This window comes from Paraburkholderia steynii, assembly GCF_900100565.1.
GTDB lineage: Bacteria > Pseudomonadota > Gammaproteobacteria > Burkholderiales > Burkholderiaceae > Paraburkholderia > Paraburkholderia terrae.
Genome location: NZ_FNDI01000023.1, coordinates 1 through 87,988, shown reverse-complemented (window position 1 = coordinate 87,988; position 87,988 = coordinate 1). Strand labels below are relative to the sequence as shown.

Sequence of the window (87,988 nt, the reverse complement as noted above, 5' to 3'; positions counted from 1 at the left end):
GCGGGAATCCATTCGAGCGCGGCCTTCACGTTCGCGGGCAGGCCGCGCAGCGCCTTGAGCTTTGTCTTGTAAGCGGCGAGTTCGGCGACGTTGGGCAGCTTGCCATGCACGAGCAGATGCGCGATCTCCTCGAATTCACAGGCGCCCGCGAGATCGAGAATGTCGTAGCCGCGGTAGTGCAGGTCGTTACCCGTCTTGCCGACCGTACACAGCGCGGTGTTGCCCGCCGTCACGCCCGACAGGGCCACGGATTTCTTCGGCTTGAATGCGCCCGCGCTCGTTGCGCCGTTGTCTGCTTCGCTCATGTGTCTTCCTCCAGGTGCCATTACTTGTGTGCGGCGAACAGCGCGTCGAGCTTGTCCTCGTACGCGTGATAGCCAAGGTATTTGTACAGATCGTCGCGCGTTTGCATTGTCGGGACGGCGGCCTTTTGCGTGCCGTCGCGCAGCACGGTCTCGTAGAAGTTGAGCGCCGCCGCGTTCATCGCGCGATACGCGCCGCAGCAGTACAGCGCAATGTCGACATTCGCTTCGCGAAGTTCCGTCGTGGTGAAGAACGGCGTTGCGCCAAACTCGGTCAGGTTCGCGAGAATCGGCACCTTCACGGCGGCCTTGAAGCGGCGATAGTCGTCGAGCGTTTTCATCGCTTCGGGGAAGATCATGTCCGCGCCTGCTTCGACATACGCGACGGCGCGCTCGATCGCGGCGTCGATGCCTTCGGCGGCGGCTGCATCGGTGCGGGCCATGATGACGAACTGGTCGTCGGTGCGCGCATCGACAGCGGCTTTCACGCGATCCACCATCTCTTGCGTCGCGACGACTTCCTTGTTCGGGCGATGCCCGCAGCGCTTCTGGCCGACCTGGTCTTCGAGGTGAACGGCCGCGACGCCCGCCTTGATGAACGAGCGCACCGTGCGCCCGATGTTGAAGGCGCCGCCCCAGCCCGTGTCGATATCGACGAGCAGCGGCAGGTTGGTGGCGTCGGTGATGCGGCGGGCGTCGGTCAGTACGTCGTCCATCGTGCTGATGCCGAGGTCGGGTACGCCAAGCGAGTTCGCGGCGACGCCGCCGCCCGACAGATACAGCGCCTTGAAGCCGACGGCTTCGGCCATCTTTGCGACGTACGCGTTGATCGCGCCGACAACCTGCAGCGGTTGTCCTTCTGCGACGGCCTGGCGGAATGCCGCGCCGGCGCTGGTGGGTTGTTTGGCTGAGTTCACAGTGAGGCTCCGTTGTTTGCGCGGCTATATTTGCAAGTGGCGTGCCATGCAGCGTTATGTCGCTAAGTCTCTGATTTTGCGGGGCACACAACCGCACGAGCGTTCGTGGAAATTTCAAAAGTGAAACCCGCAGTTTCTGTTGTGAAATTTGACGCGCATAATGGAAGGCCCCGCCGTTTTTTGAACCGGATCGCTTCGATGAGCACGCCGTCCACCGCTTCGAACCCACGCCCGCGCATCTGGGCGATGGGTATCAGCCGCTTGCGCGACCTGTTCGTCGATATCGCCAGCGAGTACGCGGGCCGCGCGGACCTGCGCGTGGTCGCGCGCGGCTTCGACGACGCCATGCAGGAAATCGACGCCGCGGGCGCCGAGCGTCCCGACGTGATCGTCGCCGGCGGCTCGAATGCTGCGTATCTGAAAGGGCGCGTCAACGTGCCCGTCGTCGCGATCACGCCGACGGGCTTCGACGTGATGCAGGCGCTCGCCCGCGCGCGGCGCGACGGCGATTCGGTGGCGCTCGTCACACACGGCGAAACGCCCGACGAGGTGAAGCGCTTCACGGCCGCTTACGGCATCGACGTGATCTTCGCGTCGTACCGCTCGACGGAAGACGCGGAGAACTGCGTGCGCGAGCTGCACGAACGCGGCGTCGATGCCGTGGTCGGGCCCGGGCATGTGACCGATCTCGCGGAGCGCGCGGGCATGGGCGCTGTGTTTCTGTACTCGCGCACGTCGGTGCGCAGCGCATTCGATACCGCCCTCGACGTCGCGCAGGCTACGCGCGCCGAAGGCGTGCGGCGTCAGCGCCTCGATAACCTGTTGCAGCACCTGCGCGATGGCGTCGTCGCGCTCGATGCGCAGGGACGTGTCGAAGCGATCAATCAGCGGCTTGCGGACGTGCTCGGCATCGACGCCGCGAGCGCCGCGGGCGTGCCCTTGCAGAAGCTCGCGCCGGATCTCGCCAGCGCGCTGCCCGATGCCGACGGCGATACGCTGGTGTCGGTGCGCGGCGCGAGCTATCTCGTGCATCGCGGGCCGCTGGCGGGCGCGGGTCACGCGGCGGGCACGGTGCTGACGTTCCAGGAATCGCGTGCCGTCGAACGGCTCGATCGCACGCTGCGTTCGCGGCAGCGCGGGCAGCAGTTCACCGCGCGCTACCGGCTCGACGACCTAGTCGGCGAATGTCCGTCGATCGAACGTGTGCGGACGCTGGTGCGGCGCTACGCGAAGTCCGATGCGACCGTGCTGATACTCGGCGAAAGCGGCACCGGCAAGGAAATGGTCGCGCAGAGCATGCATCGGCTGAGCGCGCGGCGCGACTTCGCGTTCGTCGCGATTAACTGCGGCGCGTTTCCGGAGGCCTTGCTGGAGAGCGAGCTGTTCGGCTATGAGGAAGGCGCGTTCACGGGCGCGCGCAAGGGCGGCAAGGCGGGTTTGATCGAAGCCGCGCATCGCGGCACGCTGTTTCTCGATGAAATCGCCGAGATGCCGTTGCCGCTGCAAAGCAGGCTGCTGCGCGTGTTGCAGGAACGCGAAGTGGTGCGGCTCGGTTCGACGGAACCGACGCGTGTCGACATACGCGTCGTCGCCGCGACGCACCGCGCGCTGACGGAGGGTATCGAGGCAGGGACGTTTCGCGCCGATCTCTACTACCGCTTGAACATTCTGAGCATTGCGCTGCCGCCGTTGCGCGAGCGCACGACGGACGTATTGCCGCTCGCCGCCGAACTGCTGTTGCAGGCGGCCGCGCGCGAGCCGAGGCTGGTGGCGCGCGTCCCTGATTTGCAGGCCGCGACGCGCGTGCTCGGGCAGATCGGCGAGCCGTTGCGCCTTTATGCGTGGCCCGGCAATGTGCGCGAGTTGCAGAACGTGATCGAGCGGATCGCCGTCGAACTCGCCGACGCGGAAGGCGACACCGCCGACGTGTTCACGCGCGAGATGCTCGATGTCGTCGCGCCCGAACTGGTCGCGTCATCGGTGTCGCAAAAGAAGAATGCGTTGACGTTGCGCGAGCGCAGCCGTCATGTCCAGGCGGACGAAATACGCGCGATGCTGGCTGCGTGCGGCGGCGATCGCGACGCAGCGTGCAAGGCACTCGGTATCAGCAAGACCACGCTGTGGCGCAAGCTGAACGCGATTCAATGAGCAGCGTGCTTACCAGCCCATCAACGCGGTGCCAAAAAGACCGACTGCCACGACGGCCATACCGATCGTGAGCTTTTGCAACCAGCGCTTTCTCGTGAGCAGCGTGATCGCGGCGAGCGCGATCGAGATCTGAATCAGCGTCGTCGCCTGCGCCCAGCGGTGATGCTGATGCTGCAACGCCTCGCTCACTTCATTGTCCTGCTTCACCTGCTTTTCGAGCGTCTCCGCCTGCTGTCGAATCGGCTCTTTCTCGGTCTTGTAGCGCTGCGTGTCGGTGATGAACTTCGCGTGCGCGGATGACGCCGGATCGGTCAGCGCCGCACCCAGTTCGGCGAGATTCTGCTTTTCGCCCTTCGCCTGATAGTAGGCCCACTGGTTTGCGGCTTCCGTCTTGAGGATCGCCGCCTCGTTCTTGAAGAAGAGCGCCTGGTTTTCGTTGGCGCCGCTCTGATACGCGGCAATCGCGCCGACGCTCGCCAGGATGGCCGTCATGACAGCGAGGCGCGAAGCGTTGCTGTCGTTGCCGTGGCCGCCTGCATGCTCGATCGCATGATCGTGCGGGCCATGCACTTCGTATTCGTCTGACATCGTGGTTGGAGAAGTCGAAAAGCCGCCAGCATACCGCAGCGTGGGCCGGGTAAAAAAGCGGCAAAAAGCAGGTGTTGTATCCTGGCGAATTCGCTACGAGGCAGGGGAGAACGTGCGATTCAACATTGCAGCCTGCGCTGCGCGCGATACTCGGTTGGCGAAGTTTTCATATGCCGCCGGAAGCTGCGCGCGAGATGGTCGCCGCTGGTCAGGCCGGCGCGCTTCGCCACCTTGTCGACGGGCAGGTCGGTTTCGATCAGCAGATTGCAGACGACCTGTAGCCGCGCATGCATCAGATAGTCGGAAGGCGTCATGCCGAGTTCGCTTCTGAAGTGACGCAGGAGGCTGCGTTCGCTCATCGCGGCGACCTGTGCCGCGTCTTCTATCGTGACCTGACGGCGGCAATTGTCCTGCAGCCAGTGCGCGGCCGCGCGCACTTTCTCCGCCGGTGTGCTGCCGACCACGTCCTCGAAGATCGCGTTGAGCACGTCGTGCGAGCAGATCGACAGGCGCTCGGCCACGCGGCGCGCCATGCTGTCGCCCATGTCGCGGCGAATCAGTTTCAGCGCGCCCGTGAGCGCGTCGTGGAGACTTTGCGATCTCGTCTTGCATTCGCCGGAAAGGCGCGCCGCGCTCGCTTGCGAATCGCGCTCCCATCCATTCGGTTCGCTGCACGCGTGACCATCGAGACCGGGCAGCGGCGCGCCGACGAGCCGCACGTCGGCCGCCTTCGAGCGCGCGCGGTTGATCCACGCAATCAGCGGCGCGGAGCGTGCGTCGATGCACGCGTCGGCGCCGACAATCGCAAAGATCGCATCGAATTCGTGGCCGGCGTGCGTATCGAATGTTTCGGCGCTGACGAGCAACGCGGCGGAACTGGCGATATACCCGTCGTGGTCGGAAAGCGTGGTGATCTGATAGAACCACTGGATGGGGCCGCGCGCCGACAGCTCACTCGCGGCTTCGAATGCATTGGCAATGACGCTGGCGCTCAGCAGGTCGAAGCCGTCGAACAGCACGACAGCGACGCGCCGCAGTCGCCGGGGAATGACGTCCGTGCCATCGGAAGCTTGCGTTTCGGGTCTTGGAGCCGGACGTGTCGACATCATTTCTTCCCCAACCTGAATGAACAGGACCTGAACCTCGAGGACCGACTCCGATACGGAAGCATTCCGCGCGATGCCTATGCGAGGAAGGCTCCAGTTCGCTCGCTAAAAAGCCATGCTGCCTCGATAAATCGATCAGCGAATGTGGGCGAGCGCACGCAACGCGATGTATGTTCGAATAACAGCAGTGCTACCCCATGACAGTCAATCGCGCATTCACATGCATGCGCGCAATCTGCAGATCACTCGCTGACGGTTGGCTAACGTCTTTTCAGTTTTCGCGCGAAACGCAGCCTTCCTTCTGCGTCCCCATGATCTCGACGAGCATTGCCTGATAGGTCGAATGGCATTGCGCGGCGGCGTGAAAGATCTCGGCCAGTGCCGCGCGGGCGGACGCGGTGTCGTGGTGGCGCGTTGAGTCCGAGAGTGCGAGTAGGGTCCGTAGCGTGTTGCGTTGCTGGCTCACCAGCATATGGAGCGCGCTGCCGAAGCTGTCCTGGTGGTTGGATGTGAGGCTCATGTCGGTTCCGTGGGGCGTGTATGTAATAGCAAAACGTTTGAAGGACAGATCTTGTTCCCACGCTCACATCGATGATTCGTTGCTCTCCAGCGCTGATATCGACGATTCCGCGGCAATGCCTCGCGCTTTGTCTTTGTAAATGGCTTGCGCGATCTTCAGGTAGTTCTCTGCCGTGTCGTGCAACGTATAGCCGTCCAGCGCGCGATACGCACGGGGCACACGCAGCGCGTGCAGCAATGCGCGCGCATAGGTAGATGGATCTTTCGTGTCGACGAGCGATACGCCCGGAAAATCGCGGGCAAATTCGAATGCTGCAATGCGGCTCGCGACAACGGGAATACCTGACGCCAGTGCTTCGAGAAAGCCGATGCTGTGTGCCTCTCTGAGCGACGGCATCGCAAAGACTTGCGAGGCCTGCAGAATCGCCGCGACATTCGATGCTGGACCGCACAGCGTCACCCGTTCGTCCAGGTTCAAACGTTGCACGAGTTTCATGGCCATATCGTGATAAACGGGATCTTCGACGACGCCATACAACACCAGTCGCGCGTCAGGCTCCTGTTGCAGCACGATTTCAAACGCGTGAATGGTTTCCAGTTGCCCTTTGTCGACGACGTAGCGGCCCAGTTGGACGATCTGCTGTGAAGTGCTGCGATCGGCAATGACCGATGCTGAAGGTGCAGCTTGAAAGCGCGGCAGATCCACACCGTTGGGAATCACCGTTACGAGCGGATGCGGCCCGACTTCACGCAGATAGTCGAGCGTATTCTGCGACGAGACACCGACCACGGCCTTCGCGCGACGGGAAAGCACGCGCTCCGCCCATCTTAGTTTCGGGTTCGCGAAGTCATTGGAGCCGGAGTGCATCACATAGATGACGGGCGCGGCAACGGGAAGAAGACGCACATAGAGCGCGGCTAGCGTCGCGTGCGCAATGATCACGTCCGGTCGAAATTGCCGTATGCAGCGCCATAGGTGCATGAGACGCCCGATACGTCCTTGCGGCGATTCGGGAAAGTCGCACAGTACATCGGCTGCCGCTAGTTCGCTGCGGCTATGATCGAAGTCCGCCATTTGCGGCTGCATCGACGCGATGCAGACTGCGTGGCCACCCTCCCTGTGCTGGATTGCAAGACCCTTTGCCAGAATCTCCGCACCAGACAAACGTGGCGCATAGACGACCTGTAGTATCCGCACTTTTCACCGTCTCGAATGGGGCGTGATCTTGGAGAGCCGTGTCTCTCGTCTTTTCTGCAGCGTACGGTTGCCTGTGTCAATCGTCAATGTCGCAATCGACATATGTGCATATACCATAGCCAATCCACACATTGCGATTCGGTCAAGCACCAGGTGTTGCTGGACACGGGTACTCATTCAGAGAACTTTTCCATTTTCGCCTGGCAAATGATAGTGAGAGCAGTCCTCATTCGAGAGCGACTGCAATGTCTCTATTGAACCAGGCGATCGAGCCAGAGCGTTTCCGAGTAAACGGCTGGCAACGGAAAACCTTCCATCGGAATACTTTGCAAATTGTTTCCGTCGAACGCGTATCGCGCCAGAGCGGCAGTGCCCGCCGAGAAGAGCGTGTTGGCGAGTACGGCGTCTGTGCGTTCGTAGAAGACGAGTGCTGTGCGGTTGCTATCGCGGAGCAGGGCAGGCGCGGCGTCCTGCCACCGGAGATCGCGCAGATAGGCGAGTAAAACGGGCGCAGTCTCGCGATGCTGTACGTTCCACTTCCATACATCCACGCCGCCGGGCTCCTGGAAATGCGGCACGGTCATCACAATCGTTGCGTCGGCGCTGGCGTCGCGCGTAAAGCGTGTGGTGTCGCGCTGGAATTGAGCAGGCAGAAGAGATGTTGCGCCAAAGCTCCAGTGTTCTTTGTCGACGCTGAGTGTCGTGACGGCCAGGTGACGGTTATCGTCAGTAGATTGCACGGCAATGAACGTTGCTGTGTCTTTGCGAGTGCTGCTCACGGTGAGCAGTTGCACATTGGATTTCAAATAGTTCGTACCTTTGACTTTTGTCTGCTGGATCTGCCCGGCTTGATCGGCGCTGATCGTCCATAGATCGACAGCCTTGTCTGATCTTTGCACTGCAGCGAGGATCTTTTCGCGCGATGTTTCTTTGGTCGAAAAGACAAGGTACTGCTGCGTGTGTTCTGCAGGTATTCGGCCGTCGCTCTGAAACCAGAGAACTGGTGCGGCGAAGTGATTGCCATTGCTGCGCAACAACCAGAAGGCAGATCCGCCGTGTCTCGGCGTGACGACCATGAGATCCGCCCGGCCGTCGCCATCGAAGTCGCCAGTCAGAAAGCGCGCGCTGTCGAAACACAACGTGTCGGCGCCGCACGTCGGCATCGTCGCTCGGCTATCGAAGCGCACGGCATTCGCGTACCAGTTTTCGGGCTCTTCAGGTTTGCCTAAGATTGAAGTCTGAACATAGACGTCGAAGCCAGGGCCGTCGGAGCGTCTTTGCACGTAGACGGCCGAGAGCGTACCGTCGCCCGTCACGTCGCCGTACATTGCGCCCGTGAGACGCAAGTCAGTCGACCATGACGGACGCATTGTGGACCAGCGGTAACGCGTCGTCACGGACGCGCATCCTCTGATATGAAGGTGGTTGTTCTCCGCGCCAAGGCAACGACGCGAGGGCGTGAATATCAGACCAAAGTCCCAAGGTGTCCAGCGTTGCGACACATTCCATTCTTCACATGGTTCTTCCGCGAGTCTGCCGTCATGTTCGGCGACGCATTGCCCCGTCGCGACGGAGACGAGTGCCGCATTGTGCTGGTTGCCCGCATACGCAGCGCGTGGCTCCCATTTCCATTGCTGGCTGGCCGACTCATCGCAAGGCGCGAGTTCGGGGCCGCGCGCATTGCCTCGCGAAGTCAGGCATTGACTGGAACCGGTATTGAAGAGCACAGAGGGAATGGCGACGAAATCCGGCTTTGTATGAAGTGTGGTGTCGTCGCGCAAATAGTTGCGCAAAACCCAGTTGCCGTCCCATTGATACTCGCCGAACACATGCGCGATATCGCCACCGTCGATTGAGAAGTAGCTGGCCGCTATGTCGCGCTTGCGTTGCGCTTCTTCGCCGAACAGCGTCGCGGGCCAGGTTCCTGTCGGATACGTTGTGTAGAAGGCAATGGGAATAGAGCGCCCCAACGTTTGCGCGACGTGGCGTGTCATGCGGGCGGTGTAGATATGGTCAGGGTGCTCGATGAACGGCACTGTGTCTGGGTTCAGCGTGGCGATACGCGTTGCGTCCTGCAGTATCGTTTTGAGGACGACGGAAAGCGAATCGCGTGTGTAACGCGTTGCCGGCAGTTCTCCATGTCCCATCGGAAAGGTTGTGAGCGTTGCGCCCTGATCCCACAGCAGCGCGAGCGGCACGTGGCCGCCGCGGACTGCGCCGCCAGGAAGTCTGAGTTCGAGAAGCCGTACGCGTGGTTGCGCTTTCAATGTGAGCTGGAATACAGGCTTTCCGGCAATCTGTACCGTCGATTCATCCCACGCATTCCCGACTCCTGCAAGACGCGCATAAGCCAGTCGCGAAGCTTCCTCACGCTTTTGCACGTAGGCGAAATTCGCTCCGTTGGCGCCGCCAATCAGATGAACGGTGGTGACGCACCATCCCGCACGCAACCGCTCGCTGATTGCGGGCTCAACGAACAGCAGATCGTCATCGAGGTGTGCGACAACTGTCACGAGCGTGCCCGCACTGCAATCGGTGGATGACGCGCGTGCCGTCCCGATCAGAATGAAGCACATGCAAAGAAGAAACAGGACACAGCGGGACAATCGAAAATGCCCGAATGGCGACGTATTCATATGATTGCGATCGTCCCTTTTTTTCTTGGTGTTGTCCCCGAGAGCCGTAGTCGAACGGATGAAGTAGCCTCGGCTTGTTCACGCTTGCTATTACACCAGTCTTTTTCTTACTGTTTGAAAGACAAATCATCCGTTTTCGCGAAAAAGATGTTGAAGCGACCGCTTCCAGATAAGCACAAAAACCAGTCTATATTTGTGAGCCGTCCTTTAACAGAGCGTAGTTCTCCCGGTTCGAACGCGGGTTTTAGTGCGGCAAACAGCCTTTAATAGACAGAGTGCAGTTGTCAGTGGCAATCCATACAAACGTAAGCCTGCACCCGTAATAAAGTAAGTGGCCTCTGACGCAGCGTTCGTCAGTAGCCTGAGCAATGAAGACAATCCAATAACGGCATCCCGACGGGTTCGCGCGTCGTGCGTTTCTGCCAATAGCGGTGTTTTGAGGACGTCATGCGGATGCTGTTCGTTATCGGTCACCTCGGTGACTACCACGTGCCGCGCTATGAAGCGCTGATGCGGCTTGCAAGGAGGCGTGGCGACGAAGTCTCTCTGGTCGAGGTATTCGGGCGGTCGGGCTTCTATTCGTTTCCGCAAACCCGGCGCGCGTCGTTTTTCGAGCAACGTCACGAGTGCGTCACCACCCTGGAGAATGATGTCAGCGACGCTGGTGGACGCTGGCTGAATGTCTTCGCGCGTCTCACTGCGATCATCCGGCGAATGGAGCCGGATGTCGTCGTGACGTTGGGCTATGACACACCGTACTCATTGTGGCTCTGTTTCGTCAGAAGGTTCACGAGACCGTTTGGCCTGATCTACATGTCGGACTCGAAGGCCGACGACGGCCCGCGCAGCAGCATTAAGGAATGGCTGAAGCGCCGGCTGGTGCGGCGGTTCGACGCCGCGCTGGTCGCGGGAGAAAGGCATCGCGACTACGCGGAGTCTCTCGGCATTCCGCGCTGGCGCTCGCGAGTCGGTTTCGATGTGATCGACGTCGACCAGTTTTCGCGCCGCGCTGCCGCTGCGCTTGCCACTGTCGACGACGTTCGCCGTATGCGTGGCTTGCCGCAGCGCTATGTGCTCTGCGTCAGCCGCTTCGTGGCGCGCAAGAACGTGGATGTCGTGATCAATGCGTTTGCGCGTTCCCGTCTCGCGGACCATGCGATCGAACTGGTTCTGATCGGGCAGGGACAAGACGAGCCCATGTTGAGAACACTCGTATCGCAACTCGAACTCGAAAGGAGCGTGCGCTTTCTCGATGCACTGCCCAACGGCGAAATGCCCGCGATTTACGGCCTTGCCGATTTCGTGGTGCTCGCCAGCGAGTTCGATCAATGGGGACTGTGCATCAACGAAGCATTCGCGGCGTCGCGTACGGCGATAGTCACGCATACATGCGGCGTGGCGCGTGAGCTTGTCGTGAACGACACGAACGGCTATGTCGTCGAGCCAGGCAACGCGGAAATGCTCGCGGCGCGCATGCGAACACTGGCATTGGACGATGTGCTGCGCGAGCGCTTATCTGCTCGCGCACGGCTGAGCGTCGAGCAATGGAAACCGTCCACATTCGCGAGCAATCTGATGGAACTTGCCGATTGCGTGCTCGATTCCGATCAGGTCGTCTCGCGAGCTGAGCATGAGTAAAGCGCATCGTCGCACTATCGCGCGGGGAGAGAATCATGAATGAGCCGGAGAGCCTCGGGGCATGCACGCCGTTTCAGTTATGCATGATGGCGGAGGAACAGGACGAAGCGTTCGTGGATGTCATGGCGTTGGCAAAAGCGAACAGCGAACTCGATCTGAATGCGGCCGTCGCCACGCTCGCTGAGATCCACGAACTCGTGAAGGGCTATCTCGAACCTTGAGTCGAGAACATGCTGCAGATCGCATCGCGCAACCATGCAATGCCGGGGTCGGCGGAAAACTGCATGTGCGTGTGTACCTGAATTTCGATCGGTGGCAATGAAAAAGGCAACGGCAGGATTCGGAATGCCTTGTTTCGATTGAACCGCTGCGCAATGCTTTTCGGAAAGATGACAGCGAGGTCGGTGTTCTGGACGATCTCCGGCGCAACCACGAAATGCGGCAGCCGCAGCACGATATCGCGGCGCAGATTCAATTCCTCCAGCCATTGCTCGACCATCCGGTGACCGGTTGCATTTGTGCTCGCGTATACGTAACGCAGGGCGGCAAGGTGGTCCTTGGTCGGGTTGCGCTTGCGTAGCGGATGTCCCGCGCGCACCACGCACACGTGCTCGTCGACGAACAGTGTCGTGCTGATGCAGGCGGCGTCCAGTCCCGGCACATAACCGAGCGCGAGATCGATCTCGCCGCTTCGCATCGCGGTGCTCACGGCATCCACGGAGAAGTTGGCGACCTCTACACGTATGCCGGGCGCGGTGCTGTCGATCATCGCGAGCAGCGGCGGCAGAAAATAGAACTCTGACATGTCCGACATCGACACGCGAAACACGCGATGTGCCGTCGCGGGATCGAACTTCGCCAGTTGCTGAACCGCGACGTTGATGATGCCGAACGCCTGCGCGAGCGGCGCATGCAGGCGGACAGCGGCGTCGGTGGGCACCATGCCCGTCGGCGTGCGAACGAACAGGGGATCGTCGAACAGCGTGCGCAAGCGGCGCAACGCGTGACTCACGGCGGGTTGTGTGAGCCCGAGACGCGCGCCCGCTGCAGTGAGGCTGCGCAGATCGGCAATGGCCAGAAACACGCGCAGAAGATTCAAGTCCGTGATGCCTGGGGGCGTATTTGTCATGTCGTTCGAAACCCGGCCGTGGCGGCGCGCGACCCGCTTGCGGTCGGACGCGCCTCGCTGTTGGACCGAACCCGCATGCCCGCGTTCGGCGCTTTCACTCGCGCGTCAGATTACCGTAAATGCTGTGCATCGGGTAATGCGGCGTGGCTCCGCTATACGGTGGAAACGAATCGAAGTCCGCTTTCATTCGCGCACGCACGGGCGACGCGAGCGCAGCGTCGAGTGAAGCGACGTCATCGAATACGACCTTGTTGCGTTGCATGGCCGTCGCACGCGCGTGCTTCAACGCCGAGCGATAGTCGATGCGCGTATAGATCTCCAGTTCGCGAATGCCGGGCAACTGCGTCATCAACGGAGGATGATGAGTCAGATAGTGCGTGAGCCATGCATTGAAGTCGTCCGCTTCACCTTCGTAACTGACGAGGTAGGTGCAACGTTCTTCTCGCGTATCGATTGGATGCGGCGTCGAGAACTTGCGCACGGCCATTGCCTGCTGGAACAGCGTGCAATTGTCCATGCTTGCGGCGATGCCGTCAGCGGCGGCCTGTAGTACACCGCCCGGTTGCAGCGCGGCTTCGAGCCGTTCGAGATCGTCGAAATACCATTGCGTGACGCAGAACGGTCCCGACGCTGTGCGCTCGTCGCGCACGGCAGGAAGATGCAACACGAAGCGCCGCAAACCCTCCACGTCGTGCGCGGCCGACCGCAAGAGCGAGATAGTCGATCGATCGAATACGCCGTGCGCGTGACTGCTTTCGCCAATCAGAAAGAGGCAAACTTCCACGCTTACCTCGCGCATTGAGTGGAAGCGGATGCTGCCGCCGCAACCGGTCGCACGAGACGATGAAACTGCCGCGCGAAATAGATCAGTCCATCGCCATCGGAGCTGACCGAGATATCGTCGATACGTACGAACATCACCGAGTGAGACCCGACGCTCTTGATCTCGACGATCGTGCCTTCGAGATTCGCAATCGCGTGCGAAAGCACGGGCACGGCCGAGCGTCCCGGCTTCCATGCGTGGCGTGCGAAGCGCTCGTCCATCGGGCACGATGTCATGCCCGCGAAGTCGCGCGCGAGGTCCTGATACTCGCCGGCAAGCACGTTGATGCAGACGCTGCGGTTCTCTCGCAGCACGTCGTGCATATAGCTGGCCTGGTTGATACAGACGAGCATCGTCGGCGGCTCGTCGGTCACCGAGCAGACGGCACTGGCTGTGAGGCCGCAGCGTCCGCTCGGGCCGTCGGTCGTAATGACGTTGACGGCGGCGGGCAGGCACGCCATCGCATCGCGAAAGCGCCGCTTCATCTCTTCATTCGTCATTGCTTGCTCCATGTGTTCGTTCACGCGCTGCATCACGGATACGGCGTGACGGGCGGAATGCCGACGAACAGCGCACCCGACGCGTCATACGAGCCCTCGCCGAGAAACGCATGCTGCGTCACGACGATCGAGTCGCGCACCAGACGCTGCAATCGGCTCTCGCGATAAATCGCGGCGATGCCCGCCATCTGATACGCCTGCATCACCACTTCGGCGCATACGTGGGCCGCATGTGTCGCGCTCAGGCGCATCAGATTCGCCTGGTCTGGCGTGACGGGATCGCCGGCAAGAATCGTGTCCCACGCGGCTTGCGAGGATTCGTAGAAGAACGCGCGCGCGCTGCGCCACTGCGCTTCCGCTTTCGCGAGACCCGAGCGGTAGTAGCCCCGGTCCGCGAGACGCGGGGCGCCCGTCGTCGTTTTTGTCGCGCCGGACATATCGGTCAGGAGATCGAGCGCGGCGCGCGCCAGGCCGACGTTCACGGCCGCATGCACCTGCGCCTGGTACGCGACGGCGGGGTAGCGATACAGCGGCTCGTCGATCAGCGCGTGACCGCCGCGCACGAAGGTCCATTGCGCATCGACGAACTTGTCGCGCAAGCGCAGATCGTGACTGCCTGTGCCCTGCATGCCGACGACGTTCCAGTTGTCGACGATCTCCACTTCGCTAGCGGGAAACACGGCGGTGAACGGTTTGCCCGCGCCCGCATCGCCCGAACTCGCGGGCGTGCCGCCAATACCGACGCCAATCCAGTCCGCGCCTTTGCAGCCGCTCGCAAACCGCCACTGGCCGCTGACCTTGAAGCCGTTCGGCACCTTGGTCGCAGGTTGCAGCGGATAGAGACCGCCCGCAAAAACCTGGTCCGGTCCTTTCGCGTAGATCTGCTGTTGCGTTTCGACGGGCAGCGACGCGAGGTACGTATTCGCCGATCCGAACGCAGCGACCCACGCTGTCGATCCATCGGCGATCGCAATGCGTTCGAGAATCGCGAGAAACTGCGGCGGCGGCAGTGCGTCACCGCCGAAACGGCGCGGCGTGCTGGCGCGGTAGATGCCCGCGCGTTTCATCTTCGCGATCATGTCGCGCGGCACATGCGAGAGCTGATCGAACTCGTCGCGCCGGCGTTCGATTTCTTCGATCAGAACCTCGAGCGAAATGGGCCCGGCGTACTCGGGATACGGCTCGCCCTGGTCGATGAAGCGCGGCTCGTGGGCGTACGTCGAAATGCTATGAAGGCTTTGCATGATGAATACGTGTTGAGTTGAATGGATCAGTCGATCAGGCGGTGACGGCTTCGGCGCTCTGCCTTGCCTGCAGCCGTGCCGAGCGTGGGAAAGTTTCTGGCGCGATCAAGGTCGCGATCACCGTGACCAGCGCAAGTGCGACGAGATAGATCGCGACGGGCGTGGCGCTGCGATAGTGAGCGAGCAACGCGGTCGCGATCATCGGCGAAAGGCCGCCGCCGAGTACCGATGAAATCTCGCGCCCAATGCCGAGTCCCGAGAAGCGCAGATGAACGGGCAGCAGTTCGCTGATGAACGCGGGCTGCGCGCCTTCGAGAATGCCGAGCGTGATGCTGTTGGCGAGAATCAGCGCGGCAATCACTTTCCACAGCACGCCCGAGGCGAGCAGCGTGAAATACGGATACGCGACCAGCACCATCGCAATGGCACCGACGAGATAGACCGGCTTGCGGCCGATCTTGTCGGTGAGATGTCCCATCAGAAGCGACACGGGAATCATCAGCAGCATCGACAGCGTGAGCCCGCCGAGTATCCATGTCGACTTCAGGCCGAGAAACTGACCGTACGCAATCGAGAACGCGAAGAAGATGTACGACGCGCCGCCTTCGCCGAAGCGGAGGCCGAACACGGTGAGCACTTGACGCGGGCAACGACGCAGCACTTCGATGATCGGCATGCGGCTTTCGCGGTGTGTCGCCTTTACTGCGACGAAGTCGGCGCTTTCTTCTACCGAGCGGCGCATCCAGAGGCCGAGCACGACGAGCACCACGCTGCACAGGAACGGCACGCGCCAACCCCAGCTGAGGAAGTCATCGGGCGACAGCGTTTGCGCGAGCAGGAACGCAGCCGTCGACAGCACGAAGCCGAATGCCGCGCCGCTCGGGCTCCAGGCAGAAAGTGCCCCGCGCCTCGATGCGGGCGCGCTTTCGTGAATCAGCAGAATGCTGCCGCTCCATTCGCCGCCCGCTGCGAGCCCTTGAAGAATGCGCAGTAGCACGAGACCGATGGGCGCCGCGATACCGATCTGTTGATACGTCGGCAGCAGTCCCATGCACATGGTTGCGACGCCCATCGTCAGGAGCGTGAGCATCATCACCGTCTTGCGTCCGTAGCGGTCGCCGATATGGCCGCACAGCACGCCGCCAACCGGCCGCGCGATGAAGCCGACCGTGAATCCGCCGAATGCCGCGATCGTGCCCGTCAACGGATCGCTGCCGACGGGAAAGAACAGCTTGCCGAATACCAGCGCGGCCGCCGTTCCATAGAGAAAGAAGTCGTACCACTCCAGTATCTGGCCGAGCACGGCCGTCGTCACCGCGCGGCGGACCGTGCTTGTCTTGCGCACGGGTGAGGAAGAGGAAAGCGTGGCTGTCGCGTGAGGATTCATGGCGTTGGGCTGAGCAAGACGTTGAAGTTTCCGCTTCCCGATCATGGGGACGGGCAGGGCGACCTGGCGAATCAGACAGACATGGGCGAACGATAGGAGCGCGCGAAAAGACCGTCAAATTCAGGCCAAAAATGCGCGACATAAATGGCATTCATGTCGCTCGTACCTTTGTCGGCGTGCATGCAGCCGCAAATAAAGCACGCTTATCGCACCTGTTCTATTTGACTGATTTGACCGCGCATAAAGGCGAACTTAGATTGCGGTCCTCGTAACAGCCGCGGCGCAGTCATCATTCACTGCGTTATTCAATCGAAGCAGTCGGGATGAACGGGATGACGAATCTATGAGAATCAAATTGGCAGCCGCATTGGCCGCATTGACGTTGGTCGAGTGTGCATTCGCTGGCGCGGCGCACGCGCAGAGTTCGGTGACGATGTATGGCATCGTCGACGATGGTTTCAACTGGACCTCGAATTCGGGAGGCCACAATCTGTACAACGTGTCGAGCGGTGTCATGCAGGCGAGCCGCTGGGGTCTGCGCGGCAAGGAAGATCTCGGCGGTGGGCTCGCCGCGCTTTTCGTGCTCGAAAACGGCTTCGATCTGAACAGCGGATCGCTGGGCCAGAAGAATCGCGGCAGCACGCAAGGGCTGATGTTCGGACGCCAGGCGTATGTGGGACTGTCGAACGCGTACGGCTCAGTGTTGGTTGGACGCCAATACGATTCTGTGGTCGATTATGTCGGCCCCTTTGAAGCAGGCGATCAATGGGGCGGCTATATCGCCGCGCATCCGGGCGATCTCGACAATATCAACAACGCGTATCGCGTGAACAATGCGATCAAGTACACCAGCGCCAATTACGCCGGCCTCACGTTCGGCGGCGTGTATAGCCTGGGCGGCGTGGCAGGCGAGGCGTCGCGCAATCAGGTGTGGTCGCTGGGCGCCGGTTATGCGAACGGTCCGCTTTCTGTCGGGGTCGGCTATCTGAATGCGCGCAATCCGAATGTCGGATTCTTCGGTGACAACGGCGCGAGCACGGCAGCGACGGCCAGCACGAACTTCATATCCTCTCCTGTGTATAGCGGCTATGCTTCGGCGCGAACGTATCAGGTGATTGCAGCGGGCGCCGCCTATACGTTCGGCGCGGCGACGTTCGGCGCAACGTATTCGAACACGCAGTTCAGGAATCTCGGCGATACAGTCGAGTCCGGTCCGAATCCGCGCGGCTATCGCGGCAACGCGACGTTCAATAACGCCGAAGTGAACTTCAAGTACCAGTTAACGCCTGCATTCCTGCTCGGCGCGGCATTCGACTATACGCACGGCGGCAGCGTCGATTCGACGGCGGGAACGAATCCTGGCGCACGCTACTACCAAGGCGCGATTGGCGCGGACTACTTTTTGTCGAAGCGTACCGATGTGTACCTGATCGGCGTTTATCAGAAAGCATCGGGCACGGACTCGACGGGCACGGCGGCCGTTGCGGCCATCAACAATCTCACGCCTTCTACGAGCGACCGGCAAAGCACCGTGCGCGTCGGCATCCGGCACAAGTTCTGATTGCTGCGTTAAAGCCGCCGGTTCATGCTAACGCGGCGGCTTTAACCGTTTTAGAACCGATGCCGCATCCCGACAGCAACGACAACCTGCTGATCGTTCGATGAAGGACTTTGCCCGCTGATATCCGCAGTCAGACCGGAGCCGTCGCTGGAGATATGCTGATAACTCGCCTGCACGTAAAGATCGGTTCGCTTCGACAGGAAGTAGTCGGTTTGCACCGAGACTTCATGCCACTTCGGATGATGCTGGCCTGTCGCGTTCGACATCGAACCCGACGTGTACGTGTATTCGCCGTTTAGCGCGATGGTCGGCGTGAGCGAGTAACTTGCATTGAGTTCGTAATTGCTGAAGCTCATACCCTCGCCATTCGCAACGAGGCCGAGGCTGTTCGCGCCGTTGATCGTCGCGAGCCCGCCGAGTTGCGTGCGCGTCCAGACCGCGCCAAACGTCGCCGCGCCGATCGAGTAGTTTCCGCCCGCGCCATACGTGCGCTGTCGCGCTGCGATAAACGTGCGATCGGTCAGCGTCAATGCGCCGTTCGTGTTGCTGCTGCCGCCGTTGTTCGCCTGGAAGTAGCCTGCGCCGAGACGCAGCGGGCCTGCTTCGTACGATGTGCCGAAGCTGTATAGCCGGTTGTCGTCGAAACCGCCCGCTTCGTTCGAGAAGCCGTACAACGCGCCGAACTTCACGCCCGCATAGCTGTTGCTGGCGAACTTCACCGAATTGTTCACGCGGAACGAGTTGTTCAGATTGTCGTTGTCATACGGGTGCGCGGAAAGATTGTTGCCGCCCGGATGATGACCCGTAAAGCTGAGCGGCGCGAGGTAGTCGACGACGGAATCGTACTGACGTCCCAGCGTCAACGTGCCGAACCGGTCATTCGAAAGCCCCGTATAAGCCTGATAACCGAACAGACGGCCGCCCTGACGCGAGGTGCCGTTCATCACGCTGAAGCCGCTTTCGAGTTGGAAGATCGCTTTCGTGCCGCCGCCCAGGTCTTCGCGCCCGAGCATGCCCCAGTGGCTGCCCGTCACGTCGCCGCTGCCCGCTTGCCACGCGCTGTTGCCTTTCTGGTTGTTCGTGTACGACAGGCCCGCGTCGATCACGCCATACAGCGTGACCGTGTTTTGCGCCTGCGCATGGCACGCGTAGCTCGCCGCGATGGCAGCCATGACGAGTGTCTTTTTCATTTTTTTCCCTGTTGTTGATTTGAACGATGTGACGATCCACGCAGCAGCGCGGCGCCCACCGGATGGCGGGCGTCGTGCGTTGAAACGAATGCGGCGTGGCGAGGTGGCTGGCTGGGACGCTCGACGAATGTCTAGCGGCTGGCGATGCCGTCCTGAACCGACAGACCGTCGATCAGGACTTGATGCTGGCCGCGCGAACAAGGCTCGATTCGCGCGGTGACTCCGAATACTTCTGCAAGGCTCGCCTGCGTGACGACATCGGCACTGGGTCCGAAGCCCGCGATGCGGCCTGCGTGAAGCAGCATCGCCTGATGGCAGGCGCGCATGGCGGTGTTGATGTCGTGCAGAACGACGACAGTGACGATGCCGCGTTCCCGCGTGATGTCGCGCAGCACGCGCATCACGTGGAACTGGTAGTTAAGGTCGAGTGCGGACAACGGCTCGTCGAGCAGCAGCACTTGCGGCTCGCGTACCAGCGCCTGGGCAATGCCGACGAGTTGTCGTTGTCCGCCCGACAACTCGTCGAGCGAGCGCGATGCGAGCGCATCGATGCCAAGGCGTTCAAGCACGGCCCGCGCATTCGTGAGGTCGTCGGTGCGGGCGCCGTGGGCGCGAAATGCGCCGCGCGTCGCGCAACACGCGACCAGCACGGACTCGAGCACTTGCAGCTTCACGCCTGCAGGCAACGATTGCGGCAGATAGACGACGCTATGCGAGCGCGCACTCGCTGCGGATAATTCGAGCGGCGCGCCGTCGAGCGTCAGTTGACCGGCATGCGCGCGCGTGAGGCCCGCCAGCGCGCGCAGCAACGTCGACTTGCCGCTGCCGTTCGGACCGAGCAACGCGGTGATCTGGCCACGCGGCAGCGGGCCCGCATCGAGCGATTTAAGCACCGCGCGCTTGCCGTATTGCACGCTGAGGCCGTGAATCGACAGGCCGTTCATTGCGTGGCTCCCTGCGAGCGCACGACGATCCCGAGAAAGAGGGGAATGCCGACCAGCGCCGTCACGATGCCGACGGGAATCAGCACGCCCGGCACGATGAGCTTCGATGCAATCGACGCGAGCGACAGCATCAACGCGCCGATCAGCATGCTGCCGGGCAGATAGAAACGGTGGTCCTCGCCGAACAGCGTGCGCGCGATATGCGGCGCGATCAGTCCGACGAAGCCGATCGTGCCGACGAACGACACCGCGAGCGCCGACAACACCGACACGCGCAGCAGCGTGCCGAGCCGCAGACGGCGCACGTCGATGCCGAAACTGGCGGCGCGATCTTCGCCGAGGCGCAGCGCGGTGAGCGTCCACGCGTTGCGCATCGAAAGCGGCAAAGCGACTGCGAGCGCGACGGCGAGTACCGCGATCTTCGGCCAGTCGGCACGCGCAAGTGAGCCTAGCGTCCAGAACACGAGGCCTTGCAGCGCGTCGGCGGAAGCGATGAACTGCATCAGCGAGACGAGCGCATGGAACGCGAACACGAGCGCGATGCCGAGCAGCACGACGCCGGACGTCGACATGCCTCGCCAGCGCGCGACGCCGTCGAGCATCATCGCCGACATGAATGCGAAGAGGAATGCGTTGGCCGACACGAGCCAGCTTTGCGCGATACCGGGCAGCGTGATGTCGAGCACGATTGCGAGCGACGCGCCGAACGCCGCCGCCGCCGACACGCCGAGCGTGTAAGGGCTCGCGAGCGGATTGTTGAGGATGGTCTGCATTTCCGCGCCCGATAGTCCGAGCGACGCGCCCACCAGCAGCGCCATCACCGCATACGGCATGCGGATCTGCCAGACGATCACATTCGTCGCGGCATCCGCCGATGCATGATGAAACACCGCACGCAGCAGCGTCGAAACGGGCAGACCGGACGGGCCCGACCGCAGATCGAGCAGTAACGAGCCGACGATCAGCAACGCAACCGCGCACAGCCACAGCACGCGCAGACGCGTGATGCGCAGATACGGCTGCAGGCTGGCGTCCGCGGCGCTTTGCCGGGCGCGCGCGGAGCGAATCAGGGAGACGGAATCGGACATCGCTGCGCCCGTTAATGCGAGGCGTCAGCCGTGGACTGCGCGAGCGGCGCGTCGACCCACTCGGCGCCTTGCGGCGGCACCGCGAGGAAGCGCTTGTACAGTTCGGCTTGCGTCGCATGCACGTCGAGATCTTTGAACTGCGCCGGATAGAACCACTTCGCAAACGCTTCGATCGCGAGAATGTTGTACGGCGAGTCGTAGTAGTTGTGCGAGATGCCGTGCGCGTTGCCGTCGTGGATCGCCTTGATCGTGTCGAAGCCGGGGCGCGCGATCAGTTGCGCGAGGCTCGCGCGCGCATCGTGCTCGCTCGTCAACGCGCCGACGCGCAGCGATGCGAGGCCCGGTTTCGTGCGGCTGCCCGTCGCGATGTAGACGTCGGGCTGCGCGGCGATCACCTGTTCCATGCTGATGTCGCCGAGCACGCCCGGCACGAGACCTTGCGCGATATTGCGTCCGCCCGCGGCCTGCACGAATTCGCCGAAGTTGCCGTTGCCCGCCGTGTGGCAGCAGCCCGCATCCCAGACGCCCGCGAGCAGATCGACGAATACCTTCGGACGCTGCGCTTCGGGCACACGGTGTACGACGCTCTGCACGCGCGCCAGATGCTGCTGATAGAACTGGATATACGCATTCGCCTGCTGATCGCGATGCAACACCGCGCCGAGCAGCTTGATGCTCGGCAGCGTGTTTTGCATCGGATGCAGGCGGAAGTCGACGAATACGACCGTCGTGCCCGTCGCTTCCAGTTGCTTGACGAGCGCGTTGTAGCGGCTCGGGCCGTGGCCGCCGATGCTGAAGATCGCCAGATCGGGCTTGAGGCTCAGCGCTTTTTCATCGCTGATGCTGTCTTCCGTCGCTTTGCCGATCAGCGGAATCGTTTTGATGTCGGGGAATTTCTGCGCGTACGCGTTGAAGGTCTGCGGGTCCATCAGCGGCAGATCGCCTTGCCAGCCGACGATGCGCGCGAGCGGCTTCTGGCCTTCGAGCAACGCGACGGCCGACAGCAGGCGGCTTTCACCGAGCAGGATGCGCTGCGGTTCGGCGACGGGTACGCGGATCGTGCGGCCGGCGAGATCTGTGAGGGTGGCGGGTGCAGCCGCGTTCACAGGCGCTGCGGCGCTCGCCGGTTGCGCCGCGAGCGCGGGTGCGCTGACCGTCAGCGTAAAGCCAGCCGCAACAACGAAAGCGGCGGAGGCGGCCACTGAGGAGGTGGCACGCGCCGCCGTCGAAACGGCCCGCCCGCAGGCCGATGAAAGCACGGAAATCGACATGATATAGTTGCTGGATGAGAATTATTTGCATTTACCGGCGCAACTTTAGCCACGAGATGTAATGGCGATGTGTTGAAACGGCGCACTTTTGTAATGGAATGTGTTGAGCCGCCTTTTTCCCGTTGCAATCCGGACAATGCGGGCTGAGTGGAAGAGAAGAAGAGCTTTTGATGGACCACATACTTGTCGTCGATGACGACCCGAACATTCGCCAACTGCTCGGCGACTATCTGCGCAGCATGGGCTATCAGGCGACGACGGCCACCAACGGCGCGCAGATGAAGCAGATCATCAAGGCGTCGCAGATCGATCTGGTCGTACTCGACCTGATGCTCGACGGCGAGGACGGACTCGAACTCACACGCGAGCTGCGCCGCGAGCGCGGCATGCCGATCGTGATACTGAGCGCGCGCGGCGGATTGCTCGACCGTATACTCGGCCTCGAAATGGGCGCCGACGATTACCTGCCCAAGCCATTCGATCCGCGCGAGCTGGTCGCGAAGATCAAGTCGGTGTTGCGCCGCGCGCGCAGCACGCCCGGCGCGCTTCCCGCCGATGCCGCCGCGTTCGTCAGCTTCGCGGGCTGGAAGCTCGATACGCGGATGAAGCAGATGCTGTCGCCCGAAGGCCTGGTCGTGTCGCTCGGCGGCTCCGATTACCGGACGCTGCGCACGCTGCTCGATCATCCGAACCGGCCGCTGTCGCGCGATTTCCTGCTCGACCATGTGTTCGGCAAGGAGCACACGCCGCTCGACCGTTCGATCGACGTGTGCATCAGCCGCCTGCGGCATCATCTGAAAGACGCTGCGCGGAGCGCCGCGCTCATCCGCACGGTGCGCAATGAGGGCTACATGCTGGTCGCCGACGTCGCGTTCGAAGCATGAGCGGCCGCGCGATGAAACTGCGTGCGTGGCCCGACTCGCTATTCGGGCGGTTGGTGATGATTCTCGCCGTCGGCATGTTCGCCGGCCAATTGCTCACCAGCACGATCTGGTTCGAAACGCACGACAACCGCACGCTCGAAATTCCCGCGCGCCTGTTCGCGAGCCGTCTCGCCGACACCGTCCGGCTGCTGCAGCACGCGCCCGATGCAACCGCGCGCGATGCGATCGTGACGCAACTGTCGGATGCACGATACCGTCTGCAATGGACCGACGCGCCGCAGCCCGTGCAGCAAACCTCGCTTGCGAAGCGCACGGTCAGCGACCTGATTACGGGCGTGATTCGCAGACGTCTTGGCGAGCCGATCGACGTGCGTCTCATCGATGCTGAACTGCGCGACGAAGAGCACAAGCACAAGGGCATCCTGAGTCTCTTCGATTCGCGCATGCCCACAGGCGATTTTCACGTGCAGATGAAGCTGCCCGATGGCAGGTGGCTCGACGCGCAGGCCAATGAAGGGCAGGCGGGCATGCTGAGCGAGCCGGGGTCGCTCGTGTTCGATTATCTCGTCAGGATCTATCTGCTGCGCTTCGTGGCGATCTGCGTGCTGGCGTTCGTCGCCGTGCGCTTTGCGGTTCAGCCGCTACGCGATCTCGCTCGAGCCGCCGATGCGCTCGGCCGCAATATCTATCGGCCGCCGTTGCCCGTCAGTGGTCCGCTCGAAGTGCGCAGCGCGGCGATGTCGTTCAATTCGATGCAGCGTCAACTGACGGAGAGCTTTGCAGGGCGCGCGCGGTTTTTGACTGCCGTGTCGCACGATCTGCGCTCGCCGCTGACGAGGCTGCGTCTGCGTGTGGAAATGCTGCCCGACCCGCAGTGGCGCGATCGACTGCGCGGCGATCTCGACGACATGGAGGCGATGGTGCGCGCAACGCTCGATGCCGTGCAAGGCATCGAAGTGACGGAAGCGCGGCACGAGATCGATCTCGATTCGATGCTCGAAGGGCTGGCTGAAGATGCGCGTGAGGCTGGGCACGCGGTCACGGTGGAAGGGCGGGCGGCGCGGCCTGTCGCGGGTTATCCGCGCAATCTGAAGCGCTGTTTGCAGAATCTGCTCGATAACGCGATTCGCTATGGCGGCGAGGCTTCTATTCATGTTGTCGATGATGGACGCGCGGTGCGTGTCGCGATTCGTGACAACGGCCCCGGTATTCCCGACGAAACGATGCTCGCGCGCGCGTTCGAGCCGTATTTTCGCGGGAATGCGGGGCGCGCGGATGGAACGGGTGCGAGCGGTGGCACCGGGCTAGGGTTGACGATTGCGCAGAGCATCGCGGCGACGCATGGCGGAACGCTGACGTTGCGCAATCGCACGGCGGGTGGGCTTGAAGCGGAGCTTGTGTTGCCGCGTGATGTATGAAGCCGATTGCGCCGGTGTACCGACGCGCGATTTCGATGGAATAAGCTTCTACGCCCAGCTGTTCTGGTAAGGAAAATCACAAAAACGTCCCCGATATTCCTCCAACCGGATCGCAATCATGTTTCCTTTCCGCTCGTACTCCAGCAACGTCATTCGCGCAATGTGCATTGACGCGCGGCAGATCGTGTACCGGGCCGCGCTAGGTTGCGTCGTTCTGATGTCACCCTTAGCGGCGAATGCCGCCGATGCAACGCCACCTTCGTTGGTGCCTTCCGGCGCCCAGCCGTTCGCCGTCACGACGGCAACAGGCGTGCAGATGTATTCCTGCGAGTTCGACAGTTCGCATCATCTGGGCTGGGTGTTCCAGCATCCGGAAGCCACGCTTTATGACGGCGCAGGTCAAGCGTCGATCCAGCATGGTGCGGGCCCGTCCTGGCAGGCGGGCGATGGCAGCAGGATCGTTGGTCGCATGGTGGCTCAGGCACCGAGTGCGAATCCGAACAGCATTCCACAACTGCTGCTCGAAACTCACAGCACCGCCAAAGGCAGTTTGTCTGGCGTGCGGTTTGTGCAGCGGCTCGACACAGCAGGCGGCGTGTCACCTTCTGAGCCTTGTGTGCGTGAGCATCAGGCGGGCAGTTCGCCGTATTTCGCGCGCTACATATTCCTGAAGTAGCGTTCTGCTTGTGTCGCGCGCACCTGCAAACTTCATCGCTCGGATGAAGCATGCAGATGCGCGCGACGTCGCCCTCGCGAGCGATGCGGGTACTAGGGCTTGTAACCGTCAGTCAGCGTGTTCATGAACGCAATGATGTCCTGGATGTCATCGTCGGTCATGGCAGGCTTTTCGCCCAGTTTGCGGTCAAACGGCGCGTCGGCGACGTCGATATTCGCCTGGTACTTCGCGGGAAGATCATCGTACTTTTCCGGCTTGCCTGCTGCATCGAGCGGATAGATCTTTTCGGGACTCGTATTGCGCAGGTTATAGAAGTCCATCACGTGCTTCAGGTCGTGGTAGACGCCATTGTGGAAAAAGGCGTGTCGCGTGGCGACGTTGCGCAAGGTCGGCGTCAAGAACATTCCACAGTATTGCGTTAGCGTAGCCGCGTCGTCACGGAAGGGACCGCATACGCCCATGTCGTAGAAATTCCGGTCCTTGTTGATGGCCAGATCATGGTTGCGCGGCACGCCCAGTGCCTCGTATTGCGTGTCGGTGAAGAGCGGCGGCAAATGGTCGGCCGTCGGCTTGCTCAGATGGCATCCCGCGCAGTTTGCCTTGTCAGGATCGTTGAACAGGCGCAAGCCGCGCATCTCCGCTTGCGTCAGACGTGCCTTGCCCTGGAGCCAGTAGTCGTACTTGCTCGTGAAGCGGTGGAAGGATGGGTCTTCGAACTGGTAGCGTCCCACTGCGAACATCGCCTCGTCGACGAGCAGATCGGGCTGGCTCACGATCCGGTCGCCAAACAGCTGCTTGAACTGGTCGAGATACTTCGCATTCAGCAGCTTGTGGAAGACCTCGCCGGTGCTCTTGTTGGCCATCTCAACGGGATTCAGCATCGGGCCGATCGCCTGATCCTGCAGCGTGCTCGCGCGGCCGTCCCAGAACAGGCCGCCCTGCGGGACGAGTGCGGGTGCCGCAGGCGCAACGCCTGCCGTTTTCACCGCGCGCTGCGTGCCGCTTGCTGCCGTGGCCAGTTGATCGAGCGTGACGGGCGCGGCGTCCATGTCGTTTTGATCGGGGCCGATCGAGAACGGCGCCTGGCGGTACAAGTATGCAAGCGACGGCGGCGGCCGGTAGCCGGCGTCTGTCATATGCGGACCGCCGAGCTGTACGGACAGGTCATTCGGTGGCCCGTAGGCATGCTCAGGGCTGTGGCACGACGCGCACGATTGCTTGCCCGACGCCGAGAGCGACGGGTCATTGAAAATCTGCTTGCCGAGCAGGGCTACCGCGCTCAACGGCTGGCTCGGTGGCACGTGTAACGCGACCGGCTGCGGATTCGCGCCGGTGATGTCTTCGACGATGGTGCCGATCGCAAGAGGCATCCGCTCCGGATAGATTGCCGCATAGGCGATAAAGGCGGCGCAGCCGGCCGCAACGGCGGCAACGGCCCAGCCGAGTACTCGCAGAAGCTGTCGTCTGGCGTTCGCTGGGTGCGAGGGATCGCCGGCAGGCAGTGAGGGCGGCAATGCAGGGTTTGGAGAGCTCATGGCGATGATGGCAAAAATAATCCGGAAAAGACGTCGAGCCAGCACGTTGCCGCGCTGGCTCGACCCACTTCGAGTTATCTGGCGTCCCGCTGTCAATTGCGCCGGCCTAAGCTGGCGATGAGTGAAAACAAACGGGGCGGGACGCGCGTCGGGTTAGTTGGTTGCCGGCGCAGCTGCGAGCTTCGTACCAACGGTCGGGTCGAGGAAGACGGTCGGGCTGTTGCCCGCGCCAGTCAGGTTCAACATGCTGCGGATATCGCCGGCCGTTGCGTCGAACGAACCCGCGCCGAGCCGCTTGCCGCTGAGCCAGTTGTCCTCGATGAACTTGACGACCGACGCCTGCGTGATTTGCGTGTGGTCAACGTAGTTCTGTTTTGCCCACGGCGAAACCACAAGGAACGGCGTCCGTGTACCCGGACCACAACGGCCGTTTACCGCACCGCCGTTGATGCCAAGCGGCTGCGTTGCGCTCGCCGACGTACATTGGCCCTGGCCCGACAACTGGTCGGCGCCCGTGAAGGTTGCCGTGCCGACGTGGGTGACGAGCGTCGTATCGAACGACGAGCTCGTGATTGCCGGCGTAACGTGGTCGTACCAGCCGTCGGAGTCGTCGTAGGCGATCACGACGAGCGTGTTCTTCCAGTCAGGTTGCTGCTGCAGGAAGTTCGTGACCTTCACGACGAATGCCTGCTCGTCGAGCGGGTCCGAATTGCCCGGATGGCCGTCGCCGATTGCCGGCGCCTTCAGGAAGCTGACCGACGGGAAGTTACCCGCCTGCACAGCCGCGAAGAAGTCGTCGGTGTCGTACTGGTGGTGAACCGGCGTGGCCGTATTGTCGAGCGTCGGTTCGGTGGAGCCGATCATCGCCGTCGAGGTCGGGCGCTGGTGCGTCGGATTGGCCGTCGAAGCGTAGTACTGGAACCAGGCGTGGTGCTGGACATAGTCAGCCGGCGCGCTGCCAAGCACGTCCGACCACGTCGAGCGCAGGCAGCCCGTCGTACCGTTCGCGTTGACGGTCTGCAGGTTGAAGCCGCCCATGAAGCCGCCCCACGTGATGTTCGAAGCGTTGAGCAGATCGCCGATGTTCTTGCCGTTCATCATGCCCGTCGGGCCGGACGTGGCGGTTTGCGCGGCGGCCGTGCAGGTGTCGGTGGTCGGATCCAGGTCGCCGATCATCGTGAAGCTTCCCTGGCCGTCAGGAATCGCATTGCTGCTCGTCGTGACGGTCGGGTTCTTCGGATTAGGCGTGACCGTCACGCCCTGATTCTGGCCCGAGATCACTTCGATGGCACCCGGCGTCGACGGACCAAACGTATCGGTCCACGCGTTGTCGTTCATCGCGAAGTTCTGCGCGAGGTTCCAGTACGCGGTGACCGTGTTGCCGTCGAAGTAGCCGAGCACCTGCGCCGACGAACCAAACTGGCCTGTGCTGCCTGCAATGATCGAGCTGGCCGAGGTGAAGAGCGGGAACGCGTCCATCTTCAGGTTGTCATCGGCGAGCTGTTCAGGCCCATAGCTGTGGTTCTGGCTCTTCGTGTTCGCCTGGGAACGGTCGAGGCGAAACGGTTGCGCAGTGGTCGTGGTCAGCGCGGCGCCCAGCGTCGGCGGCGCAGTCGTCTGGCCGTTGACCGTGGCGGCGACGATGTTCGGCGAAGTCGCCTGCGCGTTCGGGTTAGCCGCGCCCGTCAGCCCTGCGGCGGCGAGCGTGGCGATATCCGTTTGCGTGCCGGTCGCTGCGGTGAATGCCGGCTCGCCCGCCACGTTCTTTGCGCTCGGATACGTTGCGAAGTAGTGGTCGAAGGAGACGTTCTCGCCGAAGATCACAACGAGGTGCTTGATGGGCGTCGCGGTCGCGAGGGCATCTTGCGCGGAAACAACCGGCGGGGTCGACGTCGTCGTGTTGTTATGCGAACTGCCGCACGCGGCGATGGTCAACAGCGCCGCTACAGCTATCGCGCTGGGTAGTATTGTCCTGTAAAACATTTCTCGGGGGCTCCAGATTGCCGTTCAGCGCTCCGTTATGCGTGGAGTTGCTGGGTTTTTTTAGGTGGAATTGCAAGCTCACTTCAAGATGGAGGTGAAGCAACGGGATTGAATCATTCCCATATTGCGTAATCGAGAAACATTCCTTACCGACCTATTACATACATTTGCATTGCCATTGCTTTCGTTTTTATTCGATGTGAGATGGAGCGCGTCGTCGGAAGCCGCTACGGAGTTGGATGATCCCGAGGTTCGGTGATTTATTTGCAGTTCATTTTTAAGCGTGATGATCGGGATTTCCCAATTCAATGCTTAGTGATGCAAACATTTTGAAAATGGCTGAAAGGCGGCATGACGCCGAGTGCATTCTTTGCGCCGGCTACTTCAAGACCTTCTGACAAACCAGTTAACTCAATTCCGTCGGCAGGTGTGGTGCGCGAGGTTTGGTACGTCATCGAGAGTGACTTGCCGCGCGCCTACAGCAGTGACCACCGTTTGCCCCAGTGCTTTTCACAAAGTCGTGCGAATCATCAATTAAGTAGATAAAGTCGTTGGATGAATTTACGGGAAAACCCTAAAGTAGGGGCTTCCCCGTCCCATCGCACAACGCCGTCATGCCGTCTCCCATCACCCTCGACCGCAAATCACTGGTCCGCCTCGCCGTCGTCACCGTGTTGACGGGCGTCGGCGCGGGCCTCGGCGGCATGCTGCTCGCGCTGCTGCTGCACGCCGTCCAGCACATCGCGTATGGCTACAGCCTGAATGCGATCGTCGGTGGCGAAAGCTTTCTGCAAGGCGTCGATGGCGCGTCGGCCGAACGGCGCGTGATCGTCATGGCGATCTGCGGTCTGATCGCGGGATTCGGCTGGTGGGCCGTGCGCCGTTTCGGCAGTCCGCTCGTCAGCATCAAGCAGGCGGTGAAATCGCCCGACACGCGCATGCCGATGCTCAGCACGCTCGCGCATGCGCTACTGCAGATCGTCACCGTCGCGCTCGGTTCGCCGTTGGGCCGCGAGGTCGCGCCGCGCGAAGTGGGCTCGCTGGTGGCAGGTTGGCTCGCGCGCGTCGCGGGCCTGTCAGCGAACGAAACGCGCGTGATGATCGCCTGCGGCGCGGGCGCCGGCCTCGCCGCCGTGTACAACGTGCCGCTCGGCGGCGCGGTGTTCGTGCTCGAAGTGCTGCTCGTCACGTTCGATGCGACCACGGTCGCGATTGCGCTCGTGACGTCGGTGATCGCCGCCGTGGTCGCGTGGATGGGACTTGGCGACGAGTCGCAATACGCGATTCCGTCGTTCGCGCTGAGCGGCAGTCTGGTTGCGTGGTCGGTGGCGGCAGGGCCCCTGTTCGGCATCGCCGCCTATGCGTTCTCGCGTTTCATGGATCGCGCGCGCAATGCCGCGCCGGGCGCTGGCTGGCTGATGATTCCGCTCAACGTGCTGAACTTCGCCGTGATCGGTTTGCTCGCCATGCACTTCCCGCAGTTGCTCGGCAACGGCAAGGGCACCGCGCAGCTTGGCTTCGACGGTCAGTTGAGCATTGGGCTCGCGGCGGCGTTGCTCGCGTTGAAGGTTGCCGTGAGCGCGAGCAGCCTGCGCGTCGGCGCGCATGGCGGTCTGCTGACGCCGGGGCTGACGGTGGGCGCATTGCTTGCCGTCGTGCTCGGCGGCGCGTGGAATCTGATCGGCGCGAGCGTGCCGACCGGCGCGTTTGCGCTGGTCGGCGCAGCGGCGTTTCTCGCTTCGTCGATGAACATGCCGATTACGGCGATCGTGCTCGTCGCCGAGTTCACGCACCTTGGGCACGACATGCTGTTCCCGGTGGTGTTCGCGGTCGCGGGCTCAATCGGCGCGAGCCGCGTGTGCGCGATGCTGGCGAGCCGCGCGAGCGCCGGGGCGAAGAATATGCCGACCCATGTGGCGGCAAGCGTGACGGCGAATGCGGCGCAAGAGCGGGCCGCGGGGATGAAGCTGTTGCCCGTCACGCACAAGTGAAGACCGAACGGCGCATCACGCAAAGCAACGGGATGCGCGGCGATTCAGAACGTCTCCCAATCGGCTTCGGCGCGGCTCGCGGCCGTTTTTTCGGCAGTCGGTGATGGAGCGACGAGCGGTTTTGCAGAAGCCGGGTTCACCGCTTTCCTGGGCGCAGCCACGGCGGCGCGCGCGACAGTCTTCGGAGGCGTAGACGCAGCGCTCATCGCGTTTGCCTGCTGCCCGCCTGGCAGCCTGAACACCGACACAAGTTCACGCAGCGTCGCGGCCTGAGACGCCATCGACTGCGTCGCCGCCGAAGCCTGCTCGACGAGTGCCGCATTCTGCTGCGTCACCTCGTCCATCTGCGAGATCGCGACATTGACCTGCTCGATGCCGCGATGCTGCTCGCCCGACGCCGCGCTGATCTCGCCCATCAGATCAGACACCTGGCGCACCGACTGCACGATTTCGCCCATCGTGCGACCCGCCTCGTCGACGAGCGCGGTGCCGCTGTTCACGCGGCTCACCGATTCGCCGATCAGGTCCTTGATCTCCTTCGCCGCCGCAGCGCTGCGCTGCGCGAGCGTGCGGACCTCGCCCGCAACGACTGCGAAGCCGCGTCCCTGTTCGCCCGCGCGCGCCGCTTCGACGGCCGCGTTCAGCGCGAGGATATTGGTCTGGAACGCGATCCCTTCGATCACGGAGATGATCTGCGCCACCTGCTGCGAACTGGTCGAGATGCCGTGCATCGTATCGACCACGCGGCTCACGACCTCGCCGCCGCGCGCCGCAGTTTCCGACGCGCGCGCCGCCAGCGCGTTGCCCTGGGTCGCGTTCTCTGCGTTCTGCTTGACGGTCGCCGTCAGCTCTTCCATGCTCGCAGCCGTTTCTTCGAGCGATGCGGCCTGTTCTTCTGTGCGCTGGCTCAGATCGGTGTTGCCCGCGGCGATTTGCGACGAGCCCGTTGCGATGCTTTCGCTGCTCGAACGCACGCGGCTCACCGTATCCTGCAGACGTTCGTTCATGTGACGCAGCGCGCCGAGCAACTGGCTCAGTTCGTCCGCGCCCTCGACGTGAATCGCCGCGGTCAGATCGCCGCGCGCGACGGTCTCGGCCACGTCGACGGAGCGGCGCAGCGGCCCGACGATCGAGCGCGTGATGACGACGGCGATGAATGCGCCCGCAAGCAGCGCGAGCGCCGACAGCACGACGGTCCAGATGCGCGCACTGTGGAACGCGTCTTCCGCTTTCGCGACTTCTTCGACCGAGCCCTGGTGATTCAGCTTGATGTCGCTGTCGATCTGATCGAGCGTCGCCGTGAAGCGCGTCGACCCGTCGCCCGCCGCGACTTGCCGCGCTTCGGCTGCGCTCGCTTCGCCGGCGTCGATCAGCTTTTCAATTTTCGCGTCGACTTCGAGATAGCTGGCCCACGACGATTTGATGTTGTCGCAAAGCTGCTGCTCTTCAGGCGACGAGATCAGCTTCGAATAGGCGTTCAGCGACGACGCGAAAGCATTCACGGCATCCGCGTGCTGAGCGCGCGTGGCGCGCACCTGGTTTGCGTCGGTGCTCAGCAATTCACGCAGCGACAGGCGGCGCACGTCGTCGGCATGGCTGCGCATCGTGCCGAGCGTTTCGACGCTCGGAAGCCAGTCAGTGCCAATCCGACGGGTGCCGTCATAGATACGCGACGATTGAAGCAAGCCAACGCCGCCGATCGCGCACAGCAGAAGCAGCACAATTCCAAAGCCCGCGCCGAGACGCGGACCAATCTTGAGAGTGTTGAGAAACGTCATTGACCGTTGTGGTGGGAGAGTTATGCGAGAGGACGAATAAGTTCTCTTATCGACAACGCGGTCAGCGTTCTGTAACTAAGTTTCAAATATGACGAATGGCCGACGAAGGTGCTACTGCGGCATTACGGCGGCTCAGTGCGTGAAAGGTCGCGCAGACACGTTCAGGCCGCGTGTCGTCAACCGTCAACCATCCGTCAATGCATTGCCGCGCGCGAACATCGACATCCTGCGCAAGATCCATTCGAGCAGTTCATTCGCCGCAGCCGCGAGAGGCCGCCCCGACTTCACGAGCAAGCGCGCCTTCGCGCCCTGAAACAACGGATGATCGATCGGCACGATGGCGAGTTCTTCCGACACCAACTCGCGATACGCAGCGAACTCGCCGATCAGCGTCACGCCGTCGCCATGCGCGACGAAGCGCTTAAGCGCGGTCAGCGAATTGCTGGTGAGCGTCGCGCGGATTTTGATGTTCTCCGCGAACTCCAGCATTTTCGCGGCGTGGCCGATGCCGAAGGTGGCCGGCATCAGCGCGAGCGGCCATTCGAGCAGATCTTTCACGCTGGCGGGCGTGCCCCGCAACGCGAGCGGATGGTCGCGCCTCACCAGCAGCACGACGGGCTGCGCCGAACTCGCGCGGTATTCGATACGCGGATGCGGCGGCGGATTGTACGCAAGCCCGATATGCGCGCGACTCTCGGCGACCTGGTTGAGCAGATCGTCGACGGCGAGACTTTCGATGTTGATGTCCAGCTTCGGATACTTCGCGCAGAACGGCGCGATCACTTCCTCGATCAGCGGCTCGACATAGCCTTCGCTGACGGCCAGTTGCACCTGGCCTTGCTGAAGCCCTTTCAGCAAATGCAGCTGGTCTTCGAGCTTTTCCTGCTGCGAACGGTAGCCGCGCCAGAATTCGAGCAGATGCGTGGCTGCCTCGGTCGGCTTGACGCCGCGCGCCTCGCGCTCGAACAGCGTCGTATCGAGTTCCTCTTCGAGCAGCCTGATCTGGCGCGTAATCACGGAAGGCGACGTGTTCAGGCTGTCCGCCGCGCCACGGATGGTGCCGTGCGACAGCACTTCGTGAAAGTAGCGCAGCCGTTGCTGGTTGATTTCGCGCATGTCGGAGGTCTCCAGAGCGTTGTGTGGGCTGCCGTTGCCTTGCAAGCAACGAAGTGTGAACTTAGTTGCTCTTGCTCGCGCATTTTTACCCCGACACCATGCTGGAACGCAAGCACGGGATTCAAACCCGACACACCGGAGACGAACATGACAGCACTACAGACCCTACGGGAGAGCGACGCGGTTCGCGCCCTCTACAACCGGCTCAACTGGCGGTTGCTGCCGTTTCTTCTTGCCTGCTACATGTTTGCGTATCTGGACCGCGTGAACGTCGGTTTCGCCAAGTTCCAGATGCAGAGTGACCTCGGTTTCTCCGATGCAGCGTACGGCGTCGGCGCGGGCATCTTCTTTCTTGGTTATGTGCTGTTCGAATTGCCGAGCAATCTGCTGCTGCCGAAAATCGGCGCGCGCAAGACGTTCAGCCGCATTCTCGTGCTATGGGGCATCACGTCGGCGTGCATGCTGTTCGTGCGCAACGTGCCGATGTTCTACGGCATGCGCTTTCTGCTCGGCATTTTCGAAGCGGGCTTCGCGCCGGGCATGATCTATTACCTGTCGTGCTGGTATGGGCCGACGCGCATGGCGCGCGCCATCGCGATCGTGTTTCTGGCCGGGCCGCTGGGCGGGATCGTCGGCGGGCCGTTGTCGGCGTGGCTGATTTCGGCGCTCTCGGGTGTTCACGGGCTGGCAGGCTGGCAATGGATGTTTCTCGTCGAAGGCTTGCCGTGCATCGTGCTTGGCGTGGTCACGCTGTTCGTGCTGTCGAACCGTCCCGCCGACGCGCGCTGGCTGAACGCCGATGAAAAGCAGCTGCTCGAAAGCGAAACGGGCGTGGCGCACGCGCACAACCATTCGTTCAAGGCCGTGGCACGCGATCCGCGCGTCTATCTGCTGGCGTTTGCGTACTTCTCGATCATCTTCCCGATCTACGCAATCAGTTTCTGGCTGCCGACGCTGATCAAGGAGCAGGGCGTGACCGACACGTTGCGTCTTGGCTGGTATGTCGCGATTCCGTATGTCGCGGCGGGCATCGGCATGTACGTTGCGGGACGCAGTTCGGACCGCACGGGTGAACGGCGTTATCACTGCGCGTTGCCGGCGCTGACGGGCGCGTTGTTGCTGATCGCTTCGATTTTCACGCAAGGGCATCTGTTCGCGACACTCGCGCTGCTGACGGCTGCGACGGCGATGATGTGGATGGCCTATACGGTGTTCTGGGCGATGCCTGCTGAGTACATCAAGGGCCCGGCGGCTGCGGGCGGCATCGCGCTGATCAATACGATCGGGTTGTCGGGCGGCTTCTGGGGGCCGGCGGCGATCGGCTGGGCGCGCACGGCGACGGGCAATTCGCAACTCGCGCTGATCTTCATGGCGTGCATGCCGGTGATTGCAGGCTTGCTGATTCTCGCCAACCGGTCGACGCGCAAGTCGGTTCATGAAGCGCCGGAGTTGACGCTTAGCCCTGAATCGAACTGAGTTCGCTGAACAATAGGACGAACGAATCATGAAGATCCTGATCGCCGGTTTTCAACACGAGACCAACACCTTTGCGCCGACCAAGGCGTCGTACCAGAGCTTCGTTCAGGGTGAAGGCTTTCCGCCTTTGACGCGCGGCGCCGACGTGCTGACGCTGCGCGACGTGAACGTGCCGATTGGCGGCTTCATCAAGGCTGTGGAGGCGGCGGGCCACGAACTGATCCCCGTCATCTGGGCGGGCGCGAGCGCGTCGGCGCATGTGACGGAAGACGCATACGAGCGCATTGCCGGCGAGATCGTCGATGCCGTGCGCGCGGGCGGCTTCGATGCGATCTATCTCGATCTGCATGGCGCGATGGTCGCCGAGCATATCGACGATGGCGAAGGCGAACTGCTCGCGCGCGTTCGGGGCATCGTTGGCGATGACATGCCGCTCGTTGTGTCGCTCGATCTTCACGCGAACGTGACGGACAGGATGCTGCAACTCGCGGATGCGATCGTCGCGTATAGAACCTACCCGCATGTCGATATGGCCGAAACGGGCGAGCGTGCCGCTGCGTTGCTCGAAAGGCTGACGCAAGATCGACGCCCTTTGAAACGCGTGTCGCGGCGCATTCCGTTTCTGATTCCGGTGAATGCGATGTGTACGCTCGTCGAGCCCGCGCTCGGCGTGTACGAAATGCTGGCTTCGCTCGAAGACGGACCTGTTGCTTCGCTATCGTTTGCGCCGGGGTTTCCCGCTGCGGATTTTCCTGAATGCGGGCCTGTGATCTGGGGCTATGGCTATGACGAAGACGCGCTCGCGAAGGCTGTCGATGCGCTTCACGCGCGCATGCTCGCCGATGAAGCGCAATGGGAAGTGCGCTTCCTGTCACCCGATGAAGCGGTGAATGAAGCGTCACGTCTCGCGCAACATGCCGACAAGCCCGTGATCATCGCCGATACGCAGGACAACCCGGGCGTCGGCGGCGATTCGAATACGATGGGGATGGTGCGCGCGTTGTTGCGGCATCGCGTGCAGGGCGCGGCCGTTGGTGTGATATGGGACGCTGAGGCGGCGGCAGCGGCGCATCGCGCGGGCGTCGGCGCGCGCATCGAACTCGCGCTGGCGGGGCGTTCGGGTGTGCCGGGCGACGCGCCGCTACAAGGTGTTTTCGAAGTCGAGCATCTGTCGAATGGGCGTTTTCGTTTTGACGGTCCGATGATGAACGGCATGCAGGGCGATCTCGGGCCGGTTGCGTGTTTGCGTATCGACGGTGTGCGGATCGTGGTCAGCACGATCAAGATGCAGATTTTCGAGCGCAATTTTTTTCGCGTTGGAGGCGTTGAGCCTGAGCGGATGAAGGTGCTTGTGGTGAAGAGTTCGGTGCATTTTCGCGCGGATTTTCAGGCGGGCGCGCATGCGGTTCTGGTAGCGAAAGCGCCCGGGCCGATGGCCGCTGATCCGGGGGATTTGCCGTGGCGGAGGCTGGATGAGGATATGCGGGTGCGGCCGATGGGGGTGACGTTTGGGGAATGGTGTGGGTGCGACATCAATCGTACAGCGGATGAGGCAGCGCGTCTTACTGATGCGTTAAACGGCCTTGAATGAACCGCAGACGTTCGGCTGAATTCGTGACTCCCGATACACTCAAACGCAGTTGAACGCATTCTGATCATTGGAATGCGTCAACGTTGACCTAGCGGCACTTAGAAGCCATCCGGGCGCGCCCGTACCGATCGCGAAATTGCGTCCCAGAGTGTGATGGCGTCGGTTTCACTTAAGGAGGGAGACTTAAGTGGACCATTGAAGAAAGCATTCGTCGTCCCTGTTTCCATATCTAGTGTAAGAAGCGGGGATAACGCGCTGCTTGTAGTGGAATTCGCCTCCAAAGTGAATGTATTGCCAATCACGTTGAGCGGTGTCTTCCCGGAAATGAGCCATTCTTCCGCCCTCCCATTGACTAGATCCACCCCTCCTTTTCGGATCGTCCTCGCCCCCGAAATTTGCTGCAATCCTTGATGTATCACTGAACTTCTCTGAAGAAGAGTCTCGGCTTCACGAATACCCGCGTTGGTGTCAAAACCAACGCTAACATCGCGATTATTTGACAGGACAAACTGTACAGAGGGATTCTCGCCGACGTCCCCTGCATTTCCGGGAAGGAATCCACCTACGAAGCACATGCCGGGCTCAGTTGGAATAACGTCGTCCGGACGGCCACGCATCTTTTCGATGAGATCAAAGACGGTTCTTAGTTTGGGTGCAACGTCTGCCTTGATCGACATAACCTGCAGGATCTCGGGTGTCGCATATTTTGATTTTGTGAAGTCACTTGCATTAATACGTGCCTTGATGAGGTAACCCCGATCCCATTTGAATGCTTCGATGACCCGTGTGGCGTCGCTCGGCGCGTCTGCATCGCCCAACGAGACGAAATACTTCGAGTTCTTTATTCCGGGGACTTCACCGATCTCGTAGAGAAATTTGTAGCCGAACCGGCTTTTCGTGGTTGTCATCGTTGCTTGCCGGGAAGTCATTTCCTGACGGAACGATTCGTAAGACATCGCGACTGAGTCGATCGATACGCCTGTTACCTTTGCTGAGCCGAATACGACGCTACTATGCGGAATATCAATCAGGTAACGGCCCACACACTGCGTACGAAGTTCGTTAGGTTCATTCATTGTCGCGTTTTCCTGGTTATTTCTGGCGTGTGAGACTTGTCCGAATAATGTTAGCCAAAGGATGGCGAGCGCCAATGTATGACCGATCGGGTGTTTCATTTCGTGTACTCGAGCGTCGTTCCCTTTACGTTAGAAACGATCTTTGTCACGGCCCAAAGCGCAAATTTCTGCTGCGGCTCTTTTTTGTATGCCCCTTCGTGGTCAATGTCTGGATAGGGTATGCAAGCCTTCACTCCATCGAACCCTGAAGGAGCGGCGCCGGACCGGACCGGCACGGTGCCGTCGCCGCTGTCTGCGGCTGGCTGAAGGTCATATGTGCTTTCCGCCGGTGTCGCACTCGACTTCAAAACTACGCGCCCTCTCCCACTGTCGGAGGACATTTCGTCGTCAAGCGGATAGGTTGTGTTCCCAGCGGACTTTCTCTTCCAGATAATCTTTCCCCAAGTTGCATGCGCGATATCGTCCCCGTAGAACGCGTAAGTCGTTGAGTGGAACTTTGCTTGCAGCTGCTGGTGGAAGGTCAAAACATGGTTAAAGATCAATTTCTGATAGTTGCCCCAATCGTCATCGATGTTTGATGATTTTTCGTCAAAAGGATTGATAAGACGATCTACAACCAATCCCCACCACTTCCCACGTTGAAGGTATATCTCTGTATATGGGTTCGCTTTGGGGAGCGAAATAGACGAACCCGAACCATCGATGAACTGCAACCAGTTCATTCCATAGTCCGTGCCGGGCAAAAGCTGCAGGGGGCCGGGCGATTGTGCGAAAACGGGAGTCATTGTTCCCGCGGTCGGTCCAAGTACTAATCCGGCGATGCCTTCGGACCCCGAGCGGACGCGCTTATATGCGGTAGCTGACCCCGTTGTTGGCATCACGCCGTGCGCGATGCCCAATACACTCTCACGATTACCCATCACCTCGGAGAAATAGCGTGATACAAGACCCCCCATCGAATGGGTCACAATGATGACTTTTTCGCAGCGAAGTCCTTGATCGCGGTAATACTGTGCGAATTCGCGAGCGCGGGCCTCGAGGGTCTTGGCGGAACGGGCGTTTGATTGCAGCCAGTTGTAGCCGACCGCATGCACCGGCATCCTGTAGCGGTATGAAAGAGCGACCTCTTCTGACGTCAATGTACTAACGCCAGAAGCGTCAGCGACGAGATCGTGCATTAATTGTGACCGGAGACCGGTCTTTGCAATATGAGCGTCATTGAGTGCGTTTTCCAACCAGGGGAGGAATGTTCCGTAGCTCATTTTTCCTACAGTTCCCCAGCCGCGTCGTCGCAATTCTTCTTCGCTCTCTACAGTCCCTTTCGGAATGTCTCCACCCCCATACACGGCAGTGGTATCAGGATCGAGCTTCTGCTTTCTTGTTCTGGCGCCACGGAACAGCCAGGAGGCGGCCACACCAGCGGGGCCATTTACGAGCCATATTACTTTTCCGGCGTACGAACCTGACACAGCTTTGAGATTGCTTCCCATAACACCCGGTACAAAGATAACTGGGATCACGCGATCCGGCACCATGGGGCAAACGGCAATGCTTTCGTCAGGTGGTGACATCACCGATGAGTAGTGGACAGACCCATCGTCTGCGACTGCGGGCTGGATGATGCGTTCGATGATCGCCATGCCGCCTTGCTCCAATTGAAATTAAACTTTTGACAGACACGACGCGCGCACGTGAGGCGAATGCCGCACATGACCACCATGCCGGATTGACGTGCAAGCGCAGGCCGTCAACGAACAGGGTTTCTTGCAGATCGAATTTTTATTTCATAAGCAATGCTATTTAAATATGTCAGTCGAAGACGACAACACCTCTGGGTCGTGCATACGATTCGGACATTTTCAAGAATATAGATTAAAGGACGCCAGATGACTTGGAAAGCGTAGTTGTCCTGCAATTTGATGAACGTTGCTTTTCGTCATATTTTACAAATCTTGACGTTATCGAGTTGCGTGCCGTGATAATGGACAAGACCGATCGTGGACGAGTCGGCGATAAAAAGCTTGCGACACGATCGCGTCATTCGCAAAAGTCTTTAACACTTCTTGCGGGACGACGGTTGGCGTCGCGAGCCAACCGACCTTGCGCGACGCCGCCATTTCGTGCGAGATATCGCATCCCCATCACCTGATTTCGCATCTATGATCTCCTTCGACACCGACGGCCACCGCTTCAACTTCCGCGCCGTTGCCGTCATCACGACACGCGACCACGTCCTCCTGCACATGCTGGAAGGAGACGAATACTGGTCGTTGCCAGGCGGCCGCGTCGAGGCGGGCGAGGACGCGGCCACGGCCGTCGCGCGCGAGATGCGCGAGGAATTGGATATTCAGGTGAAAGTGGGGCGCTTGCTCTGGATCGTCGAAAACTTCTTCACGAGTGGTGGTCGCCCACATCACGAAGTCGGCGTGTACTTCGCCACCGAAGTACCGCCCGACGCCCGCATCCTCGATTTCTCCATGCGCCACGCAGGCAACGAACAGGGCCGCAAGCTCGAATTCGCGTGGTTCAACCGGCAGGAACTGGCAAGCATCGACGTGCGCCCCGCATTCCCGCGTAACGCGCTCGCGCAGAACCCGCTTCAATTCGCGCACGTCGTCAACCGCGAAAACGGAAGCGTTGCGTGAGCGTTTGTCACAACCTTGCTTAACCCTTTCTCCCACTGCCATGACACATACGATCGCTAAGGCTTGACGAACTTGAGCGTCATGCGATCCGATTCCCCGATTGCAGCAAAGCGTGACCTGTCGACGTCACCGCCTTGATAAGTAGGCGGCAGCGACCACACGCCGTGCGGATAGTCCTTTGTATCTTTCGGATTCGCGTTGATCTCGCTGCGCGCAACCAGAACGAAGCCGGCTGCCTGTGCGTGCTCGATGACGAACGCTTCAGTCACATAACCGGAATCGATCATTTGTTGCACAGTCGTTCCTGGCCGTGCGCGGTGCTCCTCAACGCCAAGTTCGCCGCCATGCTTCAACGCGCCGTTGAACGCGCGCAGATTCGCATCGAATTGCCCGTCCTTGATCCAGTTATGGATGTTTCGAAAGGTAAGGACACGGTCGAATCTCTCATTCGCATCGAAGCCGTTGAACTGGCCTGCGTGCAATGTGCCGACGACGACGTTCCCATAAACCGATGGAGCGTTGGCGAGCTTGCGCCGATAAGCCGCATCGGTCGCGCTGTCTTCAGCGGCGAGATCGGCGGACGTGCTGCGATATTGCGCCTCGTAAAGTTGGCCCGCGTTGCGCAAGTAGGGCGCAAGTATGTCCGAATACCATCCCCCTCCCGGGGCGATCTCCAATACCGTCTGCGTTGGACCGAGGTCAAAGAACTGCAGCGTTTCTTCCGGATGACGGTAGACGTCGCGCGCACGCGCCTGACTGCTACGCTGCGATCCACTGATGGCGGCATCGAGCGACATCGCGTTGGCACCTTGCGATTGCGAATCACGCGATGAGTTTTGCGAATCCAGCGACGAGGACGCGCAGCCTGTCAGTGTGAGCATAAAAAAGGCGGCGGCAATCGTGACCGCGCGCGCACGGTCATGGCGAGTAGCGTACATGGAACCGATTCAGGTTTGAGATGCGGGATACGATACGCGGTTCTTGAGCTATCTGCTTCCCGATCATTTCCGTCGCTCGCGCGGCGGTGTGCGCCCGCCAGCTTGATCACAAGCAAGCCACCTCGCGCAACCGATGCGAACGCACAACACTTCATAGTGGTCGGCAGGCTTACAGTCGCTTACTATCCCGTCTCCACAATAAGACGCTAACCCGGCGCGAATCGTTGAGACCACTCATGAACCCTGCACGGCAATTCGTAGTTCCGTTGATCGCATCATTGTTCGCTATCGGCATCGCCGCGAATACCGCCCATTCAGCGGAACCGGCATCGGATGCCACGCCCGATGCCGAAGTAGACATCTCCAAAAGCCACGAAGCCCCGACGAGCGATCTTCACAGCGACCTCGGTGAATTCTGTTTCTTCGCACACCTCCCGCCTGCGAGTCAGAAATACAAGGTCATCAAGAACATCAAGATCGGCAAGGGTTCGTACGGCAGTGTTCAGGACATTCTCCCGAAGATGGCGGAGTACGCCCAAGTACGAGGAGCAGACGCAATTGTCGAGTACAACGGATCACAGCGCTTCGGCTTCTGGCCTTGGCGTATGGTCCGGCCCGTCGTCCGTGGCGTCGCGGTGCAATGGACTGATCCGAAGCCTTCCAATTGCGAATCCATTGGCGGCACAAAGCTGAAGACGATACTTTCCTCGGGTCAGCCGCCCACACAGTAACAAAGGCAGCCTGCCGCTCGTGTGGCCATACTGCCGCCGCCGAATAGCGGCGGCAGTGACCGCTTATACCTGATGTCTGCCAACTTTCGCCGCACTTGTAGATTCAGGCCGCGCGCAATCTCCACAGTGCTCCCGCCCCACGAGTCATCGAATAAATAACGCTGGCTTGACCATATAAAAATTAAATTACACGCAAACCTTTGCGTCGCCTGCCGCAGGGTTTCTCAGCCTACAGTAACGCCCAACCGCGCCGTAATGCGAGATGCATAGGCGCGAAGTTTGTGTCCTGCGCTATCCGGGGTGCGTCTTCCAGGACACCCAACGGCTCGAATCTCCTGCTTGCGTACAACAGGCAACAACCAAAGTCGATATATGAATCTCAACACTCTGTCGGTAAAGGCAAAGCTCACGGGGGCTTTCGGCGTTCTTGCCGCCGTCGTTTTGATCGTGTCGGGCATATCGCTGAAATCGCTGAACGACTCCAACGACCGGTTCGCAGGTTTTTTGTCGGGCGTCTACGCCCGCGCCAATATGGCTACGCAGGTTCGAACTGCGGTTGACCGGCGCGCGATCGCAGCGCGCAACATGGCGCTGGTCACCACGCCGGGCGATTTCGAGGTGGAAAAGGCCGCCGAAGCGCAGGCCCAGATGGATGTGCAATCGAACCTCGCGAAGCTCAACGAGATGGTTTCGTCCGCATCCGATGCGACTGAAAAAGCCCGCAGCCTCGTGGGCGAAATCAACCGGATCGAGGCCGCGTATACACCCGTTGCCAACGCGATCGTTGGCCTCGCCGTTGCGAACAGGCGCGACGAAGCGGTCAAGAAAATCAACGACGACTGCCGGCCTCTGCTTGCCGCGCTGGTCAAGGCATCGAACGACTACGCGGAGTACACGCGCAGTCGTGCCGATGATCTGGTTCGCGAGTCGGAGGATCGTTATGCGACGCAGCGGAACCTGCTGATGGTGATTTGCCTCGCCGCCGTCGCGATGGCGATCGTGGCGGGCCTGGTCATCACGCGGGGCTTGCTGCGCGCCCTGGGTGCCGAGCCAGCCGAACTGGGTGCGGTCACGCAACGCGTCGCGGCAGGCGATCTGAGCCCGGTCGCGGGGGCGAAGAACGCGCATTCCGGGAGCGTGCTCGCCTCGATGGGGGAAATGCAGGCAAGTCTCGTCAGTTTGATCGCTCAGGTCCGCACCGCGGCAGACAGTATCGCGACTGGTTCCAGCCAGATCGCTTCGGGCAACGTCGATCTTTCGTCCCGGACCGAACAGCAGGCTGCGTCACTGCAGGAAACCGCCTCGAGCATGGAAGAGCTGACGTCGACGGTGAGGCAGAACGCCGAGAACGCGCAGCAGGCCAGCTCGCTCTCCGCCAATGCATCCGAAGTGGCGCTCAAGGGCAATGAGGTGGTCGGACGGGTCGCCGGCACGATGGGTGAGATCAGCGCGAGTTCCACCAAGATCGCGGATATCACCGGGATCATCGAAGGGATTGCGTTTCAGACCAATATCCTGGCGCTGAATGCGGCCGTGGAAGCGGCGCGCGCGGGTGAACAGGGCCGTGGGTTCGCGGTGGTCGCAAGCGAAGTGCGCAGCCTCGCGCAGCGTTCGTCCAGCGCGGCGAAGGAAATCAAGGATCTGATCAACGCTTCCGTGCAGAAAATCCAGGACGGTTCGGTGCTCGCGAATGAAGCGGGAAAGACGATGTCGCAGGTCACGCAAGCCGTCGCCCGGGTGACCGACATCATGGGGGAAATCGCCGCTGCATCGACCGAACAAAGCCGGGGTATCGAACAGGTCAATCAGGCCATCACGCAGATGGACGAAGTCACGCAGCAGAATGCCGCACTGGTAGAGGAAGCGGCGGCGGCCTCCAGGTCGCTCGAAGACCAGGGGCGGCAGCTTAATCAGGCGATTGCGTTCTTTCGTCTGGATGCCGGTGCCGATTCGCCTGTAACGCGTGCAAGCGCCCCGGCAGTCAGTCGCCCGGCATCCGCACGACCGACGGCGCGCAAAGCTACCGCGCCCGACAGGTAGGCTCCGCTTGCGGCGACACGGTGACGTACTACGGTGTTGCCCTGGTTTTGAACCGCCTGCCCGATGGCGCGACAATCCAACAAAGACAAAGCACGTCAGAGCACTGTACGCCGATGGTCCTCCCTTAATCGAAAAGGACGAGAACATGCGTCAATACCTCTATCTTGCGGCGTTACCCGCCGCCTTTGTTGCTGGCATGTTTGCATCCCATCTTGGCACCCCGGCGCAAGCCCAGCCGTCAAACGCGCCGCTAACGGCGCAGATCGTCGACCTGGCGGCCATGACGGATGCCGATCTCGGCGCACAGATCCCGAACATGGGTACCTTGCGTTCGAAGGGACTGGTAGTCACGCCGAGCGGGACCATCGCAGTGCAGAGCGGTAACGTACCCAAGCATACGCATCGAGGTTCCGACGAAATCCAGTACGTGATTTCGGGAAGCGGCACTTTCTGGCTGGGTAACGAACAGCGTCAGATTCACCCTGGCGACCTGATCATTATCCCGAAGGGGACGGTACATGCGGGGGCCGAGCCGACCAGCGGCGAATTCAAGGTCCTTTCTATCAAGCTGCCGCCGCAAGCTCCGGGCGATATGCAGATGGTTCCCTGACGTGTCGTCGATATCCGCGCTACCTGGTGGTTATGGCTGTGCGAGCGGATGCTGGACCTTGAAGGGCAAATGATCGGCCATCGCCGTCATTCGAGAACGGGCGCATATATGGCGGCTACGTGGCGCCGGGGGAACCCGCGTCTTCGTTAATTGACCTGCGCGGCCGAAGGAGCGATGGAAGGGGGACATGGCCTCCGACGTTAAAGTGTGCGGGTAACGCCAACGGATATCGCGTGCCTGTTGGGCGGCGGGCGTCATGAGGCATTTGCAGCACCCAGCCTCGCAAAGACAATTCCTTGTTTAATCAACGGCGTAGAGCGATACGACGAATTGGCACGTCGCATGCAATGTTGGTTTCAAGCCAGCGTTGCCTTGCGTCCAACGGCGTAAAACGGCATCGGGAGGCTTCGAAACACCGGGCGCATCGGCGCCCGGTGTGGCTTCCGGGAGTTTCATATGCCGCTCGCTCGACTGCTCCTCTGCTTTATCCAGTGCTCGTTAGCGGCCGCGGTGCTGTTGCCCGCCGTCGCGGGCGCTACGAACCTGCCGCCCGCAACGCAACGCTTTGCATCCGGCACGCGCGACGCGGGTCCTGGCGATTCGGCCACGCCTCACGCACTGAAAGCGGGTATTGAGCGCCTGCGCACCGGGACGTGGTGGGAAGCCAACCGTAAGATCCGCCCGGAACTCGCGCAAGTCGGCGACCTGATGTTCCTCCTGCCGCTTGCCGACAAGCAGCTCGAACCATCGTCGGATGCGATCGGCCGCGTGCAGCGCCTGCGTGAAGCGCTGCGCAGCCACCTGACGCGTGCCCCCGCCGGCTGGGCCCGCCTCGTTGCGCAGGTGCAGGCAGAGCGCGCAAAGGCGGGCGAGGCGTCAGCCGTGCTGCTCGCCGACGCGCTCGTCAACGAGGTCCGCTACCGCGACGGAACCGACGGCAGCTACTACGCGCCGTCACGGTTCTTTGCCGAAAGCGGCGTGTGCAAGGATTTCGCCGTCGCCAAATACCTGCTGCTGCGCGACGCGGGTTTCGACATCGCGCGGCTGCGTCTCGTGTCGCTCGCGCCGCGCTACAACAACACGCCGGACGACTGGCACGTCATCCTCGTCGTGCAGATCGACGGCGCGAGCGAACCGCTCGCACTCGATTCCCCGAGCGCGCCGACCGCGAAGCGCGCCAGCGATACGGCCAGCGAAACATCGCCTACGAGCGGTCCGTCCGCGCTGCTCGGCGCGATCCTCGCGGGCCGCGAGCCCGCCAGCGCTGTGCTGCGCGCGCCCGCAGGACCGCTTACCGCGCCGCTCAGCCGATCGGGCCAGGCGCGGCGGCCGCTTGCGACAGTGTTCAACGAACAGGGCAGCCGGTCGTTCGAACGTGCCGCGCCGGGCGCAGTGCGGCGCGCGTCGGCGGCCGGGCGAGGCGCGAACGCGATGTATGTCGACGAGATGGGCGAGTCGTGGAAAGTCGACGGCTCCGCAACGTTTCCGAAGTGGCGCGTCGTCGTTGAGCAGGCAGATGCGCTGGCGAAGCCGGGTCCGGCGCCAGGGCTGATACGCGTCGTGGCGGCACGCTGAACGAGGCGTGCATGGCGCGCCGCGCCCGACGCCGTCGCGACCAGAAAAGCACCGCCACGCGATCGACCCGCAGAACACGCCGAGGTGCTCTAAATCGCCGTGTGCGCTGACTCTCTTCTGCTGTCGCTGGCGCTGAGCAGTGTCATGTCCTCAGTGGGGAACACACTGGGACTTGCCTCGTCGAGCCTTCGCCGCAAGGCCGTGATCAGACACAAACCGACAACAATGAATTGCCCTGATCGTGCTCACATCTAAGCAGTTGCCGATTTACACTGCATTCGCTGAGGCAGCAAAAGGCTGCGCGCGAAACACTCCCTGGAGAAAACACATGAAACTCGTTCAGTTCATCGTCGCTGCATCTATGTTGGTCCCGGCTGTATCTTCGTTCGCTCAGTCGACGCCGCTGACGCTGAATGACGACGTTAGAACACAACTAGCCCACGACAAGATGACATACCGATTTTCGGATTCCAGCGATCGGGAGCAGGCTTCAATCAGTGATGCCAAACGTAGTGCGACGCTACCGCACCAGATAACCGGAATGGACATGGGTCGCTACTCGCTATCAGTAGTGCGCCCTTCGTTTTAACATCGTCGATGATTACCGTCACGTCGCTATCCCAGTCAGAGTCGAGGATAGCGGCGACGAGGTTGTCGACCTTCACGTGTGGTGGACGGCGCTTGGCCAAATGAGCGCTGTCAGCGGCAACAGGCCCAAAACGATCTATCCGACGCATCGAAGCGGCCGTTCAAAATCAATTGAAACCCATTGCGCCAGGCACACATACGCCTGACTGCCGCACCCGATGCTAACTGGCGTCGTACTGCAGGTATTTGTGGGCGAATGCGATTGCCATGCTGCCCTCGCCGACGGCTGAAGCGACACGTTTGACAGGGCTCAACCTCACATCCCCACAGGCAAACACGCCAGGAACACTCGATTCGAGCAGATAGGGATCCCGGCTATGAGACCAGTGTCCCGCCTTGACGACGTCGTCCCCGGTGAGAACGTATCCACGCGCATCGCGAGCGATTTCCGTTGGCAACCACCCGGTTTCTGCATCGGCGCCAATGAACACGAACAATCCACCACAGTCGTGCCGGCTCACCTCCGCGCTCAGCCCATCGCGTATGTCGATCGCCGTCAGATGGGTATCGCCGTATGCGCCGACAACTTCCGAACGCAGTTGCACCGCCACGTTTGACTTGCTGCGAAGCTGCTCGATCAGATAGCGAGACATGCTCTTCTCAATTGAATCGCCTCGCAAGATGAGCGTCACCATGCGTGCATGATTGGCAAAGTACAAAGCGGCCTGGCCGGCCGAGTTTCCACCGCCGATCAGATAGACGTCGAGTCCATGCGTTGCGCTAGCTTCGCTGCGTGACGCACCGTAGTAAATTCCTTTACCGATAAACCGGTCGAAGCCATCGATCGCGAGGCGGCGCCACGCGACGCCCGTCGCGAGAATGATTGTTCGCGCATGGATAACGTCGCCTCCGTCGAGGTACACGTTACGCCCGTCGACATCGATTCGAGCGATTGATCGTGTCACCAGAATCTCGGCACCCAGCCGCCTTGCTTGCTGCAAGGCACGGCTCGCGAGTTCGTCGCCTGACACACCGTTTGGAAAGCCGAGGTAATTCTCGATGCGCGAGGAAGTCCCGGCTTGTCCGCCAGGCGCTTCGCGCTCAACCACCACCGTGCGTAAGCCTTCCGACGCACCATACACCGCCGCAGCAAGACCTGCCGGGCCACCACCGATGATCAACGTGTCGTATCCGGCAAGGCGGGGCTGCGTCTGCAGACCCAGCAATCCGGCGAGTTGGCGTGTCTCCGGCCGGCAAAGCACCGTCCCGTCGACCAGCCGCAAGGCCGGGCAATCCTCCTCTGGCGGGCGAGTACCCGGCCAGCGCGCTGGCAGTTCAGGCGCATCGGGCGTCATCCAGTCGCAGCTGATCTGGTTGCGGGCCAGGAACTGGCGCAACGCGGTACAAGCCGTGTCCCAGCGATTGCCGACAAGGGTCACGCGGGGCTTGGGCGGCTCGGCGGAAAGGCCCTGCAGTCCGCCGATGCGCTCGCGGGCGAGGGCGCCCATCTTCAACGCAACTTCCGGTGACGCAGCAGCGAGTGTGTAGTAACGCTGAGCGTCCACACGCATGACACGCGATGGCTCCGCAGCCCGATAGGCGCCTGGGAACGGGGAACTCAGCGCGAGCGGCACTTCGCCAAAGATGGTTCCGGGCAGTCGCCAGCCCAAGGTGCGCTCGATGCCGTCGAACGTCTTGATGACTTCCATCTTGCCGGCCAGAACGGCATACAGCGCTCGCTCTCCACCTTCATGGACCGCGAATTCACCCGCGCACAGATGCAGGTCTGCGGACGTGTGCGCGAGATGCTCCAGCTCGTTGTCGGAGAGTGTCGAGAAGAGTGGTATCGCCCGGATGTCATCGATGGTGAGCATGGCTTCGTCCAAACAGGGCAGATGAGGTGAAGCTCGGTCCACGGACAGCAGGCAGACTCAGCCAGTATATGACCTCGCGTGACAGACGCAAGGCGCCAGGCTAACTGCTCGCCGATGACAACTCGAAACGCTTGCGCTGCAGGAACCGGCGCACGGCGGGATCGCGCACGAGGCCGATCGCAAGATCGTACGCGCAGAGCGCTTCGGCCGTCGCGCCGGCACGCGCGAGCAGATCGGCGCGCGCGGCCCAGTACGGCTGGTAGTCGGCCAGTCGCGGATCGTCGGCATACGGCTCGAGCGCGTCGAGCGCCGCCCGTGGACCGTCCCGTTCCGCCAGCGCGAGCGCGCGGTTCACGGCGACCACCGGCGACGCTGCAATCGTGAGCAGGGCATCATAAAGTTGTACGATCTCGTCCCAGTTCGGACGATGGGTGCGGCAACGGTATATGTGTGCCGACTGCAGCGCGGCCTCTAGCTGAAAGCGTCCGATTGCGTTGAACGCGTTCGCGCGATGCAGCATAGCGTCGGCTGCGTCGATCATCGGCGTGTTCCATGTCGCCGGATCCTGAGCCGACAGCGGAACGTAATCGCCGGCCGCATCGCGTCGCGCGTCGCAACGTGCTTGCGCATACAGCATCAGCGCGAGCAGCCCCAGCGTCTCCGGCTCCTCGGGCAGCAGTTCGACGAGCAGTTGCGCAAGAAACAGCGCCTCGCCCGTGAGATCGCGCCTCTCGGTATCGCCGCCAACCGGGTCGGCCCATCCTTCCGCGTAGACCGCATAAACCGCTTCCAGCACCGCATCGAGCCGACCGGGCAACTCCTCGCGCTCGGGCACGCTGAACGGAATGCCTGCTTCACGGATCTTGTTCTTTGCTCGCACGAGGCGCTTGCTCATCGCCGCGGGTGACATCAGGAACGCGGACGCAATCGTCTTCGCTTCGAGCCCCAGCACCACCTGCAGCATCAGCGGCGTGCGAATCGCAGCCTCGAGGGCAGGGTGCGTGCAGGCGAACAGCAGCGCAAGCCGCCGGTCGGGCAACGCGCCTGCTTCACGCTCGTCGATCTCGTCGGCGAGGATCGCGAGCTGGTTCACGACTTCGTCGCCGACGCGGCGATGGCGCGCGCCGTCGATCGCACGGCGGCGCGCGACCGTCATCAGCCACGCTTCGGGATTCGCGGGGCAGCCGCGCTCCGGCCAATCGGCGAGCGCGGCCGCGAACGCGTCGGCGAGCGCGTCCTCGGCTGCGGCGACGTCGCGCGTGCGCATCGCCAGCAGCGCGACGAGCTTGCCGTAACAGCGGCGGGCGACCGCCTCGGCAATCGAACGTGCCTCGCCGTCGGCGTCACGGTCGCCGCCGGACGGACTCATGCAGCGGATGGCGCGTCGTAGGGAGCCGTCCAGATGGGGCGAACTTCCATGGTGCCGTACCCCGCGCCGGGACAACGTGACGCCCACGCGATCGCCGCGTCCAGGTTAGGCACGTCGATCAGGTAGTAGCCGCCGAGCTGCTCTTTCGAATCGGAAAAGGGTCCGTCAAGCACCTGCGGCTTGCCGTCGACGAGCCGCACCGTGGTGGCCGCGTTCGTGTGCTGTAGCCGGTTTGCGCCCGCCAGCACCTCCGCTTTCTTCAACGATTCCGTGTACGCCTGATACGCGGCGACGCCTTGCTGACGCTCGCTGTCCGTCATCTGGTTCCAGCGGCCTTCTTCCGAATAGATCATCAACAGGTATTGCATATGAGTCTCCGTCATGAGGTTGAGGCGGGTGAATTCATCAGGTCGCCATCACAATGACGCTCGGACCGCATGCTGACGGACATATTGCGTCGAAAAGTTGCGGACGGCACAGCCGCTTTACTCGAACCGACTAAAGTGTTCCATGCCTCACTGCATTGTTCGGTCTTCATGGCACACTCCTACAAGCAAGAGGAGAGTTTCATCTTGAAGCCACGCTCGGGCGAAGCTAAACAATCGTGCCGGTTGTTGCCGCGCAGCATTTTCAACCGGCGTGACTCGGCGGCTGGTCCCTGCCAACACTTGCTGGATGGGTAACGGGGGCGTCTCGGCCGATGGCGTTGCAGGTGGCTTTCGTTAGAATCTGTTTTCGATTCGTTTATTCGATTATTACCGGAGGCGAATGTGCCAGGTCTACTTCCCGATGTCGACCGCGAGGGGCTCCTCGAATATTCGGTCGTTTACACCGACCGATCAATCAATCATATGTCGCAGCTCTTTCAAGGAGTCATGCGCGATATCTCCGCCTCACTGAAAAAAGTCTACAACGCAAAGTCGGCTGTTGTCGTCCCGGGCAGCGGGACGTTCGGCATGGAAGCCGTTGCCCGGCAGTTCGCGACAAACAAGAAGTGTCTGGTCATCCGCAATGGCTGGTTCAGTTTCCGCTGGTCGCAGATTTTCGACATGGGCGGCATTCCGTCTGAATCGACGGTGTTGAAGGCGCGTCCCGTCGAACAAGGAAGGCAGGCCGCATATGCACCGGCTCCGATCGAAGAGGTGGTCGCTGCGATCAAGGAAAACAAGCCGGATCTGGTCTTTGCGCCGCATGTCGAAACCGCATCGGGGATGATGCTGCCGGATGACTATTTGCGCGAGGTGTCTGATGCCGTTCATGGCGTCGGCGGCACGTTTGTGCTGGATTGCATCGCCTCCGGTACGGTCTGGGTGGATATGCAGGCCAGTGGCGTCGATGTGCTCATCAGCGCACCGCAAAAGGGATGGAGCGCGTCACCGTGCTGCGGATTGGTCATGCTCAGTCCACTTGCTCGCGAAAGAATCGACTCAACGACTAGCACCAGTTTCGCTTGCGATCTTCGCAAATGGCTGCAGATTATGGAGGCCTACGAGAACGGTGGGTTCGCGTACCACGCCACGATGCCCACGGACAGTCTCGCGATACTGCGTGATGTCATGAAGGAGACTGAGGCATACGGCTTTGACAAAGTTAGAGCGGAGCAGATTGAACTCGGTAAGCGCGTTCGCTCACTCTTGACGGGTGCAGGTTTTAAAAGCGTGGCGGCGGAAGGTTTCCAGGCTCCGGGTGTTGTGGTCAGCTATACGGATGATGACGGTATGCGGTCCGGGAAGAAATTCGCCGATGCTGGCTTGCAGATCGCGCCTGGCGTTCCTCTTCAATGTGATGAGGGGGAAGACTTTAAGACGTTCCGGGTGGGGTTGTTTGGCCTGGATAAACTGCATGACGTCGAAGGCGCGGTCGCCAGGCTCGCTAAGGCGTTGGATAGAATTCTTTAGGGCGCTTTTGCGGAGTGTGTGCGCATGGCGGGAAGACTCCGGAACCTGCCGGATTAGCTATGCGCACGTTTCGGCCATTGCCGACTTTCGCCTATCGGCACGGCGAAGGCCGCTCAACGACTCAGACCGGCGATTCGTCGCGTGTCGACTTCGAATGGCAGCTTCATGCATCGATCAGTGGGTGAATTCGACCCGGAGCGGCCCTTCAGGCAGCTCAAAAGCAGTCGTTCTTGCCGCATCCGACGCCCGCGCTCATGCCCCTTGGAGTCTGAAAAAGAATGTCTCGGATTGACGATCCGTTTCCCATGGACAAACGCCGAAATTAGTGAGCAACGCCTCATATAGTAAGCGCTTCGTCAAGTCGTATTCTGCGATGCGTATTGCACCATTGTCCCGGGTAAATATCTTCTGCCATTCCTCCCGTGGACAATCGTCTTCCTCAAAATATGTTGACGCTGAAAACCAGTGAACCTCGAAGTCCTTCGGCGTGCCGCATTCGAGTATCGGAGGCAATCCTCGGACCCCGGTCGTCTGAAGTCTTGACCGAGTTCGTGCGCCACGCTCGAAGAAGGTATAGCCATAGCTCCCGCCTGAGTCGTACTGACAAAAAGCAAGCAGAAGGTCTGGTGATCCGGTCACTGGGATAAGTGGCTGACCATCGATCGTTGGATCTGACAGTATGTGCCAAACAAGATCGTGACTATAAACAAAGCAGACGTTGTCGAAGAATTGCACCATGACATCGCCTCGAGACCTAATGTCAAATTCACCACGGTCCGGCGCTTCTATTTGCGCGACGTTCTTATTGAACAGCTTGGAAACGAGTTCTGCTGTCGATTCAGTTTGGATTTCCGTACGAAATCCAATGCCTGCGAGTGCAATTCCCATTGTGTCGTCACTTCTTATTGTGAAAACCGGTAAGTCACATAGTCAATCTCGACGCCGATCGTTGCCTGACAAACCCGAGTGCCCACGGTTCGCTCACAACGAAAGACTGCGGCATTGTCGACGATTTGTGGAGCCATGTCGAATGTCCCAAACTGGCCGAACCCGGAACTACCGGTTCGGCGCAGTTGCGAGAGAGTTGCACGACCGCCGACCTTCCGGAGTCGACCCATTGCTGCCTTTCGCAATAAAACCTCGGCAAAAGCGGCTCTTGGTTCAGTAGCGGCCATTCGTCCGCGAGTTGGCAGATAGCGAGCGATCGTAGAAGCCATGCCGGAGGATGCTGCCCAAGGAGTTTCATACGTCGCGAGAAAAGGATGACTGAGATACCTTGGACTTGGGAATCTCAATCGACCGTTTTGCGCCTGCGAGAGAAGCACAACCAGGATGATGAAGCCGGCCATTGTTCAAGAATTCCCCCGACTTGCCGATATCTCATCCTGCCGCATCCTCGTCATGTATGCCGCTTGAATGAATCGGTGAGCCTGGGCGTCGGGTCGCCGGTTCAATGGCCATTTGAACATTCGAACAAGATGAAGCTAAAGACCAGTTTCTACGGGGTAGTGCTGTTTTTCACGGTAGCAAGCGCATATGCACTCGATATGCGAAGCACGCAGCCTGTTGCGCCCGAATCAGAAGCGCCGACAACCGCGCCGGTCAATCCCGCGGCTGTGACCAATGAGCGTATCCGCCAATTCTTAAGCCAGTCGGGACTCGATCCTGCTTCGGACAACGGCCGTTTGCTGGTGGAGGTGTTCACGCGGATCGCGGCCGACGCAGAATACCGCGAGAAGTTCAGCAAGTTTTCGCAATCGCGGGGGATGTTCGGCGGCCAGCTATCCCCCGACGATCGCTTGCGAGTGCTGCACTTGATGAAAGATCTGGCACAAGGCAAGAAAGGCGATTGCGACGCCCTCACCGCCAATGGGCGCGACTTCGTTCTGCTGGCAAAAACGCTTTCGCCACATGGCTTCAAGGATTTGTTGGATATCGTGGAGATTTCGATCGGTCGCAGCATGCCCGACTCGTACGACGAGCGATACACCACTGCGGAACTGCTAGCCGCTGAATCGGACCTCGAATCGGGACTCGTAGCAAAACTGACGCCTCAATTAAGCGCGAAGGTTAAGCCAAACTTCTGTGAATTGGTGAGCGCAGGTGTGGACGCGATCGATGCAATGCCACCGGCATCGCGCCAACGCGCAACCTACGAGTTTTTTCAGACTCTCGACCAGAAACCATCGGCGCGCGCGAAGGTGCTGGCCGACCCATCCGCGTATCTCGACGACATGTTCGACGAACGGCGCTTGCCCGATCCGATCCGCCGGAAGTTGCCGGCGAACGGCAGTCGCCCTTTGCCGTATGCGCGTCTCGTGATTGACGCCGAATGGCGTGATCAGTCGAACCCGAACAAACCTTCGCCGTTCAAGGACACGTTCGTGAACCGTCGTAATAATGGCGTGATCGCCGAACTCGTCACGCCAAGCGTGGACTCCCCCAGGAAGGACTGGTCCGACTTCTATCTGAGCTACGGTGTCGCAGACCTGCTGCGGCAAAACGTCGGGTCCGAACTGACGCCGCTCGGCACGTTGAAGGACGACACGGCCGTCGAGGTCGCGAGTCTGCAGCTTTTTGAAGGGCACAGCATCGCGTTCCCCGTTCCCCTGCCTTCGGAGTACGGCGAGACGGCCAGAACGTGCGAGGTCGGCAAGACGGTTCCCGCGTCGACGGTCTTCAGGTCGCTCGATGGAGACGCGGTCGAACTGCATTGCAAATTCGTGAAGAAGAGCGGCAGCACGGAGCTCATCAACGTCGCGTTGCTCGTGAACTATGGCATCCCATGGTGGACCTCGTATGACGACGAGGACGGCCACACCGACATCGTCATCAAAAACGTGACCGTGCAGTAGCCATGAAGGTGCGACACATGAAACGCGAAGGCGCGCGTCGCAATGTCGGCACGTTGCTGCGCGCTGCGTTCGCGGGGCTGCCCGTCGCGGCCATGGCGTTACCCGCGCCGCCGCACGCTGCTCCCGTCGCGCTGCTTTCCGGCACTCAGCTTCCTGCCGTGGCGCCATTAATGACGATCGAAGACAGAACGACGCCCTGCGCCCTGGCGTTCGACTATCGCTTCTGGAGCGCGTCGCCGCTCGACAAACCGAAAGACGAACGCACGCGTTGCAGGGACGAAGCCACGCGCGGCAACTTGACCGCGCGAGCGCTGTACGGCCAGATGATGACGTACGGCTACGGCGGGGAGCGCGACACCCAGCGCGGTGTCGCAATCCTCGAGTCAGCGGCGCTCGAAGGATCGCTGCTCGCGCACCGCATACTCGGGAACGTCTATCGCGATGGCACGGCGGTTCCTCAGGACTACGCGGCGGCGCGCAAGTGGTTCGAATCGGCTGCTGCGCAAGGCGATGCAGTCTCGGCCGATGTGCTCGGCGCGATGAGCGCGAACGGCGAGGGACAACCGGTCGATAACACGGCCGCGTACCGGTACTTCATCCAGGCCGCCGACGCAGGCTCCGCGAACGGCGCGGCTAACGCGGCGCAATTTGCTGCGTTCGGGCGCGGCGTGCCGCGCGACCCCGCCGTCGCCGCTTCGTGGATGATCCGAGGTGCGACCGGTGGCGATGCGGGCGCCCAGTTCCTGCTCGGCTTCGCGTTATTGCGCGGCGAAGGCGTGCCGCGCGATCCCGCAAACGGCATTGGGTGGTTGCGCGCGGCGATGCGCCAGGGCAACCTCGCTGCCGAGGCAGTGCTGGGCGATGCATATCTGGAGGGCGTAGGTGCGCCGCGTGACGGCCGCCGTGGATTCGCTCTGATGTTGCGCGCAGCAACGCGAGGTTCGGTCTACGCGCAGCGCAGGGTTGGCGATCTCTATGCAACCGGCACCGGCGTCGCAAAGAACGATGTCGAGGCGCGCGACTGGTACCGAAAGGCATCGCTCGAAGGCGATGCCGCCGCTTGTGCCGCGCTCTCCGGACTCTATCGCACCGGCCGTGGCGGTCCCGTAGACCTGGAAGCCGCGCTGGGCTGGATGCGTGGCGCAGCGGACGCCGGTTCGGCATCGGCACAAAATGATCTTGGCGTGATGTACCGCGAAGGCTGGGGCACGCACAAGGACCCAGCCGAAGCGCACAAGTGGTTTGCAAAAGCGCAGGCGCAGGGGCTTGCCGTCGCCTCGCTCAATCTCGCGGTGTATGCACTGCGCGGAGAAGGCGAGCCGGTCGATCCCGTCAAGGCATTCAGGCTGGCCAGACAGGGCGCCGAGCGCGGCAGCACCGCCGCGGCGGTCACTGCGGCCGCCTGGGCGTGGCAGGGGCAAGGCACGCCCGTCGATAAGAACCAGGCGATGCGCTGGTATCGCTTCGCTGCGGACCGTGGCAACGTAGAGGCGGCGCGCTGGATCGGCAACCAATATCTCGCGGGTACCGATGTGCCGCGCGACGAGTCTCTCGGGCTGCATTACCTGACGCTCGCGACGGACGCGGGCGATTCCGCGAGCAGCGTGTCGCTCGGCGTGTATCTGACGGAACATCATCAGTCTCTGGCGGGAAAGACGGGCGTCGAGTGGCTCGAAGCGGCTGCGACACGCCGTGTCCCCGCGGCTTACGGCGTACTCGGCTATACGTACGCGCGCGGCATCGCGGGCAAGCACGACGCTGGCGCAGCGCTGAACTGGTTCTCCCAAGGCGCGCAACTCGGTGATCCGGCGTCGCAAGCATGGCTTTGCAGCGCGTACGCGTTCGGGAGTCCGAGCGTGCAACGTCGTCCCGACTATGCGGCGCGCTGGTGTCCGGCCGCCGCACGCAGCGGCAACACGATGGCGATGAAAGCTCTTGCCGACAAGGGTAACGGCATCGCCAACGACACTGATCGTGTGTACTGGCAATGGACGGTCGCGAATCAAGGCGACGCGAAATACCAGTCGATGCTCGGCGACAGCTACGATCTCGGCGAAGGCGTCACGCCCGATCTGTCGGCGGCGACGTACTGGTTCCGGCGTGCTGCGGAACAGGGCAACACATCGGCTCAAACGTCGCTCGCATGGCATCTCTTCACGGGCCTGGGCGGCCGAGTCGACGAGTATGAGGCGCTCACGTGGGCATCGAAGGCGGCGCCCGCCGACGCAGAGGCCAAACGGATGGTGGGTGTTGCGTACGCCTATGGACGCGGCGTCGAGCGCAATCCCGACGCGGGCCGCGTCTGGTTAGGAAAAGCGATGGCGGCCGGCGACGACGGGGCAGCCAGCGATCTCGCGACCCTGTACGAAATCGGGCCGCGCGCGATGCGCAACCCCGCGCAGGCGATGCAACTGCATCAGCAAGGCGCGCGAGGCGGCGCGGAGCAATCGCAGATTGCGCTCGCTTTGCATGCGTTGGCGACGGGCGCGGAATCGGAGCTCGCCAGCAATCAGCGGCGTTGGCTGGTTCCCGCCGACGCGGCGTCGAATCTGTGGCGCAACGATTCACTCACGCCCGAGGGCGAACTGCGCCAGCGCTGGGACGGTCTGTCATGCCTGAACGAGGCATTGCTGGGCAATCCCTTGATGCAATATGACATCGGCATGCGTTTTCTGGCCGGCAACGGCGTGCCGCGCGACCGTTCGATCGGGGCAGCATGGATAACCCGCGCGCGCGCCGGTTTCGAAGCGAATGGTGGGATACCGGCGTATGCCGCTGCGATCAGGATCGTCGAGTCGAGACTGGCCGAGCGCCTGAGCGACGACGAGAAACAGCGCGCTCGCGAGATCGCTGCGAATCTGAGCGCGACGGTGACCGAATTGCACTGAAGCCACGGCACTGTCGTTTTGCTGAATTCCGATGGCGCAAGCAAGGGCCGTACGCCACTGCCCTCGTTACTTGCGGCCGCTTTCACATGTGGAACCGCCGCCGAGACGTCAATGTGCAGCGGGATCGACTGACCGTTCATGGCCGATTGCTGTCCGACGCGGTCGGCAGAAACTGTTAAACGTTGTTCGATGCCTGCCCTTGTCCGCTGCCCTGTGAGTGCATGATGACGCGTGCGGGCAGGCGTTGGACAACGCTTAACACAAAGGGACCTTCGATGTTCAGTCGTGAGCGTCCGGATCGGGGCGAATTACCGACTTCCCGATGATATGCAAAAGCATAACGAGCAACATGTTGCGATAGAGTCGGTGCCAACACGCCGCGAGATGTGCTCAAAATAATGCCGATCTCATCAGCAAGCTGCGTCGTGTGTATTGGCGCGACCAATTCGATGCGCTCGCTCTCGCGCCTATCGAACGCACGGGGAACACTAGGGCTTGCAGGAGCTCGTTGACTTGAGCGGATGCGGTACGGTGGAGGTGCCATTTCCACTTGAGACAAGTTCGCGCGCAAAGATCTCGTCAGGGCCATCATTGTCTTGCACCAGGATCTCATAGTCGTGCCCATGCTCGGGCACGAAGGTGCTAGCTGTCGCCGGATCGGTCACCCTGTACTGCTTTCCGTTGATCAACTGTTGGCTCGAAATCTGCGCACGAACGGTTATCGGCTGGCCGGCCGGGACAATGTACTCGTGAAAATAACGGGCGGCGTCGGGTGGCACGGGCATGCCCACGGTCTTGTTGGACAGGCTCGACAAGCCGGGTTTGGACGCGACGAAGTGCTTAGCCTCACCTGTAACGCACGCAGTGTTCAAGTAGAAAGTCACATTTGCTCCCCAATACACACGCACGCGAGCCTCCGTTTCCGGGCGATAGTCCTTCGCAGTCTGAGACGGCGTTCCCGCGCAGGCGCTCAGTAGCACAGAGCTCAAAATTGAAACGAACAGGATGGAAGTATGATGCGTCATTGGGTATGTGAGCGGACAATGAAGGCGAGCGCATGAAGCGATAAAACTGGCGTGACTGAGTATCTAAAGTTCGCATTATCTATATCGGCTTCAAGTCAAAAACCTTAAATTCGAAGGCGGACTCGCCATAGTTCGTACGCTGCCGTTCGCCGGACTGTTGAAACATCGGGTTTGTTTTAATACTGACAGTGCCTTGGGGGGGCTTTCGAGTACGCATTCATTCTCGCTCGTCACCGATCAACCTTTCCCGAGGTCCGGACGGTCGCCAGCGCCGCATCCACCGCACGCCGCGCCCCATCAAACCCCGCCACCACCAGTGCCGCGCGCACAGCCTGAAGTTCTGGCAACAAGGCATCACCGACGGAATCATCAAGCGCAGCAGCGAGCACTCGCCCGCGGGCCGCGAACAGTTGCGCCCATGGCAACGGTTCCGCACGCGTGTACTGCTCCAATGCCTCGACATACCGCAGCGCACCCACTGAATCGCGCACCGACAGCATCGCTTCGATCGCATCGCGGTAGAACCACAAATGATTGTGACCAACCGCACCGCGCCGCAGCAGATCGGCCCCCTCGGCAAGCAAGCGCACCCGCTCGGCATCATCATCGACAGCACAACTCAGCGCACTGAATGCCTTCGGCGCGCTGAACTGCATGCCAACTTCACGGCACAGCGCCAACGACTCCCACAAAACACGCGCCGCCTCCTCGCGCTGCCCGCTTTCGAGCAACACACGCGCCTGCATCTCGAGGTTCTGCGCCTCGAAGCGGCGCGCGCCGAGTTGCCGGATCAACCGCATTTCCTGTTCGAGATGAACCCGCGCCGCGCGCATGTCGCCCGTTTCGTAGCACGCGAACACGCCCAGCGTTTCGCATAGCAACTGCGCGCGCGGCTGCCCAACAAGCGCCGCCTCGCGCGACGCAGCGACGGCATCGACACAGGCCTCGCGCGCCTCGTTCAGATAGATACGGCTAAAGCCTTGCATCGACCGGTTGGCCACTTCGATGCGACCGAAACCATGTTCGCGGCTCAACGCGACGCAACGGCTGAAGTGCTCGAATGCCGTGCGCATCCGCCCTTGCGCATAGGCGGCATCGGCGAGACCGCCCAGCGCGCGTGCCTCCGCTTCGGGCAAGCCGAGCCGCTGCGCGTAAGCGAGCCCGCGTTCGTGTTCGATCCGGCAGTCGTCAATGCGTCCAAGCGGGAACAGGATATTGCCGCGTAGATGGTGCAGGCGCGCAAGTTCGCTCACGCTGTCTTCGCGTTCCGCTATCTGCTGCGCAGCGTCGAGCAACGCGAGCGCTTCGCTCAAGCCCTCGCTGACCCGCAAGCCTTCCGCGAGTCCAAGTTGCGCGACACAACGGCTAGCATCATCGGGCGCTGCATTGACGGCCGAGCGATACGTGGCCATCGACGCAGGAATGTCGCCCAGATCGCACTGCAACTCGCCCTTGAAGCACGTCAGCGCATGCTTGTCGTGCGGCGACTGCGCGATCCGAAGCCCTCGCTCGATCAGAAGCAGCGCGGATTCCGTGAAATGCGCGGCCCGCTGCGCGTGCGCCGCATCGAGGCAAGCCTGCGGCGCGCGCTCGTCTTCGGCGCGATCCAGGTGCTGTGCGCGCAGCACGGCGTCGCTATCGGCGAACCAGTCGGCGGCGCGACGATGCAACTCGCGCCGCCGCGCCCGCAGCAGCGTCGAGTACGCGCTCTCCTGAATCAGCGCGTGCGCAAACAGAAAGTCATCGCCTTCGGGCAGCACGAGTGCATTGGCGACCAGCGTGCCGCAGTCGTAGTCCGGCTCGTCGATCAGCCGTCTGAGCAGCGCGAGCCCGAAGCGCTGCCCGATCACCGATGCCGCCTGGAACGCAACGCGGTCGCGCGCTTCGAGCCGGTCCATGCGCGCGAGCACGAGACTCTGGATCGACGCCGGCACGGCATCGCCGCTGCCTTCTTCGGCGTTGTGCAGAAGCTGTTCGAGGAACAGCGGATTGCCGTCCGCGCGCTCGATGCAGGCAAGCGCCACGCGCTGCGTCGCGTCGATGAAATTGCCTGCGAGCGTCAGTGCTTCGTCGCGGCGCAACGGACCGAGATCGATCGTCGCGAGCGGCGTGTCGCGCATCCGGGCGCGCCACGAGGCATCGAGCGGATCACCATCGATGCGCGAGGTCATCACCAGCAGTCCCGTGCCGCCTCCAATACCAGACGCGAACGCAGACAGATAGCCCAACACTTCGGCGTCCGCCCAATGCAGGTCTTCGACGACAATCATGCTCGCGCCGCGCCGGCATGCGTCAGCCGTCAACGCCGCGACGACGGCCTGCTTGCCGCGCTTGCGCGCGCCGTGATCCATCGCGTCGTAGAGCGTGCGCCATTCGCCCGATTGCGGCAGATCGAGCAGATCGTCGAGAAAGACGCACTGCTCGGGCTGGATGACGCCATCGCCGACAAGGCGCGCGGCCACGGCCTTACGCTCTTCGATATCCGCCGCGGGTGACAGGCCTAGCAGGCTGTCGATGATCGCGCGCACCGGGTCCTGCCTCTTGCCGACGCCGAAGTCGAGCACGAGGCCCCGATGCACCGCGAAGCGATGCGTGTGAGCAAACACGCGCATCTCATCGACGAGCCGCGTCTTGCCGATGCCCGCATCGCCGCGCACATAGACGACGTGTCCGGCTCGCTGTTCGACGCACGCGCGCACGATGCCACGAAACTGTTCCAGTTCCGCTCTGCGCCCGACGAACCGGCTGCGGCTCGCCCGCGCGGGTTCGCGCACCACGCAGGAGAGGCGCCACGCGCGCGCGGGCACGTCGATGCCCTTGAAGTGCATCTCGCCGATCGGCTCGCAGACCGCGCTGTCGCCGAGCGCGCGCCGCACACCGTCGGACAACAACGTCTGTCGCGCGCCCGCCGCCGAGACGAGCCGCGCGGCAAGATTCACCGCGTCGCCATGCACCGTGTAGTCCTGCGCATCGGCACGGCTGACTGCGCCCGCAACCACCTCGCCGCTGGCGATGCCGATATGCGCCTGCAAGCTCCGCGCGCTTTTCGCGCTCAACTGGTCGAGCGCGTCGTGAATATCGAGCGCGGCGCGGGCCGCGCGCAGCGGATCGGTTTCGTGTGCCCGCGGCGCGCCGAAGAGCGCCATCACGGCATCGCCGATGTGCTTGTCGATGGTGCCGCCGTACGCGAGCACGATGCCGTCGACCAGCCCGGTGAAGCGGCCGATCAGTTCACGCAGTTCTTCGGGATCGAGTGTTTGCGAGAGGGCAGTGAAGCCGCACAGGTCGGCGAAGAGCACGGTGACCTGCCTGCGCTCTTCCACTGGCGCGCTGACAGCGGGCGCGACAGGTCTATCGGGGGCGGGCGGGGCCGCAGGCGGCGCGTCGGCTCCCGAAGCCGACATCTGGGCAATTGCCGCCAGCAGCCGCTTGCGATGCCCGAGCGAGCGAACGCCGAGTTCCTTTAGATCCGCGTCAGTGAGCCCGGGCAGCATCGCCGCGTCGATGTCGTTGTCGGCGAAGGCCTGTGTGTATTGCTCGAGCCCAAGTCCGCCCAGCCACAGTTCGATATCCATCGTCATCGCCGGAATCTGTTTCCCGTTGCGGGCTTAAAAAATAGAACGGCACTTGCCTTGTCTAGTGTAGGTGTTGCGTACGGTAGGGCGCTAATTGCGCGTTTCACCTTACGATTGCCTGAAGCCGAAGTGGACCGGACCGGTCGGCACGATCGCACGGGCGGGTCGCGCATCGCTCGCCCAGCCCTCGTGGATCGGCTTGAATCTCCGCTCGTTATCGGCGAGCTATCCCCGAAACTGCCCGCACCGCCCGGCGCCAACACGAGATTCGCCGACACCTGCCCGGCTTGGGCGTTGTACACATCCATTTGCAACTGGCGCGACACGACCACCAGTCCGTTTGCGATCACCCTCACGTCATGAGAATTGAATCACTACTGATGCGAGTATCATGCGATCCCGATTCCCGGGTACATACGTTTCGCTGGTACGCGGCCTGAACACGGAATCTCCCGGATCGATGCGCATGCCCGTCAACACGCAGAAGGACGGTCTGCGTGCGACACCTTTGCGCCACACCTGGTCAGCGTAGTATCCAGATTGCGGATCGCTCCAGCAGACACTGAGCGTTTGCGAGGTAGGCTGCTCGATAATGGAAATGCGAGCGGGGACCGGTTCGGCAACGACCGGCTCAAATGTCCTGGTTGCAGCGCGTCCGCTTCGGCGATACTTCTTTTTGCGGCTGTACGTGTTCGCAGTGACCTCCGACGCAAACGGCTTCGGTGCCAAAAGAGCAATCAGTGCGCGTCGAACGATATTGTCCTCATTTCGACAGGTCATAGATTCACCTTTTTCGGAAGTGTTCTGCCCATCGGGGGCAGTCGCCATGGTGTCGGCTGGCGGCATCTCTTTTAAGCCGCGGTCACTTCCAGACCGCGCTGCACCGCTGGCCGCGCGAGACCACGGTCGAGCCAGCGCCGCACATGCGTGAAGCGGTCGAAACCGACCAGTTCGCGCGCCTCATAGAAGCCGATCAGATTGCGCACCCAGCCGAGCAGCGAGATGTCGGCGATGCTGTAGCCGTCGCCCATTACCCAGTCGCGGATAGCCAGCCGCGAGTCGAGCACACCGAGCAGCCGCGCCGACTCACTCACATATCGGTCACGCGGCCGCTTGTCCTCATAATCCCTGCCGGCGAATTTGTTGAAGAAGCCGACCTGACCGAACATCGGCCCGACACCGCCCATCTGCCACATCAGCCACTGGATCGTTTCGTAGCGCGTGTTGGGATCGGTCGAGAGGAACTGGCCTGTCTTGTCGGCGAGATAGATCAGGATCGCTCCCGATTCAAACAACGCCAGCGGCCGGCCGCCCGGCCCGTCGGGATCGTAGATCGCCGGAATCTTGCCATTGGGGTTGAGCGCGAGGAAGGCCGGATCGTGGTTCTCGTTCGCCGTGATGTCGATGCGGCGCGGCTCGTAGGCGAGGCCTGTCTCCTCCAGCATGATGCCGACCTTCACTCCGTTGGGTGTCGGCAGGGAAAAGAGCTGGAGCCGCTCGGGGTACTGCGCTGGCCAGCGCGTGAAAATTGGATGATCGAGTGTCACTTTCTCCCTCCTCGGTGATTCCATCCGTGGTTTTAAATTCAACTCTGCGTCGGCCCTCGGACGATAAGCCTCCGTTCGACTGGGGACCTCCAGGGTTTAGCTTCGTGTGGCTGCCCGTGTGCTCGTGAACAATCGCAATGACAGCGACCTACGCCCGGACACGTTCCCGAAAATCGTTCCTGGGTGCATCCGGGCTTTGGCGTAGGCCTGCATCACATCAAACCTCCTGGGACTCTCGGAGAGGGTCGATTCGACGGTATCGAGTTCAGATCGAGCCAGCCGGCGTGACGGCGGGAAAATCCTTCTCCGGATCGAACACGTTGTTGATAAAGTTCGTCAAGGAGTACATGGCCGCCAGCGCGACGATCTCCATGACGTTCGCATCCGTATAGCCAGCTTCGCGGACCGCTTTCAGATCGGTGTCACTGACCTTTCCACGGGTCTCGATGACTTTGCGCGCAAACTGGAGGGCGGCGTCCCGCTTCGGGTCGCTTGCATGGCCCTTCCGGGCGAGAATGATTTCATCGGCCGGCAGCTTGGCCATATGCTCCGCCGTAAAGCTGTGAACCGTCAGGCAGTAGTTGCAGCCATTCAGTTCGGAGACAGCGAGCCCGATGCCGTCACGCGTCTTCACATCGAGTGCCTTGCTCAAGGAGCCGAGCAGGGCGGCCCATGCGTTGAACGCGATCGGGCTCTGCGCGAAGGTCGCCATCATGTTTGGGGTGAACCCAATGTTTTTGGTGAACGTATCGAGAGTCGGTTTCGAATCGGCCGGTACCTGGTCCGGCTTTAGAGCTGCAGTTCGTGGCATCGTAGTTTCCGTAAATTACTGGTTTCGCTAATTGGGGAAAGTCCGTGTGGGAACCGTCCCTCGGCTTACTTCGTGCCCAGTTCCTGGGTCGAAGCTGGTCGGGCCTTCACGTGGGAGGTACCTTTGCGGTTGCCTCCCGCCTGGCAGCCGCTTGGTCGTTCAACTCGGCCGCTATCGCGGCGACGCGCCTATACCAGATCCAGCACATCAGCCACCGGACGGCGCGGCTTCTGCGACCAGTTTCCTGGACGCTCCGAACCTACGGACAACAGCATGACGGGTACTTCGTCCTTAGCCAGTCCGAACTCGCGATGCACCGCTTCGGCATCGAAACCGATCATCGGCGTCGAACCCAGGCCCAGCGAGCGGGCCGCATAGATCATCGCCGCCGCGCCGAAGGTGCCGGTGCGTACTGCCTCGTCGCGTTGGCGCTGCGGGTATTCCATATATAGATCGCGAGCGGGGATTTCCCATTCCGGCACCATCGCTGCCGGCATGACGCCTGCTTCAACCAGCGGAGCCAGGCGTTCCGGTATCACGCTGGAATCGGCCAACTGGCCGCAGACGATGAAGGTAACGGCTGCTTCGGTGATCGCGGGCTGGTTCCAGGCGATCGGGCTCAGCCGAGCCTTGGCTTCAGGCGTGCGCACGGCGATGAAACGCCAGTTCTGCAAGTGGAAGGAAGTGGGCGCGGAGGTGCCGATGTGTACCAGCTCGCGAATCTGGTCGTCGCTCAAGGAGGCGGCGGGGTCGTAATACTTGGCGGCGCTGCGGCTCAGGATACATTCGATGACGGCATTGGTCCTGGTGATTCCGTTGGTCATGCTTACTCCTATGGATGAAGGGAAGGGTTGAGGCACAAGCGTGATTTCGTTCCAGGCGGACTGGCTTTCGTTAAAGTTGATGGGTGACGTTTTCTCCTCTGCTTCCGGTGGTTGCTAAACGGACGAGTCGCTTGCCGTTGGCCCGTGGTACTTCGGCAAGCGCGGATCGGCACGTACACGGAGAACGCTGTCACATTTGTTTCGTATTCCTAATACGACACGCCTCAACTTCGTCGAATCCTTCCACGCCTGTACCAGCGCGAGCTTTTCGACCCTTACACCTTTCTTCAGCGGGGCGCGATCGTGTTGAAGTCGAGACGCTTACGCATGTGTTCGCTTAACCGCGGAACAGATGTGAAGCGTGCGTGATGGCGCCGCCTGCACGAATGGCCGCCGCCACGAGCGCGGCTTCCGACAGTTGCGCTTCGCTCGCGCCTGCGTCGCGCGCAGCCTTTGTGTGCAGTTCAATGCAGTAGGGACACTGCGTCGTCAATGCGACGGCGATGGCAATAAGCTGCTTCTGTTGCACGCTCAACGCGCCTTCTTCAAAGACCGCCTTGTCAAATGCCCAGAAGCTTTTCATCGCTTCCGATGCGTTTTCGTCCAGCTTCTTGAGTCGGCTAAGATGCTTCATATCGAACATGGGTTTCTCCTGTAATCAATGGTCTGCATGCTTATAGTAGAGAGGTGCCCGTTCCATTTGGTCTCGATTTGGTTCGAATTCGTCCATGACTAATCGCCCTATCTTTGAGCTTCCCGTCCTCGAACGCTTCCTTGCCGCACTGGACATCGGTGTGGCGAATTTCACCCTGTGCGACATTCGCGACGGCTGGAGCGCCCGCTTCGACGCCAGCGCAACGGCAAGCCTTCACTACTGCATGGAAGGCAGAGGCGCACTCGTGACGCAAACGGGCGAGCGCGTCGCGCTGAGTTCGCACAGTTTTGTGCTATTGCCGCCCGGCATCGCTTACGCGATTGAAAGCGACCATCCGTCGCCCAGCAACGAAACGAACCTCAGACGTCTCACGGACTGGCCTTCGCGAGAAACCGTGCCGACAATCCAGGCGGGTGAAGGCTCGGCCGGCATCGCTACCGCATGCGGTGAATTGAAGTTCGACACGCATCACGGCACGGATCCATTTAGCGCGCTGCGTCGGCCGCTGATCGCGCAGTTCGACGGGCAGTCGGGTTTGAAGAACCAGTTCATCATACTGCTGGCAGAATGCGCGCAGCCGGGGCTCGGCTCGCGTGCATTGGTGGAAGCACTGCTCAAGCAGTGCTTGATCATGGTGATGCGGCGGCAGATAGACGCTGGGGGAATCGAGCTGCCGTGGGCGACAGGCTTTGCTGACAAACGGCTCGCAGGGGTGCTCGAAGCAATCTTTGAGCGCCCGTCATCGCCGTGGACCGTAGAGCGGTTAGCCGATATCGCCGGCATGAGCCGTTCCGCGTTTGCCGCCCAGTTCATGAAGGCATTCGGACAGCCGCCGATGAGCATGTTGAAGCTCGTGCGGCTACGAAAAGCGGCCGAATTGCTGGCGACGACCACGCGCCCCGTCGCTGAGGTCGCGAGGATGGTTGGATTCACGAGTCGAAGCAACTTCTCGCAGGCGTTCCACGCAATGCACGGCATGGATCCGACCGCTTTCAGGCGTCGTCCGGGCCTCGGCATGACGTCGCCGTAGACACGTCGAAACGCCTTGATGCCTGTGGGCGCGATCGGGTTGTAGTCGAGACGCTTGCGCATGTGTTCACATCCTTGATGTGCCTGATTTACTTGACCGGTGTGGTCAGGGGCTTGTCGTCGGAATCCGCCACGAACACCGCCAGCAGTTTCGCGGGCCTGGTCTTGCTGGCATTACGGCTCACACGATGAAGAGAGCCCGGCTCCTCAAAGAAGCTTTCACCTGCGTGATAGGTTCGCTTCGGGCCGTCGTTCACTTGTGACTCGATGGCGCCCGAGACGACATAGGCATAGATAAAGGCCGACTTCGCATGCTCGTGTGACGGTGACGCTCCGCCAGGGGCATAGTCGACGACGACGGCGGTCAACGACTTGCCCGGCATGTTGGGGATGGCATGCTCGAAGCTGGGTGTAACGGCTTCACCCGTCCCATGCGCAGTAGCAGACATTGCGACGGTGAAGGCAACGGTTACGCAGGCAGGAGCGAGGACAGATCGAATGTTCATGAGGATGCGCCTCCTTATGGCCCTTGTATTGTGGATGCACGCTGGGCCACAGGTAAGCACCAGGAATGAACATTTTTTATGTACCATGAACGCATGACCAAGCCGCTGCAAATACAGCTCGATCGGTCCGCGAAGGCTTCATTGGCCGAGCAGATCCGTAACGCAATCAGCACTGCAATAGAGAGCGGCGTGCTTGCGCCGGGAGCGCGTCTGCCATCGTGGCTGGACCTCGCTGCCCAACTAGGCGTTGCCCGGGGCACGGTGCGCGAGGCATATGACCGACTTGCCGACGCTCAACTCACCATTGCTTCCCGCGCGACGGGAACACGGGTGGCGGATCGGCCACCCGCTTCCGTTCAGGTGGAAGAACGGCCTGATCCGGGTTCGTTCATGGAGATGTACGGGGAACTCACGGCCGGGCCGGCGTTTTTCCAGATGGGCGTGCCCGCACAGGAAACGCTACCCGCCAGACTTTTCACAAAAGTTCGGTCATTCGCTTTACGCGCGGAATCCAGCGCATCAGTCGTTTATCCCGATCCTCGGGGCGAACTGGAACTGCGGCGCGAGATAGCTGCCTACCTCGCCATTTCGCGCGGCGTCACGTGCTCACCCGCACAGATCATCATCACGAGCGGGTTTAGCGGCGGGCTCGGACTGACACTCCGCGTATTGGGTCTGGAGGGCAAAAGGGCGTGGGTGGAGAACCCAAGCTTTCCGTTCACCCGACACGGGTTGGAACTCGCGAATATGTCCCTCTCGCCGATACCGGTAGATGCGGAAGGGCTCAATATCGAGTACGGCCTCCAGCATGAGCCCAATACCGATCTGGTTGTCGTAACCCCCGGGCAGCAGGCACCGCTCGGTCCCACGCTATCGCTCGCGAGGCGTCTGCGCCTTCTCGACTGGGCTGCGAAAGAAAAAGTCTGGATCATCGAAGACGACTATCTGAGCGAACTGCAACTGACGGCACGCGCCGCGCCGGCGCTCGCGTCGCTTGATCGTGGGCAGCGCGTCATACATATTGGCTCCTTTAGCAAAACGATCAGTCCAGCACTGCGATTGGGATTCGTGGTCGCCCCCTTGCCGCTTGTATCCCGGTTCGCTGAAGTGGCAGCATGCCTCGCTCCCGCGCCTTGGCTGTCTGTGCAACTCGCGACGGCGCAGTTCATGCGCGACGGACACTACATGCGCCATCTGAGACGGATGAAGCGCCTTTATGCCGCTCAACGCGACGCATTGCTCAAATGCCTCGAGGAGCGCGCTTTCGAGACCACGACTGCCGGTTTGGCCGTACTCGTGCGGTTGCCCGACGGCGTCTCGGACATCTCCATTGCGAGAGCATTGTTGGAGTTCGGATTGGGTCCGCCACCGCTGTCACCCTGGTATGCGTCGCCGGCCTCAGCGAGGTCAGGACTATTGTTGGGTGTCGCGACCTCACCAGAGAGAAACCTCGCCAGAGCCTGCGACCGGCTGCATGAGGTGATAAGACGCTGTACGTGAGGCTGCAATGCCATGTCAGAGCATAATCCGGCAGTGGTCGCTGTTCGATCTCTTTCAGGCGTCTGAGATATGCACACTACTGACTGCAACTGGTCGGTTTCACCCGCTCGACAATGACATCACAAAGCTGACGCTGGCGTGGACCAACGTTTTTGTACGACGGGTTACGGCGACGTCGGCGAGTCCGTACATTCGGCCAACAAGGGACGTTCGCGTCAATGCAACGAAACGTCCGCTTAGGGGCGATGGTCCGCCAAGGCGGGGTTTTCGGCGACGATTTTCACCAGGAAGTCCATGACGGCCCGTATTTGCGGCGAACGGCGCAGGTCTCGATGAACGGCCATCCAGATATCTCGCGAAAACGCTTCGCCACCGTACGTGAGGCGCTGCAGCTTCGCATCGGTATCTGCCAGGAAATCAGGGAGACCCGCCACGCCCGCGCCTGCCCGCGCCGCTACCAGATGGCCATTGATATCGCTGATTTCGCAGGCAATAGGCCTTTTCCCTGCAACGCTCGTCAACCACTTCTGCTGTGGCACGCCCACGAAGCCAGCGTCATAGGCGATGAACTCCCAGGCGGACGGATCGTGCAGATGAGGATAGTCCTTGCTCGCGTACAGACCAAACGACACGCGCCCCAGCTTCCGCGCGACGCTCGTGAGTTCCTCAGGCCGAGTCAGTCTCAGGACAACATCTGCCTCCCTTCGGCTTAGGGAGACCTGCCGTGCTTCGCACGAGACGGACAGTTGTACGCCTGGATTTGCACGACGAAAGTCTGCTAGATGCTTAACCAGAAAATTCGCCACGAGGACGGGCGGTGCGCTGAGCGTGACCTTGCCGCTCAGCGGCGAACGGCTGGCGTCCAGGAGTCGTTCGACAGCGTACGCGCCTTCTTCCATTTCCTGCGCCAATTCGAACACGCGCTGGCCGATCGGCGTGAGCCTGCAAGTCCTGGGCTGGCGCTCGATCAAGCGGGTCTTGATTTCGCTCTCCAGTGCGCTCAAACGCCGACTCACCGTCGCGTGATCAACCTTGAGACTTCGGGCGGCGCCCGACAGCGTCCCGATGCGAGCGATAGCCAAGAAATATCGAATGTTTTCCCAATCGAACATCGGTGCATTAACGCAAGGTAGGGTTGCAGATACGCGAATATTCGCACAAATCCGAAATCCCTATCATCGGACTATGCCAGCCGATAGGGTTTTTTCTGATGAGCATTTCCATGCGCCGCGACCGACGTCGCACGTTCACCGACGCATTGATCCTTGGGCCAGTGCTTTCGGTTGTTCTTCTCGCTGTTGTCGCGAAGGCGGCGCTCTTGACTGGCGTGTTCTACGTTCTTTTTCCCGAACTGGCCGCGTTGAGCTATGACGTGTTCACGCGCCCCGCGGGAGAGTGGGCACGCTCGCCGGTCATGCTGGCGATCACGCCCTCTGTGACCGCGGCACTGGGCACCGCGCTCACGCAAGCGATGGTGTACAGCCTATGGTCGGTGGCGCTGACCATTGCCGGCGCGATACTGATCATCGGTTTGATGCGTTCGCCGATCATGCCAGCCATTTCCGCAGCCTTTCTGCCTCTCGTGTTCGGTATCACGAGCTGGTGGTATCCAATCTCCATCGCGGCCGTGATGGCGATTCTGGCCCTCGTCTCCACGATCTATGGCCGTATATTGGCTTCGGGCGATGTTGGTCAGGCGCCCGCGCTCGATACCGTGGCCCAAACCGATGAAATTGAGCGTGCGCCCCGGCTCAGGACGTGGCTACCCATTTTCATTTTCTTCGGGTTTGTTCTCGTGGCGTACGGATTAGCCCGCGTCACCGGTCTACGGCTGATCCTGTTTCCCCCACTTGTTATGACCGCATTCGAGATCTTCACCAACGCCAACATCCGTCCATGGACGAAGCGGCCCCTCACTTTGCCCCTTGTCTGCACGTTCACCGCCGCTGTGGGGCTCGCCGCGCTTTTGTGGTTCGGCGCCGGCCCGTTGTCCGTCGTCGTTTCGTTGCTGGTCGGAATCGTGACATTGCGTGTACTGCGACTCCACTTTCCACCCGCGCTGACGGTAGGTCTTTTGCCACAGATCATGCTGCACCCTGATTGGCGTTTCGTGCTCGCGGTCACACTGGGTAGCTCGGCGCTTGTCGGCGCATTTCTGCTCGCTCGTCCGCTATTGCTCAATCAAAGCGCACCGCTCACAGCGGGTGACCGATCAGGTTAACCAGGCTTCACTCGCCATGCCGCCCGCTGTTCGCCTATTTTTTCCCACCTCAAAGGAATATGTCATGCCTCGTCTCCATACTATCGCAGTGTCTGAAGCCACCGGCCACACAGCCGAATTGTTTAAAGGTGTCAAAGCGACTGTCGGCAAGGTCCCAAATTCATATATTGGAATCGGCGGGAATAGCCCGGTCGCGCTGGAGGCGGTACTGAGTCTCGAGGCATCGCTCAAAAAGAGTAGCTTGAGCGCGCGGGATATCGAAGTCGTTAAACTGGTCGTTAGCCAGACAACCGGCTGCGACTATTGCCTCGCCGCACACACGCTGTTGAGCAAAAAGATGGGTCTTGACCGTGAAGCCATTCTGGCGTTGCGTCAGGGCCGGCCGTCGGGCGACGCGCACGATGATGCGTTGGCCAGGTTTGTGCTGCATCTAATCACAACGAGCGGCACGGTTCAAACCGATGTGATAACGGAGGTCAAACAGGCCGGCGTCACTGATGCACAAATCGTCGATGTCGCGATGGCCATAGCCAGCATTGCATTCACCAATCTGTTTAACCGTATCAACGACACTACGCTGGACTTCCCTGCTGCGGACTAGTGCGAAAGCATCGGCTCCTTCTATCTGATAGCACTTGCGTGACCCCATGCGAGCGCAAGCGCTGCTAAAAATTGCTCGATGTTCGCGCTGACGGCGATCAACGGGTAGCAACAACTGAGGACGCAACGTCTGTGGCGATAAAGCTTTCGTTTGAAGTTCTTGCGGTCCTGGACGCGATTGACCGCACTGGCACATTCGCTGAAGCAGCAACGTCGTTGCATCGAGTTCCTTCATCACTCACGTACCTCGTGCAGAAGCTGGAAGGCGATATGAACGTCGAGCTTTTCGATCGCAGCGGCAGACGAGCAAAACTCACGCAAGCCGGTCGCTTCCTTGTCGATGAAGGGCGGCACCTTTTACACGCTGCTCGACATCTGGAAATCAGAACAAAGAGAATACAAGACGGCTGGGAATCGGAGCTGCGGATATGCCTCGACGCAATCTTGCCTTCCGCATCTTTGTGGCCGTATGTACGCGCCTTCTACGATCTCGAGATGGTTACCCAACTACGCCTTTCCACCGAGGTGCTTGGGGGAGTCTGGGATGCGCTGATTACCCGACGGGCCGATCTGGCCGTGGGTGCATTTGGTGAGCCGCCGCATGCCGCCAACATCGTAGCTCGACCAATCGGCACGCTCCGACACGTGTTCGTCGTTGCACCGGACCATCCACTCGCAGGCATCCTCGAGCCGTTGCGAAGCGAGACGATCGCAAGATACCGAGGTGTTGTCATAAGCGACACTTCGCGCAAACTGCAACCTCAATCGGTGGCCAAACCCGATGGACAGATGATGATTGTCGTGTCGACACTTGGCGCGAAGGTTGAAGCGTTGTGCGAAGGTATCGCTGTCGGAATGCTGCCCGAGCGTGTAGCGGAAGGGCCGATCCATGAGGGGAGACTCGTCGCCCGACGCATTGTCGGCGTGCGTGAACTGACAAATTGCTACCTGGCCTGGCGCGAAGACAAGGTGGGGCGAGCATTGGAGTGGTGGATCGAGCAACTTGACGCATCCGATTTGGCTGAGCGGTTCCTGGCGGGACTTGGTGACACGAAAGAACAGCAATCGTCCGGTCAATAGGCACGACCCGGCCACGAGGAGACAGTCGTCCGGCGCTACCGAATGGCCGGTCATGGCGTGAGCGGACGTTCCTGTTTGAGGACGCAATGGCTCCTCAGGGTCGTTCACGGAATTTCGACACGGCAAGAGGGAGAGCGAGTCGAGGATAGGCGATGATCTTCCGCGACCGGCCAAAAGGTACCGCTAAACACTCGCCCGCGAACGACGGCTTCGTCGCGATCAGCAAACCTCAGCGCGATGCAGCAGTCGCTACAACGCGGAGCTTTCGCCGTGTAGCCAAAGACGGCATGCGACCGCCATGCCGGGCCTCGTGCGCCCGCGCGGCATGCGCTTTCGAGTACGAAGCGCTACTCGCGCGCATGCTGGCCACACCGACGCCTGTGTCGACCCTTAAGCGTTGGCACCACCGTCGACGGTGAGCGTGGCGCCGGTGACGTAACTGGCGTTGGCGCTTGCAAGGAAGACCACCGCCTGCGCAATGTCTTCGCCTTTGCCGTAGTCGCCTGTGGCCGTCAGTGATTTCAGCGTCGACGCGAACGGACCTTCGACCGGGTTCATATCTGTATTGATGGAGCCAGGCTGGACGAGATTTGCCGTAATTCCTTGTGGGCCGAGTTCTCTCGCCAGTCCTTGGGTGAACGCAACGAGAGCGGACTTCGAGCCAGCATAGATGCCGAGCATCGAGGCCGGTACGCGGTCGGCAAAGTAACTCCCGATCGAAATAATTCGCCCTCCCGTCCTCAGGTGGGGGATTGCGGCTTTTGCGGCCAGGATCGGAGCACGCACATTGACGTTAAGCGTCGCGTCGATGTCTTCGATGGAAATATCCTTTACATCGCCCATCCGAAGAATGCCGGCGTTGTTCACCAGGATATCGAGCCCACCCAATGCTTCGACGGTCTTCTGTACGGACGCCTGAACGGCCGTTGCATTTGCGCTATCCGCCTGGATTGCGATACTGCGGCGGCCTTCCGCTTCGATCGCCTTCACAACACTGGCGGCCTGCTCTGCCGAATTTTCATATGTGATCGCCACGTCTGCGCCGGCGGCGGCTAAAGCCTTCGCAATTGCAGCCCCGATACCCCGACTCGCCCCTGTGACCAGAGCGCGTTTGCCTTTAAGCATCATCAAAAACTCCATTGTGTGTTGAGTAATGAAAAGTGGTATGGGCGGACATCAGCACGTACCCGTGAATGCATGTATCGACCAGCACATAGTCGGATAGACAGAAGCGGTCGAAGTCTCGGGACACATCTGCTGCTCATGGATTCGTCACTCTGGCGAAGAGGTTCTGAATCTCGGAATACGGCAGGGGATTGTTATCGAGCGCTTCAGAACGACCATTGTCGAGAAAGTCTTGCGCGAGCGTCTTCGCTTTGCCGAGCACGACTTGCGAGATACCGCTACCTGCACTTAACCGCCGCACGCCCAGCTTTCCGAGGGTCGCTGCGTCGGCGAGCCTTGGCACGGCCATGACGTTAAGAGGCAGTCGGGTTGCGCCGACGATCGTCTCGATATCGGATGACTGCACGAGGGCCGGAAGAAAAAGACCGTCCGCACCGGCTGATGCATACAGATTGCCGCGACTAATCGACTCTTCCGGCTGCTTCGATTTTTCAGCGAGGCCTGCAAGAAAGACGTCGGAGCGTGCGTTGACGAAGAGATCCGAACCCGACTTCACAAGGGCGTCCTTGATCGCCTCGATCTTCAAGGCGAGAAGTGATGCCGGGTCTGAGCCGTCTTCGATATTGATGCCGGCGATGCCGAGCTCCACCAGTTGCATGACATGGTCCGCAACGGTCTTCGGATTGTCGGAGTAGCCATTCTCGATATCGACCGACAAGGGCACGTTCAACACGCGGACGATACGCCGAACCGAAGCGATAACCTCATCGAAAGGCAGTATGCGGCCGTCTGGATATCCCAATGCCCACGCAAATCCGGCGCTTGTCGTGGCAATTGCAGATGCACCCAACGCCTCAACGAGACGTGCGCTACCGGCATCCCAGACATTCGGCAAGCGGAGCGGGATCGAATTGTCGTGCAACTGACGTAATGTGCTTGCATTAGACATTGCTTTTTTCCTCGTAAAGGGATTGAAACTCAAGCCGCTACGGCGCCTTTTGCTGTTTTTGCAAACGATGCGATACGGCGCGTCGCGAGCCCAGAGACAAGGATCGCGATGACGACGGGAATGCTGGAGAGATACCCCAGGTTATGGCTGCCGATGACCGGGATCACAGCAGCACCGAGAGCCCCGGCAATGGACACACCTACATAAGTCGCTGAAGTGTTGAGACCGACCAACACGGCCGTCATCGGCGGATTCAGGCTCGCGAGACGGAACTGTTGCGGCACCAGCACACCCCATGCACAGGCGCCCCAGATCGTCACGGCGATCGCTGCACTCCAGAGATGTGCGCCGGTGATCGGCATCGTGAGGATGACGATTGCAACGATAGAGAGTTTGATCAGAACGACCTTGTGCGAACCGATTTTGTCGAGGATCCGTCCCGTCAGCAGATTCGAGAAGGTTCCTGCCAGTCCCCATAGCACAAGCAATCCACCCAGCACAGGGGCGCTGTGGCCGATCGCGCGATCGAACACGACGGAGAAGTAGCTGAAGATGATGAAGGTGCCGATCTGGGCTAGCACCGTCGTCGTGAGCGTGAGTCCTACGCGGGAATCGGTGAGGGGCGACAGGCGTTCGCGCAACGAGATGGCGGGCGGCAGCGGCACTTCAGGCAGGAACGCGAGAATACCGGCGAACGCGGCTGCACCGAGTGCGGCAACGAGAACCAGCGTCCAATGCCAGCTTGCGAGCCCGCCAATCACGGCACCGATGGGCGAGCCCAGCGCGGTAGCCGTCGTCAGTCCCGCCACGATGATGGACAACGCGTACCCGCGACGCTCTGGCGGCACCAGTGACGCACCCGTTCCGCTGGCAGTCGGCGAGAACATTGCTGCACCAAGACCTGCGAAAGCTCGTGTGGCTAAGGCGATGCCGAGATTCGGCGCCACGATGGTGCCGAGATTGGCGATGACGAACAATCCGATGCCGCTGAGCAGAAGACGCTTTCGTGGAACGTTCGCAGCAAGCGCTGCGATGGTCGGACCGAGCAGCGCGTAGCTCAGCGCATACACGCTGATCAACTGGCCAGCGGCGCCGATGCTGACACCAAACGAGTGGGCGATTTCAGGGAGGATGCCCGCGAAGACAAAGCTGTCAGTGCCGAGCGCGAACATACCAAGTGAGAGTGTTAGAAGGCGGCGATCCATGTCGGCTTCTCCAGAAAGTTTGCGAATTAAGTCTCGTGACGAAACTATAGGGAAGCCCACTGCATCGCACTACGGGCCGAATGCAGGAAGCTGTTCCCCAAAAACCGGTTAAGTCGTGAGTCGGAGTCAGTCCGTCTTGGCGACCTGCTGATGCGGAGCGTCCCATCCTCCGCCCAGCGAACGGAACGTTCTCACTGCAGCGCGGGCAGCGTCTGCCTTCGTTGCATCGAGATCGTCACGCGCATCGAGAAGTTGCCGGTCGGCGTCGAGCACATCGGTGAGCGTGATCGAGCCCGCGCGATACGCTTTCTCTGAAAGGTCGCGCGCCTTCGTCAATGCGTTCACTTCCTGCTGAATTTCCTGCGCACGAATCTCCGTTTGCGACAGCGTCATCAAGGCGTCTTCGACATCTTCGGTCGCCTTGAGAGCAGCCTCCCGATACTGTGCCAATGCCTCGGCGTACGATCCGCGCGCACTCTTGACCTCGGCGTCTACCTTGCCGAAATCGAACAGACGCCACTGCAGCGCACCTGTCCCGACTGGCTGGAACGACTTCGCGCTCAGGAAGTGACTGGCCGAGATGCTGTCGAATCCCAATGCGCCAGCGAGCGAAATCTTCGGGTAGTAATCGGCAAGTGCCACGCCGATCGCTTCGTTGGAAGCTGCCAGGTGGCGTTCGGCAGCAATGATGTCAGGGCGGCGCCGCAGCACGTCGACGGGCTGGTCCGTGCTGCCGATGGCAGGCACGTCCGGAATGAGACCCGCGTTCGTGCCGAGTTCTGCCGCATAGGTCCCCGGCTGTGTACCCATCAGCACATCGAGCCGGTTTAACTGCGCTTCGAGCGACACGCGCAAGCTCGGAAGGGTGGCACGTGCCTGACGCAACAAGGCTTCAGCCTGAGCCACCTCGCGTTCATCGGATGCACCGGCCTGTTTGCGCGCTTTCACGAGCTCCAGCAGACGCGCATCGGTATCCACCTGATCTTGGGTGACGGCGAGCCGCGCCTGCAGCCCCCTGATTTGCAGATATGCGTCGGCAGCGTCGGCAGCAACCGTCACGCGCGTGCCAAGTTGTGAGGCCTCGGCGGCCTGTTCTTCATCGGTGGCTGCCGCGTGTGCGCGCCGCAGACCGCCCGCCAGATCGATTTCCCAGCTTGCCGTCGCACCGGCGACATACTCCTTCTGGTCGCGGCTGTAATTGGGAAACGCGCTCGCAATCGTGCCAAGCGGGCTCTGCACGCTCTGGTGTGCTGCCGTGTACGACGCATTGGCATCGATGGTGGGAAGCAGGCGGGCGCCAGCCGCCTGGGCCGCCGCACGCGACTGGGCGACGCGTGCAATCGCAGCCTGGAGACTCAGGTTCTGATCGAGCGCCCGTTGCACCACCTTGACCAGTTCGGGGTCGTTGAATCCTGTCCACCAGCTATCGAGGTTCGGGGCCGGCAACGTGGTTTGCCGGTCAGCGACGACCTTCGCGTTGTGAAACGGCGCCATCTCTGTGTGGGGTGCAACATAGTCCGGCCCGACGGCGCAGGCCGCAAGCAAGGCGCTGACGATCAGACCACCGACGATCGCTTTCGAAGTTCTGGATACGAAGCCGTTCATTTCACTTCTCCACTACCGAGTTGCCGCATGGCAAGCGCGCCCTTGACGCCGAGCTTGCGAACGAAGGCGTAAAACGCCGGGGTGAATGCGAGCCCGAAGAGCGTCACGCCGAGCATGCCGAAGAACACCGTCGTGCCGAGTGATTGCCGCATTTCCGAGCCGGCGCCGCTGGCAATGGCGAGGGGTGCCACACCCGCGATAAAGGCGAATGACGTCATCAGGATGGGCCGCAACCGCACGTGTGCCGCATGGGTGGCGGCGTCCTCCGCATCGACGCCGTCTTCCTCCTGACGCTGTCTGGCGAACTCGACGATGAGAATCGCGTTCTTGGCGGCCAGTCCAACGAGCACCACAAAGCCAATCTGCGCAAGAATGTCGATCGGCATGCCTCGCATGTTCAGACCGATCGCCGCTGCGAGCAGACACATCGGCACGATCAGCACGATCGCGAGAGGCGTCTTCCAGCTTTCATACTGCGCAGCGAGCACGAGGAACACGAACAGTGCCGAAGCGGCGAAGATCACGAGTGGAGACATGGTCTGCTCCTTTTGCTGGTGAGCAAGGTCAGTCCATTCGTACGTGATGCCGTTTGGAAGAACCTGCGCTGCGAGCTGTTCCATGTGTTGAATGGCATCGCCGGACGAGTATCCAGGGCCCGCTGCACCCATGATTTCCGCTGCGGGATACATGTTGTAGCGCGGCACGCGGTACGGCTGCGTCGTGTTCCTGAAGGTCGCCACACTGCTGATCGGCACCATGTCACCCGTCGAGTTGCGCACCTTGAGCCGGCCGATGTCTTCCGGCGTCCGCCGGAATGCTTCATCGCCCTGAACACGTACCTGATATGTACGTCCCATGAAATTGAAGTCATTCACGTGCTGCGAGCCAAGGTAGAGATCCATCGTGGAAAACACATCCGCTGGCGTGAGACCGATCTTTTCTGCCTTGAGGCGGTCGATGTCCGCATAGACAGATGGCGCGCCCGCGTTGTAAAGCGTGAATACGCCGCCGAACACTTTGTCCTTGTTCGCTGCAGCCACGAGTACACGCGATGCGTCGGCGAGTGCCTGCGGGCCGAGTCCGCCGCGGTCCTCCAGCATCAGCTTGAAGCCACCCGCCGCGCCCAGTCCCTGCACGGGCGGCGGATTGATCACGACGACCACCGCGTCCTTGACACCCGCGACCCGCTTACGCAGTTCGACCAGCATCGACGCCGCGTTGACGCCAGGGACATGCTTGCCATACAGCGAAGGCAGCCCGTAGAACAGGGTTCCCACGTTCGGCGCAATCGTGCCCGTCGTGACGTCGAGACCCGACACAGGCGACGTATGAGTCACGCCTTTGAGTCCGGGCGTCTCGAGCACGATGTCGTTGATCTCGCGAATCACCTTGTCAGTGCGTTCGAGACTGGAACCCGGAGGAAGAAACGCGATCACAGCCTGATAGCCGATGTCCTGATCCGGAATAAAGCCGGTGGGCATTTTCGACATCTGCAAGGCTGTCGCGCCAATCAGACCGGCGTACACGATCAGCATGACGGTCGTCGCGCGAACGGCGCGGCCCGTCATCTTTCCGTAGCGCGACGACAGCCATTCGAACGACGAGTTGAACCGGCCGAAAATCGCATGATGGACGCGGCCCAGCGCGGTCGTTCCGCCGTGAGACTTCTCCATCTCGTGCGGCTTGAGAAGCACCGCGCACAGAGCCGGGCTCAGTGTCAGCGAGACGAAGCATGAGATGACGGTGGACGCGGCGATCGTAATTGCGAACTGCTTGAAGAACAGCCCCGAGATGCCGGACATCAACGCAGTGGGCCCGAACACCGCACACAACGTGAGCGCGATGGCAATAATGGCCGTCGAGACCTCGTTCATCGTTCGATGAGCGGCTTCTTTCGGCGACATGCCGAGCGCCATGTTCCGTTCGACGTTCTCGACAACCACGATTGCATCGTCCACGACAATCCCGACCGCGAGAACCAGTCCGAACAACGACAGGTTATTGATCGACGCGCCGAACAGCGAAAGGACCGTGAAGGTTCCGACCAGCGACACGGGAATCGCAACTACCGGGATAATCGTGGCACGCCAGTTCTGCAGGAACAGATACACCACGCCGACCACCAGCAGAATGGCGATGCCGATGGTTACGGCTACCTCATGGATTGACTGGGAAACAAACGTAGTCGGGTCGTAGATCTTGATGTAGTCGACGCCGGGCGGGAAGCTCTTCTTCAGTTCGGCCATTTTGGCCCATACGTCATGCTCGACCTGTACCACGTTCGCATCGGGCGTGGCAATCACGAACCACGGCGTTGCTGCATACCGGTCCGCGTAAGCCTTCGAGCCGTAGTCCACCGAACCAAGCTCGACACGACCGATATCGCGAATGCGTGTCACGCGTCCCTGCGTATCGGACTTGACCACGACGTCGCCAAACTGTTCGGGCGTGGTTAGACGGCCAAGCGCATCGATGTTGATCTGATACGCACCCGTACCATTGTTCGACACAGGCGGCTGATTGAGCACACCGGCCGACACGGCGGCGTTCTGCGCACGAAGTGCGGCCAGTATTTCGCTGGCGCTGATGTTGTACGAAGCAGCCTTGTCCGGATCGACCCAGATTCGCATCGCGTACTGCCGCTCGCCGAACAACTGAAAGTCCGACACGCCAGGCAAACGCGCGATCTGATCGCGAACCTTGAGCATGTAGTTCGACAGATATTCGGGACTACGGGAACCATCGGGCGAATAGACATGAACGCCAAGCAGCAGCGCCTGGATGGTCTTCTTGACCTGCACGCCCTGCAATTGCACTTCGGCGGGCAGGCGCGACAGCGTGTCTTCCACACGGCTGCGTGTCAGCAGAAGCGCAGTGTTCGGGTCCGTGCCGACCTTGAAGATCACGGTGATCGTCAACTGACCATTGCTGGTCGATTGGCTCGAAATGTAATCCATGTTCTCGACGCCATTGACGGACTGCTCAAGCGGCGTTGCGACCGTGCGGGCAATCGTATCGGCCGATGCACCCGGATACGAGGTCGTGATCTGAATGGTCGTGGGAACGATGTTCGGATACTGGGCCACCGGCAGCTTCATCATGGTTGCCAGGCCGATGAGCACAGCAAATATGTTGAGCACCGCTGCAAAGCGCGGGTGCTCGATAAAGAAGTGAGTCAGTTTCATGATTTGGCTCCTTCGTCGCCGTGCTCTGCCGAGAACTGGATCGTTCCTGCGTGCGGAGAAATCTTCGAGCCGGGACGCACAGCGGGGATACCGTCGATAACGATGCGGTCGGTCAGGGCGAGTCCAGATCGAATGACGCGCAGGCCGCCACGAAGGTCGCCAACCTCGACCTTTCTGGGAGTGGCCACGTTGTCTTCTCCCACGACGTACACCATGTGGTCGGTTTGATCCTGGAGTACGGCGGCATCGGGGACGAGCAAGGCCGGTTGCGGTGCGGTCGTTGCCAGGCGCAGGCGTGCGAAACCGCCGGGCGTCAACGACAGGTCACTATTAGGAATGGTTGCGCGTGCGTGGATGGTTCCACTCGAACGGTCCAGTGTGTTGTCGATAAAGTTGAGCGTGCCTGTGCGCGCATATCCACTGTCGCCTGTCGGCGAAATAGTCACTGCGTCTGCCAACGGTCCTTTCCGGTTTTCACGAGAGTGCTGGAATGCGGCGTAGTCGTTTTCGCTGATGTCGAAATCCAGGTAGATCGGGTCCAGCGAAACGATGGTCGCGAGTAGCGTGGTCGGGCCGCTGCCGGCGCGGCTGCCGGATATCAGATTGCCCGTCGAGACGAGGTGTGTGCCGATGCGTCCGGTGAACGGTGCCGTGATCTTGCAGCGATCGAGGTCGAACCGGGCATCGCGGACCAAAGCATTGGCGTTGTCGACAGCCGCTTGAGCCGCGCGTTGTTCAGCAACCTTCTGGTCGACGTTCTCGACCGTTCCCGCCTCCGAACGCTGCAGTTCCTGCGCGCGGGCAAGCTCCCGCGTGGCAAGAGCCAGCCGGGCATTCGCGGATTCGAGTCCAGCCGTCGCCTGGCTCAACTTGATCTGATAGGGTTCAGGATCGATCTCGAAGAGCACGTCGCCTCTATGTACGACGTCGCCGTCCTTGAAGTTGATCTGCGTGAGCGTGCCCCCGACCTGAGCACGCAATTCGACACGATTCACGGCCGAGAACTGGCCGAGGAACCCGAGCCTGCCCTCGATATCGCGTTGCAATGGCGCGCTGATGGCAACCGACGGAGGCGGCGGCGCGGCAACAGGCGCTGCACTCGACCAGTGCATGTGAGCCGCCGTCGCCGCTACGGCGACGATCACAGCGGCTGCCACACCTTTACCGACCCATCGAACGGAGCCGGACGTCGCCGGGTTGGCTGGAGTCGCGACTCCCACCTCGGCCTGATCAATACGGTTATTCATGGCATTCCTAAGTATGTTGACAGGCTGTACGACAGAGAGTCATGTCCAGCTCGCCCGTTAGATGATCAATCTTTGCCTTCTTGTATGAAGAAAGCGGGTTGGTTCAGAACCAGGCCGCGATTCCGGGAGACTTCCCCGTGAACGACTGCCGGCTAAGTTTCGTGACGCAACTATAGGCAACACCGTTGCGTCACACTACTGGCCGAAACAGGGAAGCTGTTCCCCGCAATCTGGTTAAGTTGCGTGACGAAACCTGGGCTACGATACGGTCCATCATGTATAGAAAACGCTTCGATGGAATGGACTGCTCGATCGCTCGCGCCCTCGATGAGGTGGGCGAGTGGTGGACGCTACTGATCGTTCGCGAATGCACGCAGGGCAGCAGGCGCTTCGACGAATTTCAGAGCGGGCTTGGTATCGCCCGGAATGTCCTCACGGCACGGCTCGAACGATTGATCGAACTGGAAATTCTCGAACGCTTCCCGATCGCGGAACGTGCAAACACCTTTGGTTACCGGTTGACCTCGAAGGGGGCGGACTTATACCCGGTGCTGGTCGCGCTGATGCAATGGGGCGACAAGTGGCTAAGGCCCAATGGCAAGCCGCCGATCGCATTGGTGGAGCATGCGAGTGGGAATCCCGTAGAAGTCGTAGAGGTACGCGCAACGAACGGGCAAGCGCTGACGTATCGGGACGTTCGCTTTGCTGCCGGTCCGGGTGCGACGAAGGCGACGCGGGACGTCATCGAGAACCGGAATGACCGGGTACTTGGTGACCAGAGCGAGGAGTCGTGAGCTTTGACGGCTGCCGGCCTTATCCGGGAAGCCTCGGGCACGCGGTCAGGCCGTGACGGCGTGCGGAGGGCGGCGAAACAGCGCTAGTGCCGCTTCTGCTTGCCGAATCTGGACAGCGATTGCCTGAGTTTGGGCGCCGCAAAGTCGATGAAATGACGCAGTTTGATGGCCATGAGATTTCTGGACACATGCACCAGATGGACGGGCACTGGCTCGATTTCAAACTGCGGCAGGAGGATCTCGAGTTGCCCGCTCCGGATCGCTTCATCGGCATCGTGCTCGAATACGTAGGTGATGCCTGCGTTGTCCACGGCGGCGCTGACTGCGGCGTCGGGTGTCGTGACCTCGAGCCGGGGTTTCACGCCGAGTACATAGGTTTTATTCGTCGTGGGAAGGCGGAAGCGCCACGGCGACAGATACGGGCTATTGAACACGACGCACGAATACTTCACGAGATCGTCGGGTTCGCGCGGCGGCGTGTGGCTGGCAAGGAACGCCGGACTCGCGCAGACGATCGGCCGCAATGAACCGATGCGCGTGGCGATCATGCTGCTGTCCGCGAGTTCTCCGATCCGCAACGCGAGATCAGCGTGCGAATCGATGAGGTCAAGATTTCGATCGGAGAGAAGGAGCCGAACGCTGATGTCCGGATACTGCGCGAGGAACTGATTGATGACGGGCAAGATATGCAGCCGACCGAGCTGCACGGGCGCAGTGACGACCAGCTCTCCTTTTGCCGTCGCGAACTCGCCCGTGGCTTCGCGCTCCTGCTCGCGAACGAGATCGAGGATGCGTCGAGCCGCCGCTACGTATGACATGCCCGCGTCGGTCAATGTCAGTTTCCGGGTGGTTCGTATCAGCAACCGGGTTCCAAGCAGCTCCTCGAGATCGGCGACTTTGCGAGTGAGCGTGCTGGCAGGTATTTTCAGTTCGCGCGCCGCCGCCGACAGGCTTCCTCTGTCGACAGCGGTCAGCAACATTTCCATGGCTTCTAGTCGGTCCAACGCGTTCGCTCACGTGGGAATAGGTCGCAGTATTGTAGGGGAAGTTGTCACTCAAAAGCTGGGGAGAGTCCGATGTATGCACAAGCTATCGCACAATGCGTGCAAGCAGTAAAAACAATGGAGACGTATCTCGACAAGGCGGAGCGCTTCGCGAATGCGAAGAAGTTCGATGTTGCCGTTCTGCTATCGACCCGCCTCGCTCCCGACATGGGCGGGTTGCTCTATCAGATACAAAGCGCATGCGACTATTTAAAGGGCGGCGCGGCCTTTCTTTCAGGGCAGCAGCCACCGCGACATGAAGACAATGAGCAAACGCTTGACGAAGCGCGTGCGCGCATCCGCAAGACAATCGACTTCGCTGAAAGCGTGGCGGTAGACCAGTACGCCGACGCAGCCAATCAGATCGTAAAAGTATCCTGGGTGCCAGGTAAGCTGACTGGCGAAAACTATCTGCTGCAGATTGTGATTCCGAATGTCTACTTCCATGTCGCCATGGCCTACGCAATTTTGCGCACGAATGGCGTCGGCGTCGGGAAGGTGGACTTCATTGGTTCGGTCGATGCCTTCGATGCCTGACTGGCGGGCCCTACTGACTGTTGCTCACGCGTGGCGGGCCTTCGGGCTTTTCTTGCCTTTGCGTGAGAACGAGCGCTGGCTGGCATTCTTTGTCAAGCGGTGAGGATTGCCAAGGAGCTCGACCAGCCGTGTCTCGCATTCGGAAAACGAGTACCCGCGTCGCTGCGAGACCATAAAGGTGAGGGGGCGCATATGCCATGCACGCCGTCGGAGTTCGACTAGTGTTCCATTCGCGAGGTCTTCCGCAACCAGATGATGCGGCATGTGCCCCCAGCACAAGCTTCCCCTGAGCAGATCATGCTTCGCGCCGAGGTCATTCACCAGCCACTGACGCTCGCTGGCGACCCCCTGTTGTGTCTTTTCCGCATCGGGCTGATTGTCGGTTACGACGAGCTGGATATGCCGGCCAAATTCCTCCCGCGGGATCGGCCCCGCGATCGCGGCCAGCGGATGCGACGGGGCACAGACGGTCACCATTTGCGCTTCACACAAATGCTGCCTTTCTATGGTGCCCGGGCTCACCTCCGGCACGTCCGTGATTGTCACCGCCAATGCGCACGTGCCTTCGAGAACCAGGCGCTCGCCGCCCTGCATGGTCGTCATGCGCAGATTGATTGCAACCGTTGGAAAGTCCGCCTGCAGGGTGCGCAGGCATTCAATCAGGTGCGCACGCGGAAAATAGGTATCCACGGCGATCGAGACCTGTGGGACGCCGGCTTCAGCGATCGAAACCGCGCGCATCTTCATTTCCTCGGTGCGTGAGATCACCCCGCGAGCATCGGGCAGAAGGCTGCGGCCCGCAGCCGTAAGCGTCGCTTTGCGAGCGTTGCGCTCGAACAGCAACACATCGAAGGCACTTTCAAGCGCGCTGATCGCGTGACTGATCGCGGACTGTGCGCGCATCAGCTCCCGTGCGGCCCCGGAAAAGCTTCCCTGGTCACACACGGCGACAAAGGCCCGAAGTTGATTGATGGTGACGTTGTCTAGCATAGGTATCTAAAAAGTAGATGGAACCTATAGATATTTAGTCAATTGGCTTCATGAATCAAGAGCTTCAGAATCGTGTCTGTCGCTTTTGTTTCGAAGGATGCATGACATGAACAGACTGAATGGAAAGACGGCCGTGATCACCGGCGGCGCTACCGGCATCGGCCGCGCCGCAGCAAAGCGCTTCATCGAGGAGGGCGCCTTCGTCTTTATCTTCGGCCGCCGGCAGGAAGCGCTCGACGCCGCTGTGGCCGACCTTGGGCCCAATGCCCGCGCGGTGAAGGGCTCGGTCTCCGATCTGGCCGACCTCGACCGACTCTATGCGGCGGTGAAGTCCGAGCGCGGAACCCTCGACATCGTCTTCGCCAATGCCGGGGCGGGAAGCCAGCTTCCGCTCGGCAAGATCACCGCCGGGCACATTGACGAAATCTTCGACACCAATGTGAAGGGTTCGATCTTCACGGTCCAGAAGGCGCTACCGCTGATGGGCGAGGGCGGTTCGATCATCCTGACGGGATCGAGCGCCGGCACCACAGGCGCCCCGGCATTCAGCGCCTACAGCGCAAGCAAGGCGGCAGTGCGCAACCTCGCGCGGACCTGGGCGGAGGACCTGAAGGGCACCGGCATCCGGGTGAACGTGCTGTCGCCCGGGCCGACGGCGACCGAACTCGCGAAGGAAGCACTGGGCGAGGAGGGCATGAAGGTATTCGCCTCGATGAATCCGCTTCAGCGCATGGCTGATCCGGCGGAGCTCGGGGCGGCGGCCGCCTTTCTCGCGTCGTCGGACAGCAGCTTCATGACCGGCAGCGAGGTCGCCGTTGACGGCGGCCTGGCGCAAATCTGACGCGCTATGCCCGGCCGGTCACTCCGTTCGATATCTGGAGCCCGTCGGGCGTGGTAAACCGAAGGAGAATATATGAGCTACGCAATCATTGGATTTGGCAAGATCGGCCAGGCGCTTGCCAAGGCGTTTGCCCGAAGCGGCATCGAAGTATCCGTTGCAACCACTCGCGACCCGGAAAGCTTTGCATCCGCTGCGGCCGCGATCGGACCCACGATCATTCCCAAAAAGCTGGCGGAAGCGGTCAAGGCGGACATCGTCTTTTTGGCTGTCCGTTTCGAGTCGCACCAGGATGTCGCGAAGGCGCTGTCCACCTGGCAGGGGAAGACTATCGTCGATGTGACCAATGCCTACGGTGTGCCCCCTGAGGAACTGGGGGGACAACCGTCGTCCAGGGCCGTCGCGCAGGCCTTCACCGGCGGCAGACTGGTTAAGGGCTTCAATCATTTGCCCGCGGCCGTCCTTGACCGGGACCCGGCCGTAAATGGTGGGAGAAGAGTTGTGTTCCTCGCGAGCGATGATGACCGCGCCGCAGCGGAGATTGCTGCGCTTGCGGAAAACCTCGGTTTCTCGCCGATCAAACTCGGCGGGCTTTTGGAAGGTGGATTGCTTGTGCAGGCGCGCGGAAATAGCTGGGGTCAACTGATCTTTAAGGACCTGGTCAAGTTCGATTGATGAATCGTGATCGCAAATTTCGATGCGATCTGATGAAGATCCGGGAGTACATCGACACGCAAGCACTGGCGAGGGCCTCAGAGATGGCGTGAGCCATTGGCCCTGTCAGATTGAGACCGATGCCACACAAACGATTCGTATGCCAGCGAGTATGGAATCGGTATTTGCTTGTTGCGGGGTAGCTGCATCGTCCCTGATGCTTTGGATGTCGATTCTTCGTCGTTGACGCGATCGCGTCGGGCGTGCGTTGCACGCTGGAGGTATCGCGTCCGCGGCCCGGCGTGGGATCGTGTGCGGCCGCTTACGGTCACTCGACAGGCCGCCGAAAATCGCGTGCCGTGAGCGCGCCAGTCGCTTGCTTTTGTTAGGCCGGAGACCCATTTTTTTAATCAGAAGGCGGCCAATTACCTTGACCCGCCGCCGTGACCGCCCCCGCCCCCGCCGTTCCCGCCTGAACCGCCTCCGCCGTGACCGCCGGCCCCCGAACCGCCCGCGCCTGCACCGCCTGCGCCTGCACCGCCCGCGCCTGCGCCGCCTGCGCCTGCACCGCCCGCGCCTGCACCGCCCGCGCCTGCACCGCCCGCGCCTGGACCACCCGCGCCTGCACCACCTGCGCCGTGACCGCCTGCGCCTGCGCCGCCTGCACCCGCGCCGCCTGCGCCCGCGCCGCCTGCGCCCGCGCCGCCTGCGCCCGCGCC

General features: G+C 61.2%; 74 protein-coding genes and 1 pseudogene. 28 read left to right on the top strand and 47 right to left on the bottom strand.

Annotation, left to right across the window (positions count from 1 at the left end; genetic code table 11):
• A partial coding sequence (locus tag BLT65_RS47675) for a citrate/2-methylcitrate synthase (RefSeq protein ID WP_279634503.1) occupies positions 1 to 305 on the bottom strand: 305 nt, incomplete at its 3' end.
• 20 nt (positions 306 to 325) lie between these two features.
• Positions 326 to 1,219, bottom strand: coding sequence for a methylisocitrate lyase (gene prpB, locus BLT65_RS32635; RefSeq protein ID WP_091785900.1), 894 nt, complete (start codon positions 1,217 to 1,219; stop codon positions 326 to 328).
• Positions 1,220 to 1,417: 198 nt separating this feature from the next.
• Between prpB and prpR the strand changes: the two genes are divergently transcribed.
• Entirely contained in the window at positions 1,418 to 3,367 is a 1,950-nt protein-coding gene (gene prpR, locus BLT65_RS32630) for a propionate catabolism operon regulatory protein PrpR (RefSeq protein WP_091785897.1), read from the top strand.
• Between the two features lie 9 nt (positions 3,368 to 3,376).
• Here the strand turns inward: prpR and BLT65_RS32625 are convergent, their stop codons facing one another.
• The 6 genes and pseudogenes from BLT65_RS32625 to BLT65_RS48110 form a co-directional block, all read right to left on the bottom strand.
• Positions 3,377 to 3,955 carry a DUF4337 domain-containing protein gene (locus BLT65_RS32625; protein ID WP_091785894.1) on the bottom strand — a complete coding sequence of 193 codons (579 nt, stop codon included), beginning with the start codon at positions 3,953 to 3,955 and terminating at the stop codon, positions 3,377 to 3,379.
• A gap of 119 nt (positions 3,956 to 4,074) precedes the next feature.
• Positions 4,075 to 5,064 carry a GlxA family transcriptional regulator gene (locus BLT65_RS32620; RefSeq protein WP_233446685.1) on the bottom strand — a complete coding sequence of 330 codons (990 nt, stop codon included), beginning with the start codon at positions 5,062 to 5,064 and terminating at the stop codon, positions 4,075 to 4,077.
• Between the two features lie 268 nt (positions 5,065 to 5,332).
• A complete protein-coding gene (locus BLT65_RS32615; protein WP_091785888.1) occupies positions 5,333 to 5,581 on the bottom strand; it encodes a hypothetical protein in 249 nt (82 codons plus the stop codon).
• A 63-nt stretch (positions 5,582 to 5,644) separates the two neighbouring features.
• Entirely contained in the window at positions 5,645 to 6,778 is a 1,134-nt protein-coding gene (locus tag BLT65_RS32610; RefSeq protein WP_091785885.1) for a glycosyltransferase family 4 protein, read from the bottom strand.
• A 251-nt stretch (positions 6,779 to 7,029) separates the two neighbouring features.
• Positions 7,030 to 8,814, bottom strand: a complete 1,785-nt coding sequence (locus BLT65_RS32605) for an RICIN domain-containing protein (RefSeq protein WP_244186826.1) — start codon at positions 8,812 to 8,814, stop codon at positions 7,030 to 7,032.
• Between the two features lie 3 nt (positions 8,815 to 8,817).
• Positions 8,818 to 9,354 (bottom strand): annotated as a pseudogene (locus BLT65_RS48110) (hypothetical protein); the annotation flags it as partial.
• Positions 9,355 to 9,867: 513 nt separating this feature from the next.
• On the opposite strand from BLT65_RS48110, the gene BLT65_RS32600 reads away from it, so the two are divergent.
• Together BLT65_RS32600 and BLT65_RS32595 are read left to right on the top strand one after the other, a co-directional pair.
• Positions 9,868 to 11,052, top strand: coding sequence for a glycosyltransferase family 4 protein (locus BLT65_RS32600; RefSeq protein WP_244186819.1), 1,185 nt, complete (start codon positions 9,868 to 9,870; stop codon positions 11,050 to 11,052).
• A 35-nt stretch (positions 11,053 to 11,087) separates the two neighbouring features.
• On the top strand, positions 11,088 to 11,273 hold the full coding sequence (locus BLT65_RS32595) for a hypothetical protein (protein ID WP_042315152.1): 186 nt from the start codon (positions 11,088 to 11,090) through the stop codon (positions 11,271 to 11,273).
• Here the strand turns inward: BLT65_RS32595 and BLT65_RS32590 are convergent.
• The 5 genes from BLT65_RS32590 to BLT65_RS32570 form a co-directional block, all read right to left on the bottom strand.
• Positions 11,258 to 12,181, bottom strand: coding sequence for a LysR family transcriptional regulator (locus BLT65_RS32590; protein ID WP_091785875.1), 924 nt, complete (start codon positions 12,179 to 12,181; stop codon positions 11,258 to 11,260). The two genes, BLT65_RS32595 and BLT65_RS32590, sit on opposite strands and share 16 nt — an antisense overlap.
• A gap of 94 nt (positions 12,182 to 12,275) precedes the next feature.
• Complete coding sequence (locus tag BLT65_RS32585) at positions 12,276 to 12,965, bottom strand: EthD family reductase (protein ID WP_244186817.1); 690 nt, start codon at positions 12,963 to 12,965, stop codon at positions 12,276 to 12,278.
• Positions 12,966 to 12,967: 2 nt separating this feature from the next.
• Positions 12,968 to 13,504: a 4-hydroxyphenylacetate 3-monooxygenase, reductase component gene (gene hpaC / locus BLT65_RS32580; protein WP_091786107.1), complete on the bottom strand. Its 537-nt coding sequence runs from the start codon at positions 13,502 to 13,504 to the stop codon at positions 12,968 to 12,970.
• 32 nt (positions 13,505 to 13,536) lie between these two features.
• Positions 13,537 to 14,748: an acyl-CoA dehydrogenase family protein gene (locus BLT65_RS32575; RefSeq protein WP_091785868.1), complete on the bottom strand. Its 1,212-nt coding sequence runs from the start codon at positions 14,746 to 14,748 to the stop codon at positions 13,537 to 13,539.
• A gap of 34 nt (positions 14,749 to 14,782) precedes the next feature.
• Positions 14,783 to 16,135 carry an MFS transporter gene (locus BLT65_RS32570; protein WP_091785865.1) on the bottom strand — a complete coding sequence of 451 codons (1,353 nt, stop codon included), beginning with the start codon at positions 16,133 to 16,135 and terminating at the stop codon, positions 14,783 to 14,785.
• Between the two features lie 355 nt (positions 16,136 to 16,490).
• On the opposite strand from BLT65_RS32570, the gene BLT65_RS32565 reads away from it, so the two are divergent.
• Positions 16,491 to 17,696 carry a porin gene (locus BLT65_RS32565; RefSeq protein ID WP_425273181.1) on the top strand — a complete coding sequence of 402 codons (1,206 nt, stop codon included), beginning with the start codon at positions 16,491 to 16,493 and terminating at the stop codon, positions 17,694 to 17,696.
• 50 nt (positions 17,697 to 17,746) lie between these two features.
• On the opposite strand, the gene BLT65_RS32560 is transcribed toward BLT65_RS32565, so the two are convergent.
• The 4 genes from BLT65_RS32560 to BLT65_RS32545 all read right to left on the bottom strand — a co-directional run bounded on the left by BLT65_RS32560 (position 17,747) and on the right by BLT65_RS32545 (position 22,189).
• On the bottom strand, positions 17,747 to 18,886 hold the full coding sequence (locus BLT65_RS32560; RefSeq protein WP_143036609.1) for a porin: 1,140 nt from the start codon (positions 18,884 to 18,886) through the stop codon (positions 17,747 to 17,749).
• Positions 18,887 to 19,017: 131 nt separating this feature from the next.
• A complete protein-coding gene (locus tag BLT65_RS32555) occupies positions 19,018 to 19,830 on the bottom strand; it encodes an ABC transporter ATP-binding protein (RefSeq protein ID WP_091785856.1) in 813 nt (270 codons plus the stop codon).
• Positions 19,827 to 20,918, bottom strand: a complete 1,092-nt coding sequence (locus BLT65_RS32550; protein ID WP_042315144.1) for a FecCD family ABC transporter permease — start codon at positions 20,916 to 20,918, stop codon at positions 19,827 to 19,829. The genes BLT65_RS32555 and BLT65_RS32550 overlap by 4 nt, the downstream gene beginning before the upstream one ends.
• An 11-nt stretch (positions 20,919 to 20,929) precedes the next feature.
• Positions 20,930 to 22,189 (bottom strand): ABC transporter substrate-binding protein, encoded by a 1,260-nt coding sequence (locus BLT65_RS32545; protein ID WP_091785853.1) that lies wholly within the window; start codon positions 22,187 to 22,189, stop codon positions 20,930 to 20,932.
• A gap of 170 nt (positions 22,190 to 22,359) precedes the next feature.
• On the opposite strand from BLT65_RS32545, the gene BLT65_RS32540 reads away from it, so the two are divergent.
• The 3 genes from BLT65_RS32540 to BLT65_RS32530 all read left to right on the top strand — a co-directional run bounded on the left by BLT65_RS32540 (position 22,360) and on the right by BLT65_RS32530 (position 25,167).
• Positions 22,360 to 23,073: a response regulator gene (locus BLT65_RS32540; protein WP_091785851.1), complete on the top strand. Its 714-nt coding sequence runs from the start codon at positions 22,360 to 22,362 to the stop codon at positions 23,071 to 23,073.
• A gap of 11 nt (positions 23,074 to 23,084) precedes the next feature.
• Positions 23,085 to 24,491: an ATP-binding protein gene (locus BLT65_RS32535; protein ID WP_091786104.1), complete on the top strand. Its 1,407-nt coding sequence runs from the start codon at positions 23,085 to 23,087 to the stop codon at positions 24,489 to 24,491.
• 118 nt (positions 24,492 to 24,609) lie between these two features.
• Positions 24,610 to 25,167: a DUF3455 domain-containing protein gene (locus tag BLT65_RS32530; RefSeq protein WP_091785848.1), complete on the top strand. Its 558-nt coding sequence runs from the start codon at positions 24,610 to 24,612 to the stop codon at positions 25,165 to 25,167.
• 92 nt (positions 25,168 to 25,259) lie between these two features.
• On the opposite strand, the gene BLT65_RS32525 is transcribed toward BLT65_RS32530, so the two are convergent.
• Positions 25,260 to 26,702, bottom strand: a complete 1,443-nt coding sequence (locus BLT65_RS32525) for a cytochrome-c peroxidase (protein ID WP_091785845.1) — start codon at positions 26,700 to 26,702, stop codon at positions 25,260 to 25,262.
• Positions 26,703 to 26,855: 153 nt separating this feature from the next.
• Complete coding sequence (locus BLT65_RS32520) at positions 26,856 to 28,685, bottom strand: phospholipase C (RefSeq protein WP_091785843.1); 1,830 nt, start codon at positions 28,683 to 28,685, stop codon at positions 26,856 to 26,858.
• Positions 28,686 to 29,299: 614 nt separating this feature from the next.
• On the opposite strand from BLT65_RS32520, the gene BLT65_RS32515 reads away from it, so the two are divergent.
• A complete protein-coding gene (locus BLT65_RS32515) occupies positions 29,300 to 30,676 on the top strand; it encodes a chloride channel protein (protein ID WP_091785840.1) in 1,377 nt (458 codons plus the stop codon).
• Positions 30,677 to 30,720: 44 nt separating this feature from the next.
• On the opposite strand, the gene BLT65_RS32510 is transcribed toward BLT65_RS32515, so the two are convergent.
• A complete protein-coding gene (locus BLT65_RS32510) occupies positions 30,721 to 32,454 on the bottom strand; it encodes a methyl-accepting chemotaxis protein (protein ID WP_091785837.1) in 1,734 nt (577 codons plus the stop codon).
• 183 nt (positions 32,455 to 32,637) lie between these two features.
• Positions 32,638 to 33,570 carry a LysR family transcriptional regulator gene (locus tag BLT65_RS32505; RefSeq protein WP_091785834.1) on the bottom strand — a complete coding sequence of 311 codons (933 nt, stop codon included), beginning with the start codon at positions 33,568 to 33,570 and terminating at the stop codon, positions 32,638 to 32,640.
• Between the two features lie 147 nt (positions 33,571 to 33,717).
• Here BLT65_RS32505 and BLT65_RS32500 point away from each other — a divergent pair, with 147 nt between their 5' ends.
• A complete protein-coding gene (locus BLT65_RS32500) occupies positions 33,718 to 35,046 on the top strand; it encodes an MFS transporter (RefSeq protein ID WP_091785831.1) in 1,329 nt (442 codons plus the stop codon).
• A 28-nt stretch (positions 35,047 to 35,074) separates the two neighbouring features.
• Entirely contained in the window at positions 35,075 to 36,637 is a 1,563-nt protein-coding gene (locus tag BLT65_RS32495; protein ID WP_244186815.1) for a M81 family metallopeptidase, read from the top strand.
• A gap of 98 nt (positions 36,638 to 36,735) precedes the next feature.
• On the opposite strand, the gene BLT65_RS32490 is transcribed toward BLT65_RS32495, so the two are convergent.
• Together BLT65_RS32490 and BLT65_RS32485 are read right to left on the bottom strand one after the other, a co-directional pair.
• Complete coding sequence (locus tag BLT65_RS32490) at positions 36,736 to 37,812, bottom strand: T6SS immunity protein Tli4 family protein (protein WP_091785828.1); 1,077 nt, start codon at positions 37,810 to 37,812, stop codon at positions 36,736 to 36,738.
• A complete protein-coding gene (locus BLT65_RS32485) occupies positions 37,809 to 39,353 on the bottom strand; it encodes an esterase/lipase family protein (RefSeq protein ID WP_091785825.1) in 1,545 nt (514 codons plus the stop codon). The genes BLT65_RS32490 and BLT65_RS32485 overlap by 4 nt, the downstream gene beginning before the upstream one ends.
• A gap of 519 nt (positions 39,354 to 39,872) precedes the next feature.
• Between BLT65_RS32485 and BLT65_RS32480 the strand changes: the two genes are divergently transcribed.
• Positions 39,873 to 40,358: an NUDIX hydrolase gene (locus BLT65_RS32480; RefSeq protein ID WP_091785823.1), complete on the top strand. Its 486-nt coding sequence runs from the start codon at positions 39,873 to 39,875 to the stop codon at positions 40,356 to 40,358.
• A 56-nt stretch (positions 40,359 to 40,414) separates the two neighbouring features.
• On the opposite strand, the gene BLT65_RS32475 is transcribed toward BLT65_RS32480, so the two are convergent.
• On the bottom strand, positions 40,415 to 41,296 hold the full coding sequence (locus BLT65_RS32475) for a class I SAM-dependent methyltransferase (RefSeq protein WP_091785819.1): 882 nt from the start codon (positions 41,294 to 41,296) through the stop codon (positions 40,415 to 40,417).
• Between the two features lie 236 nt (positions 41,297 to 41,532).
• Between BLT65_RS32475 and BLT65_RS32470 the strand changes: the two genes are divergently transcribed.
• The 5 genes from BLT65_RS32470 to BLT65_RS32450 all read left to right on the top strand — a co-directional run bounded on the left by BLT65_RS32470 (position 41,533) and on the right by BLT65_RS32450 (position 46,841).
• On the top strand, positions 41,533 to 42,027 hold the full coding sequence (locus BLT65_RS32470; protein ID WP_091785816.1) for a hypothetical protein: 495 nt from the start codon (positions 41,533 to 41,535) through the stop codon (positions 42,025 to 42,027).
• Positions 42,028 to 42,399: 372 nt separating this feature from the next.
• Positions 42,400 to 44,067 carry a methyl-accepting chemotaxis protein gene (locus BLT65_RS32465; protein WP_091785813.1) on the top strand — a complete coding sequence of 556 codons (1,668 nt, stop codon included), beginning with the start codon at positions 42,400 to 42,402 and terminating at the stop codon, positions 44,065 to 44,067.
• 145 nt (positions 44,068 to 44,212) lie between these two features.
• On the top strand, positions 44,213 to 44,677 hold the full coding sequence (locus BLT65_RS32460; RefSeq protein WP_091785810.1) for a cupin domain-containing protein: 465 nt from the start codon (positions 44,213 to 44,215) through the stop codon (positions 44,675 to 44,677).
• A 456-nt stretch (positions 44,678 to 45,133) separates the two neighbouring features.
• Complete coding sequence (locus BLT65_RS32455) at positions 45,134 to 46,252, top strand: transglutaminase domain-containing protein (RefSeq protein WP_091785807.1); 1,119 nt, start codon at positions 45,134 to 45,136, stop codon at positions 46,250 to 46,252.
• Positions 46,253 to 46,580: 328 nt separating this feature from the next.
• A complete protein-coding gene (locus BLT65_RS32450) occupies positions 46,581 to 46,841 on the top strand; it encodes a hypothetical protein (protein WP_091785804.1) in 261 nt (86 codons plus the stop codon).
• 220 nt (positions 46,842 to 47,061) lie between these two features.
• On the opposite strand, the gene BLT65_RS32445 is transcribed toward BLT65_RS32450, so the two are convergent.
• From BLT65_RS32445 to BLT65_RS32435, 3 genes are all read right to left on the bottom strand, one after another.
• Positions 47,062 to 48,726 (bottom strand): FAD-dependent oxidoreductase, encoded by a 1,665-nt coding sequence (locus BLT65_RS32445; protein WP_244186813.1) that lies wholly within the window; start codon positions 48,724 to 48,726, stop codon positions 47,062 to 47,064.
• Positions 48,727 to 48,814: 88 nt separating this feature from the next.
• On the bottom strand, positions 48,815 to 50,083 hold the full coding sequence (locus BLT65_RS32440; RefSeq protein ID WP_091785799.1) for an RNA polymerase sigma factor: 1,269 nt from the start codon (positions 50,081 to 50,083) through the stop codon (positions 48,815 to 48,817).
• Positions 50,080 to 50,451, bottom strand: coding sequence for a YciI family protein (locus BLT65_RS32435; protein WP_091785796.1), 372 nt, complete (start codon positions 50,449 to 50,451; stop codon positions 50,080 to 50,082). The genes BLT65_RS32440 and BLT65_RS32435 overlap by 4 nt, the downstream gene beginning before the upstream one ends.
• A 402-nt stretch (positions 50,452 to 50,853) precedes the next feature.
• On the opposite strand from BLT65_RS32435, the gene BLT65_RS32430 reads away from it, so the two are divergent.
• A complete protein-coding gene (locus tag BLT65_RS32430; RefSeq protein ID WP_091785793.1) occupies positions 50,854 to 51,981 on the top strand; it encodes an aminotransferase class V-fold PLP-dependent enzyme in 1,128 nt (375 codons plus the stop codon).
• 252 nt (positions 51,982 to 52,233) lie between these two features.
• Here the strand turns inward: BLT65_RS32430 and BLT65_RS32425 are convergent, their stop codons facing one another.
• Positions 52,234 to 52,869 carry a hypothetical protein gene (locus BLT65_RS32425; RefSeq protein ID WP_091785790.1) on the bottom strand — a complete coding sequence of 212 codons (636 nt, stop codon included), beginning with the start codon at positions 52,867 to 52,869 and terminating at the stop codon, positions 52,234 to 52,236.
• Positions 52,870 to 52,883: 14 nt separating this feature from the next.
• Positions 52,884 to 53,330 carry a hypothetical protein gene (locus BLT65_RS46720; protein WP_143036608.1) on the bottom strand — a complete coding sequence of 149 codons (447 nt, stop codon included), beginning with the start codon at positions 53,328 to 53,330 and terminating at the stop codon, positions 52,884 to 52,886.
• A gap of 129 nt (positions 53,331 to 53,459) precedes the next feature.
• Between BLT65_RS46720 and BLT65_RS32420 the strand changes: the two genes are divergently transcribed.
• Both BLT65_RS32420 and BLT65_RS32415 read left to right on the top strand, forming a co-directional pair.
• Positions 53,460 to 54,836 carry a hypothetical protein gene (locus tag BLT65_RS32420; RefSeq protein ID WP_091786101.1) on the top strand — a complete coding sequence of 459 codons (1,377 nt, stop codon included), beginning with the start codon at positions 53,460 to 53,462 and terminating at the stop codon, positions 54,834 to 54,836.
• A gap of 17 nt (positions 54,837 to 54,853) precedes the next feature.
• The gene (locus BLT65_RS32415) at positions 54,854 to 57,724 is read left to right on the top strand and encodes an SEL1-like repeat protein (protein ID WP_244186811.1); all 2,871 of its coding nucleotides are present in this window, start codon (positions 54,854 to 54,856) and stop codon (positions 57,722 to 57,724) included.
• 488 nt (positions 57,725 to 58,212) lie between these two features.
• On the opposite strand, the gene BLT65_RS32410 is transcribed toward BLT65_RS32415, so the two are convergent.
• From BLT65_RS32410 to BLT65_RS32380, 7 genes are all read right to left on the bottom strand, one after another.
• Positions 58,213 to 58,608 carry a hypothetical protein gene (locus BLT65_RS32410; RefSeq protein ID WP_244186809.1) on the bottom strand — a complete coding sequence of 132 codons (396 nt, stop codon included), beginning with the start codon at positions 58,606 to 58,608 and terminating at the stop codon, positions 58,213 to 58,215.
• 371 nt (positions 58,609 to 58,979) lie between these two features.
• A complete protein-coding gene (locus BLT65_RS32405) occupies positions 58,980 to 62,330 on the bottom strand; it encodes an adenylate/guanylate cyclase domain-containing protein (RefSeq protein WP_091785784.1) in 3,351 nt (1,116 codons plus the stop codon).
• Positions 62,331 to 62,681: 351 nt separating this feature from the next.
• On the bottom strand, positions 62,682 to 63,104 hold the full coding sequence (locus tag BLT65_RS32400) for a DUF3331 domain-containing protein (protein WP_091786095.1): 423 nt from the start codon (positions 63,102 to 63,104) through the stop codon (positions 62,682 to 62,684).
• A gap of 71 nt (positions 63,105 to 63,175) precedes the next feature.
• On the bottom strand, positions 63,176 to 63,895 hold the full coding sequence (locus tag BLT65_RS32395; protein ID WP_208545841.1) for a glutathione S-transferase N-terminal domain-containing protein: 720 nt from the start codon (positions 63,893 to 63,895) through the stop codon (positions 63,176 to 63,178).
• A 241-nt stretch (positions 63,896 to 64,136) separates the two neighbouring features.
• Positions 64,137 to 64,682 (bottom strand): carboxymuconolactone decarboxylase family protein, encoded by a 546-nt coding sequence (locus BLT65_RS32390; RefSeq protein ID WP_091785779.1) that lies wholly within the window; start codon positions 64,680 to 64,682, stop codon positions 64,137 to 64,139.
• A gap of 188 nt (positions 64,683 to 64,870) precedes the next feature.
• A complete protein-coding gene (locus tag BLT65_RS32385; RefSeq protein WP_091785777.1) occupies positions 64,871 to 65,506 on the bottom strand; it encodes a nitroreductase family protein in 636 nt (211 codons plus the stop codon).
• A gap of 337 nt (positions 65,507 to 65,843) precedes the next feature.
• The gene (locus tag BLT65_RS32380) at positions 65,844 to 66,149 is read right to left on the bottom strand and encodes a carboxymuconolactone decarboxylase family protein (protein ID WP_091785774.1); all 306 of its coding nucleotides are present in this window, start codon (positions 66,147 to 66,149) and stop codon (positions 65,844 to 65,846) included.
• Positions 66,150 to 66,234: 85 nt separating this feature from the next.
• Here BLT65_RS32380 and BLT65_RS32375 point away from each other — a divergent pair, with 85 nt between their 5' ends.
• Positions 66,235 to 67,191, top strand: a complete 957-nt coding sequence (locus BLT65_RS32375) for a helix-turn-helix domain-containing protein (RefSeq protein ID WP_091785771.1) — start codon at positions 66,235 to 66,237, stop codon at positions 67,189 to 67,191.
• A gap of 88 nt (positions 67,192 to 67,279) precedes the next feature.
• Here the strand turns inward: BLT65_RS32375 and BLT65_RS32370 are convergent, their stop codons facing one another.
• The gene (locus BLT65_RS32370; protein ID WP_091785768.1) at positions 67,280 to 67,696 is read right to left on the bottom strand and encodes a cupin domain-containing protein; all 417 of its coding nucleotides are present in this window, start codon (positions 67,694 to 67,696) and stop codon (positions 67,280 to 67,282) included.
• A gap of 93 nt (positions 67,697 to 67,789) precedes the next feature.
• On the opposite strand from BLT65_RS32370, the gene pdxR reads away from it, so the two are divergent.
• Entirely contained in the window at positions 67,790 to 69,196 is a 1,407-nt protein-coding gene (pdxR, locus tag BLT65_RS32365; RefSeq protein WP_091786093.1) for a MocR-like pyridoxine biosynthesis transcription factor PdxR, read from the top strand.
• A 236-nt stretch (positions 69,197 to 69,432) separates the two neighbouring features.
• On the opposite strand, the gene BLT65_RS32360 is transcribed toward pdxR, so the two are convergent.
• Positions 69,433 to 70,308: a LysR family transcriptional regulator gene (locus BLT65_RS32360; protein ID WP_042316042.1), complete on the bottom strand. Its 876-nt coding sequence runs from the start codon at positions 70,306 to 70,308 to the stop codon at positions 69,433 to 69,435.
• A 98-nt stretch (positions 70,309 to 70,406) separates the two neighbouring features.
• On the opposite strand from BLT65_RS32360, the gene BLT65_RS32355 reads away from it, so the two are divergent.
• The 3 genes from BLT65_RS32355 (at position 70,407) to BLT65_RS32345 (ending at position 73,097) form a co-directional block, all read left to right on the top strand.
• Positions 70,407 to 71,417, top strand: coding sequence for an HPP family protein (locus BLT65_RS32355; RefSeq protein ID WP_244186805.1), 1,011 nt, complete (start codon positions 70,407 to 70,409; stop codon positions 71,415 to 71,417).
• A gap of 64 nt (positions 71,418 to 71,481) precedes the next feature.
• Positions 71,482 to 72,018 (top strand): carboxymuconolactone decarboxylase family protein, encoded by a 537-nt coding sequence (locus BLT65_RS32350; RefSeq protein WP_042316064.1) that lies wholly within the window; start codon positions 71,482 to 71,484, stop codon positions 72,016 to 72,018.
• 137 nt (positions 72,019 to 72,155) lie between these two features.
• Complete coding sequence (locus tag BLT65_RS32345; RefSeq protein ID WP_091786090.1) at positions 72,156 to 73,097, top strand: LysR family transcriptional regulator; 942 nt, start codon at positions 72,156 to 72,158, stop codon at positions 73,095 to 73,097.
• A 390-nt stretch (positions 73,098 to 73,487) separates the two neighbouring features.
• Here BLT65_RS32345 and BLT65_RS32340 read toward each other — a convergent pair whose 3' ends face one another.
• The 6 genes from BLT65_RS32340 to BLT65_RS32315 form a co-directional block, all read right to left on the bottom strand.
• Positions 73,488 to 74,228: an SDR family oxidoreductase gene (locus tag BLT65_RS32340; RefSeq protein WP_091786087.1), complete on the bottom strand. Its 741-nt coding sequence runs from the start codon at positions 74,226 to 74,228 to the stop codon at positions 73,488 to 73,490.
• Between the two features lie 130 nt (positions 74,229 to 74,358).
• Positions 74,359 to 75,171 carry an isocitrate lyase/PEP mutase family protein gene (locus tag BLT65_RS32335; RefSeq protein ID WP_091785762.1) on the bottom strand — a complete coding sequence of 271 codons (813 nt, stop codon included), beginning with the start codon at positions 75,169 to 75,171 and terminating at the stop codon, positions 74,359 to 74,361.
• 29 nt (positions 75,172 to 75,200) lie between these two features.
• Positions 75,201 to 76,376 carry an MFS transporter gene (locus tag BLT65_RS32330; protein ID WP_091785759.1) on the bottom strand — a complete coding sequence of 392 codons (1,176 nt, stop codon included), beginning with the start codon at positions 76,374 to 76,376 and terminating at the stop codon, positions 75,201 to 75,203.
• A gap of 126 nt (positions 76,377 to 76,502) precedes the next feature.
• Positions 76,503 to 77,981, bottom strand: a complete 1,479-nt coding sequence (locus BLT65_RS32325; protein ID WP_091785756.1) for an efflux transporter outer membrane subunit — start codon at positions 77,979 to 77,981, stop codon at positions 76,503 to 76,505.
• Positions 77,978 to 81,166, bottom strand: a complete 3,189-nt coding sequence (locus tag BLT65_RS32320; protein WP_091785753.1) for an efflux RND transporter permease subunit — start codon at positions 81,164 to 81,166, stop codon at positions 77,978 to 77,980. The genes BLT65_RS32325 and BLT65_RS32320 overlap by 4 nt, the downstream gene beginning before the upstream one ends.
• Positions 81,163 to 82,212: an efflux RND transporter periplasmic adaptor subunit gene (locus BLT65_RS32315; protein ID WP_244186803.1), complete on the bottom strand. Its 1,050-nt coding sequence runs from the start codon at positions 82,210 to 82,212 to the stop codon at positions 81,163 to 81,165. The genes BLT65_RS32320 and BLT65_RS32315 overlap by 4 nt, the downstream gene beginning before the upstream one ends.
• 476 nt (positions 82,213 to 82,688) lie before the next feature.
• On the opposite strand from BLT65_RS32315, the gene BLT65_RS32310 reads away from it, so the two are divergent.
• Positions 82,689 to 83,207 (top strand): winged helix-turn-helix transcriptional regulator, encoded by a 519-nt coding sequence (locus tag BLT65_RS32310; protein WP_091785747.1) that lies wholly within the window; start codon positions 82,689 to 82,691, stop codon positions 83,205 to 83,207.
• Positions 83,208 to 83,290: 83 nt separating this feature from the next.
• On the opposite strand, the gene BLT65_RS32305 is transcribed toward BLT65_RS32310, so the two are convergent.
• A complete protein-coding gene (locus tag BLT65_RS32305; protein ID WP_279634502.1) occupies positions 83,291 to 84,193 on the bottom strand; it encodes a LysR family transcriptional regulator in 903 nt (300 codons plus the stop codon).
• Positions 84,194 to 84,283: 90 nt separating this feature from the next.
• Between BLT65_RS32305 and BLT65_RS32300 the strand changes: the two genes are divergently transcribed.
• Positions 84,284 to 84,787, top strand: a complete 504-nt coding sequence (locus BLT65_RS32300) for a DUF1993 domain-containing protein (RefSeq protein ID WP_091785742.1) — start codon at positions 84,284 to 84,286, stop codon at positions 84,785 to 84,787.
• A 24-nt stretch (positions 84,788 to 84,811) separates the two neighbouring features.
• On the opposite strand, the gene BLT65_RS32295 is transcribed toward BLT65_RS32300, so the two are convergent.
• Entirely contained in the window at positions 84,812 to 85,777 is a 966-nt protein-coding gene (locus BLT65_RS32295) for a LysR family transcriptional regulator (RefSeq protein WP_091785738.1), read from the bottom strand.
• A 106-nt stretch (positions 85,778 to 85,883) separates the two neighbouring features.
• Here BLT65_RS32295 and BLT65_RS32290 point away from each other — a divergent pair, with 106 nt between their 5' ends.
• Entirely contained in the window at positions 85,884 to 86,618 is a 735-nt protein-coding gene (locus BLT65_RS32290; protein ID WP_091786084.1) for an SDR family NAD(P)-dependent oxidoreductase, read from the top strand.
• A gap of 72 nt (positions 86,619 to 86,690) precedes the next feature.
• Positions 86,691 to 87,290 carry an NADPH-dependent F420 reductase gene (locus BLT65_RS32285; protein WP_091785735.1) on the top strand — a complete coding sequence of 200 codons (600 nt, stop codon included), beginning with the start codon at positions 86,691 to 86,693 and terminating at the stop codon, positions 87,288 to 87,290.
• Positions 87,291 to 87,694: 404 nt separating this feature from the next.
• Here BLT65_RS32285 and BLT65_RS47380 read toward each other — a convergent pair.
• A partial coding sequence (locus BLT65_RS47380) for a hypothetical protein (RefSeq protein WP_208545839.1) occupies positions 87,695 to 87,988 on the bottom strand: 294 nt, incomplete at its 5' end.

What these genes read in the sequence shown, in the direction of transcription:
- BLT65_RS32505 (WP_091785834.1), bottom strand. Translation starts at nt 33,570, where the DNA reads ATGCGCGAAATCAACCAGCAACGGCTGCGCTACTTTCACGAAGTGCTG.
- pdxR (WP_091786093.1), top strand. Translation starts at nt 67,790, where the DNA reads ATGACCAAGCCGCTGCAAATACAGCTCGATCGGTCCGCGAAGGCTTCA.
- BLT65_RS32495 (WP_244186815.1), top strand. Translation starts at nt 35,075, where the DNA reads ATGAAGATCCTGATCGCCGGTTTTCAACACGAGACCAACACCTTTGCG.
- BLT65_RS32420 (WP_091786101.1), top strand. Translation starts at nt 53,460, where the DNA reads ATGAAGCTAAAGACCAGTTTCTACGGGGTAGTGCTGTTTTTCACGGTA.
- BLT65_RS32415 (WP_244186811.1), top strand. Translation starts at nt 54,854, where the DNA reads ATGAAACGCGAAGGCGCGCGTCGCAATGTCGGCACGTTGCTGCGCGCT.
- BLT65_RS32480 (WP_091785823.1), top strand. Translation starts at nt 39,873, where the DNA reads ATGATCTCCTTCGACACCGACGGCCACCGCTTCAACTTCCGCGCCGTT.
- BLT65_RS32300 (WP_091785742.1), top strand. Translation starts at nt 84,284, where the DNA reads ATGTATGCACAAGCTATCGCACAATGCGTGCAAGCAGTAAAAACAATG.
- BLT65_RS32560 (WP_143036609.1), bottom strand. Translation starts at nt 18,886, where the DNA reads ATGAAAAAGACACTCGTCATGGCTGCCATCGCGGCGAGCTACGCGTGC.
- BLT65_RS32295 (WP_091785738.1), bottom strand. Translation starts at nt 85,777, where the DNA reads ATGCTAGACAACGTCACCATCAATCAACTTCGGGCCTTTGTCGCCGTG.
- BLT65_RS32325 (WP_091785756.1), bottom strand. Translation starts at nt 77,981, where the DNA reads ATGAACGGCTTCGTATCCAGAACTTCGAAAGCGATCGTCGGTGGTCTG.
- BLT65_RS32465 (WP_091785813.1), top strand. Translation starts at nt 42,400, where the DNA reads ATGAATCTCAACACTCTGTCGGTAAAGGCAAAGCTCACGGGGGCTTTC.
- BLT65_RS32455 (WP_091785807.1), top strand. Translation starts at nt 45,134, where the DNA reads ATGCCGCTCGCTCGACTGCTCCTCTGCTTTATCCAGTGCTCGTTAGCG.
- BLT65_RS32375 (WP_091785771.1), top strand. Translation starts at nt 66,235, where the DNA reads ATGACTAATCGCCCTATCTTTGAGCTTCCCGTCCTCGAACGCTTCCTT.
- BLT65_RS32355 (WP_244186805.1), top strand. Translation starts at nt 70,407, where the DNA reads ATGAGCATTTCCATGCGCCGCGACCGACGTCGCACGTTCACCGACGCA.
- BLT65_RS32540 (WP_091785851.1), top strand. Translation starts at nt 22,360, where the DNA reads ATGGACCACATACTTGTCGTCGATGACGACCCGAACATTCGCCAACTG.
- BLT65_RS32620 (WP_233446685.1), bottom strand. Translation starts at nt 5,064, where the DNA reads ATGATGTCGACACGTCCGGCTCCAAGACCCGAAACGCAAGCTTCCGAT.
- BLT65_RS32590 (WP_091785875.1), bottom strand. Translation starts at nt 12,181, where the DNA reads ATGACAAATACGCCCCCAGGCATCACGGACTTGAATCTTCTGCGCGTG.
- BLT65_RS32595 (WP_042315152.1), top strand. Translation starts at nt 11,088, where the DNA reads ATGAATGAGCCGGAGAGCCTCGGGGCATGCACGCCGTTTCAGTTATGC.
- prpR (WP_091785897.1), top strand. Translation starts at nt 1,418, where the DNA reads ATGAGCACGCCGTCCACCGCTTCGAACCCACGCCCGCGCATCTGGGCG.
- BLT65_RS32600 (WP_244186819.1), top strand. Translation starts at nt 9,868, where the DNA reads ATGCTGTTCGTTATCGGTCACCTCGGTGACTACCACGTGCCGCGCTAT.
- BLT65_RS32395 (WP_208545841.1), bottom strand. Translation starts at nt 63,895, where the DNA reads ATGGAATCACCGAGGAGGGAGAAAGTGACACTCGATCATCCAATTTTC.
- BLT65_RS32450 (WP_091785804.1), top strand. Translation starts at nt 46,581, where the DNA reads ATGAAACTCGTTCAGTTCATCGTCGCTGCATCTATGTTGGTCCCGGCT.
- BLT65_RS32380 (WP_091785774.1), bottom strand. Translation starts at nt 66,149, where the DNA reads ATGTTCGATATGAAGCATCTTAGCCGACTCAAGAAGCTGGACGAAAAC.
- BLT65_RS32515 (WP_091785840.1), top strand. Translation starts at nt 29,300, where the DNA reads ATGCCGTCTCCCATCACCCTCGACCGCAAATCACTGGTCCGCCTCGCC.
- BLT65_RS32310 (WP_091785747.1), top strand. Translation starts at nt 82,689, where the DNA reads ATGTATAGAAAACGCTTCGATGGAATGGACTGCTCGATCGCTCGCGCC.
- BLT65_RS32320 (WP_091785753.1), bottom strand. Translation starts at nt 81,166, where the DNA reads ATGAAACTGACTCACTTCTTTATCGAGCACCCGCGCTTTGCAGCGGTG.
- BLT65_RS32350 (WP_042316064.1), top strand. Translation starts at nt 71,482, where the DNA reads ATGCCTCGTCTCCATACTATCGCAGTGTCTGAAGCCACCGGCCACACA.
- BLT65_RS32330 (WP_091785759.1), bottom strand. Translation starts at nt 76,376, where the DNA reads ATGGATCGCCGCCTTCTAACACTCTCACTTGGTATGTTCGCGCTCGGC.
- hpaC (WP_091786107.1), bottom strand. Translation starts at nt 13,504, where the DNA reads ATGACGAATGAAGAGATGAAGCGGCGCTTTCGCGATGCGATGGCGTGC.
- BLT65_RS32575 (WP_091785868.1), bottom strand. Translation starts at nt 14,748, where the DNA reads ATGCAAAGCCTTCATAGCATTTCGACGTACGCCCACGAGCCGCGCTTC.
- BLT65_RS32285 (WP_091785735.1), top strand. Translation starts at nt 86,691, where the DNA reads ATGAGCTACGCAATCATTGGATTTGGCAAGATCGGCCAGGCGCTTGCC.
- BLT65_RS32615 (WP_091785888.1), bottom strand. Translation starts at nt 5,581, where the DNA reads ATGAGCCTCACATCCAACCACCAGGACAGCTTCGGCAGCGCGCTCCAT.
- BLT65_RS32530 (WP_091785848.1), top strand. Translation starts at nt 24,610, where the DNA reads ATGTTTCCTTTCCGCTCGTACTCCAGCAACGTCATTCGCGCAATGTGC.
- BLT65_RS32460 (WP_091785810.1), top strand. Translation starts at nt 44,213, where the DNA reads ATGCGTCAATACCTCTATCTTGCGGCGTTACCCGCCGCCTTTGTTGCT.
- BLT65_RS32305 (WP_279634502.1), bottom strand. Translation starts at nt 84,193, where the DNA reads ATGGAAATGTTGCTGACCGCTGTCGACAGAGGAAGCCTGTCGGCGGCG.
- BLT65_RS32490 (WP_091785828.1), bottom strand. Translation starts at nt 37,812, where the DNA reads ATGAAACACCCGATCGGTCATACATTGGCGCTCGCCATCCTTTGGCTA.
- BLT65_RS32545 (WP_091785853.1), bottom strand. Translation starts at nt 22,189, where the DNA reads ATGTCGATTTCCGTGCTTTCATCGGCCTGCGGGCGGGCCGTTTCGACG.
- BLT65_RS32535 (WP_091786104.1), top strand. Translation starts at nt 23,085, where the DNA reads ATGAAACTGCGTGCGTGGCCCGACTCGCTATTCGGGCGGTTGGTGATG.
- BLT65_RS32390 (WP_091785779.1), bottom strand. Translation starts at nt 64,682, where the DNA reads ATGCCACGAACTGCAGCTCTAAAGCCGGACCAGGTACCGGCCGATTCG.
- BLT65_RS32570 (WP_091785865.1), bottom strand. Translation starts at nt 16,135, where the DNA reads ATGAATCCTCACGCGACAGCCACGCTTTCCTCTTCCTCACCCGTGCGC.
- BLT65_RS32470 (WP_091785816.1), top strand. Translation starts at nt 41,533, where the DNA reads ATGAACCCTGCACGGCAATTCGTAGTTCCGTTGATCGCATCATTGTTC.
- BLT65_RS32475 (WP_091785819.1), bottom strand. Translation starts at nt 41,296, where the DNA reads ATGTACGCTACTCGCCATGACCGTGCGCGCGCGGTCACGATTGCCGCC.
- BLT65_RS32555 (WP_091785856.1), bottom strand. Translation starts at nt 19,830, where the DNA reads ATGAACGGCCTGTCGATTCACGGCCTCAGCGTGCAATACGGCAAGCGC.
- BLT65_RS32500 (WP_091785831.1), top strand. Translation starts at nt 33,718, where the DNA reads ATGACAGCACTACAGACCCTACGGGAGAGCGACGCGGTTCGCGCCCTC.
- BLT65_RS32440 (WP_091785799.1), bottom strand. Translation starts at nt 50,083, where the DNA reads ATGAGTCCGTCCGGCGGCGACCGTGACGCCGACGGCGAGGCACGTTCG.
- BLT65_RS32405 (WP_091785784.1), bottom strand. Translation starts at nt 62,330, where the DNA reads ATGACGATGGATATCGAACTGTGGCTGGGCGGACTTGGGCTCGAGCAA.
- BLT65_RS32520 (WP_091785843.1), bottom strand. Translation starts at nt 28,685, where the DNA reads ATGTTTTACAGGACAATACTACCCAGCGCGATAGCTGTAGCGGCGCTG.
- BLT65_RS32485 (WP_091785825.1), bottom strand. Translation starts at nt 39,353, where the DNA reads ATGGCGATCATCGAACGCATCATCCAGCCCGCAGTCGCAGACGATGGG.
- BLT65_RS32360 (WP_042316042.1), bottom strand. Translation starts at nt 70,308, where the DNA reads ATGTTCGATTGGGAAAACATTCGATATTTCTTGGCTATCGCTCGCATC.
- BLT65_RS32550 (WP_042315144.1), bottom strand. Translation starts at nt 20,918, where the DNA reads ATGTCCGATTCCGTCTCCCTGATTCGCTCCGCGCGCGCCCGGCAAAGC.
- BLT65_RS32625 (WP_091785894.1), bottom strand. Translation starts at nt 3,955, where the DNA reads ATGTCAGACGAATACGAAGTGCATGGCCCGCACGATCATGCGATCGAG.
- BLT65_RS32290 (WP_091786084.1), top strand. Translation starts at nt 85,884, where the DNA reads ATGAACAGACTGAATGGAAAGACGGCCGTGATCACCGGCGGCGCTACC.
- BLT65_RS32510 (WP_091785837.1), bottom strand. Translation starts at nt 32,454, where the DNA reads ATGACGTTTCTCAACACTCTCAAGATTGGTCCGCGTCTCGGCGCGGGC.
- BLT65_RS32335 (WP_091785762.1), bottom strand. Translation starts at nt 75,171, where the DNA reads ATGTCTAATGCAAGCACATTACGTCAGTTGCACGACAATTCGATCCCG.
- BLT65_RS32425 (WP_091785790.1), bottom strand. Translation starts at nt 52,869, where the DNA reads ATGGGAATTGCACTCGCAGGCATTGGATTTCGTACGGAAATCCAAACT.
- BLT65_RS32370 (WP_091785768.1), bottom strand. Translation starts at nt 67,696, where the DNA reads ATGAACATTCGATCTGTCCTCGCTCCTGCCTGCGTAACCGTTGCCTTC.
- BLT65_RS32435 (WP_091785796.1), bottom strand. Translation starts at nt 50,451, where the DNA reads ATGCAATACCTGTTGATGATCTATTCGGAAGAAGGCCGCTGGAACCAG.
- BLT65_RS32385 (WP_091785777.1), bottom strand. Translation starts at nt 65,506, where the DNA reads ATGACCAACGGAATCACCAGGACCAATGCCGTCATCGAATGTATCCTG.
- BLT65_RS32525 (WP_091785845.1), bottom strand. Translation starts at nt 26,702, where the DNA reads ATGAGCTCTCCAAACCCTGCATTGCCGCCCTCACTGCCTGCCGGCGAT.
- BLT65_RS32400 (WP_091786095.1), bottom strand. Translation starts at nt 63,104, where the DNA reads ATGACCTGTCGAAATGAGGACAATATCGTTCGACGCGCACTGATTGCT.
- BLT65_RS46720 (WP_143036608.1), bottom strand. Translation starts at nt 53,330, where the DNA reads ATGGCCGGCTTCATCATCCTGGTTGTGCTTCTCTCGCAGGCGCAAAAC.